Origin of the sequence: Bacillus sp. lyk4-R2A-2 (assembly GCF_030209735.1) — a bacterium.
GTDB lineage: Bacteria > Bacillota > Bacilli > Bacillales > Bacillaceae > Bacillus > Bacillus pumilus.
The window spans coordinates 1-113,669 of record NZ_JARVRK010000006.1 but is presented as its reverse complement, the minus strand read 5'-3'; the positions used below and the strand labels follow the sequence as shown (position 1 = coordinate 113,669).

Below are 113,669 nucleotides of genomic sequence, written 5' to 3'. Positions count from 1 at the left end.
AAACTAACCATTTGGGAGCTAGAAAGTCGCTTAGAAGAACAAAAACAGCCGTATGACATTCCAGTCGGACTAGATGAGGAATCTGTTGCTCCTGTTTACTTTGACTTGAAGAAGAATAAACACTGCCTCATCATCGGTCAAACGCAGCGAGGGAAAACAAATGTGACAAAACTGATGCTTGATCAGCTATTAGCAGCAAAACCTGAGAAGCTAGCCGTCTTTGATTCGATTGATCGGGGTCTCTCTCATTATGCAAAAGAAGAGAACATTGATTACCTTGAAACAAAAGGTGATATCACCGAATGGGCTGAGGAAATAGACCGTTTATTCAAGGTGCGTGAAGAGATGTACGTCGAAGCTGTGCGCCGGGGAGAGACTGATCAGTTGTCGTTCTCTCAAATTGTGCTTGTGATTGATGGCATTACGCGTTTTCAGCAGACGATCGACCCGCGCCTTCAAGATCAATTGGCTGATTTCATGAAGTCATATGCACACCTAGGCTTTAGCCTGATCGCATCAGGAAATCATACCGAATTCAGTAAAGGCTATGATGCACTCACAAACGAAATCAAACAAGTTCGTCATGCTATGTTACTCATGAAAAAATCAGAGCAAAACATCATACCGCTTCCGTATGCAAGACAAGAACCAGATATTCAGCCAGGCTTCGGGTATTTGGTTGAAAACGGGAAAGAGAAGAAAATCCAGGTTCCTTTATGTGCGGTAGAAAGGAAGAGTGTTCAATGACAGAGCAGCAAAAAAGCTCCATCAAAATCGTATCAACCATGATATTGATTCTGGTTCTGCCGATTTTATTTTTCCACCTTATTGGAGATGATCCGGCAAAACAGAAAAAGAATGCCACACGTAATATTGCTGTGGTCAATGAGGATATGGGAGCGAGCGAAAGTGAAAACACCGCTCGTTTCGGACAGGATGTCGTGGCCGCATTATCAGAGCGTCCAGATTATACATGGACCGTAGTGAACCGCAGTGCGGCGGAAAATGGACTGAAAAGCAGAAAGTATGACGCTGTCCTCTATATTCCGTCTGATTTCTCTAAAAATGTGCTGAGCTATGATAAAGATCATCCTGAAAAGGCATCCATTCAATTTTCCATTCAAGATCAGCTCAATTCAGTCAATAAAGAGAAAGTGCAAAGAGAGCTGGAAAATGCGCAAAAGAAAATGAATGAACAGATGTCAACGTTATACTGGAGCTTTGTATCACAGGAAATCGGCAATGTCAGAGAAGAGTTTGAGCATATTGTCGGTAAAGAAGTCGAATTCCAAAACACGATGTATAACTTCTATAAGCCGAACTCAAACAAACTATCAGACGCTGTTCAGCAGCAGAAGAAACAAATAGAAGAATTAAAAAATGCGATGGCCGATTCGCAGAAACAATATAAAGATGGTCTGAGTACAACAGAAGAAGCAAAGAACCAGTTAAAGGGCTTTGTGAAAGTAGTCGATCAATACCAGCAGTATCAAGACAAACAAAAGGACCTCCTGATCAAAGCGCAATCAACAAACCAAAAACAAATCCAGCAGGGGCTCAAACAGCTCGCTGATATCCAAAACCAAAATGCCCGCAGCTTTAGTGATCAAATGGGTGGACTCAAAACAGACATCAACGGCGTACAAAGTCAGCTAAACACAACGGACAGCGCCATCCAATCTGTTCACAAGTCAAGAGAGGACGCTATTCCTAAGCAATCGACGGGATTAACTAAGCTTGTTCAGGAGTCTCAGGAAGAACTGATTAAAAAGTATGAAGAGCGTTACTTAGAAGACTATCGAAATAAGATATCAGCCTTGCAGACAAAGCTATTGGCTAAACGGCAAGAGTTGATGGATGAGCCTGAGCCGCCAGTTGATTCTGAAGATGACGGGCCATCAGATCAAGATGATGAAAACCCAGAAGAGATTGGGATTAACCTAGATGAAGAAACAAATGAGCTCTCGCAAATTTCAATAGAAATGAACGACCTTGCGGATCAATTAGGAGAACAAGAGACACCGCCTTCGACCGGAGATGGGGAAGAAGGTGAAGCGGGCGAAAATCCTGCTCAGCCAGATACCGGCAACAAGAATTCATCGCAGGATGACCTAAAAGCACTCTCAACCCGCTTAGATGAAGTGAAAAAGAAAATTCAAGAAAAAGCTTCCGCTCATAATGACGAATTGAAAGACAAAGTGAGTCAAATGAGTAAAGAGCTTGAGAAACTTACGAAAAAAGTAGAAAAGCTTGAAAAGATGTTCCTATGGTTACAAGATCGATATAATGTGATTCCAAATGAAATCAAAAATCAGGAGTCCACTATTTTAAGCAAAGTAAAAGAGCTGAAGCGCAGAAACTCACCGATTGGTGAAGCTTTTAATGACAATCTTTTTGAGAAAAAGTTCGAAACAAAATCAACAAGAACTAAAAAATTAATGGAGTATTCCAATCAACTCTCTCAGCTAGAGCTGATGATCGCAAATGTCTATCAACCATCTAATAACTCTTCTTTATATGACGCAAAAGAAGAGAATATCCAGTCCATCCTCTCCATCAAAAAAGAGGAAACAGAAAACTGGGATACGCTCAAAAAACAAATGCTGACGTCAAACGATGATGTGTCTACTTTTATTGATGAGATGCAGAAGTTTTCAGATGGCTATGCAGAATACATTTCGACTCAGCAGGCAAGCATGGAACAGGAATTAAACACAATTTCTGAAAGTGCGGACAATGTTGCGAAGCAAATGGCTGATCAAGGAGATGCAGTGTATACGGCAGACCTTGCAGGCAGTTCTATTGTTGTCAGTGCACAGGATTCAATTGGTCAGGAAGTGCTTCGACTTTCTGAAAATATGAGTTCGTTAACCGACCGCCAAAAAGGGGTGGCGGATTATACGAATAACATTGAAGAGAGTGTGACAACGGTCCAAGAAAAAGCGGATACGCTGAATGAAAACTGGAGCAAGAATGTTCATTCCACGAAGCTTGTTCAGCAAGATTTGAAAGGTATTTTAGGAAACACATTAAGCGATCAAGGCAACAGCAACTATGTGTATAATCACTTAGCCAATCCGCTGAAAATTAGCGGTGATGTACCAGAAGAAAAAACGCAGACTGTACCGCCAGTGGTTATTTTGGTCATTGTGATGATCAGTAGTTTGTTAATTGGCTTTTTCAGCTCGTATTATGCGGCAGCTCCGATGCTGGTTAAAGGTGCACTGTTTGGCATCTTAAATCTATTAGTCGGACTCATGATCAGCTTGTTCGGACTGAACATTTACAAGCTTGCAGATGATCAAGCGATTCAGTGGTCCATTTTCACGATTTTACTATTAGTGGCTTGTTCCGCCTTTATTCGCACGGCGTTCCTTTTCGGCTCTATTGCCGGATGGATGGCAGCAACGGCGCTTATTTTCTTCTTTGTCGCACCATTAATTGATTTGGTGATGCCGAATTTCCATTTCACAAATCCAGTGACAGACGTGTACCTGTCCATCCAATATGGAAATGGAGATCACTTTGGAATGGGTGTGATAGGATTAGTGATTTTAACTGTCCTCTTCATGGCCATCCCGCTTGTGACAAAGCTATGGAAAGATAAAACGGAGGAACGTGATGTGACTCATGAGGCTTAATCTGTTCGTGAAAGGGATGGCACTTGGTGTCATGTCCCTTTTTCTCCTCATTCCTGCTGCTTTCGCTGCTGGTGAAGATACGGATACAAATGTCAAGCCGAATGAATATCAAGAAAAAGAACTCAATATTAACTCAAGTATATTGAGGGATCAAACGAAATACGAACAAAGCAAAAAGACATCAACAGTTAAAACAGACATTCATTTTGCTGAACCGCCTAAAACTCCGGGAGGGTCTCTTTCTCCGCAGCTTTTCAGTGATCTAAAAGAGAATCCGCCCAAAACATCAGCTCACATGATGGAAGAGATGAATATCTCTTTTCGTGATGCCGCTGTATCGGCACCTTCTGGAGATGATTATGAGAAGCAGTCATCCGCACTGCTTCCGATCATCTTTGGTTTCTTAATCGTCTTTGGCATCGTTGTGATGGTCATTCTAATTCCAAAGGTGAATGTGAAGGCTGAGAAGAAATAGCCTGTCTCTTTAAAAAGAGGCAGGTTTTTCTTTGTGCAGATTGCTTGAATTCGTACCGTTTCCCTACGTAAAATAGAGTTATCGAGGGAGGAGATTGTCATTCGAGTTTCAATCGTTACAGGCGGATCAAAAGGATTTGGCCTAGCACTTGTGAACCGGCTGCTTTCACGCGGAGATCATGTGTACACGGCAGCAAGAAGTGCATCACCAATTTCTCATCCGAAGCTTACACATACACAGGTCGACCTGACAGATGAGCAAGCAGCAGCCAAATGGCTTCGAGATTGTCTCACGCCGCAAACACTGACAGCAGCTGATGACATCTTATTCGTCAATAATGCAGGCATGGTGACACCAATCAAGCGTGTGGGGCAAGGCGGACAGGATACGCTTCATCAGCATTATACGCTGAATCTTGTGATTCCTGTTTTGCTGAGCCATGTGTTTGTTAAGCAGACTCAATCATTTAATGGAAAGAAAACGATTGTTCACCTTTCTTCTGGAGCGGCGAAAAATCCATATAAAGGCTGGAGTGCGTATTGCAGCTCAAAGGCAGGACTTGATATGTTTATGAGGACTTTGCATGAGGAACAGCAGGACGAGGAATATCCAATCAACACGTTTTCATTTTCCCCAGGCACGATTGATACAGATATGCAAGGAGAGATTCGGAAATCATCAAAACAGGACTTCGAACAAATTGATCGTTTTCAGCAATTATATGAAACAGGCACACTGAAGAGTCCAGATGAAGTCGCAGGTATTTTGCTCGATCTTTTAGCGGGTGATCCAGCTGGCGGCTGTGTATACGATGCACGTGAGTATGTGAAAAAGCAGTCATAACGACTGCTTTTTTCCGTCTTGTACAAGCAAAACCGGCCAATTTGACATAAGCTAATCTTGAGACTCATAGAAAATATAACAGAACATTTGAGTTTCTTTTCAGAATATGTTAGGATGCTAAAAATATAGATAAGGAGGGGTCTCCATGATAAAGGTTACATTAATGGATGTTTACACCCATCCAGTTGCTCAAAAGTATTTAAATCGTTCAGGAAAAGCCCATGCGATTGCTTGTGCTTATCACGCATTCAAGCTGGCGATGAAGGCTGGGATTAACCCAGATCTGGCTGTGAAAGCAGCGCTCTTACATGACATTGGCCATTATGAATGGTATACAGCCGTCGGAGAATGGGATTACGAGACATATAGACGAAATGATATTCATGCCATTAAAGGTGCGGAGCGGGCACATAAACTGCTCATACGGCTCGGGGAGGAACCAAAAGCAGCCAAAGATATTGCACTTGCGATTCTGCTTCATACAGATTCCTATTTGCCAGAGGGCGACCTTCATAAGGACACACTCCAACAAATTGTGAAGAAAGCAGATGAAATGGATGAAGAGCCTGGCGGACACCACCATTACAGACAAATAGACGAATCACTCGCAATGAAAAAAATTGCTGATTTGGATCAGAAAGTGCAGCAGGCACTTCAGCCCATGAAACGCTCTGTTTAATATGGAATGTCACCATGAACCGTTCCGTGCTGATCGACATACAATGTGCGAATAACGGTACGGTTAAACGCAGATGTCCCTGACGCAGTGAGTCCAGTGTAATTTACCGTGACAGAATAAGCACCTTCTTTTTTCAATTGAACGGCTGATGAGGTACTTGTTTTCAATGGATGATCTTTTTTTGCATCTTGAAAGTAAGTGGTTTCCACCGTTCTGCTTAACCGTTTAATCAGACCGCTTGAATGGGTCGATGCATCTCCTGACTTCGAAGCAGCTTCTTTAATTTCTTCATTTAATGGAGAATCAAAGGTTACAAGCAGCAGATAAGGAGCTCTTTTTCCTGAATTCGATTGAATCGTCCATTTTCCAGGAACGGGTTTATTGATTTTTACATGGTGTGAATATGCGCCTTCATATGGGAAAGATGCTTCCGATGTCTTAAGGTTTGTTAAGACATCTCCATTTGGGGCAATGATTTCGGGCTGCGTCTCCTGCCTTTCATTTAACCACTGGATCGATAAGCCATTCGTTCCTTCCTCTACATAGAACGCTTCTGTTTGATCCTTTTCACTTTCTCCACCTTTCACATAAACATCTGTATTGAGCTCAGCAGAAACGGGCTCTTGTTCCTCTTTATGTTTATTTTCAGCGCTCGCGGCATTTGCCAGCAGCTGATGCTGGAACACAGGAAACATACTTGTGCCGTTTTTGATTGAATAGTGATCCCATTTTCCGGTTAAAATATTGTTTGCATATGATAGTTTTGTGCTGTTTACCGTGACGGCACCATCATTTGTACCAAAGCTCTTTAAATACATGCCGCCTAAATACAGCGCACCGCCAAATGTTCCCCATTCCGAACCAGAGTAGGTGACATATTTATTGGGAAACGCCTCAAGCTGGTCGGTTTCACTTCGAAAAGCCGCCATCAGACCGGTTTGCAAAGAATAAAGCGCGTCGCTTTTTTGTCCAAGAATTTCCGCCAGCCAGCTTCCGCCCTTGCTATACGCTAGATCCGCAAGCGGTGTCCCGTTATGAGGAGAGCCGAGAGTAATGACCTTTTCCACATAGGGATGGGCTTTGAAATACACCAGGGCGGACTGTGTATCGACCCCGCCTTTACTATGACCAATCACAATGAGTTTTCTACCAAACGAATCATAGATTTCTTTGAGCTTTTCCGCTAATAGTTTGCCGTTCTTTTTCATGTCCTGATCTGGGTGCAAATCTATGAATGCGCTTTCGTATCCGTTCAAAACAGCCTGCTTTGCCATATCGTTTCGATTGGACCAAGTGGAGGAGGAGCTGTTAATGCCATGAACAAAAACAAGTGGTGGTTTTGATCCGTCTTTTTGAACGGGCTCTTCGCCTTTAAACCACTTTCCTGGCGTCCCTGGTGGGTCTCCAATTGTCCCTGCATGCGCATAACATGCAGAGGATAGAAAGAGCATGACAGCAACAATACAGATGAGTTTTTTCAAGACAATTCACCTCTTCAAATGTTTTAAATGGTTGGCAGCACCAATCTATTATACTTCTAAAAAATGTAAAAACGCATCAATTGTTAAAATGTGGTATTGATGTTGTGGGATTGCCCTGAGTGACATTCACATGGGTTCATGCATACGCTGTGGGTAAATACACAAGTAAAGGGGCGGGTAGTATGGCACAACAAGGAAGTCCACAGCTTGTTTCATTAGTTGATCCATATGTTTATCAAACATTGCAGAAAGTGGTCGGTATGAGATTAATTGTGCAAACAGTGAAAGATACGGTCCGTGGGAAATTGAAGGAAGTCATGCCGGATCATATTGTCATAGAAGCGGGGGCGAAATCAGTTTTTTATGTGCGGATCCAGCAAATCGTGTCGGTGATGCCTGATCACAGTGAAAGAGTGTAACAAGCAGACGCATAGGTGTCTGCTTTTTTTCATGCTTATAGAATGTATATCTAGAAAAAGTGCATGATATACCAATTGTTCTTTTTTTTTCAAAAAATGAGGTTCTAAAAACAAGAAGCAGTTGACAGATGGTGGGTTGAATAGTAGTTTTTTAATAAGATCAATACGTAACAGGAGGAGCATCTTTGTTAAAATCTAAAGTTCATTTTTGGACATTCCAAATATTACTTGTTTTACTCATTGTGTATGTATCAACAAAGGTTTCGTTTTTATTTCAGCCGATTATTTTATTTGCATCAACACTGTTTGTCCCCATTTTGCTGGCGGGTATTCTCTTTTTCATCTTTAATCCAATTGTTCAATTTTTGTCCAAGAAAATGCCTAGGACACTCGCTATCCTGATCATTTATCTCCTGTTCATCGGACTCATCACAATCATCGTCAATGCTGCTGGACCTGTCATTGTCACGCAGTTAGGCGGACTTGTCAAAAGCTTCCCTGGATATGTGACGGACATGCAGAAATTTATCAATGACTTTTCGCATTCTAAAACATTTACTTGGATGATGAGCCAAGATTATGTGTCTGTCTCAAAGTTTGAACAGACGGTCGTTTCGACATTAAAGGCATTACCGGAAAACATTGCTTCAAGCATGTCTGCGGTGTTTGGCGTGATTGCGAATATTGCTTTAGCCGTCATCACAGTTCCATTTATTTTATTTTATATGCTGAAAGACGGGCATAAGTTTCCGGACAAGCTCGTTCAGTTCTTACCAATGCCTTACCGCAAGGAAGGGCTCAAGATCTTCAAAGAATTAAACGACACACTCGCAGCTTACATCCAGGGCCAAATTATTGTCTGTTTGTTTGTCGGAGTCGCTTGTTTTATTGGATACTTATTAATAGGTGTGAAATATGCGCTTATTCTCGGTATTATCATTGCGGTCACAAATGTGATTCCATACCTTGGACCATATCTTGGCGCGGCACCAGCTGTGCTGATTGCCTTTCTTGATTCGCCTGGAAAAGCAGTGGTGACAGTGATTGTGATTCTTGTCGTGCAGCAAATTGACGGAAATGTCATTTCTCCATTGATCATTGGGAAACGCCTGAACACACATCCTTTGACCATTATCCTGTTATTAATTGGGGCAGGAAGCTTTGGCGGTATCCTTGGCATGATCTTTGCGGTTCCTGTCTATGCACTGTTCAAAGCCATCACCCTGAATATTGTCAGATTGGTTCAGCTGCGTCAGCGGTCTCGTAAAGAACAGCATTTAAACGTCTAAGGCAGGGCAAATGCACAACTTTTCCCTTTCTGCATAAGATGATTGACATAAGCAGATAGGGGGAGATTTTGATGCCTGCCATCGTTGGACCTATTCATATCGAGTCATTAGGAGGAAATGGTGCAGCTACTTTCGGTGATGTACTGGCCATTGCTCCTTTAGCTGTAGACCACTCGACTGGCGGGGCTGGAGCCTTTAATTCAGGTGATTATATGTCTCTTACAAGTGATCCAAATGCGACGATGCTTTGGGACTTCACATTGTTTGGCCAGCCTCAATCATTTAATGCATAGAAAGACAGCTGGTGATCAAATATCAGCTGTCTTTTTTTATTTGTGATACACGTATTGTTGAGCTGGGCATATGATGTGGATAGAAAAGGTGGTGGAGCAATGCCAGCGATTGTTGGACCTATTCATATAGATCGTGTGTACGGAAATGGGGCGGCACATTTCGGTGATGTTTTTGCTATTTCACCAAAAAGTGTTGATCACTCCGCCGGTGGTTCAGGTACCTATAATGCAGGGGACCTCGTCCAATTTTTTAACAGTCCAAACGTCACATTTGTTTGGGATTCTAATCTTATTAGTCAGCAAAAGAGCTTCAATGCGTAGCCAGCTTTGAAAGGGTATTCCTTTTCAGAAGCTGTCTTTTTTTATGGTACAATGGATATGGATGTAAGAAGAAAAAAGAGGTGTGAACAGAGTCAAATGAAAATTAGAAAAGCACACATCACAAGCCGGCAGCCAAAGACCTACAATGTATATTTACATGAAAATAAAAAAGAATATAAAACGCTTGTTGCCGTACCTGACATTGAATGGAGTATATCCATTGCGTACGAGGACGAAAAAGAGCAGCTGATCCATACGCTTGAGCAATCCTTAATGGAAAGAGCAGAAACAGACGAAGCCCGTGAACTTGCACTAAAGATTGTGCACTGGGTCACAGAAATGTAAATTTTAAAACCAGGAGTGAAAACAGCGATGAAAGAAGAATCCATAGACTTTTATTTGCAGCAAGGGATATTTGGACATGCTGAAACAAAACCCGATGAACGAAGAATGTTTCTCGGTTCATTAAGGGAACGAGCGCTTCTTGCCCTGACAAAGGGACAGGTATCACGAAATAAACCGTATCAAGAGGTCGAACAAATATTAAAGGCCAACCGTCAGGCCACTGTTCTTTTAAATGGTGAGTTGTCCTATGCTTCTTATTCTCAATATGTGAAAATGGCTAATGCCGCTGGATGTTCCTTTAAAGTGGTGAATCATCATGAGGCACATTCTCCTTTTGGTCTTGTGATAGAGCTGCCGAATGCGGTCAATCAAGAGCACATCTATATCGAAGATGAGCTGTTTCAAAAGGCTTTTTCTCACGAATCTGTTGAATAGGTTTCCCTAGTGAAATGAATAAGCTATAATGAGTCAAAAGAGCATATGGGAGAGATGCGGATGGGCAAAGCATTGATTTGTATTGATTATACCGTTGATTTTGTTGCAGACGATGGAAAATTGACATGCGGAAAGCCTGGACAGGCGATAGAGCCTAAGATCACAGAGATCACTTCTTCGTTTATTGAGGAAGGGCACTTTGTCGTCTTTGCAGTCGATCATCATGAGGAGCAAGACCTTTATCATCCAGAGACAAAGTTATTTCCGCCCCATAATATTCGCGGGACAAAGGGAATTGAACTTTATGGAAAACTAAGTTCACTATTTCACACGTCAAAGCATTTAAAACATGTCTACTATATGGAAAAAACAAGATACTCTGCTTTTGCAGGCACTCAATTAGAAATGAAACTGCGCGAGCGTGGCATCACTGAACTTCATTTAGCCGGCGTATGTACCGATATTTGTGTACTTCATACAGCTGTTGATGCGTACAATAAAGGCTTCGAACTTGTGATTCACGAGAATGCTGTGGCGAGTTTTAATGAAGCGGGGCACGAGTGGGCACTTTCTCACTTTGAGCAGTCGCTTGGTGCGAAAGTGGTTAAGTAAGGGAAGGAGAATGGAAGTTGGAGCATCGGTTTATTGACGACAGTTTATCACTACATACAGACCTTTATCAAATTAACATGGCAGAAACGTATTGGAGAGACGGCATTCATGAGAAGAAGGCAGTGTTTGAACTCTTCTTCAGAAAGCTTCCATTTGACAATGGCTTCGCTGTATTTGCTGGTTTAGAGAAAGCGATTGAGTATTTATCGGACTTCTCCTTTACCGAAAGTGATCTAGCGTATTTAAAAGACGAACTCGGTTATAAAAGCGATTTCATTGATTATTTAAGCGGGTTATCCTTTACAGGCTCCCTTCATTCAATGCGGGAAGGCGAAATTGTCTTTGCAAATGAACCAATTATGCGTATCGAGGCAACGCTTGTCGAAGCGCAGCTAATCGAAACCGCCTTGCTGAATATTGTGAACTTCCAGACGCTGATTGCAACAAAGGCAGCTCGGATTAAAGGAATCATTGAAGACGAGACAGCACTAGAATTTGGAACAAGACGTGCACATGAAATGGATGCAGCAATGTGGGGAGCAAGGGCGGCACTTATCGGCGGTTTTCAGGCGACAAGTAATGTTCGTGCTGGGAAGCGCTTCAACATCCCAGTGTCAGGAACACATGCTCACGCACTTGTACAAGCATACCGTGATGAATATACGGCATTTAAAAAATACGCTGAAACCCATACAGACTGTGTCTTTTTAGTCGATACGTATGATACCGTGAGATCCGGTATTCCGAATGCCATTAAGGTAGCGAAAGAATTCGGAGACAAGATCAACTTTATTGGTGTCAGACTTGATAGTGGTGACCTTGCCTACTTGTCTAAAAAAGCTAGAACGATGCTGGATGAAGCTGGATTCCATGACGCAAAAATCATTGCATCAAGTGATCTCGATGAACATACCATCATGAATTTAAAAGCACAGGGTGCCAAAATTGATGTGTGGGGTGTTGGAACAAAACTGATCACAGCATTTGATCAGCCAGCTCTCGGTGCAGTGTATAAGCTTGTGTCCATTGAAGAAAACGGCAAAATGAATGATACCATCAAAATTTCGTCCAACCCAGAGAAAGTGACAACACCAGGACGTAAACGTGTGTACCGCATTATCAACCAATTGAATCATCACTCAGAGGGTGACTACATTGCGCTCGAAGAGGAAGATGTTCATAGTGAGGATAAGCTAAAAATGTTCCACCCTGTGCATACATTTATCAGCAAATTTGTCACAAACTTTGTGGCGAAGGATCTACATGTCCCGATTTTCGAACAAGGAAAACTTGTATATGACAATCCGGATATTCAAACGATTCAAGCCTATGTGCAGGATAGCCTCGGACTTTTCTGGGAGGAATATAAACGAATCAGCAAACCAGAAGAATATCCAGTCGATTTGAGTCAAAAATGCTGGGATAACAAGATGCAGTTTATCCATGACGTGAAAAATAAAATTAAACTAGAGCTTTATGAAAGCTAACGTTGGAAGAAAAGGAGATCATCCAGTCAGGTGATCTCTTTTTTTATTTTTTCACCGATTCAAATTGAACCATAAGCGCAATCATTTGGTATACTGAAAGCACATCTTGTTTGTCATTGCATAAAGGAGGATTGGAGCAGTTGAGGGTGTTTGTTGCGAGACAGCCTATTTTTAACAGAAAAGAACAAGTCGTATCATACGAGCTACTTTATAGAGATAGTGAAACCAATACATATAGCGCTGAAGATGGTGACAAAGCGACAACGGACCTCATTATTAACAGTTTTTTAAATATCGGCATCGAAACATTGACAGAAGGCAAAAGATGCTACATTAATTTCACCGAAAGCTTACTTTCGTCTGATCTGCTCACCTATTTTGATCCGCATCAGCTTGTGATCGAGATATTAGAAAATGTCCCGATTACCCCGGCTCTTATTATGAGATGTAAGGAGTTAAAAAAATGGGGATATACGATTGCACTTGATGATTTTTTTCTAAGCGGATCACATTTCAGTGACAAGTTGCTTGACGAACTCCTCTATTGCATTGATATTTTAAAAATTGACTTTCTAAAGACTACATCGAAAGAACGTAGAAATATTCTACATACCTATAAAAAATATCGACTTCGCTTCCTTGCAGAAAAGGTGGAAACGCGAAGAGAATATGAAGAAGCGCTAGAAGCCGGCTTCCATTTGTTTCAAGGGTATTTCTTTAGTGAGCCGCATGTTATATCAGGACGAGCATTATCAACCAGCTTCCATGCGTACCACCAGCTATTAAATGAGCTGAGCAAGGAACAGCCGAATATCCAGGTCGTGACCCATTTTATTGAAAGTGACCTTTCGCTATCATACCAATTATTAAAAATGCTCAATTCAGGCGGCATGAGACGTCTTTATCAAATCAAAAGTATCCGGCAGGCGATTATTCTGCTCGGGTTTAATGAAATTCGGCGCTGGATCTTTATTCTTTCATTTAAAGAATTGAATGTTCAAGCCAATTCAAGCCAAAAAGAAATTATCAAAATGTCCTTCATTCGGGCGAAAACGTGTGAACTGATTGCGAGTCGTACCGATCGAGAGCATCCAGCCTCTTATATGCTGACAGGTATGTTTTCTCTCATCGATACACTTGTCAGGGCAGATATCACAGAACTTGTGAAAGAGCTGCCGCTTTCTGATGAAGTTGGCGAGGCACTGCTTGGCTATGAAAATGATTATTCATTTGTACTCGGTGTAGCCAAACGGATTGAACGAAATGAATGGGATCATGAGATGTTAGATGGGAATCTCCCGAAGCAAGAAGCCTACGGATGTTATATAGAAGCCATTGAATGGTGTCATAAAATGTTTGAATCGTAAAAGCCGCTCACGTCAGAGCGGCTTTTTTTGTTATGCCCACTGTAAAAGGAGAAAAAGTCTGCTAGAGGCGAGAGACAAGTAGATACGAATGCCTTCTGGACTAAAGCGGATGTCAATACCACTTTTCACACCGATTTGCTTCAGCATTCTGATGACACTTGCCGAATCAGAGCGCTCAGCAGCCTCCATGATCCGCTGTGCAAACGAAAGCGAGCTGGAAATCTGCTGTGTAATAAGTGAAGCATCAGCAACAAGTCGGGCTGATTCCTTTGCGGCTCGTTGAAACGAGTGGGCATCTACTGGAGGAAAAGTCATAGGTGTGCGCGAATATGCAAGGCTCATTGCGGGACCTTGCAAAGCAGGGTAAGGAACATAGTAAAACACATGGTCACCTCTTCTCTCATTGACGTGAAATTGGACGGATATCTGTTCTAAATGTATGTAGAAAATCAGAATAAAGAATCAAAATGATCTTTCTATCTTTATAAATCCAACATAAAAATAGGTACTTTTGCGGTCAATTTCGGTGAATGTCGCCAAAATATTGCGGTGTCCACAATGGGGTCTGTCGTCTGACCTATAACACGCAAAACCGAGGTTATAGAAGAGATCGTATGTTCTATTATGAGAGAAGTGTGACGAATGATGCCTATTCTTGTTGCATTAGTGACACAATTCCTTTGAAATTAAGATAAAAGTATGATTTGAAAAGTCAGAAAATGATGAAAAAAGACCTATTGAATTTTGCGGTATCACGCACACATTTTGTGCATACTTTTCGGTGAAAAAATACTCAATTACATTTACACTGTTAGTAATAGATCAAATACTTATGACCCAATCACCATACACAAATACATTGATCTTCCAAAAAAGGAGAGTGGAATCGATGGAAAAGTATGAAATCGAAGAACTTAAACAATTATTATGGAAACTTGAAAACGAAATTAGAGAAACAACGGCTTCTCTTCATAACATTAACAAAAGCATTGATCAATACGACAAATATGAATATGTGAAAATTTCTTAAAGACTTGATAATCATCAAGTCTTTTTTTTATCCAAATACATACAAAAAAAGGATATATTATTATATAATTGTTAAATAGTGATGTCAGTGGACATTTGCTCATGTCTTTTTAGTAAAATAAAAGGCGGAAGGGTGAGGGACAAGACCGAGTATGCTAAACTATCTAGAGAATACAAAAATCAAGCAGAATATGTCTGATTTTATTCAACATGCAGTCAGGCAGAAAGATTTACAACAACTGCTTCTAGAATTTACAGATATAAAGAATGAATTTCCCTTTGGGCAATTGGCTTACAAGCATTATGAGGCATTTGGCGGACAAGACAAGCAAGCGATTACACAATTGGCAGCAGGGATTGAACTTCTCATCTTATCAGCCGATATATTAGATGATATCGAAGATCAGGATAAAGATTCGTATCCTTGGATGAAATGTCAGAGCGGAATTGCGATTAATGCGGCGAATGTTCTTTTTACATTGAGTTTTGAAGTCTTTTCAAAGCTTGACCATGCAACAGAGCTGTTAAACAATGTATATTCCTATTCCATTCAGTCAATGCAAGGGCAGCATATGGATATTACACTGGAGCCGAAGAATGAGCAGGATTGTTTAGATATCATGAAGTCAAAAGCAGGATCACTGTTTGTGTTACCCTGTGTGTTAGGGGTTATTTTGGCAACAGGTTCTTTTGAAAAGAATGTAGAAGAATATGCGTATTATCTAGGTATGGCAGAGCAGCTTGAAAATGACTATTTAGGTCTTTTTAATAAAGAGAATATTGATTTTAAAAGAATGCAAACACTACCGCTTGTCTATTTAAAAAATGAATTTAACCCATCCAGTTCAGGCTTGCTCAGTTATTTTCAATCAGAGAATAAGAGCATAGGTTCTAAAGAATTCAAGGATAAATTAAAAGAATCTGGTGTTCAACAATATGTATTTATTATGAGAAACCTCCTCAGAAATAAGTTTAAAGAATCATTCAAGAAACTACATTTAGAGGCTTCTAAAAAGGAAAAGCTGTTACTCTTTTTAATTGGAGATGGAGAAGATGAACATTCAGAAACTGGTTAGTTATCTAGTGGGAAACCCCTCGGCGTTAAAGCAAGTTGCTAATGGAAATGCATCGTTACTTCACGTTGATCAAGTGACTGCGAGTATTATTGTTGAAGGTTTTCAGAAAGAAGATACCATTAGATCAAAAAAATGGAGAGATGCTGGTGAGTATTGAGGCTCTATGCAAAAATTTTACTCGAAATTAACTGTTATTTTAATCATCCTTAGCTTCATTTATGTGATTTATATTTCTTACATCAATGTGTTTAATATCTTTGTAGGAGCAGTCGTTTCGGTGAATAGTGACGGACAACTTGAAATAGAGGATGTTGTTGATTTTACAGACAGTTATTATGCTGGTGTTAGAAAAGGCGATATCATCCTTGAAGTGAACGGTAATAAAGAACCAACCGAAGAAGTAAGAAGAGGTTATTTAGCAAACGTCAAAAGTTTAGTTGTTGATAGACATGGTGATGAAATTGTCATAGAGAATGTGAGGTTATTAAGTCAAGAAAATCTATTTATCTACTTAATACCGATCATTTTTTATTCAATCTGTCTATTTTGTATATTTATGATTTTAAAAATCAACAAATCTAGGAAAAAAGAGTCTGCATATATTCTTGCCCTTTTTTTATTGGCTGTTGCTGTAGCATATGTCAGTTCTGGTGGTTCTGGTAAAGGTGAGTATATTAGTGGTTTTATCGTCATTTCTACAATGACTTGTGTACCTCCTTTATATATGCACTTTATGTATCAGTATTTGAAGGAATTGGGTACGAAAATTATTAGTGTACGTGTGCTTCTTTCTTTGTATGCAGTTCCATTTATAAATCTTGTTTTAGAAATTTATTTTAAAAATATGGTTTTAGCTGCTTTCAACTTACTTTCGTTTTTTGCACTTGCATTTATTACGATTATTATCACATTCAGATCAGCTAAAAGGTGGAAAGGCACGGAAATTGGTAATGTCCTTAGTGCATTTGGACTTGTCTTAATCACGTCATTCAGTCCTTTTATGCTGTTCTTTATCATTCCATATTTTTTTCATAAGTATTTTATTTCGCCTTATATTCTTGCTTCGTTTGCATTATTAATTCCGTTTTTCTTAGTCTATCAATTTATGTCAAATAAATTGTATAATGTGGATTTCTTTATGGGGAGGATCAAATATTACTGCCTTTTAGCCATTACACCAACTATAGTAGTGGTTATCATATTTGATTTCATTCAAAAACCTAGTGCTAACTTTTATACAGTGAAGTTTACGATTATCACGTATATTCTTATGTTGACAGTCTTTTACTTTAAAGAAATCATCGATTTTCGCTTTCGCCTGAAGCGTTTTTCAGAGAAGCATAATTATCAGGACAGTGTGTTTAAATTTACGCAGCTCATTCGCGAGGCATCATCACTTCACCAAGTGTTATATCATTTGAAATACACCATTTTAGAAGTGCTAGTTGTTAATAAAGCCTTTGTGCTTGAAGTGAAGCCAGATGGACAAATAGAAGAGATTGATGAATCTTCAGGTGATAGTGAGCTATGGAAAAAGTATGTAGACCAATTTCAAGAATTATTAGGTGAAGTTGGAAAAATCGTCGGGCTTGATAAAGGGTTCATGATGAAAATTGGCGAGCGGGGCGGTCACTCTTTTGTGATTTGCTGTTTATCTAATTTACGGATACCAAAATTGACGCGTGATGAGATTTCTTGGCTGAAAACATTGGCATTTTATACAAGTGTCAGTTTAGAAAATGTCGTCAAGATTGAAGAATTGATGGAGCATCTTGAAGATTTGAAGCAGCGTGAAGCGAATCCAGCTTGGCTGAAAAAAGTCATGTTTGCGATGGAAGAAAAGCAGCGATCAGATTTAGCAAGAGATCTTCATGATTCTGTGCTGCAGGATTTGATATCACTGAAAAGGCAGTCAGAGATGTTTTTAACGAATTTCCAAAATGACCAATGCCCGACTTCTATTGAACAATCGCTTATCTCATGGAATGAGCAAATGTCTAAGGTGATTCAAACCACGAGAGAAACATGTCATGAACTTCGGCCGCAGCTACTGTATGATTTAGGTCTAGTGAAGGCGATATCGAAGCTGACTTCTCAAATCCAGGAGGAAGCACCGTTTCATATCCGGCTGAATACGACACGCTTTGATAAAGAGCTGGACATTGATTCCCAGCTGAATATTTACCGGATTGTTCAAGAACTGTTATCCAATGCCTTGAAACATTCTCAAGCCAGCCAAGTGCTCGTAATGCTGATTTGTATTAAAGATCAGGTTGTTCTTCACTACGAGGATGATGGAGTAGGCTTTGACGCAAGCCATCTTGATCAGCACACCATGAGCATGGGCCTCTCTGGGATCAGAGAACGAGTCAAGGCGTTAAATGGGAAGCTTCACATTCATACCGCACCTGAAAAAGGGCTGAAGGTGAAAATTGAAATGGAATTGTAACGATTTATTAAGGAATAAGACTTGGCATCTGCCAAGTTTTTTATATAAAATGGAAGTGAGTGATTTAAAGGGAGGAAGACATGAAGAAGATATTGGTCATTGATGATCATCCGGCTGTCATGGAAGGGACAAAAAGCATATTAGAATCAGATCAGCAGCTATCAGTCGATTGTTTAAGTCCTGATGCAGAAGCCGCCTTTTTAAAGACGCATGACTTTTCCATCTATGATGTGATTTTGATGGATTTAAATCTCGGGGATATCAATGGAATGGACATTGCGAAACAAATTCTAGAAACCAACCAACAAGTGAAAATCATCATTTATACAGGGTATGAAGTAGATGATTATTTTGAAGAGGCCATTCGGGCTGGATTGCACGGTGCAATTAGTAAAACAGAGACAAAAGACAAAATTATTGAATACATACACCGCACATTGCAAGGAGAAGTTGTCATTCAGCTATCCTATTTAAAGAAATTAATTTCACAGCAGCAAGAAAAGCCAGAACAGGCGCAGGAGACCGATCACGAGCTGTTAACAGAGCGAGAGTGTTTGATCCTCAGAGAAGTGGAAAAAGGATACACGAACCAAGAGATTGCCGATGTGCTGCATTTGAGCAAACGCTCGATTGAATACAGCTTGACGTCCATCTTTAATAAGCTGAATGTTGGCTCTCGAACCGAAGCGGTGTTAATTGCAAAATCTGAAAGTGTGCTGTAAACGTGTGAAGGGAGAGAACCCTGATGGAAGTGAGTGGATCAAATACACTGCTTGAGGCACTGGGGATTGAGATTGTAGAGTGTAATGAGTCTCGATGCGTAGCGACAATGCCAGTTGATCACAGAACAAAACAGCCATTTGGACTGCTGCACGGAGGAGCTTCTGCTGCTCTAGCAGAAACAGTGGCAAGCATGGGAGCTGCGGCTCATTTAGACTTAACTCAGCAAGTTTGCTCAGGGATTGAAATCAATGCCAATCACTTAAAATCTGTACGTGATGGAGTAGTGACAGCGACGGCTGTTCCTGTACATGTCGGGCGCCGTACAATGGTATTTCAAATTGATATTAAAGATGATCGAGACCGGCACATCTGTACGTCAAGATGCACACTTGCTGTCATTGATCGCATATAAAAAAAGCTCCCGGTGCAGCGGAAGCTTTTTTAGGTTGGATTGATTCATAAAAAGGTTTTTCCATAGAAATAAAAGAAAGGACCCCACATGTGAGGTCCTTCTTTCGGTTTATAAGTACGAGTCTTCTTTGCGTTTAATCACGAAGTTACGAAAACCGCCATAATCATCCTGTACACTTCGTTTGTCCATCTTGACCCCCGTATTGTAGGCGGCTCTTCCGATCAAGTGTGCGCCGACTGGAGCTGTTAAAAAGATAAAGACAATTCCAAGTAGGATCTTCGCAGAAATAATCCCTGCAAGAAACCATTCGTGAAAGAACACCCCAACTAATATGAGGACAACACCAAGTGTCGATGCTTTTGATGCAGCATGCATACGTGTATAAACATCCGGCAGGCGAAGAACGCCAATGGCTGAAATGAGACAAAGGATGGCGCCAAGCAGGATGAAGAAAATGACAATAGCTTTAGCGATGACGATCATTTTCAATCACTTCCCCTTTCTCAAGGAATTTGGAAAAAGCGACAGTGCCGATAAAGGCAAGGATACCGAGCAGTAAAATAATTTCAAAGAACGTTGTCGTTTTCAGCAAAATAGAAACGATAGCTGTCATCCCAATTAAATTGATACCTATCGCATCAAGCGCACTTACACGATCAGGAATAGAGGGCCCTTTGATAACCCGTATCACAAAAAGAAAGGTGGACAGCGCAAGAATGCCAAGTGAAATTTGTAATATGAGCTCCATTACTTACCGCTCACCTCCTGAATCGCTTTTTCAAATGAAACCCGGATATCGTGAATGGCTTTTTCTGCATCTTCAATATCCATCGCGTGAATGTATAAAATGGAACGATCATCAGAAATATCAATGACGAGTGTACCTGGTGTCAATGTAATCATATTAGCCAGTATGGTGATTTCCCAATCCGTTTTCAAATCTGTACGAAAGGCGAAAATACCGGGCTTAATGGTGAGCTTTGGAGATAATACGGTCTTTAATACACTTAAATTGGCAAGAAGCAGCTCCCGAATAAAAATCAATACGAGCTTGAAAATCGCAAACAGGGCATAGCCGTAAAAACGCTGCGGGAAAAACCGCCGAAGCATAAAAATGGCGACCATCCCTAGTACAAAGCCTGATACAAAGTCTGCGGCTCTGTATGTATCATTCATAAACATCCATGTAAAGGCAAGGAGAGCGTTTAGTAATATTTGAAAGGCCATGTTCATCTACTCCTTCAGCACAGCTTGAATATATTTTTCTGGTGTTGAGAGCATTTCCGCTGCTTGATTGATATAAGGGGCAATGAACTCTGTCCCTAACCCAATGGCAAGCGACAAGATCACAAGCAGTACGCCAGGGTACACCATTCCTTTAATCGACGGTTTCCTTCTTCGCATATCTTGATCCTCGCCCCAAAATGCGAGTATGAAGATCCTCATAATCGAATACAGGACAAGAAGGCTGGACATTAAGACAAGGATAGAAAAGGTCATGTGTCCAGCAGAAAATCCACCTTCTACAATCTTTAGCTTTCCAACAAACCCACTCAGAGGAGGAATTCCTGCTAGGGATAAAGCCGAAATGAAAAACATCCACCCTAGTAAAGGCTGAGATTGAATCAGTCCGCCCATCTTTTTCAAGTGGTTTGTGCCAGCGTATACAAAAAGTGCACCTGCCAGCATAAATAAAGCGCCTTTAATCACCATGTCATGAATGAGATAATAAATGGCCCCTTGGAGTGAGGCAGGTGTATTGGCTGCAATCCCAAACAAAATGACCCCAACTGCTGTGACAATGTTATAGATGACGATCTTTTGCACATCAGAATAGGCAATAGAGCCAATCACACCGAATATCACCGTTAGTGCGGCAAACCAAGCCATGAGTGTATGTGTAAACCCTGTATCATGTATAAAAATTAACGTAAAGACTCTGGCAATCGCATATAAGCCAACCTTTGTCAGCAGTGCACCAAATAGAGCAGAAATAGCCGCTGGCGGTGCATGATATGATCCTGGCAGCCAGAAATAAAGCGGGAAGATCCCAGCTTTTAAGCCAAATACAATGAGAAACAGAATAGAAATGACAGTGATTAATCCTGTTTGCCCTGATTCAGCTATTTTCACGCTTAAATCAGCCATATTCAAAGTGCCCGTGACTGCATATAAGCAAGCGACACCGACAATAAATAATGCCGACGAGATGATATTAAATACAATATATTTGAGTGATTCTCGAAGCTGAGGCTTTGATCCGCCTAACACAATGAGCATATAAGACGCCATTAGCAGCAACTCAAAAAAGACAAACAGGTTGAAAATATCGCCTGTTAAAAAGGCCCCACTTACGCCAGCTAACAAAAATTGTACGCCAGAGTAATAGAAAAGCCGCTCCTTTTCCTTCCCAATTGTTTGAAAGGAGAATAGAACTGTCACTAGCCCAACAACGGAAGCGGTGAGCACAAGGAGCGCAGCAAACTGATCGGCCACAAGGGCAATCCCAAATGGTGCTTTCCAGCCTCCTAAATAGAGAGTTTGAATCCCATTAGTAAAGATGGTTTGGACTAAATACACATTACAGACAATGGCTAAGAGCGAAGCAAACACACTAAAGCCTCTCGACAGCATGATGTTCTTATTCATAAAGATCAATAGTGTAGCAGCTAATAATGGAATTAAAATTGGCAGGATCACGAGATTATTCATGCTGATCATTTCCTCTCATTTGATCCATGTCATCTGTTCGCAGCTCTTGGAAGGCACGGAAGGCCATGACAAGTAAAAAGGATGTCACACCAAAAGCAATGACAATGGCTGTTAAAATTAATGCTTGTGGTAATGGATCTACATAGGATGTGAGCCCCTCTTTTAAAATAGGTGGAGCTCCTTTTTTTAAGCCGCCCATTGTCAAAAGAAGCAAATGGACGCCGTGACTTAAAACAGCAGTACCGACGATGACCCGTAGAAGGCTTTTTGAAAGCATTAAATAGGTCGCCGCCATAAAAATAATACCGACGATTATAGACATTAGAAATTCCATTATTCCTTCTCTCCAATCGTTTGAATAATGGTCATGGTGACACCGACAACAACTAAATATACACCGATATCAAACAGTACGGCTGTCGCCAGTTCTGTTTTCCCTAAAAACGGCAGTTGAAAATAATCAAATGCATGGGATAGAAAAGGTGCACCGAATAGAAAGGATCCCATACCCGTCAGGATCGCGACGAGCAGCCCGGTCGCTGCAACATAAATAAAGTTAAAGGGCAGAATACGTCTCACTGTTTTCAGATCGTAGGCTAAGAGCAGAAGGACGACAGCACTGGCACTCATCAGGCCGCCAATGAATCCCCCGCCAGGATTGTTATGTCCCGCAAGAAATAAGTGAAGGGAAAAAAGCAAGATGATGAATGCTGTGATTTTTGTTGTGACTTGTAAGAGCATATCATTCGTATCAATTTTCCTCATCGCCGCACACCTCTCTTCCGTTTTCCTTGTGCCTGTGCCTTTAATAATCCATAAATACCAAGTGCCGCAATCGCCAGCACGGTAATTTCAAACAGTGTATCAAAGCCCCTGAAATCTACAAGAATGACATTGACAATGTTGTCGCCGCCAGCAAGTTTATAGCTGTTTTCAATAAAGTAAGTTGAAATGGACTCAAGTGACTGCTGACTTGTGGAAGCAAAAGCAAGACAAGTGACAGTGAGACCAACACCTATTGAAATGATCAAATTGGTTAATTTGAATTTTCTCGTTTTTTGCTTCAAGCTCAGCTTCGGCAAATGATAGAAGCAAAGTAAAAACAGTGCGACAGAAATCGTTTCAATAATCAGCTGTGTCAGGGCAAGGTCAGGTGCTCTGAAAATCACGAAGAATAATGACAGCGTGTATCCCATGACACCTAGAGCAATAATGGCAGTTAAGCGTGAGCGGGCGAATACAGTCGTGACCGTCGCCGCCACCATCACAAGTGAAAGAATTGCTTCATACGTGCCAATTGGCGCAGCTTTTTCTGTTTCAAATGAGAAAGCTTGCTGATAGAACATCACGCTGCCAAGTACGATAATCATGAATCCAAACACATAGACAAGGTAATCACGAAGGAAACCGGTCATATAGCTGTTTGTCAGGCGGTATGAACCTTTTTCTAAACCGATTAGAGAACGATCGTATAACGTGTTAAATGACCATTTTTCCTTAAATATATTGTACATTGGACGCCATTTTGACAACGTTAAATAGCCGATTGTACCAAGTACAACAACACCTATCGTCATATAGAGCTCTGGCTGGAAACCGTGCCACGCTTCAATTTTTACTGCAAAACGGCTTCCTGTTTCAATGGCTTCCGGGATGATCGCAGCAATCGCGGGTTCAATGACCGAGTAGGCAAGAATATTAGGGAAAAAGAAGAAAGTGACCACAAGTGCAGCGAGAATGATTGGCGGAATGAGCATGCCAATCGGTGCTTCATGCGGTTTTTTCTCTAATTGGTCTACATTCAGACGACCTCTAAATGTTTTAAAGAGAAGCATCATACTGTAAATGAACGTAAAGACACTAGCGAGCCAAGCAATTGCTGGAAAAATAGCGCCCCATGTCGAAATATCTGTAAAGCTGATCTCAGAAATACGTAACATACTTGTGAAAAACAGCTCTTTACTTAAGAAGCCGTTAAATGGCGGTAGTCCAGCCATTGAAAATGTACCGATTAGCGTAATCGTAAAGGTAATCGGCATGATGGTCATTAAACCACCTAATTTCCGAATGTCACGAGTACCTGTTTCGTGATCGATAATACCTGCTGCCATAAAGAGACTGCCTTTAAACGTAGCATGGTTAATGAGGTGAAAAATAGCAGCAAGAACGGCTGCGCCAAAAAAGGCAGGGTTGTTTTCATGAATCGCAGCTGCGCCGACGCCAAGCATGAGCATAATCATGCCGAGCTGACTAACTGTCGAGTAGGCCAGAATGGCTTTCAAATCATTTTGCCGGACGGCATGGAATGATCCCCAGAATAATGTGATAAGTCCGACAATGGATATGGTCCAGAACCACACCTCTGATATAGCAAAGATCGGACTGAAGCGGGCAACAAGATAAATACCGGCTTTCACCATCGTAGCAGAATGCAGATAACTGCTCACAGGGGTAGGTGCTTCCATTGCATCAGGCAGCCAGATATAGAATGGGAATTGCGCTGATTTCGTAAAGGCACCTAGTAAGATCAGGATCATGGCAGGGATAAAGTAAGGTGATGCCATAATGAGCTGAAGCTGATTGACTGCTTCACGAATACTGAATGAATCAGTGATCAGGTAGATGAGGATGAAGCCACCAAGCATAGCTAATCCGCCAAAAACAGTAATAAGCAGTGATTTGGTTGCACCATATCTAGAGCGCTCCCGCTTATACCAATACCCAATTAAGAGGAAGGAAGAAATACTCGTTAGCTCCCAAAACAAGTACAGAACCACCATATTGTCAGAGAGAACCACACCAAGCATAGCGGTCATGAACATTAACAAATACGTATAGAAAGAGCCAAGCTGTTCTTTTTCTTTTGATAAGTAGAAAATACTGTACAAGACCACTAGTGCGCCAATACCTGTAATTAATAATGCAAATAACAAGCTAAGGCCATCAACATATACAGTAAAATTCATCCCTAAAGATGGAATCCATTCAGCTTGTGAGAAAAGCGTTCGTCCATTCGAGGTAATGTGTAACATTTGGATGAAATAGGTGAATAAAAGAATCGGCAAGATGAGAACAAACCACCCTGTATGTATACGCCTTACATATTTAAAAAGGAAAGGTACAACAAAGGCGAGTAAAAAAGGTGATAGGATGGCGAAGTGAATAAGCTGCAAGAAAATGAACCTCCTTTGATCAATATAAATTCACGTTCTAAAGAACTGGTAATTAAAATTATATCTTAAATACAGCCATAGTGCATTGGTTTGAAACGATTTCGAGCAAACTGTATTTGTTTTGGGTTCTTTTGACCACAAAAATAATTTTATCAAAAATGAAACTCATTGTATATTGTTTTGTTTTTCGTACATGCTTTTCTTAAAGGAGCTGATTAAATGAAACGAAAGATCGCCATCAGCTTAAGCATATTCTGCACGATTTTAGGAGGAGCATTCTTGATTGACCGAAATGATCAAAAAAGGTGGCAGGACGGCAGTGAATGGCCGCTATTTTCTGAGCACCTTTTCCGCATGAGCTATCAGGAAACTAAGCTGTATCCTTTTCAGCCTAGGGAATATTTACGAATTGTATTAGCTGATGAATAAAATCATATAGGATAAAAGAAATATAAAAAAGCATGTGCCTATGAGAGGGCACATGCTTTTGATGTTTCAATGTTTTAAGTAAACATTCTAAGTAAGATTGTTGCGCAGATCACAGTTGCTGCTCCGCCAAGACGTGTAGATACTTGTGCGAAAGGCATGAGACCCATTCTTCCAGAAGCTGAAAGGATCGCAACGTCACCAGTACCGCCAAGTCCGCTGTGACAGCCTGTCACAATCGCAGATTCTACTGGGTACATGTTCATCAATTTCCCAACGAAGTAACCAGAACCCACCATTCCAAGAACGACAGCGATACATACACAAACGAATGGAATAGAAATCACTGTTGCTACATCATCAAGTGGAATGTATAGAATCCCTAAACCGACCATAAGTGGCCATGTAAAGCTTCTTGATACAAACTTGTAGAACTGCTGTGAGCCATCTTGCAGATGCTGAGGCATCACGTTTAAGTATTTGATTAAAGCGGCAAGAACAATCATTAAGATTGGACCTGGAATATGAACAAAGCTTTCTAATAAACCACCAAAAATGAACGTTGTACAAGCCACGAGTACACCAGCACCCATTAACCCAAAATCAACTTTTGGATCCATATCAGGCTGTTCAAAAATTTCATTTGCTTCTTTAGATTTTACAAGACGACCATTCCCGTTTAGTTCAGGACGTTTTTCACCAAGCTTCTTCATTGCGCCAGCACAGATAATGGCAATGACGTTCCCAATGACGGCAGCAGGAATTAATTGAGAGATTAATGACTCTGCTGATACACCAAGAATTTGTGAATAAGCAATAGATAATGGCAAAATCCCTTCTCCAACACCACCAGCAATAATCGGAACAATAATAAAGAAGAACGAATGATGCGGTGTGTAACCAACTAAAAGACCAACAAGAATTCCGGCAGTCACAGCTGCAATTGTACCTGCAACAAGAGGAACAAACATACGAATAAGGCCTTGTACTAAAACAGTTCGCTGCATCCCAAGAATACTACCTACTACAAGAGCAGAAATATAGAAGTAAAGGAAGTTCGACGTCTTCATAAGAGACGTAACCGCTTCCAACGAGTTCGGATTCAGAACATGAAAAAAGACCAGGAACGATGGTACGAATAAAGAAAGAATCGCCGGTCCACCAATATCTTTTAATATCGGAATACGTTGTCCTATATCTCCAAGGAAAATCCCCAAAATCATAATAACAGCGAAGCCACCAAGCATATTTGCTGGAATTTTATTAAAATAAGCGGCAGTTAAAATAATCGCTGCAAGTACTAAATACACAGGTAAGTCAATAACACCAATTTTCCAAGACATGATCTTACGGAAAACGCTTTTATTATTGTCAGAATCGTCTGTAATCGATTTCAATTGTTGTGTATTAGCCACATAAACACCCCCAAATGCTATTTGTCTCAATTGTAGAAGATTCTGTGACACTCATCTATTTATTAAACTAAATTAAGTGTAATAAAAGTAAAATAAACAGGAGTTTTTATGTTTTTATCATACAAAAATCCCCTGAAGGTAGTTTATCCTTCAGGGGATTGATCATACATCGTTATTATCGTTTTCCTTTTAAATAAGGTGTCCCAAGTGCTTTCGGTGCATCTGCTCGGCCGATGAAGCCAGTGAGTGCTAGGATGGTCAGCACATATGGTGCAATGAGCATATACACGTTCGGTATATCTTGGAAGAGCGGCAGGAGAGAGCCTATAATGCTTAAACTTTGAGCAAATCCAAAGAATAAAGCAGCGCCCATTGCGCCGAATGGGTGCCATTTACCGAAGACAAGTGCAGCTAGTGCGATGAAGCCTTGTCCAGTTATGGTCGCATGTGAGAAATCAAGTGCGATGGTTGACGCATAAACAGCTCCGCCAAGACCACCAAACAGTCCACTAATAAAGACACCGATATAGCGCATCCGGTACACTTTGATTCCCATTGTATCAGCAGCCATTGGATGTTCTCCGACTGCACGAAGACGAAGACCAAACGGCATTTTAAATAAAACAAACCAAGCTACAACCGCAAGCGCTAATGCGAGTATGGACGTATAATAAACATCTTTAAAGAAGATATCGCCAATTATCGGAATGTCACTTAAAAGGGGAATATCCCCTTTATAGAAAGGCTCTGTAATTTTATCTGTTTGAGCTTTCCCGTAAATGAGTTTCACGACAAACAGCGTAGCGCCAAGTGCCAGCATGTTAATGGCAACACCACTGACCGTTTGATCTGCACGGAATGTAATGGTCGCAACTGCATGAATGAGAGAGAACAATCCGCCAATCGCCATTCCGACGAGGAGCCCAAGCCACGGGGTCAAGGCACCAAATGTATCAGCAAAAAACAAGTTAAAGATAATACTGGAAAATGCTCCGACGACCATCAAACCTTCAAGACCGATATTCACAACACCTGATCTTTCTGAAAAGACGCCTCCAAGAGCGGTTAAAATAAGTGGTGCAGCATAGACAAGTGTTGCTGGGACGATGATTTCAAGAATTTGCAGAAATCCCACTTATTTTCCCCCCTTTTTCTTCATTTGGTTCATCACAAGACGGATAATATAGCTTGAGGCGACGAAAAGAATAATGATCGCAATGACAATATCAACGACCTCAGTTGGTACGCCAGATTCAAGTGGCATATTTAAAGCGCCGACCTTCAATCCACCAAGCAGCAGTGCAGCAAGAACAACACCAACAGCAGTATTTCCACCTAATAAAGCGACGGCGATTCCGTCAAAACCTACACCGGTAAACGAGCCTTTAATTGATGCATATTCAAATGTACCAAGACCTTCCATTGCGCCTGCAAGACCTGCAAAAGCACCTGAAATGAGCATCGCATAAATGATATTGCGGCGAACATTCATACCGGCATAATGGGATGCCTGCTGGTTCATTCCAACAGCCCGCAATTCAAAGCCTTTAGAGGTTTTTTGAATAATGACCCACATCACGACCGCAGCTATAATGGCAACAAAAATACCATTATGCATCCGGGAGAAATCGGTGATTTGTTCAAAGAAACCAGAGCGAAGCGAGGCAGTGGCATCGATTTTTTCTGTTTTATCTTTATTATTTGTTAAGACATTTGAAATCAAATAGTTCGTCACATGAAGGGCAATGTAGTTCATCATGATCGTGACAATCACTTCATGAACATAAAAACGAGCCTTTAAAAACCCAGGAATAAAGCCCCATAATGCACCAGCAGCAGCTGCGGTGATGAGTGCAAGTGGCAGATGGATGTACATAGGTGCATGGACAGTTGTACCGATCCATACAGCAGCTACCCAGCCAATCAGCATTTGACCTTCTACACCGATATTAAAGAGACCTGTCCGAAATGCAAAAGCAACAGCAAGCCCTGATAAAATGTAAGGTGTCACTTGTCTGATGGTTTCTCCCATATAATAGGTTTCACCGAAGACGCCATTCCAAAGGGCGCCATAGCCTTCGATGACACTATAACCGCTTGCCAGCATAATAATGGCCCCAACAAAAAGACCAAGTACAATGGCTATAAGCGGAATAAGCAGATTTGTTAAGCGATTAGACATTTGCTTCTTTCCCCACTTCCTGTTGCGTACTTCCAGCCATTAATAGACCAAGCTCTTGCTCTGTTGTTTCTTTTGGATCAACGATGGCAATAATGCTGCCTTCGAATATAACAGCAATCTTATCACTGACATTCATAATTTCATCAAGCTCAAATGAGATGAGGAGGACGGCTTTGCCTGTGTCCCTTTGCTCAATGAGGCGCTTATGAACAAATTCAATCGCACCAACATCAAGTCCACGTGTCGGCTGAGCGGCAATTAATAAATCGGGATTGCGGTCAACTTCACGGCCAATAATGGCTTTTTGCTGATTCCCGCCTGACAGGGCGCGTGCCTCTGTATATTCACTCGGTGTTCTTACGTCATACTCGGCAATGATTTGCTTTGCCTTTTGGTATATATTTTTCATATTCATCAAGCCACATTTTGAGTATGGACGCTGGTAATACGTTTGTAACGAAATATTCTCTCCTATTGAAAAATCAAGCACTAGTCCGTGTTTATGACGGTCTTGAGGAATGTGTCCAATTCCAGATTCGGTCACCTTACGAGGCGGAAGATTTTGAATGGCTTTCCCGTTTAGCATGATCGTGCCAGATTCTGATTTTTTTAGACCGGTAATGGCTTCAATCAATTCAGATTGACCATTGCCATCGACTCCAGCAATACCGACAATTTCTCCAGCCTTCACTGAGAGGTTGAGATGTTTGACCGCTTCAATTCCTCGTGCGTCTTTTACCGTAAGATCCTGAATTTGAAGTACTTCCTCAGCAGGAGAGGCGTCTTTTTTGTCTGTCTTAAATGAAACTTCACGACCGACCATGAGGCTTGCAAGCTCATCTTTGTTTGTGCTTTCCACATCAAGTGTACGAATGCCTTGGCCTTTTCGGATAATGGTGACGCGGTGACATGCATCCATAATTTCTTTCAGCTTATGGGTAATTAAAATAATGGATTTGCCTTCATTGATTAAGTTTTTCATAATTTGTATGAGTTCTTTAATTTCTTGAGGTGTTAAGACGGCTGTTGGTTCGTCGAAGATCAAAATATCAGCGCCGCGGTAAAGAGTTTTTAAAATTTCTGCACGCTGCTGCATGCCGACAGAGATGTCAGATACTTTTGCGGCAGGGTCTATTTTTAAACCATAGCGGTCAGAAAGCTCTTGTACTTGCTGTATGGCTTGTTCTTTGTCGATCTTTCCAAATTTCTTGGGCTCTTTTCCTAAAATGATGTTTTCAGCGACGGTGAAGGTATCGACAAGCATAAAGTGCTGATGCACCATACCGATGCCTAAATCACTTGCATCATTCGGGCTAGAGATGGTCACAGGTTTTCCGTGAACCTTGATTTCACCTTTTTCAGGCTGGTACAGTCCGAAAAGCACGTTCATGAGCGTTGATTTTCCAGCGCCGTTTTCACCAAGCAGCGCATGAATTTCGCCCTTTTTCAGCTGCAGCGTAATGTTATCGTTTGCTACAATGCCAGGGAATTCTTTGCGTATATTCAACATTTCAATGACATAATCCACAGGTTTAACCGCTCCTTTTTTAGGGTGCTGATGAAGATAAAAACTAGCAAAAGAAAAGCTGCAAAACGAGGCTGCAGCTTTTCTTTTACCACCTTTTACGAATAAAGAGGAGGTAAAGGAGAAACAAGGGGATAAGGCGCGCTTATCCCGATGCTCAAATTAAGCTTTAAAATCTTTTAGTTCATCACGTGTTGCAGGGATTTTAATTTCGCCCTTGATGATTTTTTGTTTCCATTCTTCTACTTTCTTCAATACATCTTTATTAAGGTTGTCCTGAGATGGAGAAATGTCAAGAGCGCCTTCTTTCAGACCATATGTGATCACTTCGCCGCCAGGGAACTTACCTTCTTTTGCTTTCGTTGTTAAGTCTTGTACCGCTTTGTCTACTTTCTTAACCATAGAAGTAAGGGTGACACTTTGTTTTGTTCCAGGTACTTTTCCTTCGTCATACTGGTCTTTATCTACACCGATGACCCAAACTTTGCGGTTAGGATCCGCTTTTTTCAGGTTTTTCGCTTCTGTGAAGACACCAGTTCCAGTGCCGCCAGCAGCATGATAAATGATGTCGACGCCGGATTTGTACATGCTTTCAGCTGTTGCTTTCCCGATGTCTGCCTTATCGAATGCACCAGCATATTTCACTTCAACTTTTGCTTTCGGGTTAGCTGCTTCAACGCCTGCACGGAAACCAACTTCGAATTTTCTGACTAATTCAGAATCAACGCCGCCGACAAAACCAATTTTGTTTGATTTTGTAGAAAGAGCAGCCGCAACACCCACAAGGAATGATCCTTCATTTTCGTTGAACACAATGCTGGCTACGTTGTCTTTTTTCACGACAGCATCAACGATGGCAAAGTGGTTTTTCTTACGCTGATCTGCAATTTCACTAATAGAATCTTGCATTAAGAAACCAATTCCGTAAATCAGGTCGAATTTCTCACGAGCAAGTGTGTTTAAGTTTGTTGTATAGTCAGCGTCTGATTTAGATTGTAAGTAATCAAAGCCGTTTTTACCTTTTTTTAGATTGTTGTCTTTTCCAAATGCTTGTAAACCTTCCCAAGCTGATTGGTTAAACGATTTGTCATCGACACCACCGACATCAGTTACCATTGCAACAGTGAATTGATCTTTATCTTTTTTGCTTTCACCGCTGTTTGAGCCAGAGTTGCCGCATGCTCCAAGGATGGTTCCTGCTGCTACGACTAAGGACAATGCTAGTCCAATTTTGCGCTTCTTCAAAACATAACCCCCTATAAAATTTAAAAGTTTCAGAAAAGTCTCGCGAAAAAAGACCGACCTATCTCTTCTCACCCTTCTGAATAGGGTATTTTATCCTGCTTTCTCCTGAAACTTATGGAGGACAGGAGAGAAGATGTAAGACATCAGACTTATATCTCGTTGAACTAATCAATCATAATTTATCATTTCCAATCCAATAAATAAATAGAAATTTGTTTTATTTTAAAAAAAATGTTAAAAGGCTAAATTCGATGTCTTTTTATGTGCTGAAATATGATATAATGCCGCTTTTGTGATGTGATCTACTACAGTGGAACCACTGATATCAAGGGGTTTGTCACATCGTGTTCCATAAAAAAACATCTGGCCTCTGTATAAGGTCAGATGTGTCAAATTATAGATATTGCTGAATTAAATTCATATTTGTTGTACTGAGTTTATATTGGAAAACAGGGCGTCCAATTGTCCCGTATGCCATTTCAACATCAACTACTTCGATGTCCTCAAGGAATTTCAAGTATTTTCTAATAGAGACTTGAGAGATTTCTGTATGATTCGCTAGGTCTTCGGTCGTGAAAGCCTGATGACCGAATGATTGAATACTTGTCCAGATGAGTTTGAGTGTGCTTTTGGTCAGGCCTTTTGGCAGAAGAACTTTTTCCGTCTCTGCTTTTTTATGAAAGAGCTTCGCATCTAAATCATTTTGCGAGATGCTGTTCATCGTTTGGTACAAGGCGTGTTTTCGTTTATATTCTGAGAGCGCTGATTGGAAACGTTCAAATTCAAACGGCTTGATCAAATAATCAACAGCCCCGTTTCGCATCGTTTGCTGGATCACGTCGACTTCATTGGCAGCTGAAATGACAATGACATCAACCGAATGATTTTGTTTGCGAATTTCTGATAATAATGCCAGGCCATTTTGTCCAGGCATATAAATATCGAGCAGTACAAGGTGAATGGCTTCTGTTTTTAAGATGTCCAGTGCCTGCTGAAAAGAGGTGGCAATCCCTTTTAATTCAAAGCCGTCGATTTGGGTCAGGTAGCGTTTGTTCAGCTCCCCAACCATTGGGTCGTCTTCTACTATTAACACATTAATCATGTGAATCCTCCTTTTGTTTATACGGAATACGGAGACTAAAGGTCGTTCCTTCTCCTTTTTCACTCGTGACAATCAGATGACCGTTCAATTTTTTGATGCTTTGATCAACGAAGTAGAGACCGAATCCTCTGTCTTCTCCTTTAGTTGAAAAGCCTTGATCAAACATGATGTCTTGTTCTTTTTTTGTGAGACCAACACCTGTGTCTGTAATTTCAATATGAAGCTGCTCCTGAACGTATCGGAATGAGATCGAGATGTTTTTCGTCTCAGTATGAGAAACAGCATCGAGTGCGTTATTTAACAGGTTGCCAATGACGGTAATGAGATCATGCGTCACTGCCGGGTCCTCTGAATTTGGGACTTGTGTGCTGCATATGACTTCTAAGGTCGCGCCTTGTTCCCTGATATAGCTTTGTTTTCCTAGTAAAAATCCTGCTAAAACAGAGTTTTTCACATGGTTGATGATTTCATTTGTTTCCGTCTGCTGATAGATCGCAATATCTTTGATATAAGTGCCAAGGTCATCGTAGTTTTTGAGCTGAACCAATCCTAAAATGACATGAAGCTTGTTCATAAATTCATGTGACTGGGCACGGAGGGCATTTGCATACATTTTGACTCCGCTTAGCTGCTCAGCCAAGTGTTTGACTTCTGTTTTGTCACGGAAGGTGGCGATTGCTCCAACGATCTCGCCCTTTACCGTAATCGGGACTTCGTTAAATACGAGCTCCAGTCCGTTCATTCTCACGTCGCGGTCAAGCAGCGGCTTGCGTGTTTCAATGACTTGCTTTAGACCGCTTGAAGGGAGGAGCACCTGAACATCTTGTTCTCTAGGATCAACCATAATGCCCATAATATGAAAGAGCCGTTTCGCTTCAGCATTGGCGAGCTTGATTTTACCGTGCTGATCGACGGCAAGAATCCCTTCTTTTGTTGATTCTAGCATGGCGCTTCGTTCTTTTAATAATGTAGCAATCTCATCTGGCTCTAGTCCAAACATAATTTTCTTCACTTTTCTTGCCACAATGAGTGCTCCAATGATACCAGAAAGAAGACTGAGCGATATGACGAAGTAGAGTGGAAGTAAGCTTTGATGAATAATCAAGTCAATTTCCTTTAACGTAATCCCTACTGCCACAGCCCCGAGCTGCTTCCCATTTTGATCATAAACCGGAACAAAAGCACGCATGGATCTGCCAAGTGTTCCAGAAGCCGTACTAATATGCTCTTTACCCTGTAATGCTAGTTTTTCATCACCGCCAGCAAACCGCTTCCCGATCTTCTGCGGATTTGGATGGGTTTTGCGAATGCCGTTCATATCCATCACGACAACGAATTCGGTTTTGGTGATTCGCTGAACACTTGTTGTATATTGACGGAGTGCTGAATACGATCGATTTTCTTCTAATGATTTCGCTGTGATCGGAGCCTCTGCGACCATTTTTGCAGTGGAGAGGGCGATGTCACGTTCCTGCTGATGAATGTTTTTAGCTGTTTCTGACCAGATCGTAAAGAAAGTGATACAAAGGGAGATCAGGACAACGATACAAACAAAAATCGTCAGTCGTGTTTGCAATCTTAATGTTTTTTTCACGAGTATACCCCTAACGCACGATTTTTTCGTAATAGTAATACTTTAACGGGAAAATGTAAGTTTGTGAAGGAATGTACGTGCAAAATCACAAATTTGATTTTGCTACCAGTTTACTTTGAAAGCATCTTGTCAATCCGTTTTAAGTGAGCCATAATAAATGTGAGCTTATGAGAAAGGATCTATTTATGAAAAATACATATTTGACTGGATATTTTCCGCTGATTTCGATTTTACTATTCAGCTCTGCTTTTTCGATTTTCACAGTAGGGATAATGACTGATTTCTTGACTCAAGCAGGTATTTTAAAAGGAATGCTGGAATTCTTCTCGGAACAGGGCATCCGGCTTGCTCTTTTTGCTGCTTTTGCACTTGTTTATTTTATGATTTTATCTGCCTTGAAACTGATTGCAGATACGGTGTTAGAGCTGGCGCTACTCTTTTTCGCGAAAGATCCTGAAGGAGAGAACTTAAAGAAAATTCGGATTGCATCCGTTGTTTATTTATTTGCCAGCTTGCTTGCATTTCTGCTGACGCAGCAGCTGATTTTGCTTGTCGGACTATTTGTTTTAGCAGGTCTTGTCTATTTTATCTGGGTTGTGGTCCGCATTTATCAATCGCTTTCCATGCTGAATTTAATTGGATTTATGATGTTTATTTTGCTGTTTTGGGCCACGTTTTTAATCGGCATTTTGTACTTATTTATTAAGCTTTATAACAGTGTTATGGCAAGTCTGCCTTCATAAACAGACAAAGAAAGCATCCTCCGATAGTGGAGGATGCTTTTTTTATGATAGAAACCGTTTTTGAATATCAGGTGTAGGCATCATACAAGATGTTTTTTGACCGAACCATTTGTAGCGATTTTTCGCTATCCGCTCATAAAACCAATCACGGATAGGGCGCGGAATGGCAAGGAATAAATAACTCCATCTGTAGATTCCTTTTAAATGCCGCGTGGCTTTTAAGATGCCTGTCGACTTCGTATAAAGGGTTCCTTTTTCAATATAAATGAATGAATTAAACTCATCTAAAGGCAAACCGTTTTCTTTTAAAATGCGCTGCCCCGTCTCTGATTGTAATGAAGCAAACATCATTCGCTCATTTGGATCACGCTTAATCACAAACTGAACAGCGCCGCTGCACACGTTGCAGACACCATCAAATAAAATTAAATGGGATGGATGTGTTGAATGCATTGCAATCAAACCTCCTGTTTATCTGGCGTATTGCATCGTATTTTTCCAAATACGTAAGTGCGGACTTGAGCTGTAAATAGATTCAACCGTTCCTCTATCTCTTCCAACCCATACACCCATTGTATATTGATCTGTCAGTCCAACAAACCAAATGTCTTTGTAGTCATTGGATGTTCCTGTTTTACCACCAATGTAAGGGGAACTGAAATTCGCTTTTTTCCCTGTTCCGCTTTTTACAACGGAGGCAAGCAGTTTACGCATGGTGTCATTTGTCCGCTGAGAATACACTTGCTTCGGTGACTCTTTCCACTTGTAAAGTGTCTTGCCGTTTAAGTCTGTCACCTTTGTGATCGAATGATTTTGCGTGTAAGCACCTTGGTTGCCAAAGACGGTATACGCATCTGTTATTTCTAGCGGCGAGAAGCCCTTCGTAAATCCGCCAAGTGCAGAAGGAAGGCGGTAATCATCCGCTACGATATGCTCGAATGAGAATTTCTCTAAATAGCTAAAGCCCTTTTTGACACCGACTGTATCTAGCATTCGGATCGCAGGTGTATTGTAAGAGTTCTTAAAGGCTGTTTCAAGTGTGACGGTTCCATACGTTTTATGATTATAGTTCTGCGGACAGTATCCGCTGCTACAAAACTTGCCGGCACTAATTTTGCTTGAAGCTGTTGCACCGGTTTGGTCGATGTAAGGACCATAGTCTAAAAGCGGCTTAATCGCAGAACCAGGCTGTCTTTGCGCTTGATAGGCGTAGTTGAAATCAAACTTTTTATAGTTCTTGCCTCCAGCAAGTGCGACAATTTGATGCGTTTCATGATTAATGACCGCTGATCCGCCTTCTACACCTTGGTAAGGTAGCTGCGCATTGAGCTGATAGACGGCTCGTTGCTGTAAGGAAGGATCAAGTGCCGTATAAATTTTGACCCCATCCTGAAGAAGGGCACTGACCTTTTCAGATAATTCTTTTTGAATGGCTTTTTTTGCTCCATCTGTTTTGGCCTTCTTCAAGCGTTTTGTAAAGCCTTCCTGATCTGACACAAGATCGGTAAATTCCTCATTGGCATATGTCACATAGTCAGGGTAAAGGTTTTTCTTTTCACTTAAGGACAGGTTGATTTTTTGTTTGATGGCTTTTTTGTATTGCTTTTTGGTGATGACGCCGTCTTTCTTTAAAATGCCAAGCAGTCGTTCTTGGCGTTTCTTTGTGTGTTTGAATTGCTTCAATGGGTCATACAGTGTTGGGTTGTTTGGAATCGCAGAGATAAATGCCATCTGTGCAAGCGTTAAAGAACTAAGTGGCTTATCAAAATAGTAATTAGCCGCAGAACCGACACCGTAAACACCATTACTGAAATAAATCGTATTTAAATAGCTTTCGAGTATTTCATCTTTCGAGAATTTCCGCTCTAATTCATAGGAATAGAGAAGCTCTGTAAACTTTCGGGTGAACGAACGTTCATGGCTTAAATATAAATTACGAGATAATTGCTGTGTGATCGTACTTGCGCCTTGGCTGATGCCATGGTTTTTCACATTTGAGGCAAGGGCACGAACAACTCCCATAAAGTCAATGCCTTTATGGTCATAAAAGTTACGGTCCTCTGAGCGGAGGAACAGCTCCTTCACATGATCAGGAATTTTATCATACGTGACGAACACTCGGTTTTCATCGTTTGAAACGATCTCTGAGATGAGAGAGCCATCCCGGTCATACATATAACTGTTTTGGGAAAAATCTATCTTTTCCAGCTTGATTTTTTGATCAAGCACTTCGTTCACAGGCTTCACACTTGCAGCTTCTTCCTTTGATAGATAAAAAGTCAGAACAAATAATGGAATGAGGGCAGCAAGTAATAACCAACCAATCATTGCACGAAACATGAGGTCACTCACTTTCTTCAATTTTCTAGCCATATCGTACCATTCTTTTGCGAATACGAGAAGGTTATTTTTAGAAAAGAATGGGCTTGAAGTCTAGTGAATAAGGCTTCTACACAAGAAAAAAGAGTATCTGATGCTGGATCAGACACTCCTTTCTTTTGCCTTCGACTGTGAGCGGACTGCCCATAAAAATAATGCGCCAAATAGAAAAATGCCGGCGGTGACATAAAAGACAGCTGGAATCCCGTAATGACTCGCCACAATGCCGCCAATTACCGGACCGACAACATTCCCAAGAAAACGGAAGCTGACATTGTATCCAAGCACTTCCCCTTGCATAGAGGCAGGTGCTTTGATCCGAATATACGCCGTCGTACATGGAATAATCCCGCCAAGTGCCATCCCGTATAGAAAACGGAAAAGTACTAACATCGCATAGGAATCCGCCATTGCTTGCGGGATGAATAAAATAGAGGAGAGGATGAGAAGGGCAAGCAGCACCTTGTCGTGACCAATTCGATCTCCGAGATCTCCCCATTTTCGTGTAAAGAGCAGGTTGCCAAGTCCAGTTGCAGAGAACGCAAGACCTGCATAAAATGCGAGATTAACAGGACCGTGTAAATCATGAATGTATAAAGCCAAAAGTGGCTGAATGCTAAAGTTCCCTACTTGTGTAATAAACGTTAAAAGCATCGTGACGACAAGCAAGGGCTGTTTGAAAATATGAACGAGCACATCCTTCCGTGAGTAAGAAACGCGCCTCGCTTCTTTTGAACGGATGGGATGTTCTTTCACTCCGAAAATAATCACAATTGCTGACACATAAATGACAGCCGCTGTGAGGAAAAACGTATAAATAAATCCGACGCTGTCTGCCATGAATCCACCCATTAATGGACCAAACAATCCTCCGGCGACATTACTCATCTGCATCGTTCCAAGGGTTTTACCTGCAGTTGCCTTTTCCGTCTGTGCAGAGATGAGTGCCATTGAAGTCGAGATAAAACCTGTGACAAGCCCCATGAAGAGCCGCAGGGCGAATAGCTGATAAACGGTTTGCACAAGCCCCATTAATAGAATACTTGTTGCGATCCCAATCCCGTTAATGAGCAAAATCTTTTTATAGCCATGCCGATCTCCAATCCGTCCCCAAATCGGAGAAATCAGAAAGGCCGTTAAAAACGTGACGCCAAAGACATAGCCGCTCCATCTTTGGACAAATTCATTTGAATAACTGCTATCAAGAGATTCTATGTAAAGTGATAAAAAAGGGACGATCATTGTAATGCTGGCAGATACAAAAAAGTTCACAAACCACATGATGTACAAGTTTTTCTTCCTGTTTGTGATAGAGACCACCTTCTTTATTTATTTCGTGTTCCTTAATAATTATAAAGGAAACTAAACGATCTTTCATCTGATGAATAGGTTGGGCATAGTGAATCTGCATTATTTTCAAGAAAATGAAGTGATTTCAAGGTCCGTCTTAATATAATGGTATCAGAATGAAAAACTGATGAAAAAGTGAGGTGAGACTGGTGGAACAGAAGACGGTGCTTGTGGTCGATTTTGAATTTACGATGCCTGATGGAAAGTATCATCCGCAAAATTTTTTTCCTGAAATTATTGAAGCTGGGGTAGTGAAAGCGGCAAGTGAAACGATCATAGACACGTTCTCTAGCTACGTCAAACCGAAAAAGTTCCCGAAGCTGACGAAGCGCTGTAAATCGTTCCTCGGTATTACGCAGCAGGATGTAGAGAGCGGAATTTCCTTTGAGGCATTTATCGAGAAGCTTGTGTCGCTAGATGGGGGAGAGGATTGTGAGATTATTACATGGGGCAATATGGACATGAAAGTGCTGAAGCAAAACTGTATGCTCAATCACATTGCCTTTCCTTTTAAGGGGAAGCTGAGGGACCTTGCCTTTGAATATAAAACCTTTTTTGGTGATCGCACACTGACAGGGCTTCGCAAGGCGGCAAAGGAATACGGCAGTGAGGGAGCTGGTAAGCATCATAAAGCACTAGATGATGCCATGACGACTTATCAGCTGTTAACCCTTTTTGAAAAAGACAGAGCCTATGTGGAAAATCCGCAAACAACCAAAATTGGTGAGCTGATCGATTTCTCACATTTTTTTGATTCGGCTGATTAGCGGGCGTCTTCTGGAAAATAATCTTTTTCGAGAGAAGATAGGCATGCTCTTGATTTTTCCGCCCATTTGGATTCATCCGCATGGAGCGCTTGTTTTAATTTTTCTACAGCTTCTTTTAGTGATACTTGATAATCTGGTATAACGCCATCATAAGGCTTCACCATATGATGAGGGATATTCGTCTGTTCACGATAGGCCAAAGCCCGTCTTTCTTGGAAAAAAGGCACGTCTGCTTCTTTTGGGTGATGCAGGTCGCCTTGAGTGGGATGTGTCAGAACGGCTTTTACTTGAACGAGATAGGCCGATGGTTTCACTGCTGTCACTTCCCCAATGTAAACACCTGTTTTATAAAATCCTTTCACAACGTGTCCAATTTGAATGTCTGTCATGTGAAATTCCTCCATTTCCTTCTCGTAGGAAGGTATTTCATTTCTTTTAGCCAATATAGTGAAGTAAACGAGCAAAAGGGGGAATGGCGAATGTTGTCGTTCATCGCACTCTTTCTACTGTATTTTCCTGAAGATAAAAGGGAGTACATCCCAGCGGCAATCACCACTGCGATTTTCTTTATGGCTGCATTTATTTGCTTTCGTCTGATCGTTCGTGCGTCTAAGAAGCAGGAGCGGATAGATGAAAAAAAGACAAAAAAAATGGATTGATCATTTTCTTCTTGTATCTTCAGGAAACTTCACGGTAACGGTTGTACCAGACTGCAGCGAGCTTTTGAAACGAATGGTTCCATGGTGATTTTCAATGATAGAAAATGTCACGGTCAGCCCAAGTCCAGTCCCTTTATTTTTCAATGTGTAATAGGGTTCGCCAAGCTTTTTCATTTGGCTTTCTGTCATTCCTACACCGTTATCCACGAAAAAAAGGCATATTTTATGATTTTCTTTTGAAGCATAAAGCTCAATTTTCCCTTCGTGTTCTGGGGCTGCTTCAATCGCATTTTTGATTAAATTAATCATGACTTGCTTGATCTTCGTTTCATCACCTTGAATGTATAAGTCAGGTTCAATGGATTGATGAATCGTGACCGATTTGAAATTCGCATAGGATGTCATCAGTGATGCACATTCCTCGAGTAATTTAGATAGGTTGAGAGATTCAATTTGATAATAATTTTGTTTCGCAATGTCAAGATAACTCGTAATAATATCCTGCGCCCTGTCTAACTCGGACAGAACGAGATTTTTATAATCTTTATTGGTTGATGTCTCTTTTGTATTGTCACTAGAAAAGAGCAATTGGATAAAGCCTCTCACCACTGTCAGCGGATTGCGTACTTCATGGGCAACGCTTGCAGCGAGTTCACTTACAATGGTCAGCTTTTCTGATTGGACGAGCTGTGTTCTCATTTGCGCATTTTCTTTCACGAATTCAATGGAATAGATACTTAGCACGAGAAAGAATATGTAGTAAAGAGTTGAGAAAAATAACTCAAGTAACTTCTGCTGCATAATAAAGGCCGGGCTGTATTCCATTAAGCTGACCGCAAATAGTCCAATGTAAATAAAGAATCCTTTGGATAAACCGATAAGCACTCCATACATCAGCTTTTTCAGCTTCGAATATTGACGCCATTTCCGGTAGAACAGAAATGGGATGAAAAAGTAAATCGGTACGACAATGAGTCCAACCCATAAAAAAGAGCCATACATCACGAATTTGACCATGGAACTTATCAAGATGGCGACGATCCCAACTGTGTAGCCTCCGTATAAAATGGCAAGTACAAGAGGGATGGATTGAAGGCCAGTCTGCAAGTCTAAAATCGAACCAACTGGATACATAATACATAGTGCTGAAGAGATGGATGCGAATACTGTGATGAGCAGTTTATTCGTTTTTGGGAAATGAGCAGGGGTCCGGCTTAGCCATAGCGCGTGATATAAAAAGATTGGAAATAGAATAAAAGATACATGGAGCAGAAAATCCTTGAACATTTCCATTTAAATGCTCTCCTCGTAAATAATAGTAATTCCTCTCATTATATCATTTCATGTACAAAGTAGATATGATAAAAGGAGGGTTTTTTTCTTTAAAAAGAACACCCGTGAGGATGTTCTTTTGATCATATAGGTCTTAATCAGATGATTGCGTAAACGCTTGATGAAGGCGTTTCAATCCTTCTTTGACTGTTGAAGTAGGACAGCCGAGATTCATCCGAATAAAGCCGTCTCCTTCGAGTCCGTACACGTGACCAAGCTCTAGGATCACTTTGCCCTTTTTTAGCAAATTGCGTTTCAATTCCGCTTGACTGAATTGATAATCCCGAATGTCTAGCCACAATAAATAAGAAGCATCTGGTTTCATATAACGCATGTTTGGAAGATGTTCGTCAATATAGTCCATTGCCATTTTCATATTGCTTTCGAGATAAAGAACAAGTGCATCAAGCCACTCGTCGCCATGGCGGTAGGCTGCTTCCATCGCAGGGATCGCAAATGCATTCAGTTTAGCCAGTCCGTTTCTTTGCATTTCATTGTTGAAAAGGGTTCTTTTTTCTTCATCGGAAATGATAATGGCAGATGCTTGGAGGCCAGCTAAATTAAATGTTTTACTTGGTGCAATGCACGTCACTGTGATATGTGCTATGTCGTCAGAAAGACTAGCAAATGGTACATGCTGCTTTCCGTATAGCATCAAATCAGAATGAATCTCATCTGAAACGACTGTGACACCGTGCTTGATACAGAGGTCTCCAACTTGCTTTAATTCCTCTTTTGACCACGCTCTTCCGGACGGATTATGCGGATGACAGAGGAACATGAGCTTCGCTTCAGGTCTGCTTAATTTTTTCTCTAAATCATCAAAATCCATGACATAGCGGTTGTTTTCTATTTTTAAAGGATTGGTTGAGACTGTTCGTCCATTTCGTTCAATCATTTGATAAAAAGGTGTATACACAGGGGACTGTATGACGACTTCGTCACTTGGTTTTGTATAGGCTTGGACTGCAAAACTAAGTGCCGTGACAATTCCAGGTGTGAAGGTGACAGCTTCTGTCTGGATCGACCATCCATGCCTTCTTTTGAGCCATTCAGCTACTGCCTGCTGCGTATCCTGATCTTGAAAGGCATAGCCAAATACACCGTGATCCAATCGCTTTTTTAATGCATCAAGGACGACCTGCGGCGCTTTAAAATCCATATCGGCTACCCACATTGGCAGCGCATCTGTAGTAAGGAATAAAGACTCTGCTTGATCCCATTTCACTGATTTTGAACCTTTACGTATGATCTGTTCGTCGAAATTCATGAAACCCACCTCTAGCCGTTTTTCAACCATTGTTGGTTGTGCTAAAATAAACATCACAAAATTTATTATAAGCGGTGATACCGATGAAAGATAGTCAAGCTGTAGAAGAGATGATTCAACTCATTAAGGCATGGGACCCTTTTCAATATGGGGAGGACTTTTATGAAACGGAGCCTGCTGACGTCATCAGTGCATTATACGACGCAGAAGACTCTTTATCTTTAGCAAAAGACATTCAAGCCATTTATCATCACTCATTTGAGCAGCTCCTGCCTTTTGAGAGCTGTCAACATATAGCGAATCAGCTTTTCGTCATACGAGACAGCAGCTCCTGCACACGCTAAGACAGGCTGAAATGTCCGATTTGATCAGACACAAAGACCGGATTTTCCTCAGGAACGAGGTGCCCGGTTTTTTTTAATGCGTGCAAGGTCGAGTTTGGCAGATCCTTGTGTAGCCTCTCTCCTATTTGGATGGGAACGATTCGATCTTCCTCACCCCAAATGAGCAGCACGGGTGTCTCCATTTTCTTTAGGACATCCGAGGTCAAATCCCCTTCCCGGTGCCGAATCAAGCGGAAAATCCCTCGGAAAATTTGATCATCAGAAAAAGGCTTTAAATATCCATCCACCATCTCTTGATCAATGATGGAATGATCATGCACAACAGCCGTTAAATTTTTCATGATGCCTTGCTTCAAGAGCTTTCTTTTAAGATAGAGATAAAAATAAGGAATATATGTGCTGTAAACAACTGATCTCTTTGATTTATTTAAATATCCTGAGCTGCACAAAAGGACCGCCTTTTCAAATAGGTCTGGCCGTTCAGATGCGGCATATAAAGCAATTTGGCCGCCCATCGAATGACCCACAAGGATCGCATGCTGAATCTGTAAGTAACCAGCTAGCTCGATAATGATCTTTGCCATGTTGCGATAGCTGTAAATAAACGTATGCGACTTCTCGGACTGTCCAAATGGCGGCAGATCGATCGCGATTAAATTGAAGTCTTGTTTCAGAAGCGGGATGAGCTTTCGATAGCTGAAGGTAGAAGAGAAAAGACCATGAATTAAGATCAATGTTTTCTTCCCCTGATTTGGATAGTGCTCGTAATAGATGTCTAAACCGAATTTACTTTTCATATAAGCTGGCTGAACAATGTCCATACTCATCACTCCGATACTTGATACTCTCTGTTAGGTGACTGTATTGTACCCTAAAAAGTGGATTTTAAGCTATGGTTAGCATCTTTTCCCTGCTTAGCATAATGGGAAAAACGTGCTATAATGTTCAGAAGATTTTTTAAAACTAGCTTTTTACAATCTGAGGTGTGAAATTAAATGAAACTAACAGAAAAAGAAACTGAAATATTAGAGATTTTAGATGAAAACAGCCGTGCCGATTTAAATACAATTGCAAAAATGGCAGGCGTGACAACAGAAGAAGCAGAAGCAATTATTCAAAAACTTGAAGATCAAAAAGTCATTATTGATTACTCAACCATGATTGACTGGCGTAAAGTAGATGGTCATGAAGGCGTCACAGCCATGATTGATGTCAAAGTGACACCAAAAAGAGGCGTCGGATTTGATGAAATTGCTGAACGTATTTATCGCTTTCAGGAAGTGGAGTCTGTCTATCTCATGTCAGGTGTTTACGATCTATCTGTTGTGATCCGCGGAAGATCTATGTCTGATATTGCCCGCTTCGTGTCTGAAAAATTATCGACACTTGATTCCGTTGTTTCAACAACTACCCACTTTATTTTGAAGAGATATAAACATGATGGGAAAGTGTTTGAAACAGGAGACGATGACAAAAGAATCGTGGTGTCACCTTAAATGAAAAAGTCTTATTTATCTGAAACGGTACAAAGCATTCAGCCGTCAGGTATTCGGAAATTCTTTGATTTGGCAGCCACAATGGAAGGGGTCATTTCCCTTGGTGTCGGCGAGCCAGATTTCGTGACAGCTTGGAATGTCAGAGAAGCAAGTATTATGTCATTAGAACAAGGGCTTACCTCTTATACGGCGAATGCAGGGTTATTATCTTTGCGAAAAGAATTGAGCAACTATTTATATAAGCGGTTTCACATTGACTACAGTCCTGAAGAAGAACTGATTATCACAGTTGGCGGAAGCCAGGCACTTGATTTGGCGTTTCGTGCGATTTTAAACAGCGGGGATGAAGTGATCATTCCAGAGCCTTGTTTCGTAGCATATGGGGCCCTTACGACACTTGCGGGCGGAGTACCTGTTTATTTAAGTACATCGGCTGAAAAAGATTTCAAAGCAGACTCTACGGATCTTCGCACGAAGCTGACGCCTAAGACAAAAGCGATCCTGCTTTGCTCACCGTCAAATCCAACTGGTTCTGTCTATTCAAAGGAAGAGCTTGAAGATATTGCTCAATTTGCAAAAGAGCATGACCTTCTCATTATCACAGATGAGATTTACGCAGAGCTGACGTACGATGAAGCTTTTACAAGCGTTGCGGCAATTCAAGATATGAAGGAAAGAACGATCCTCATTTCAGGCTTTTCAAAAGGGTTTGCTATGACTGGCTGGCGCTTAGGATATGTGGCAGCACCACCTGTACTGCGCGATGCCATGCTGAAAATACACCAATATTCTATGATGTGCGCGCCCTCAATGGCACAATATGCAGCAGAAGAAGCCTTGAAAAATGGGCTTGAAGATGTAGAGAAAATGAAGAAAAGCTACAGAAGGCGGCGAAATTTGTTTGTCGGCTCTTTGAATGAACTGGGGCTCACATGTCACCAGCCAAACGGCGCATTTTACGCTTTCCCGTCCATTAAAACGACGGGCATGACGTCAGAACAATTTGCTGAGGAGCTGCTCCTAAGTGAAAAAGTAGCCGTAGTCCCTGGTAATGTCTTCGGACCGAGTGGTGAAGGTCATATTCGTTGTTCATATGCTTCGTCTCTTGACCATCTTCAGGAATCACTTTCAAGAATCCAGCGCTTTTTGCAGGAACGACAAGTGAAAGAAGAAGCACCTGCCATCATCAAATAAAAAAAGGCATCAATCCATTAGGACTCATGCCTCTCAAATTAGGGGGGAATACTAGAAAGCATTCTTGTTTTCAGGTATTCCCCCTTTTGAACTGATCTAAACCCAATTAAAAAATATTTTGCGTAAAAGACCGTTCTGTGATATAGTTTTTAATTGCGTATAAACGAATATTAAAACATTTATTTAGGAGTTGTTATCATGGCGACAAAGTTTGAAGTAGGCAGTGTTTACACTGGTAAAGTAACAGGATTACAAGCGTATGGTGCGTTTGTTGCATTAGATGAAGAAACTCAAGGACTTGTGCATATTTCTGAAGTAACACATGGTTTCGTAAAAGACATCAACGAGCATCTTTCAATTGGTGACGAAGTTCAAGTGAAAGTTCTTTCTGTTGATGAAAAAGCTGGTAAAATCAGCCTTTCTATCCGTGCTACACAAGAAGCACCTGAAAGAAAAGAAAGCAAACCAAAGAAACAAAGACCACAGCAAGTGAAAGAAGAAGCTGCTACTCCACAAGGTTTCAATACACTTAAAGATAAACTTGAAGAGTGGATTGAGCAATCTAACCGTAAAGATTTGATCAAGAAATAAAAAAAGCACCGCTTCAAACGGTGCCTTTGGCTGCCTCGTATAGGCGGCCTTTTTTATGTCTTTTTGTTTAGCGAACCTCTGGATTCGGCTCGTCACGGCGAACAGCTTCTTCGCTTGGCTTGAACAATAGACCAAGGTTAACAAGACCTGCAATTCCAACAAGACCATAAATAATACGTGATAATGCAGAGCCTTGTCCGCCAAAGATCGCTGCTACTAAGTCAAATTGAAAAAAGCCGATTAGTCCCCAGTTAATAGCACCGATAATCGTGAGCACGAGGGCAATACGCTGAATAGCACTCATCGTGATTCCTCCTTTCGCTACAGCATCAATACATTTATATTTTGCAGATTTTTAGCCAAACTATGCGTAAGAAAATGGATTAAAGCAAATTACTTTACTTTTGGAATGATTGAGGCGCATAATGTAGCGCGAGGAGGAGATCAAATGGATCGATTTACTTATTGGAACCCAACGAAATTAATATTTGGAAAGGGAGAAGTTTCAGCCCTTTCAGATGAACTCAAACACTACGGAAAAAACGTATTACTTGTATATGGTGGAGGCAGTAATAAACGAAACGGCCTTTATGACCAAGTTGTCAGCATCCTAAAAGAATCAGGAGCTGCAATCACTGAACTTGCTGGTGTTGAGCCAAACCCGCGCTTAACAACGGTAAGAAAAGGGGTTGAGCTTTGCAAAGAGAACAACGTTGACTTTATTTTGGCAGTTGGCGGCGGCAGTGTTATTGATGCAACGAAAGCGATCGCAGCCGGAGCCAAGTACGATGGAGATGCTTGGGATATCGTGACGCGTAAGCATGTCCCAATGGAAGCAATTCCGTTCGGTACGGTGTTAACCCTTGCTGCAACAGGCTCTGAAATGAACTCTGGATCAGTGATCACAAACTGGGAAACAAATGAGAAATATGGCTGGGGAAGTCCAGCAGTTTTCCCTAAATTCTCTATTCTTGATCCAGTGAACACGTTCACTGTGCCAAAAAACCATACGATTTATGGCATGGTTGATATGATGTCTCACGTGTTCGAACAATATTTCCATCACACGGAAAATACACCTTACCAAGACCGTATGTGTGAAGGGCTTCTTCGTACGGTCATTGAAACAGCTCCGAAGCTGATCAACGATCTTGAGAACTATGAGCTGCGTGAAACGATCTTATTCACTGGTACCATTGCGCTCAATGGTATGCTGTCAATGGGAGCACGCGGTGACTGGGCATCTCACAACATCGAGCATGCGGTATCTGCTATCTATGATATCCCTCATGCAGGCGGACTTGCGATCTTGTTCCCGAACTGGATGAAGCATGTCATTCAGGAAAACCCAGGCCGCTTTAAACAATTAGCGGTACGCGTATTCGATGTGGACCCTGCGGGCAAAACAGACGAAGAAGTAGGCTTAGAAGGAATCGACAAATTGTCAGCTTTCTGGACAAGTCTTGGCGCACCGAACCGTTTAGCGGACTATGATATCAACGATGAGAAAATTGATTTAATCGCAGATCGTGCAATGGCACGCGGTGAATTTGGTCAATTTAAAAAGCTAAACAAAGAAGATGTTCTAGCTATTTTGAATGCTTCTTTATAATCAAACAATGAAAAGATAATTGCTTTCGAGCAGTTATCTTTTTTTGAGTTCGACGTGTACATATGTTAAAGTAGTCTTTCATGTTTTTGGATATATACGCTGTAAGGAGATGTATCAACAGATGGAAAATTTTATTTATTATAATCCAACGAAATTAATGTTTGGAAAAGGACAACTAGACGGACTAAAAAGCGAACTCGCTCGTTATGGAAAACGAGTGTTACTTGTATATGGTGGAGGCAGCATTAAGAAAAATGGTCTTTATGATAATGTGATCAGCGCGTTAAATGAAGCAGAAGCTGACGTATTTGAGCTGTCAGGTGTTGAACCAAACCCGCGCCTCACCACAGTGAAAAAAGGAATCGACATCTGCCAAAATGAAAAAATTGATTTCCTATTAGCTGTTGGCGGCGGCAGTGTGATCGACTGTACAAAAGCGATTGCAGCCGGAGCGGAATATGACGGAGATGTGTGGGACATTATCTCAAAGAAAACAACCGCTCAAAAAGCATTGCCGTTTGGCACAGTGCTCACACTTGCGGCAACTGGTTCAGAAATGAATCCAGACTCTGTCATTACAAACTGGGAAACAAATGAAAAATATGTGTGGGGCAGTTCAGTCACTCATCCTGCTTTTTCAATTTTAGACCCTGAGCATACTTATTCAGTGCCAGAAAACCAGACGGTGTACGGCATGGTCGATATGATGAGCCACGTCTTCGAGCAATACTTCCATAATGTGAAAAACACGCCTTTACAGGATCGAATGTGTTTTGCTGTTCTTCAAACAGTCATTGAGACAGCACCAAAACTGCTTGAAGACTTACAAAACTATGAGCACCGTGAAACGATCCTTTACGCAGGAACGATCGCTTTAAATGGAACGCTGCAAATGGGTTACTTTGGCGACTGGGCGTCCCATACGATTGAGCATGCAGTATCGGCTGTCTATGACATTCCGCATGCAGGCGGACTTGCGATCCTCTTCCCAAATTGGATGCGTCATACACTCGATCACAATGTGGATCGCTTTAAAAATCTCATGCTAAACATGTTTGACATCGAGACAGAGGGAAAATCTGATCGTGATATCGCATTAGAAGGAATCGACAAGCTGTCAGCCTTCTGGACAAGCCTCGGTGCACCAAGCCGTCTAGCAGATTATGACATTGGTGAAGATCAGCTGGACAAAATTGCCGACATTGCGGCGAAAGAAATGGAATACGGTGGTTTTGGTAACTTTATGAAACTTGATCGTGATGACATTCTTTCTATTTTGAAAGCTTCTTTATAATCCTTCGTGCCGTTTCTCTCTATGAGAAACGGCTTTTTGCTATGGGAGTGACGATCACTTGATTTCAATAGCTAGTTCCGCTAAAGTGAAAGGGATAGAACTAACGTAATGGAGGGCTTACAAGCGATGACACATATTCAATTTGACTACTCAAAAGCGTTACCTTTCTTTCAAGAGCATGAGCTTACATATTTAAAAGATTTTGTGAAGGTGGCCCATCATAATATTCATGAACAAACGGGTACAGGCAGTGATTATTTAGGCTGGGTTGACTTGCCGAAGCAATATGATCGCGAAGAATTTGCCCGCATTAAAAAAAGTGCAGATAAAATTAAGTCAGACTCTGATGTCTTACTTGTTGTCGGAATCGGCGGTTCATATCTCGGCGCACGTGCGGCGATTGAATTTTTGAACCACTCTTTCTATAACACGCTGCCAAAAGGCAAACGCAAGACGCCGCAAATCATCTTTATTGGAAACAACATCAGTTCTTCTTATCTAACTGATGTAATGGATCTATTGGAAGATGCAGATTTCTCTATTAACGTCATTTCAAAATCTGGTACAACAACAGAGCCAGCGATTGCGTTCCGCATCTTTAAAAAGCTCCTCATTGAAAAATACGGTGCTGAAGAAGCGAAAAAACGTATTTATGCAACAACGGACAAGGCACGCGGTGCATTGAAAACATTAGCAACAGAAGAAGGCTACGAATCATTTATCATCCCTGATGATGTAGGTGGACGTTATTCAGTCTTAACAGCAGTGGGTCTATTGCCAATCGCTGTGAGCGGTGCAGACATTGATCAGATGATGCAAGGTGCGGCAAAAGCAAGCGAAGACTTCGCTTCATCTGAGCTTTCTGAGAATGCGGCATACCAATATGCTGTCGTCCGTAATGTCCTTTACAATAAAGGCAAAACGATTGAAATGCTGATTAACTATGAGCCAGGATTGCAATACTTTGCAGAATGGTGGAAACAATTATTCGGTGAAAGTGAAGGGAAAGATGAAAAAGGAATCTACCCTTCATCTGCGAACTTCTCAACAGATCTTCATTCACTTGGTCAATATGTTCAAGAAGGAAGAAGAGACTTGTTTGAAACAATCGTTAATGTAGACAAGCCTCGTCATGAGCTTGTCATCGAAGCAGAAGAACAAGACCTTGATGGCTTGAACTATCTAGCAGGAAAAACGGTTGATTTCGTTAATAAAAAAGCATTTGAAGGAACGATGCTTGCTCATACAGATGGAAAAGTACCGAATTTGATCGTCACAATTCCTGAGATGGATGCTTATACATTCGGATACCTCGTTTACTTCTTTGAGAAAGCATGCGCGATGTCTGGATATCTACTAGGCGTCAATCCATTTGACCAGCCTGGCGTAGAAGCTTATAAAGTGAATATGTTTGCTTTATTAGGAAAACCAGGCTTCGAAGAGAAAAAAGCCGAGCTTGAAAGCCGCCTGAATCAATCGTAAGAATGAAAAGCACACCTTTCAGCGTGATAGAAAACCTTTGAAGTCTAGGAAGGGCGAGCACTGGCGCGGAGCGAATTTAACATTCGTGAGCACCAAGCGCGCAGACCTGACAACGAATGCAAGGGTTTGTCTACACGCTGAGCACACCTTTGAAGGGTGTGCCTTTTTTATTTTCGCACGGTTCCTGTGCAAGCCTCCTTACGCTCTGTACATAGAATAATGAGTAGAGGAGGGTGAAACATGAGAACGAATCATATTTACATTCACGATATTTCAGGCCAGGCAATCGTCAACTTTGGCAATGTCGGACGCATTTGTCCTATGAGTGCTACGAAGGAAACATCAGGGTCCGGCAGTGCGAACGAGACGAATCAATCATCCAATCAAAGCTTATTTGATGCCACTTTTTCAAACAATGTACAAATCACGAGAGATAGATGTATGAATTCCTCTCTTTAACGAAACCTATTAGACAAAAAGGAGGGTTTCGTATGATTCATGTACCATCCAGGCTGACTGGTGAAAGCTTTTCACTTTACCATTTAGAAGAGACGATGAAGCCGCTCGGCTATGTCATTAATGGTAACTGGGATTACGATCACGGATACTTTGATTATAAAATTGATAATCGTGATGGCTATACCTTTCTCAGAGTTCCTTTTACAGCCGAAAAGGGCCAGCTGGATCAGCCAGGCGTTGTGGTGAAACTGGGAGATCCATTTCTCTTAAAGCATGTCTATCAAGATAAGTTAGATGATCATGCGATGGTTGGAAATGTGGGAGCATCCTTTAATCAATTCCAAGAACCAAAAGAGAAAGATGGAGATGTATCAAAAGCTTATACTGAGATTGGCTTTTCGCTCGTCAAGGAATTAGAAGACGCACTGCTTTAAAGGCTGATTAGTTCATCCTCTGGATGAAGCTCATAATCAAAGGGAGGATTCATCATGGGTCCTTCTTTTTTTTGTACACCGACAATGATCACATGATGCTCTAAAAAATGATGGAGCGCTGTTAAGAATGTTTCTCCGGCTAACGAAGCTGGAACCGGTATGATGGTGATCTGTTTATGCAAGGTCATATGTCGTTTTTTCTGTAACGCTTTGAATTGTTCCTTTAAAAGAAAATGCTCGACCATTAAATGATTGACTGCATCAGAGGTATGAATGACTTGATTGGCGCCAGCCCGCTCGGCATTTTTCACGTAACGATCTGTTAAAATTTCAATTAAACAGTAGAGTGAAGGGTTTAATCCTTTTGCTGCAAGTAATGTTAAAACACTCTGCATATCAGCTGTCACTTCATTCTCGTGCTGATCTGCGGTAATCATCAGTGCATCTGCACCTGAAATATTGGCTTTGCGAAGTGTGCCATCTTCGGTGCCATGCCCTTTAATAAAATGAACATTCTCTAGAAGCGGCCCTTCCTTCAAGGAATCATCAATTAGAACAATCGGCATAGCTGGATCAATCGTTTGAAACGATTGAAGCAATTTGTTCGTTTTCTCATTCCAGCCAACGATAATGAGATGTCCTTTTCCTTTAAAGGCGACCTTCCCTTCTACATAATGGTGCTGCTTGCTGAACACAGCGGCAGCGAGTGTGGCAAAATAAGCCGTGACAAAGCTTGCCCCGATCAGAATCAGCGCCATACCTGCGATTTGTCCGGGAATGGTTTGCGGCACAAAATCACCGTAGCCGACCGTCGCGACTGTAATGAGAGCCCACCAGATCCCATCAAAGATCGTATGATACTGCTTCGGTTCAAGCAAGACGATTAATTGTCCAAAAAAAAGAAGCAAGAAACAGATGATGATGGCAATTCGAAGATAGAGAGGCCACCTTAGCCAAGCAATAAAGATACGGTTTGATTTCATTGGACTCTTCCTTTCAGGAGACTGCTAATGTCAGTATGCCCGATTAAGGAAACATTTTTTCATCTTCGTCATGTAGATCCCATATCTTAAAATAAGAGAGAAGAAGGAGGGAATGCGAATGTCGTTCGTTCAAAAGACCGTACTTCTTTTTATCGGCGCTCACTTTTTATCATCAGCTATGATCTTACTTGTGTTTGACTTAAATGCGGTGAATCATTTTATGAATGATTTTTCATGGCTGCACTTTTTTCAAAACCTATACGGAACGGTGACCTTTTATACAGCATGCTTAGGTGTGTTCTTCTTTTTCATTGGCGTGGTGATCCCCCTTAAAAAGACCTAGTGCTTTTTTCTGTACACGTTACATAAAAGTCATTAAAATTGTAAATAAATATATAAAATAAAAAGGAAGCTGATGAGCATGCTGTTTTTTTATTTTTTAACTTTTGCCGCATTGGGATTATCATTTTGGGCACAATTTAAAGTAAAGAATAATTTTGAAAAGTATTCAAAGGTTGAAGCATCCAGTATGAAAACAGGTGCGGAAACCGCTCGACATATTTTAGATCGCAACGGGTTATACGACGTGCCTGTTGAACCGGTAAGAGGAACTTTGACTGATCATTACGACCCGACGCAGCGTGTGGTTCGCTTATCTGAACCTGTGTACTACGGCCATTCCATTTCGGCCATTTCAGTCGCATCACACGAGGTTGGACATGCCTTGCAGCATCAGGAATCCTATGGTGCGCTTGTCTTGAGACATAAGATTTTTCCTGTCGTGAACTTTGCATCTGGCGTTGCCCCGCTTCTTTTCCTTGGTGGAATCTTACTTGGCAGCCTTAACTTAATCGGGCTTGGGATCATTTTGTTCTCAGCGGCTGTGTTCTTTCAGCTTGTGACATTGCCTGTCGAGTTTAATGCAAGTTCTCGTGCGAAAGATATCATTGTTTCAGAAGGAATCATTAGAAGCAGTGAAGAAAGAGGCGTGAACAAGGTGTTAAATGCTGCCGCTCTTACGTACGTCGCAGCAGCCCTTGTCTCCTTGTTTGAATTGCTCCGTTTTGTAATGATCTTCCTAAATGGCCGTAATGATTAATTGATGCCAGAGGAGGTGAGCCCTTACCGTTGTTAGGTAAGGGTTTTTTTGTATATTTTAAACGTATTTTTAGTCATATTACTCATTGCTGCGACAGCGTTTTTTGTTGTCACTGAATTTGCGATTGTGAAAATTAGAGGCTCTAAAATCAATCAGCTGATTGAAAGCGGTGATAAGAGAGCCATTCACGTACAAAAGCTCATATCAAATCTCGATGAATATTTATCCGCCTGTCAACTCGGTATTACCATTACCGCTTTAGGCTTAGGGTGGCTGGGCGAGCCGACGGTGGAGCATTTTCTGCATCCACTGTTTGAGGAGTTGGGGCTTCATTCCGCATTAACCGACATCCTATCGTTTATCATCGCATTTGTGATCATTACGTTTTTACATGTCGTTGTGGGAGAACTGGCGCCTAAAACGATTGCCATTCAAAAGGCAGAGGCGGTCAGCCTTGTGACAGCAAAGCCACTCATCTTTTTCTATAGAGTCATGTACCCGTTTATTAAAGCATTAAATGGATCTGCGCGAGGCATTGTGAAATTATTCGGTTTTCATTCTGTCAAAGAACATGAAGTGGCGATCAGTGAGGAAGAATTGCGTCTCATTTTATCTGAAAGCTATGAAAAGGGTGAGATTAACCAGTCTGAGTACAAATATGTGAATAAAATTTTTGAATTTGATAACCGAGTGGCGAGAGAGATCATGATTCCTCGTACAGAAATTTCAGCTATAGAGATTGAACAGACGCTTGAAGACGTGACGCATTATATGCTGAACGAAAGATACACACGCTACCCCGTCATTAAAGAAGACAAAGATCATGTGATTGGTGTCATCAATAGCAAAGATGTGTTTAAGGCGAGTTTCCTGAATCAAGATGTGACGATTGAAGACTTAATGCGTCCTGTGATACGAGTGATTGAAAGTACGCCTGTTCAAGAATTGCTCATTTTGATGCAAAAGGAACGAATTCATATGTCAGTGCTCGTAGACGAATATGGAGGAACAGCCGGGCTTGTTACAGTAGAGGACATATTAGAGGAAATCGTGGGCGAAATTCGAGATGAATATGATCAGGATGAAACACCTCATATCGTCAAAAAAGGTGACTTCCACTATGTAATGGATGGGAAAGCCTTGATTGATGAAGTAAATGATTTATTGGATTTAGCCATTGAGAATGATGATGTTGATACAATTGCTGGCTGGATGATGACACATAAATTTGATATTGAGATTGGAGATACGATTGAAGCAGAAGGCTGTGAATTTACCATCATAGATGCAGAAGACCATCATATTCGGACCATTGACATCAAAAAGGTCCACTTTTCCTAAAAACCTCGTAACACTTGACGAGGTTTTTTTACTTGGTAAACTTTAGGTGAGATAATGCCTTCTACCGATAAACAGTGATTGACTTCATATAAAAAGGGTATGGTTTGATAGAAATGACAAAAAGGAGCCGCTCATATGAAAAAAATCAATGTACAAACAAATAGACGCGATGAGATGATCGACGTGACGAACGAGGTCCATCAATATATCAAGGAAACAGGTATTCAAAACGGAACCGTCATCGTCTACTGTCCTCATACGACAGCAGGGATGACCATTAATGAAAATGCGGACCCAGATGTGAAACGAGATATGCTCCGCCGGCTTGACGAAGTCTTTCCGTGGGAACATCCGAAGGACCGCCATATGGAAGGAAATACAGCCGCACATATGAAAGCGAGCTTTATGGGTGCTACGCAGCATATTCTCATTAATCATGGTGATCCTGTCCTTGGCACATGGCAGGGAATTTATTTCTGTGAGTTTGACGGGCCGAGACATCGCCATTTTTATATACAGGTATCATCAAACGAGTAAGAGATGGGTGGATATAAATGGGAGATATGACGAAATTACTGCAAATCAAATATGGGATTATTCAAGCGCCAATGGCAGGAGGTGCCGTGACACCTCAGCTGGCAGCCGCTGTTTCACAATGCGGAGGGCTTGGCAGTTTGGCAAGTGGATATGTGCAGCCTGACCATTTGAGGCAGCAGATCAGACAGGTCAAACAACTGACAACTCGCCTGTTTCAGGTCAATGTATTTGTACCAGAGCCAATTCCTGAAGTCAAAAAAGAGGATGTGGCATTTTGGGAGAAGAGACTGCCAGCACGACCAGTAGCCGATAGACTGCCGAGCGAAGAGGAATTGTGGAATGATTTTGAACAGAAAATCAACATTCTTTTGGATGAGGACGTACCGGTCGTTTCCTTTACCTTCGCTTGTCCAAACGAACAAACGATACATCGCTTAAAACAAAAGGGGATCTTTTTAATTGGAACCGCCACAACAAAAGAGGAAGCACTGCTTTTAGAGGAAAAAGGGATGGATGCCATTGTTCTGCAAGGAAGTGAAGCAGGGGGTCACCGAGGTACCTTTTTACCTGCAAAAGGAGATGCCCTGATGGGACTCTTTAGCCTGATCTCTGACGTCAAGCCGCTCTGTCATGTGCCATTGATCGCCGCAGGCGGGATTACAGATCGAGCAGGTGTGGAAGCCGCTCTAGCACTTGGAGCGGATGCGGTGCAAATCGGCACACGATTTTTAGCCAGTCAGGAAAGTGCTGCGGCAGACATATACAAAAAGGCGATTTTACAGGCAGCAAGCAGTGAAACAAAGATCACGAAGCTTTTTTCTGGAAAAAGAGCAAGAGGTATTGTGAATCAGTGGATGGAGGAAGAAAGACAGAATGAAGATAGGGTTCTTCCTTATCCGGTTCAGCATGTATGGACGACACCGATGCGAAAAGCAGCTGCGGCGGCGGGAAACCCTGATCAAATGGCTCTTTGGGCAGGACAGGGCGTTGGCCGTATTCACTCGATTTTAACCGTTGAGGAGATCATGCATGAACTGACGCACATATAAAATCATGTTGGGGGGTGTGAAAGGGTGGACATCTTAAAACATTCATACCGAAAAAAAGGACAAATTGAATTTTGGTTTGATGAATTTCCGCACTCTCCTGCCGTCCTTACGCCCATTCGTCATTACTATTTTGTTCGTTATGTAAAATGGAGCCGGCACGATCCGCCGGTCACAAGAAAAGACTTAGAAAAAATGGAGCTCCTTGCGAACACGATGCTTGGCACGCTGCAAGATTATCGAAAGCGCAAGGCATACAAAAGCCCCTTGTCATAACCACTAGACAAGAGGCTTTTTTTAGCTGCCGAACATTTGCCTGAGATAAATCACATCCATCCGGGTGGTCTGCGGCAATAGATAAGCAGATTGAACAGCACCTGGCCGCCTTCTCTTATTCAATTTGTCGATAATTTCTGCCGCTGTTAAAATCCCAAGTCCATGTCCGTAATATTGATCTTCTCCTAAGTAAATCACATTTTCCCCACGCCACTGTGACTGCTGATAGCTAAATTCTGGATTCTCGAAATATAAGCAATCCCCATAGATAAAGTCATTCCCGCGCTCTGTATAAATCGACAATGTATCATAATGCCAGTCATACAGAGTTAGACTGCGAAGCCTTCGGTTAAACTTCTCGTCCCCTACCGTTTGCAAGACTCCCATATAAAACACGATGACAATGGCGGTGGCACATTCAAATGCATATTGTGAGCCATTTTCAAAAATGTCTTTAATGCCTCTAGATGGTTCGACTTGATAGCGCAGCTCTAGTGCTCCTGCTTCAGATACGCGCCAAAAGGCGTCATTTGCACGAGACTTTTGAAAGATGGCAAATGAGGCACCACTTTTATGCAAATCTCTTGCAGCATTCATAATGTTCGATCTCAATGTAACCTCAAATAACAAATCAGATGCTTGCCTATAGCGGAACGTATCATTTGAGGCTTGTAACTGCATCAAAATGATCCGCTTTTGTCCCTCTAGCTGAAATGAAGCCAGCTGCTCATTTGTCACTGGCTGTCCTGAAAGGATAATCATATGAAAAGCGCCCCCTTTTGTATTAGCGTATGCAGGGTGCTTGGGCAAGGAATCAATTTGTGTAAATAAACAAAAAAGCATCCTTTTTATTTGAAAAACATGAAAATAATATGAAGCTGTCCGATATATAACATATCGTTTAAAAGGAGGAAAAACATGAAAAATGCAATAAAATGGTTGAAAAAACCATCGATTTCTAAGAGACTGATTATTTCATTCACTCTCGTCCTTGTCTTGCCAATTATTACACTCAGTACGATTTCATATCAGATTGCCAAAGAAGAATTAGATCATGAAATCATGTACGGAGCAAAAGCAAGAGTCAATGAACTGAATGACATGATCCAGCAAAAGCTGATGAATAAGGAAAACGCAGTAAAACTCTTTACTGAAACAGCTACTGCTGCAGACTTTAAAAAGAACAACCAGGACAAGCTGTATGAGCATTTTGAGATATACAGCAAAATCAATGAAGATGATGTGGTTGGGTTTTATGCAGCAAGTAAAAAGCGTGACTTCATTCAGTTTCCTAAAGTAGATATGCCAAAAGGCTATGATCCAACAACGCGCGATTGGTATCAACTAGCTATGCAGGATGATAGTGGTAATCCAGTTGTCACCAATCCATACATTTCTGCCACAACAAACGGCATGGTTGTCACGATTGCCCAGCGCCTGAAGGACGGGGCGGGAGTGATCGGAATCGACATTGATGTACAAGACATTGTCGATAAAATAAAAGAGATTAAAATTGGACGAGAAGGATACCCAATTATTGCGAATAAAAACAAGCAAATTGTGGCCCATCTAGAAGAAAAATCAGGATCTAAGGTTACTGAAAATATTTCATCTATCCTTTACAGCGGAAAAGAAGGAACATCAACTTATGAGAATAAAGGAGAACAAAAGCGTCTCGTTTTTGTGACAAATGATTTAACAGGTTGGAAAATTGCTGGAACGATGTTTGTATCAGAAACAGAAGAAGCAGCACAGCCAGTTTGGAATTCTGCCATTATTCTTTTAATTTCTTCCTTTATCCTTGGCGGTATTGCGATCTTCTTTATCGTTCGCTCCATCACAATTGGACTTCGAAAGCTTGTTGATTTCTCAGAAAAGGTGAGTGATGGTGATTTAACCGAAACCCTTGAAACCAAATCGAAGGATGAAATTGGAGATCTCACAAGAAGCTTTAGCAAAATGAGTGAATCCCTTCGTGACGTCATTCGAGCGGTACAGCAATCTGTCGACAATGTGGCTTCCGCTTCCGAGGAGCTGACGGCAAGTGCCAGCCAAACAAGTCAAGCAACTGAGCATATCACAATGTCGATTGAACAATTTTCAAATGGAAATGAAGCACAAAACGAGAAAGTCGAATCTAGTACGAATCAGCTTGTGGCAATGAATGAAGGATTACAAGGCATGTCACAAACGTCATCAGAAGTGGCTACTGTCTCACTTCAATCGACAGAGGCAGCTGGTCAAGGCGGCCGACTAGTTGAAAGTACAGCGAGCCAAATGAAACATATTGATACATCTGTACAAGAAGCAGAACAAGTCATGAAGCAATTAGAATATAAGTCTAAAGATATTACGAGCATTTTAAATGTCATTAACGGCATTGCAGATCAAACGAATCTTCTTGCGTTAAATGCAGCCATCGAAGCAGCAAGAGCAGGCGAATCAGGACGCGGCTTCTCTGTCGTGGCAGAAGAAGTGAGAAAATTGGCTGTCCAATCGGCAGACTCAGCGAAAGAAATAGAAAAGCTCATTCAAGAAATTGTGTTAGAAATTGCTAAATCTCAAGATATGTTCAAAACGGTCAATCGAGAAGTACATGCAGGACTTGGTATGACAGAAGAAGCAAAAGAAAGCTTCCAGAACATTTATGAGGCGGCAGAAGGAATGTCGAAAAAACTGACGCAATTAAACGATACAGCCATTGATCTATCGAGCGGTTCGAAGCTAGTTTCACAAGCTATGCAGGAGATGCGTCAAGTCTCTAGAGAAAGTGCTGCAAACATTCAGGACATTGCGGCTTCTGCTGAAGAGCAACTGGCCTCTATGGAAGAAATATCATCTTCTTCAGTGACACTTTCTAACATGGCAGAGGAACTAAAAGAGCTCACAAGTCAATTTAAAATTGATTAAATAATGATGAAAAAATACCCAGAATTGTCTGGGTATTTTTTTTATATTTTAAACATCGTTTTCAGCCTGTAAAAATAAACCTTTCATCCGATAATAACTTTAGAGAAGTAAAGGGGGAAAGAGAAAATGGGGAAAATGATTCAATGGTTAAAAAAACCATCCATTTCAAAAAAATTAATTATTGCCTTTTTGGTAGTCCTTATCCTGCCAACCACTGCACTGACAATTAGTGCGTTTTTTACATCAAAGACAGAGCTAGACAAACAGATTATGGGCAGTGCGATGAGTCAAGTCAATGCATTTGATACTTTAATCAATGAGAATATAGGAAACAAAGCAGACGCTGTGGCTCTGTTTACAGACTCACTCAAAGCGTCTAATCTTCAAGAAAAAAATAGAAATGCGACCATCAAAGAATTGCAGCAATTTGGAAAAATTAATGAAAAAGATGTTTCTGCTATCTATGCAGGCTCCGAAAAGGGATTGTTTATGCAATATCCAGTTCAAAAGATGCCTGATGGCTACGATCCAAGAGAGCGTCCATGGTATCAAGAAGCGCTCAATGCAGAGAACGGTAAACAAGTCATCACAAAACCATACGTAGCAGCCTCCACAGGCAAAATGGTCATCACGATTACTCAAAAAATGAAAGATGGGTCAGGTGTTATTGGACTTGATATGGAAATTGACACCCTGATTCAAAAGTTAAAAGAAATCAAAATTGGGCAAAAAGGCTATGCCTTCATCATGGAGAAAGATAAAACAGTTTTAGCAGATCCGACCCAAAAGCCAGGAAGTCAGGTCAATGAGAATCTAGCAAATATTATTTATCAAAACAAAGAAGGAAACGGCAGCTACACACTCAAAGGAATAGATAAAAAGGTTGCGTATGTGACCAACGAATTAACTGGCTGGAAAATCGGTGGAACGATGCTCGTATCAGAAGTAGAAGATGCAGCAAAGCCCGTTTTCAATACAGCCCTTATTGTGTTCAGTGTGACACTTATCGTAGCAGGTACCCTCATCTTCTTTATCGTCCGCTCTATATCTAAAAGATTATCCAACCTTGCCCGCTTCTCGAAAAAAGTCAGCGAAGGTGATTTGCGCGATAAGCTTCAGATCCAATCAGATGACGAAATTGGCCAAGTTGGGAAAGGCTTTAATACAATGATTGACTCATTAAGAACCCTCATTGGTGCCGTCCAAACCTCAGTCGAAAATGTCGCTTCTTCATCAGAAGAACTGACCGCCAGCGCAGGGCAAACAAGTAAAGCAACAGAGCATATTACACTAGCCATTGAACAATTTTCCAATGGAAATGAAAGTCAAAATGACAAAGTCGAATCCAGCTCAGAAGAGTTAGATGAAATGAACCGTGGCCTTCAGCACATGAATGAGTCGGCTGAATCCATTACTGCTTCATCGATCAAATCAACAGATATCGCAGGGGAAGGCGGACAGCTTGTCGAAAAAACCGCTTCTCAAATGAATGTCATTGATCAGTCCGTGAAAAAAGCAGAGAATGTCATCAGCGCTCTTGAAAGTAAATCAAAAGACATTACACAAATTCTAGGTGTCATCAATGGTATCGCCGACCAAACGAATCTACTTGCGCTAAATGCAGCAATTGAGGCAGCAAGAGCTGGGGAATCTGGCAGAGGCTTCTCCGTTGTAGCAGAAGAAGTAAGAAAACTGGCTGTTCAATCAGCCAATTCGGCGAAAGAAATCGAGAATTTGATTAAAGAAATCGTTCAAGACATCGATGTATCACAGGAAGTATTCACTGCAGTGAATCGAGAAGTTCAATCAGGCCTAAGCTTCACTGAACAAACAAGAGTCAGCTTCCACAATATTTTCGAAATGACAAAAGAAATTTCTGACCAGCTTCAAACCATGAATCAAACAGTTGTCCAGCTTTCAAATGGCTCTGCACATGTGTCAGAGGCTGTCCGTGAGATTGCAGACGTCTCACGTGAAAGCTCCGCAAACATTCAAGACATTGCGGCTTCAGCGGAAGAACAGCTCGCATCTATGGAAGAAATCAGCTCCTCCTCTGCTACGCTTTCATCAATGGCAGAAGAATTGCGTGATTTGATCAGCAAATTTAAAGTCGAATAGACAAAATGAAAAGAGCCCTTCAGCTAAAGGGCTCTTTTTTAATTGAATAAATCAAAAGAAATAGGTAAATTTACTCATTTTAATTAGATTTCGAACATTACCCCTTGAAAAATAATTCATATTACCTAAGAATAGAAGGGAAATACCACAAATAATAATTCAAAAGGAGTAGAGTCATGAAAAAAATCAACTTTTTTAAGCATTTTACAATGTCCAAGAAATTAATTACTGCATTCTTAGCGATTCTCCTAGTGCCAATTCTCGTATTGGCAGCATTTTCTTATGAAGTGGCATCAAAGTCTCTCAATAATGAGATTATGTCTAGTGCTGCAAATGGTGTTCAGCAATTAAACGAACTCATTAATAAAGATGTACAGCCTAAAATTGATATCGTTTCTTATTTATCGAAATCGGTGAAAAAGAGTGAATTGACTTCTAAAAATAAGGATTTACTCAAGGTGAAATTAAAGCAATTATCGGAAACAGACGAAGATGTTGTGGAAGTATTCATTGCAGATCAAAATGGTAAACTAACCGAATATTCCGAGATTCATAAAGGTAGTGAAGCGAGTGCAAAAAACGAACCGTGGTTTCAACAATCGATGAGAGATGAGAAACTCATCATTTCAGATCCTTTTGCCGACAAGTCATCAGATGACCTGCTCATCAGAATATCAGAACAGCTAGCAGATGGTTCTGGTGTGATTGGAATCAATGTGCGCTTGAACACGATCGTGAAAGATACAAACAGCATCAAAATAGGCAAAGAAGGCTATGCGTTTGTCGCGACTTCAGATCAGCATTATATTGCCCATAAAACAGACAAGCCTGGGGCGAAATTGACAGGTGATTTCATCACGAAATTGTATGCTAAAAAACAAGGCAGTTTCAAATATGAATACAAAGGACAGCCGAAGCAAATGTTCTTTGACACAAATGAAGCAACAGGCTGGAAGCTTGCTGGAACCATGTATGTGGACGAAGTCAAAGAAGCTGCACAGCCAGTGCTCGACTTAACAATGATCATACTGGCAGTTGCGATTGCCATAGGCGGAATCGCGATTTATTTTATTATTAAATCGATCCGAAAGCCACTGATAGCGCTCTCTGAATCGGCTGAGAAAATCAGTCAGGGTGATCTGACCCAGCACATTGAAGTTCGTACGCACGATGAAATCGGTAAGCTTGCCCAGAGCTTTAACGAGATGTCAGCAAAGCTGAAACAAGTCATTCAAGCTGTCCAGAATTCCATTGAAAATGTGGCCGCCTCTTCTGAAGAATTAACAGCAAGTGCGGGACAGACCGCTCAAGCGACTGAGCATATCACATCATCTATTGAACAGTTCTCAAACAGCAATGAACATCAAAATGATATGATCGAAAAAAGCTCAGTCCAGTTGAACGAAATGGATCGCAGCTTATCCCATATGGTCGATACGACCTCTCATATGATGGAATCGTCGATTGATTCGAGCAAAACGGCTCAGGCCGGTGGAGAACTTGTTCAAAAAACAGCAGGGCAAATGCAAACCATCGAGCAGGCAGTGAAAGAAGCAGAGCTTGTGATTCAAGGCTTAGAGCAGAAATCAAAAGATATTACGAACATTCTGGGTGTCATTAACGGCATTGCCGACCAGACCAATCTCCTAGCTTTAAATGCTGCGATAGAAGCCGCTCGGGCAGGAGAAGCAGGCAGAGGTTTCTCTGTTGTTGCAGAAGAAGTTCGTAAGCTGGCAGAGCAATCCGGAAGCTCTTCAAAGGAAATTGAAAGCTTGACGAACGAGATTGTAGAGGAAATTAAAAAATCACAGAACATGTTTAAACAAGTAGCAGGTGAAGTACAATCTGGATTAGACATTACAGATGAAACGAAAATCAGCTTTGAGAAAATTACCGATAAAACATCAGAAATGACAGAACAAATGAAACAAATGAACGGAACGGCTAAAGAACTCTCGCATGGCTCAAATGATATTTCACATGCGGTGAATCAAATTAAAGAGCTTTCACGAGAAAGCTCCGCAGGCTTCCAAGATATCGCAGCATCCGCAGAAGAACAGCTGGCATCTATGGAAGAGATCAGTTCCTCCTCTGCTACGTTATCTCAGATGGCAGAAGAGCTAAGAGAGCTCATTAAACAATTTAAAATATAAGAATATAGGGAAGCACCTGACGTTTTGGCGTCAGGTGTTTTTTCCATTCAATACATATAATTTGGGTATTTTGGTCTTATTTAGACTTTAATAAGTTAAAAAAGTAAAGAACATAGTAGTACTTCCGATATATATACTATCTTACGAAAAGGAGTTTTCTTTTTTATGAAATTCATACAGTATTTCAGGAAGCCATCTATTTCAAAAAAGCTCGTATTCTCTTTCTTATTTATTCTCTTATGCCCAATCATTGTGTTGGCATTCTCTTCATATCATACGGCGAGTACTTCTTTGAATGATCAAATCATGCAAAGTGCAAAGGAGAACGTCGAGCAGCTAGATAAAAATATTACGAAGGTTGTGAAAGTGAAAACAGACGCAGCCGATTTCTTTAGCAAATGGATCACGGAGAAAAAGCTTAAGCAAAAAGGCACGACAGATATTCAAGGACGGTTTGAGCAGTTCATGAGTATGAATGATGACACAGAAGGCATTTTTGTCGCTTCAAGTGATGGCAAAGTGTTTTCAAGATATCCTAATAAAAAAATGCCTGCTGACTATGTCGCAACGGAGCGGGATTGGTATAAAGACGGCTGGGAGAAAAACGGAGAGCTGTCTGTTTCAGCACCGTATCCAACAGCTTCCACAGGTACGCTTGTGGTCACCATCTCTAAAAAGTTAGAAGACGGATCAGGAGTCATTGCAATGAACCTAGACATTGCGAATCTAGTAAAAGAATCAAATAGCATAAACATTGGGAAACAAGGCTATGCCTTTATCGGAAGTCCGGATCGTACCTTTGTTGCCCATCCTACGAAAAAAGCGGGAACAAAATTATCTGGTGAATGGCTAGAAAAGCTTTATTCACAAGATGAAGGTTCTATGAGTTATATGTTTGAAGGAAAAGAAAAGCAAATGGAATTCACCACAAACAAAGCGACTGGCTGGAAAATTGTCGGTACGATGTTTGTGACAGAAGTAGAAGAAGCTGCAAAGCCAGTCTTTAACATGGCCGCTATCATTTTAGCTGGCGCGCTCATCATTGGCGGGATTCTGATCTTCTTGATCATCCGTTCCATTACAAAACCACTATCTATACTTGTCTCTTCTTCAAAGAAAATCAGTGAGGGAGATTTAACAGAAAAAATTGATGTCCGGTCAAAAGATGAAATTGGACAGCTAGGCACAAGCTTTAATGAAATGAGTGAATCATTAAGAGATGTCATCCAAGCTGTACAAACATCTGTAGAAAACGTGGCTTCTTCATCTGAAGAACTGACAGCAAGCGCAGGTCAAACAACAAAAGCAACCGAACATATTACATCATCTATTGAAACATTCTCAAACGGCAACGAAAATCAAAGCGAAATGGTGGAGCAAAGTGCGGCTCATTTAAAACAAATGAATGAAGGTCTGAACGAGGTCGCAGAAACATCTGATGTCATCGCAGCATCATCTATTCAATCAAGAACAGTCGCGGAATCAGGCGGGCAGCTTGTGGAGCAAACCGTTGGCCAAATGAAGACGATCGACCATTCAGTGAAAGAAGCTGAAGGGGTGATCAACGGGCTAGAGCATAAATCAAAAGACATCACAAACATCCTAGGCGTGATTAACGGCATTGCGGATCAAACGAATTTACTTGCACTCAATGCAGCTATTGAAGCAGCACGTGCAGGTGAGTCAGGCAGAGGCTTCTCTGTTGTCGCAGAGGAAGTACGTAAACTTGCGGTTCAATCATCGGATTCAGCAAAAGAGATTGAAAAGCTTGTGAAAGAAATTGTATCTGAAATCGAAACATCTCAAAATATGTTTAAATCAGTGAATGAAGAAGTGAAGAATGGTCTTTCCATTACAGATCAAACGAAAGAAAGCTTCTCACAAATTAATCAGCAAACAGCGGAAATCGCTACAAGAATGAATGAAATGAATACAACAGTACGCGAGCTTTCAAAAGGATCTGAGCAAATTTCTAAAGCAGTGTATGAAATTGCAGATGTATCACGAGAGAGTTCAGCAAGCATCCAAGATATCGCTGCATCTGCTGAAGAGCAGCTTGCTTCTATGGAAGAGATTAGTTCTTCCTCTACGACTCTTTCCCAAATGGCGGAAGAATTACGTGATTTAATTAAAAAATTCAAGATCAGCGAATAAGATCAAGTGGTTCTCCTCAAGGGGAACCGCTTTTCTTTTTAAGCGGTCATCTCGTACAATAGAGGAAATCGAAAGAATAGGAGAGATGTTATGCGTTTATCAAATAAGAAGGTCATTGCGTTTGTCAGTGATGATTTTGAAGATTTAGAGCTATGGTATCCGGTTCTGCGTTTACGAGAAGAAGGGGCAACTGTGCATCTTGTAGGAGAAAAAGCAAATCATGAGTACACTGGGAAGTATGGTGTGCCGGCTGTATCTGATGCGGATTTTTATTCCATTCAAGCGGAAGAATATGATGCTGTGCTTGTCCCTGGAGGATGGGCACCAGATAAACTGCGCCGTTATCCAGAAGTGTTAAACATTGTTCGTTCATTTGATGAAAAGGCGAAACCAATCGGGCAAATTTGCCATGCTGGCTGGGTGCTCATTTCAGCGGGCATCCTGCAAGGCAAAAAAGTAACAAGTACACCTGGTATTAAAGATGATATGACAAATGCTGGAGCAGACTGGTTTGATGAAGCAGTCGTCACAGATGGTCATCTCGTCTCGAGCAGACGTCCACCGGATCTTCCTCCCTATGTGAAAGCATTTGCGGATGTATTAGCGGCAACATAAACTATTGATCCAAAATAAAAAAAGGGCGAATTTGCACATCATGTTCGCCCTTTGTTCATCATTTCATGCCCCATTCATTTTATCTATCGGCAGGAAACCTCACGCCCATTTGTTTTCTCGCCTCGTCCATGACGGACATGGTTTGAACAGATAAGGCAAATGTATTGACCGGAGACTGCCTCATTCCTTGCTGAATACACTCAATAAAATGACAGATTTCATAATACATGGCTGGCTGATCATCTTTGAGAGAGATGTCGGTATGGTGTCCTTGCCGATCATGGATCGTGATATGCGAAGGACGGTGGAATTGATCAATCACCATCGTCGCATCCTCTCCTTGAATTTCCGCAGATAAATGAGACGTTGAAATTTTAGAATGAAAAAGGAGTGCTTGATGCCCGGCATACTGTAAAAGGACAGAGCCGCTCCCATCTACACCAGAAGAAAGCTTATAGCCTCTTGCGGTGATTTGATTCGGCAGACCAAATAAATAGAGCGCCGGATAGACGAGATACACACCGATATCCATTAAAGAACCATTGGATAATTCAGGCTTAAACGCATTTGGAATCTCGCCATTTCGGTAGGCATCGTATCTTGAGGAATATTTACAGTAATGAGCGACCACTTGCCGAATGGGTCCAAGCTGATCAAGGTGCTGTTTGATTTGAAGGAAGTTGGGCAGAAATGTCGTTTTCATCGCTTCCATCAAACACACTTGATGTTTCTTCGCTGCAGCAATCATTTCTTCTACTTCTTTTCGGTGAGAGGCGAATGGCTTTTCACATAAAACGTGCTTTTGGTGCTCCATCATCAACATGGCCTGCTCTTTATGAAGGGCATTTGGACTCGCAATATACACGGCATCAAACGCATCACTTTCCGCCATTTGATGTAAGTTCGTAAAAACTGTATCAATACCGTATTTTTCGGCAAATGCCTGGCCTTTTTCAGCGGACCGTGAATAGACGGCTGTACATGTAAAATCAGCTACTCCTTCACCGGCCTGTAAGAATCGATCTGTAATCCAGTTCGTTCCGATGACAGCAAATCGAATCATGTCGTTCCCTCCTTCTACTTTCTCTGATTATACATCCTTTGAAAGCGTTTGTATGAAAGAACATTCTTTTTATTGAAAAGCGGATGAAACCTTTATATAGGCTGATGCGTCTTACATAAAGGATATAAATGTACGAGAAGTGGGTAGTTTCTTCCTTCATTCGGGTAATACTCTGATAGAAGGGAGAGGAGGAAACGACCATGAAGCGCGTCCTGCATATAGGAAGTACATACGTCTTTGCGCTTTTATTCATAGCAGCCGGTATTTTTCATGTGATAGAGCCGAGTGGCTTTGCCCGTATGATGCCAGGCTGGCCATTTCCATATGGTATGGTCTATGCGACGGCATGCCTAGAATGGCTGCTGGCTGTCTTGCTGCTTTTGCCAAATGTCAGGATCTCAGCAGCAAAAATCATTGCTGTCTATCTTGTCCTCATTTTCCCTGCAAACTTATTTGCTGCACGAGAGGGAATTCCATTTCCAGGTCAAGAAAGCACAGAGCAGTCTTTGCTATGGATAAGACTGATAGGACAGCCAATTCTGATTGTATGGGTGATGTCCATTGCGAAATGGGAAAAAAAGCTGAAACAATGACCACCATATCATGATCAGGTAGTGTACAATTTATTCATAAAATAGCCCGAGTTTGGAGGAACGATATGAATTCTATGCAAATGTGGAGCAGTCGATTTAGAAAATTTTTTCTTGATAACAAGTTTGTTCTCTTTTTACTCGTCCTGCTATTAATTGGATTGAATATCCTTGTTTTCATGAAAACATCCTTTATTTTCACACCGCTCATTGTACTCGTCAAAACCATCGCCTTACCGATTATTTTAACGGGGGTCGTGTATTATTTATTAAATCCAATTGTCAATTTGTTAGAGAAGTTTAGAGTCAAACGGATCTTTTCGATTTTGCTTTTATATATTGTCATTATTGGCATTATTACAGTGACGATTGTGTCTATTATTCCGTTTTTACAAGCGCAAATGATGAGTCTGTTTCATAACCTTCCGAAATATGTTGATACGGTAGAAGATCAGATTAGACAACTAACGGGAAGCAACTTCATTAATCAAGCGCAAAAAGCGATGAATTTTAACGTTTCTGAATTGGTGAGCAAAGCGTCAAGTCAAGCGACGAAAATTTTGGAAAGTACCTTTACCGGAGTGGGGACATTCCTAGGGGCGCTTACTGAAGTCATCATTTCAATCGTGACCGTTCCGTTCATTCTGTTTTATTTATTAAAAGACGGCAAAAAATTGCCTGACTATTTCCTGAAATTTATTCCGAATAAGTTTAGAGAGCATACACATATCGTGCTTCACGAAATGAACCATCGCCTGAGCTCTTATATTCTCGGCCAGATCATTGTCAGCTTCTGTATCGGTTTTCTTCTCTTAATTGGATACATGATTATCGGGTTAGACTATGCCTTACTGCTGGCCATCATTGCTGCTTGTACAAGTATCGTGCCTTACCTTGGTCCAACGATTGCCATTACACCAGCGATTGTGATTGCCCTTGTCACGTCACCAATTATGCTGTTAAAATTGATCATTGTTTGGACGGTTGTCCAGCTGATTGAAGGGAAATTCATTTCTCCACAGGTTATGGGGAAAAATCTTCACATCCATCCAATCACCATCATTTTTGTTCTTTTAACAGCCGGTAAACTGTTCAGCGTGGTCGGCATCATTGTCGCTATTCCGACGTACGCCGTGCTGAAAGTCATCACGACTCACTTATTTGATTGGTTTAAAATGCGATCCAATTTGTATAAAGAAGAAAAGGTTTGATGTCATAATCTTTTTTTGAAAAAAATATAGTATCATAAAGACGAGCTTTCGAAATAGGAAGCTTGTCTTTATGTGGACATAGATGGTTGCCTGTTCAAAAGATCAGAATTGAAAGGAAAGAAAATCATGAATCTATGGGATTTATTCGTGGCACTGGTTTTAGGAATTGTCGAAGGATTAACAGAGTATGCACCTGTCTCGTCTACAGGTCACATGATCATTGTCGATGATCTATGGTTAAAATCAAAGGAAATCATTACGCCAGAGGCGGCAAACACATTTAAAGTCGTGATTCAGTTAGGCTCTATCTTAGCTGTCATGATTGTGTTCAAGGATCGGATTTTGAACTTGTTAGGCTTAAAGAAAAATATCACTGAAGAACAAAAGCGCAGCGGGCATAAACTGACCATTGCTCAAATTGCAGTAGGACTCGTCCCAGCCGTCATTTTAGGATTCTTATTTGAAGATTATATTGATAAATACTTGTTTGACGTGAGAACAGTTGCTGTCGGTTTGATTTTAGGCGCAGTGCTGATGCTTGTCGCTGACTGGATCAATAAACGTAAAACAGAAACAAGCTCTGTCGATAACATGACGTACAAACAGGCGCTTTATATCGGACTGTTTCAATGTTTGGCGTTATGGCCAGGCTTCTCTCGCTCAGGTTCGACGATCGCAGGCGGGGTTATTCTTGGTTTGAATCACCGTGCGGCATCTGACTTTACATTTATCATGGCGATGCCGATTATGGCGGGGGCAAGCTTGTTAACACTTGTGAAAAATGCCGAATATTTAACAACAGACATGCTGCCATTCTTTATCGTCGGCTTTGTGAGTGCGTTTGTTGTGGCTCTCTTTGTTGTTCGATTCTTCCTAAAACTAATCAATAAAATCAAACTGGTGCCTTTTGCAATATACCGAATTATCCTAGGTGTGATTTTATTTATCCTGTTCATGTAATGCTGAAAACTACTCTTATTAAAGAGTAGTTTTTTGTTGTTTTAACTATTTTAAACAGTAAAATCACCCTCTTATTTGGTAGAAAAAGAAGTTTTTTCATAAATTAGTGTTTAAGAGATTGGAGAAGGGGTAGTACATAAACATACCAATTAAAGGAGGAGTTAGAAATAATGAGAAAAACAAGCAAATTCTTTGTTAGTTCTGTGATCGCTACGTCAATGGTTGCTGCCCCTCTATCTCTTACGACTTTTGGTCAAACGGCTGAAGCTGCAACGACAACAGGTGTTGATGGAAGTGTCTCTATTGATCCAGTAGCCATTGCCGATAAAATTGAACAAGCAGTAAAATCATCTCAAAATCGTGATGGATTCGTTAAAAATGCGGCGTACAGCGCCTTCTATGAAGCAGGTCAAAACTATAACGTCGTTGTCCAAAACTTAAGCCAAGACCATGACTTTAGCGGACTGAACAATGTGGTTTACTATGATAGTGTTGAATATGATGGTATTACGTTTGGTATTTGGGTATTTGAAGATGGGACGTTCGTCAATAATGGTGACGGCGGCTATATTAACTGGACATTTGTCGGCAGCTTTGACCGTGAGGAAGGAAGCGGCACTGTCGACTTCCATAAAAGATTCTAATCTTATTGTTAAAAGTCTGCCGATTCACCGGCAGACTTTTTTTATAACGCACATTCTTCTATGTCAAAGCCTAAATCTTCAATGATATGATGATCCATTTGGACTTGCTGACCTTTTGTTGTTAAATAATCGCCTACGAAAATGGAATTCGCCGCATAAAGGGCAAGCGGCTGAAGCGTCCGTAAATTGAACTCTCTGCCTCCAGATACTCGAATTTCCTTGGTTGGATTGACAAACCTCATGAGTGCCAACACTTTCAATGCTTTGATCGGATGTGTTCGTTCTTGATGCTCAAGCGGTGTTCCCTCGATTGCATGAAGAAAGTTGACTGGAATGGAATCCGCATCAATGGCTCTGAGCGCAAAAGCCATTTCAACAATTTGCTGGTTGGTTTCACCCATTCCAATGATAACCCCTGAGCAAGGTGACATGCCCGACTGTTTGACCTCCTCAAGGGTCGACAAGCGGTCATGATATGTATGAGTTGTCGTAATGTGAGTATGATGATCTTGATGTGTATTGATATTGTGATTGTACCGATGAACCCCTGCTTCCTTCAGCCGCTTCGCTTTGTCTTCATTTAATAACCCAAGACATGCACACACCTTCAAAGGCATGGTCTCAGTGATCTCTTTTACTGCTGCAGTCACTTCATCTAATTCTCTGTGAGAAGGTGCTCTGCCGCTCGCGACAATACAATAAGTCCCCGCTTTTCTATTGAGCGCTTCACGCGCGCCAGCCACAATCGTTTTTTGATCAAGCATTGCATATCGTTCAACCGATGCTTTAGAAATGATTGACTGTGAACAATAACCACAGTTTTCAGGACAATAACCGCTTTTTGCGTTAAAAATCATATTTAATTTCACCTTGTTTTGAAAAAAATGAAATCGTACTTGATAGGCTGCATGCATCATAGATAATAATTCTCTATCGTCAGCTTCAAGAATATCTAGACCTTCTTGCAGCGTGATTCGTTCATTTTTCAGCGCTTTCTCTGCTATCGCTTCCCAAGACAAAGATATGTGTTTTCCCATCATAAGCTCCTCTCATTATGTTAACTTATTTTTATTAAAAGTTAACATAATGGATAGTCGTTGGCAAGCATTGGATAAATGAAGTCTACAAAAATACTTGAAGACACACAAAAAGGCGATGATCATGAAGTCATCGCCTTTTTATATGTAAAGCCTTATAGCTTATCGAACAGTAATATAGTTAATCACAAGCTCGCCTAGTGAATTATAGTAAGAAACTGTGACAGAACCACGTTGTACGGCACGAATCCAAGTGAAGTTCGGAGCTGTTTGATCTAATTGAATGGCATATGTTGCGCCTGACACAGAAATTTGACTTGCTGGAAGAGAGACGGCGATTGAAGAACCTACAGTAAGCGTACGGTTCACTGTAATCACTTTATTCATAATAGGAGCTTTTGCTATAACTGGTTCTTTTGGCTGTGCAGCTGCATGTGCACCTTCAGTTTGGAAGAACGTAAGAGCACCTAAAGCAGCTAAAGACAATGTACAAGCTTTCATTAATTTTTTCATCGGTAACACTCCTTTTTTTGGTATATACATATATTAATAATAATAGCATTATATGTCAATTAAAATATGTGAAAAAAAGAGTATTTATGGTGAAAATTGTCACATATTATTCATGATCCTTCTCTTTTTTAGGGGAAAAAGAGGCATAAAAAAAGCTGGGCGTATCCCAGCAATGTAAAGCTTTATGAAAAGAGATGCTCAATCGTCGTCTCGCTGTTTTGGCTGACGGCCTTTTTGCTTCTCTTTTTCTTTAATGTAGTGAATAAAATCGATGGTTTGTCTTCGTGCTTCTTCGGAAAAATCGGAGGCAGCCTTAAACGCAATTTGCAAATCAGGATCGTCTGCAAGGTCGCCATCAGTTCCGCCTTTGTCCTTACCTGTGAGAAGATAGTCCGTTGAAACTCCGTATAACTCGGCGATTTTCACAATCATTTCACCGTCGGGCTTTCTCAAGCCATATTCCCAATTTGCATAAGTGGACATCGCCTTTAATCCGAGTTTTTTAGCAACCGTTGACTTGCTCCATCCATGCTTCTCTCTTAATTCAGTTAAAATCTTCCCAGTCAAATTATCCATTGGAAACACCTTTTTTCATGTTATGAGTAAATTTTATCATGAATTACACGGAAAAGATAAATAATTACACAAAAAGAATAAAAAATGATTGACTTACTCGTTTTGTGTATATTATCATAATGAATATAACTTACACATATTGAGTAAGAGGTGAAAAGATGAAACTTGAAAATTTACGAGAAGAACGCATTTTACAAGGAAAAACACAAACCTATATGGCGAAAAAGTTAGGGTATAAGTATACGAGCGGCTATGCAAATATAGAAATGGGCAGAACGAAGCCCAGCTTAGAAATAGCAAAGCATATTGCAGATTTGCTGAATAGGGGTGTTCAAGAGCTTTTTTTTGACCAAAAGTTACACGAAATGAGTAATTCTTTAAAGGAAGAGCACTTCTTTGAAAAGGGGAGACGAACAAAATGAATATTGAACATCCAATGGTAGCGCAGATGAATGACTTTGGATATCCAAAAAGCTATTGGTCATATGACATGACACGTTATGGGTATCAAGTCGAGATTGAAGAGAGTCTGGAGGGATTTGAAGAAGATGAAACATCAGATGACGTTTGATGCCAGAAAGGAAGCGCAGCTCTGTTTAGTCCAAGCTGGTGGCTGGATGACCTTTCATCACCAGAAACCGGTGTTTGTTTTTTCCACATCAGAAGACAAGCAAACATACATGACCCTCTTGGCGGAAAAGCTCGCTGAAGCAAAAAAGGAGGAAGCAAGACGACATGAAACGATGGAAGAAAATCATGGAAATCCTCAAATGCTTGCTCAAAGCGAGTAAAAACGAACAAGACATTCGTCAGTGGGAAAAGGATGACGGGAGATCATAACATGGTCATCCATTTCATCATTGAGACAGAGTTATTGTTCACAAAAGATACATTGATAAAAAGAATACGAGCAGCTGCAAAAGCGCAATGCCCGCAGAAAATAAAAGACGCACTATCACTCGAGATTCGTTTATTTGACGACATGCCGCTTGACATAGCTGATTGTCAAATCAAGCGTACATACGCAGAGAAAGGTTTGATACGCCCAGTGAACGTCAGCATCTTTCAGCCGCGGCTGCACCATATTCAAGAAGCACTTCATTCTATTGCGGATAGGGCCTCTCTACAGATCGTTGATTTAAGAGTTTCCCAGTTTTATAGTATGCGTCCAAGAATTGAAATCATTTTAAATACGATAGGTGATGGCACGAAGTCCTCACCAATTAAGGAGACAAGCATATGAACGAGCCAAAACAATTATTCATTCAAGAAAACCAGACATTTGTCGGTGAGATGGAAACAGGAAAAATTCAAGTCATCGTGTTAGATGGGAATGTAGGAACAGCTTATCAGATAGATGTACCTGAACATGGAAAAACCATTATCCAAACGGCAAAAGGTCATTTTGCAAGAGTAGATCACGAGATTGGTTTTAAAATCAGCTAGATCACTGAACAGATCACACAACATCATACGTCCAAGACGGAAAGCCTGCGGACACTGATCAAGACCCTATGAAAAGGGGACTGATTGGTGTCCGTTTTTTATTTTCTTAAAAAAGGGAGAGAGCCAATATGCAAGATTTACTCATTGAATACAAACGAGCATTAAAGGATGCTAGAAAACAATATGAACCATTTAAAGAAAAAGACGAACATCAGCTGTCCGTTCAAGACAAGCATGATAAAAAAATGATCGCCAGTATGGTGAGCGATCTCGAATACGTAGTAGAGTGGCTTCAAATTGGAAGAGAGCCAGGCGCACGCAGAGGATTAGACAGACGTTCAGTCTATCAGCGCACCATTCTAGCAAATCCAGAAGTGTTAGAGGCTTTATCACATGAATATACAATCATCCAAGAAAATGAAAAAGAATTCAGTGAGCGGGACAAGAAACGAATTGATGAAGCCTTGTCCGTTTTAACGGACCGAGAAAAGGACGTATTTTTCATGCACACAACGCAAGGATTATCGTTTAGCGAGATTGCGATCATGCTGGATGTGAAGAAAGGAACTGTCCAAAAACATATGGAGAGAGCTCGGACAAAGATGTCCAAGAAAGTACAAGAACGCCTATTCGAAGCAGCTGAATAGGCGTTCTTTTCTTTTACAAAATAAATGGAGCAACACTTGTCTTACAGTTGCCACCTATAGTTAGAAAGACCAAACGGATGTTTGCTAGCCCTACACAAATGATTCCTTCACAGGAAATCGTTCGAATTAAAAGGAGGCGGCAGGTGAATGTAAATGAAAGATAAACGGATAGAAGCCAAGCAAGATTATATGAAAGGGATGACGTACCAGCAAATTGCTGATCATTACAATGTCTCGATCCATACCGTGAAATCTTGGAAAGGACGATACGGATGGCAAAGGCAAAAAGGTTCGTCAAAGCAGGCACACTCGATCTTCAATCAGTTTCTTTCAGATGAAACAATTGAAATCATGGAGAAAATGGGCGGGCGTACATCGCTTGATTTAATCTGGGATCAAATTCAAATTCAATATGCTGCTATTATTCGGGCGCAGCGAATCATGTATGTGTCAGATCAAGATGACATGATCAAAGAGCTGAAAAAGGCAGCATACATGCCTTCTTCATTAGAAGAAACAGTAGAAGGCATTCAGCCAGAACAAGAAATCAGCACAGAAGAATATTCGTTTCAATTTTCATGGGATCGGCATGCCACCTTTTTAAATGCCCAATCCCGTGCAATGGGAGAGCTCAGGCGTCTCATTAAACAGTTTGAAGAGCTTGCACATGCGAAGGATGAACGAAGATTAAGGCTAAAGCAAATTGAACTGACCATCGAAAAAACAAAAAAAGCAGTGCGCGAAGAAAAAGAGGAAGATCTTCACATCATGATCAAGCGAAAAGAGGATAACTCATGACGCCATTGATTGAAAAAGAAGTCAATCCTCACTTTGAACACTTTCTATTCGATTGGAATCAAAAGTTTCAATTTTTAGTAGGCGGCTACGGCTCCTCGAAAAGCTATCACATTGCGTTAAAACTCATTTTAAAGCTGCTGGAAGAAAAACGGACAGCACTTGTCATTCGAGAAGTATATGATACGCACCGCGAATCAACCTTTTCTCTCTTACAAGAGATCGTCAGCGATCTTGGCATCGATCATGTGGTGAAGTGCCGCAGTTCGCCGCTTGCCTTGACGTTTCGAAATGGCAGCAGCATCTTATTCAAAGGGCTGGACAAGCCTGAGAAATTGAAATCGATTAACAACATCTCGATGATTTGGATTGAGGAGTGTTCAGAGGTTTCTTATGAAGGCTTTAAAGAGCTGCTTGGAAGGCTGAGGCACCCGTCCTTACCGCTTTATATGATGTTATCGACCAATCCTGTTGGTCAAGATAATTGGACGTACAGACATTTCTTTCGAGATGAACAGCTGAAGCGATTTGTCCTAGATGACGAAACCTTATACAAAAAACGCACCGTTGTGATCAAGGATACGTACTATCATCACTCCACAGCGGAAGATAACCTATTTCTCCCTAAAAGCTATGTGGAGCAGCTGGATGAGCTGAAAGAATACGATCCAGACCTCTATCGAATTGCGAGGAAGGGCTATTTCGGCATCAACGGCACAAAGGTTTTTCCTCAATTTGAGGTGAGAAGCCATTCTGATGTATTAGAAGCCATTCAGCAGATTGACCGGCCGCTAAAACGAGCAGGCATGGATTTTGGATTTGTTGAATCATACAATGCGCTCATTCGATTAGCCGTCGACCATGAAAAAAAGTACTTATATATTTACTGGGAATATTACGACCGCGGGAAAACAGATGATGAAACAGCTGTTGACCTAAAAGAGTTCATTGAATCAAAGGAACTCATCAAAGCCGATGCAGCCGAGCCTAAAACCATTCACTATTTTCGGCAGCGTGGATTTCAAATGGTGGCAGCACATAAGTTCCAAGGCTCTCGTTTGCAGTATACGAAAAAGATCAAACGGTTTAAAAAAATCATTTGCTCTGATGCTTGTCCGTACACAATCTATGAACTTCAATCACTGACCTATAAGGCAGATAAGGATGGACGTTTAGAGGAAGATGCATTTCAAATCGATCCGCACACATTATCAGCGATCTGGTATGCGCTGGATGATTATGAAGTGACGGATTTGAAACAGACCGCCTCAGAGCGTGTCCGTCCAAACAGAGAGAGGAGGTCCATACAATGAAACAATTGAAAGCAACGATTATGAAGGCAAACATGTCTGATCATACAAAACAAATGTATGCAGATGAATTTTCCTATGAAAAAGACGACATTGTTCCCCCGCCTTACAACATCAATGAATTAAAAAGCATGGCAGAATATTCAACCATTCTTCAGCAATGTATTGATGCGTACAAAACGAATATTTTGGGTTTTGGGTTTGGGGTGGAATATGCCTTTGACTTTAATGCAGAAGGTGTAAAACCGGCAAAAAAGAAAGCCGCAGAAAAGGAATGGACAAGACTTGAAGAGTTTACGAAGTACATGAACTATGATGAGTCCGCTGATGTGATTCTTGGCTATGTCCTCGAAGACCGAGAGAAAACGGGTAATGGCTTTTTAGAGGTGCTGAGAGATGGACAAGGAAAGCCGGCCGGAATCGAGTATTTAGATGCGCTCCATATCCGCATTTGCAAGCTTAGTGAGCCAGTCGACGTTGAATTCAGTTACACAGAAAATGGCGAATTAAGAACAATGAATCGAAAGAAACGATTCCGCAAATATGTGCAGGTGATCAACGAAAAGAAAGTCTTCTTCAAGGAGTATGGTGATCCGCGCATTTTGCACTGTGAAACAGGCAAGTACGATGACACCACACCAGAGCCGCTTCGCGCAACAGAAGTAATTCATTTTAAAATTGGCAGCGGAACGTATGGGATTCCCCGCTGGATTGGCAACATCGTCAATATGTACGGAGCACGCAAGGCAGAGGAGCTGAACTATCTTTATTTTAAACAAGGGCGGCATGTACCAGGTGCCATCATTGTCGAAAATGGGATGCTGTCAGAATCCTCTTATCAGCAGCTTCAAGATTATATGGACGATATTGAAGGATCTGATCATGCACATAAATTTCTATTGCTTGAAGTTGAAGGTCTGCCGACAGAAAAAGGGTTAACGGGAGAAGAAGATGTCTCAAATGTCAAAGTAAACTTCAAATCTCTAGCCGAGATCCTGCAAGAAGATGCGCTCTTTTTAGAATACGATGAAAAAACAAGAAACAAAATCCGCTCTGCGTTTCGCCTTCCGCCAATTTACACAGGTGAGTCTCAAGACTATAACAAAGCGACAGCAGATACAGCGCGTAAAACAACAGAAGAGCAAGTATTTCAGCCGGAACGGCATCTCATCACAGGAAAACTCAATACTCTTTTCCTGCCGGATCTTGAAATTTGGCATGTCCGTTTTCTATTAAATGGTCCTGATTTTAGAGATCCATTAGAGATTGCCAAGGTACTGACACCATTTATTCAGGCGGGGGCAGTGTCACCTAACGATTTGCGCGATTTAGCAGGAAGAATCCTCGGAAAAACGCTAGAGGAATGGCCTGAGGAACTGTATCACCGTCCTTTAGAAAGCCGCATGAAATCAGCTGAAGAAAAGCCTCAACCAGAGCCGGACCAGCTGACGAAATAAACAGAAGCGAGTGCGCTTTTTTGAAAGGGGGTGAACATATGCCAAGAGAACTAAAAAACGCTAAAATTACGCATGTTTCCTACGTGGACAAAGCAGCGAACAAGAAGAAATTCTTTTTGATGAAAGCAAAGAAAAAGCGGCCTGACTTTCAAAAAGAGGTCAGTGTCCTGACAAAGGCAGAAGATGCTCATCGCCTCGTGTACGGTGTCGTGTATGAGCCGAATACACCTGATGCACATCAAGACTTTATGACAGCCAAGGAAATTGAAAGAGCGGCACACGGCTTTATGAAGGATGCCCGTCATATTGACAAGCAGCATGATTTTCAGGATGGTGTTGGCGAAGTGGTTGAATCATATATTGCTCCGGCTGATGTTGAAGTGGGCGGGGAGCTGATTCGCAAAGGATCTTGGGTGCTTGTGACAAAGGCTTCCCAAGAGATTTGGGATCAAATTCAAAAAGGCCACATTACAGGCTACTCAATGGCCGGAACGGCGGACATCGTCGCCATAGAAGAACAAGATCAGCTTCTATCTCAAGACACAAATGAGAGAGGGCTTTTTTCTTTGCTGAAAAATTTCTTTTTAAAAGAGGAAGGTGCAAACATGTCACAACCATTTTGGAACGTTTTAGACCATCTGCTGGAAACCTTACAGTCAAGTGATGGTGATGAGGCGGATGTAAGAGCTACCTTAGAACAGCTCATTCCAATCATGCAGGACATTCTGAAGACAGAGGATGTACTTCAAACGATTGGTGAAAGGCCAGCAGACGTACAAAAAGAAGAGGCCGCTTTGACGACGGATCAAGTGCGAGAGCTCGAAAAGGCAAAAAAGGCCATCGAAAACGTCTTGCAGCAGGCTGAAAAGCAGGAAACAGAACAAACAGGGGAAGAACCTGTCCAAAAAGTGCTCGAGCAAGTCGTTGCACCGATTCGTCATCAGCTCTCTTCCTTAGAGAAATCAGCCAGCAGAGAAAAAGCAGCGATGCAGGAAGTGCTTGAGCAGCAGCTTTTGCCTATTTCAGAGCGGATTCACATGCTCGAAAAGGCAAGGGGCATATCAAAACAAACAATCCACGATACACAAAACAACACGACAAAACCCATATGGGATGGCTTACTATAAGCCGAAATAAGGAGGAAACAGTGTGAGAAATCAAGAGTTGATTCGTAAGGCTGAAATGACACTTGCCAGCTTAAAAACCGGCGGTCTCATGAACGCAACCCAATCCAACACATTCATTAGAATGATGCAAAACACACCAACCGTTTTAAATGATGCACGCATCATTCCGATGGAAAGTGATTCACAAAAAATCGAAAAAATCGGCTTTGGCCAGCGTATTTTGCGCCCGGCAGAGGAAGGCAAAGCGCTTGATGCGAAAGACCGTGTTGTCCCAGCGACAAGCACTGTCCAGCTAAATGCAAAAGAGGTCATTGCAGAAATTCATATGACCTACGACAGCATTGAAAACAATATTGAAAAAGACGGAATTCAGCAGACGATTATGCAAATGCTTGCTGAACGAGCGGCAGTTGATATTGAAGAGCTCATCGTCAATGGGGATACGACTTCAGCAGATCCGTTTTTAGCCCAAATGGATGGCGTCAGAAAACAAGCGGTATCTCATATTGTAGATGCAAATGGAGCGGAAATTAGCCGTCAAATGTTTAAACAAGCCTATAAAGCGATGCCGTCAAAATATTTACGTGTACCTCAGGATTTCCGTTTCTACACATCCCCAAGTTTAGAGGTGGAATGGAAGGATCAAGTAGCAAACCGTCAGACAACTCTCGGAGATGCGGTTATTCAAGGCGGACTTTCTTCTGCATTCGGTGTGCCAGTCAAAGGCCTTGCCAATATGCAGCCATATGACGAAGCGGGAACAGACGTATCAGATATTTTGCTGACACACCCTAAAAATATTATCGTAGGTTTTTCTCGTCATATTCGAATTGAAGTAGAAAAAGATATTCGCAGACGTAAATTTATTATTGTCCTAACAGCGAAGCTAGACAGCAAATTTGAGGAAGAGGATGCTGTAGCAAAAGTGATGAAAGTGAAAGAGTAGGTGACATCAGGCCATGATTATTTCTCCTGAAGAACTGCAAGCCTATTCTGTATTTGAGCGTGTGAAAAATCGATCTGTAGAAAGACTGACAGCAGATATTATCGAAGCAGAAGCTGCGGTATTTCAGATCGTAGGTCATGATTTCTCAAGCGAAAAATATCAGCCCCTCCCTGAAAAAGCAAGAATCGCATTATTAAAGATGGCCCAATATTTTGCCATGTTGAATGATGATGAATCTATGATGAAGGGCTTTACGTCAGAAAAAATGGGTGATTATTCATATGCGAAGGCAGCTGATCAAGTAAAAGGCAAACCTTATGTATATGCCCTGCTTGTCGATTACATTGAACCATCATTAACTCGCGGCAGTACCAAATTAAAGGTGAGATCATTATGAGTTATCAATCTCTCTTAACAGACTGCTGTGATCTATTTCACCTTGAACATCAGGAGGCTTCCCGAGGAAAATTCGGGATTCCAGCTGATGACTTACAAATGACTCTTTCCTATCCTGATGCGCCTAGCCTGACAGATCTGTCTTGTTATGTCATAGAAAAGAATCAGTCACTTGTGCAAGAAGAGCCGAATACAGTGATTTATCAGTCCTATCTTGTCCATTTTCCTTTAGCGAGTGATATTCGCCTGCATGACAAAATGGTGTGGAACGGCGTCTCACTTAAGTTGCAGCAGCCCAAAATAGTGAAGAATCATCACATTGAAGTGATGGCAGTCAGGAAGGAAAATCTATGAAAATTGATGGACTTGACCGGCTGCTTTCACAGCTGGAAACAGCGTGTGCCGGCGGCTTAAAAGCAGAATATCAAGATTGGCTAGAGGACATGGGTCTAGAGCTTTTGGACATCATTCAGGATGAGTTAATCAAGGAGAATGCTGTCGATACAGGTCGGCTTCTAAGCTCCTTTACGCAAGGAGACAAGGAGAATCATTTTCTCATGTCAAAAGGTGGTCTCACACTTGAAGTGGGAACGAAGCTTGAATATGCCTCCTATGTCAATGACGGACATGCTACTTCTTCAAGTGGAGAGCGAAGGTGGGTGCCTGGCAGATGGGCTGGCAGTCGCTTTGAATATGATCCGAATGCAAAGACAGGAATGATGCTTGCCTCTCAATGGGTAGATGGAAATGGCTACTGGGATCATGCTGTCATGCTCTATGAGCAAATGTTTGAACAGTCGCTGGATCGAAAGCTTCAAAGCTGGTTCGATCGACATTTTGGGAGGTGATGAAATGAATCAAGAAGTCGGGGCAATCATGCATTATATTTACACACACTTTCCTGTGACAATGTATGATCGACTTTTGCCAGAGCGTTTTCAAGTGCCATCCGTTTATGTGCCGCCCGTAACAGTCATCAGCGGTCCAGATACGGTATCTACATTTATGAAATCTTATTCGCTGCAAGTGAAAGTGTTTCATATGGATTCAGAAAAAGCACATGGCGCGGCAGAAATAATTGTTGATGCATTGCTTGCTGATCGTCAAATGATTCAGATGATGAGTGAAGATGGAGAGGTGCTTGATGATTATGTCCGCATAAAAAGAGTGGAAACCAGAATGTTAGATCAAGGCGTAGCAGCGATTGTCCTGACGTGGGATAGCAGTTATTGGTATAACCGAGACAAACAAGCGAGCCTTGAAGACATCAACTTTTCAGATGGGGTGATCAAACGTGAGCAAGACTAAAAAAGCAGAGCCTGCTCAAACAGCTGGCGAAGAAAAAGAATTTGGCTTTTCATTTGAAGCCTTAAAGGAGCACAGTAAGGATCTTTTTGGGGTTAAACCAGAAATCCTTGAAGGTGCTCTTTTTTATATCAAGCATCAACCAATTACAAAAACAGAAGCGAAAAAGCACATTGATGCTTTTTTGTCCAAGGAGGTTTAAAGGATGAACGGAGGCACATTTACACCAGGTACAGAGAAAAAGCGTCCTGGCATTTACTTTAATTTTAAAACAACAGCAGAGCAGCGAATTACTTTAGGCGATCGAGGTACGGTGGCACTTCCTCTTGTGATGAGCTGGGGAGAACCAAAAACCTTTATTTCCGTTTCCAATATGGAAGACTTAAATAAAAAGGTTGGACTCAACATTGATGACAAGTCTCTTCTTCTTTTCCGTGAAGCAAAGAAAAAAGCGCAAACGGTCTTGCTTTACCGCCTAAACGAAGGGGTACAAGCCAAAGCGGAAATCGCAGAAAAATTTGTGGTCACAGCCAATTATGGCGGTCAAAAAGGAAATGAGATCACTATCCAAGTGGCAGAAAATGTACTCGACAGCACAAAACGTGACGTCATCACTTATCTTGGAACAGATATTGTCGATAAGCAGGTTGTCACGGATGTCAAAGATCTTGTAGAAAACAAATATGTTCAATTTTCTGGTGAAGGTGAAGCAGTTATCACGGCTGGTGTGGCACTAAGCGGCGGGAAAAACGGTGTGGCAAGTGTCGCAGATTATACAGCTTTCCTAGAAGCAGCAGAAACAGAATATTTTGATGTCATTGCGCTCCCAGTCGATAAAAGTGAGCAATTAAAAGCGACATTCGCTTCCTTTATCGAGCGTTTACGTGATAAGCAAGGACGTAAGGTGCAAGGCGTTGTGGCGAACTATGCAGCTGACCAAGAAGGCATCATTAATGTGACAAGCGGTGTTGTGCTGGAAGATGGAACAGAACTAACGCCTGCTCAAACAACTGCTTGGGTTGCGGGGGCAAGTGCAGGAGCAAACTTCAATCAGTCACTCACCTTTGTTGAATACGAAGGAGCAGTAGATACATTAGAACGCCTTGATAATGATCAAGTAGAATACCGATTATCACAAGGGGAGTTCCTCTTTACTTTTGATGCGAGAGACCGCACGGTGAGTGTTGAAAAAGATATTAACTCTTTAACAAGCTTCACAGCTGAAAAGAATCAGCAAATGGCGAAAAACAAAATCATTCGTGTGCTTGATGCCATCAACAATGATTTAACGTTCGAATTAAAAAATCTGATTAAATTACGCAAAGCCAATGGCAATGACATCCCAGCATCTGATGATGGAGTGCAGCTTGTGAAAACACTGATTACACAGTATCTCACACAGCTTCAAGATGGCAGCGGCATTACAGGCTTTAACTCAGAAACAGATATCGTGATCGGTCTCAATGAAGATCGTGATGGATTTATTATCGATCTAGCTGTTCAACCAGTAGATGCAGCAGAAAAATTCTATTTCAACGTGGAGGTGAAGTAAGATGGCTTTTAAAGCGCAAAATACAATTTCAGGTAAAGAGGGTCGTCTTTTCTTAGAAGGTGAGGAGCTTGCCTTTATCAAAACGTTTGAAGCAAACGTGGAGAAAAACAAATCAGAAGTTAACGTGATGGGCCGAAGAATGACGGGTCATAAAACAACTGGGGCAAATGGAACAGGAACGGCAACATTCTATAAAGTCACTTCACGTTTCGTACAACTCATGCTCAACTATGTGAAAAAAGGGGAAGACCCTTATTTCACTCTTCAAGCGGTGATTGATGATAAATCATCAGGCCGAGGCACAGAGCGTGTGACGTTATTCGATGTCAACTTTGATTCGGCTAAAATTGCTGGATTGGACGTCGATTCAGAGGCACTTGAAGAAGAAGTTCCGTTTACGTTCGAGGACTTTGATCTTCCTGAAAAGCTGAAGAATTCCTTTTAATGAACAAAAGGCATACAAATGACGAAAATATATGTTATTTTTATTTTATTCAACGATATGGTATAATTTTTCATAGTTACAGAGTAGCTACAAAAGTGTTACTGTGTAACCCCAAAAAGTTTTTTAGAAATATGTTTACATGCAAAGTACTTTGCATAAAATAAAAAGAAGCCAGGATGCGTCAACATCCCGGCAATGTACAATTTGGCCCTCAAGGGGCTGGCTTATCAATTAGATAGTTTTTAAGGATAGACTTTCCCTTCAACCGTCCAAAGCTCAAGGGGAGTCTATTTTTTGTCTATATACGTCAACAAAGTAAAGATAAACATCCCGAATAAAAGCATTAGGGAAATCGCTTCAAATGTTGACATTGGCATCACCCCCTTCCTATCGGGGATGAGCCAGACACCCTTGAGCAAGCCGTTCAATTGTACAATTTAGATTATACATGAAAAGATTGGAAAGCACATTCAAAAAATGGATGTGCTTTTTTGCATTCAAAAAAACATAACAAAGGGAGTTTTTAAACATGAGCGAAAAACAAACATTTGATCTTTCATTTTTTATGCCAGGACAAACAGTAGAAGCGGAAGAGGTCAAAGTACCAATTTCTAAGCGTTTTGTTGATAAAAAAGGGAATGTCATCCCTTTTGTCTTTAAAGCCATTACAACTGAACGCATTGATGAACTGGAAAAAGAAAATACGACCTTCAAGAATGTCAAAGGCAGAGGCCGCGTGAAGGACTTAGACAGCCAGCGTTTCTACGCACGAATTGCCATTGAATCGACTATTTATCCAGATTTCCGCTCGAAGGAATTAAGAGAAGCCTACAGCACACAAGATCCAGTTGAAGTCGCAAAACGTGTATTATCTGTCGGCGGTGAATACGCAAACTGGTTAAACAAAGCGATTGAAATCAACGGATTCGAAGACGAAATTGAAGATTTAGAAGACGCAGCAAAAAACTAATAAAAGATGGGGATAAGGAAGCCGTGTTTTTATATTACGCCATGCACGAGCTTCACTATTCCCCATCTGAACTCCTAGATTTATACGAATCACCAAGACCATTCAAAGCACTCCTATTTGGACTCATCAGCTACAAACTCGACATGCTAGAAAAAGAAGCAAAGAAAGGAGGGAAATAATTGGCGAAACTCACTGCACGATTTGAATTAGAAGACAAAGTATCGAAGAAGCTGCTGCGCATACAAAAACGATTTCAAACCTTTGAGAAGCAGCTCAAACCATTTAGAAAACCGGTGAAAATAAACCTGGATATAGATGACAAGAAATTAAGAAACTTTAGTTTATCGCTTCGGAAAATGTCAGTGATTTCCATGAGACTGGATCAAGGAATCTATCGTGATCTTAAAGCATTAAACAATCAGTTAAATATGTTCCCGAATCAATTGGTCATATCCATTCAAGCGAAGGGATTAGATGTCATTAAATCGAGCATAAATCGTTTAAAGCAAGCGGGAACAAGCCCCATTATGCTGACGTTTAAACTAAACGATCAATTGTCAGGTAAAATGTCATCAATCAAAAAATCTATCTTTCAGCTCATGAACAGAACGTACTATATGAGATTAAACATGGTTGACCAAGCCACCGCTGCAATTCAACGAATCAAAAAGACGCTCAAAAGCTTGACGATGTCTAAACACGAAATTAGAGTGTCTGTTCAAGACAATGCAAAGAGTAAGTTGAAAAAACGAGATCAAGCAGAGTCGGTTGTGAAAGAACAAAACATAAAAAAAGAACCTGAGGCTGTTAGTCCGTCAGTGAAAACAGAAGATCCTAAACAGAGCTGGCTCCAGAACCTTGCCAATAAGGGATTAAGTGAAATTCAAAAATATGCAGGTGACGTTGCAGATAAAGTGAAGGAAAAATTGAGTCCTAGAAAGTTTTGGGATGAAAAAGCACTTCCTTGGGTTGAAAATAAAATAGAAGAGTACAAGCAAGATGTGATCGGAAGAATTAAAGAGAAAATTAAATTTAATCCTGAAAAAAAACTAGATCAATTGGTGACTAATGTATTAGATCGGTTCTTAGGTGCAAGTGATCAATCAAGTGAAAGTACCACTCAGGCACCAACAACAGCACCAACAACAGCACCAACAACAGCACCAACAACAGCACCAACATCAACACCATCAAATCCAGCTCCCAAAACGAAACCTCAGTCGCGAGGTGGAAAAGGCTTGTTTCGCAATAGTTGTTGCCCCTGCTGTGCAAGAGGTTTAAGCAGGGGAGGATCTACTAAAACTAAAAATCGAAATGGTCGCTCACCAAGACAGACAAGAAATCCAAATGCTACATCAAGGGCCGAAATGAATAGAAGACCTCCAAGTAGATTAGGGAAACTGAAAACAAATGCAGGTAAATTATTTGGAAAAATCCCTACTGGACTAAGGAAAGGTGCGGGTATCGCAGCTTCAGCTGGCGGACTTACGGGTTTAGTGAAAGGTAGCAAGGGGTTAAGTGGATTAGGGAATGCAATGAAAAGTATAGGTAAAGGGAGCGGAAAATTATTAAAGAAAGTACCTATTCTAGGAAGTGTACTTAGTGCAACAAATCTAATTGGTATGAACAAAGAGAATGCTGGTGAAAAGATTGGTACGACTGGAGGCGGCATCGCCGGCGGAATGGCAGGTGCTGCAGCAGGTGCAGCTATTGGAAGCGTAGTCCCAGGGATAGGTACAGCCATCGGCGGTCTAGTAGGCGGCATCGCTGGAAGTATGGGCGGAGAATCTATCGGTGAAACAATTGGAAAATGGTTTGATGGCGGCGGATTTGAAAAGATTGGCCAAAAAGCCATTGAAATCAAAAATCAAATTGTCGAAGTTTGGTCAACAGTCGCGGCTTGGTTCACAGAAAATGTATGGACGCCACTAAGTGATACAGTCGTTACAGTAGCAACGACCATCTGGACAAATCTAGTCAATGCCTGGACATGGATTCAAGAAACATTTAGTGCAGTTGCAAGCTGGTTTATCGAAAACGTATGGACGCCACTAAGTGATACAGTCGTTACAGTAGCAACGACCATCTGGACAAATCTAGTCAATGCCTGGACATGGATTCAAGAAACATTTAGTGCAGTTGCAAGCTGGTTTATCGAAAACGTATGGACACCGCTCAGCGACACAGTCGTTACGGTAGCAACAACCATCTGGACAAGTCTAGTCAATGCCTGGACATGGATACAAGAAACGTTCAGTGCAGTTGCAGGTTGGTTTATTGAAAACGTTTGGACACCACTGAGCAGTACAGTTGTTACAGTCGCTACAGGGATTTGGACAGCATTATCAAATGCATGGAAAAAGATACAATCAATCTTTGGAGCTGTATCGTCATGGTTTATGGAAAATGTGTGGAATCCACTTGTAGATACCGTAGGAACCATTAAAGACAGTTTCGGGAAAAAGTTCGAAGAAGCGTATAAAGTGGTGACAGATATATGGGATGGATTATCCAAATGGTTTGAGGACAACATTCAAAAGCCGATTGTAAAAGTAGCAGAAGCTATTGGTGATGGGTTTTCTAAAGCGTTTGGGTGGGTCAAAGATTTGTTTAATAAGGCTGGCGGTGGGGTTGATTTTGTATTGAAACATGTCTTTGGAGACCCTGATAAAAAAGCCACAGGCGGCTATATCACCCAGCCAACCTTATCATGGGTCGGTGAAGCAGGTAACGAATTTGTCATTCCAACTCAAAATAACCGAGGGCGCGGGAAGATGCTGCTTGCTCAGGCTGCTTCTCATCTTGGGATGTCTGTTATGCCAAGCGGAGCAGCTGGAAATCAAGTATCAAGCTCTCCAGCTCCTACAGCAGTAGCTTCATCATCTTCTGTCGGTTCAATAGACGGATCGGTCTCGATGACTGGGAACATTCAAGCCTCCAGCATAGGCGAGCAATTTAATAAGGATTTTGAACAAGGATTAAATCAAAAAATGATTACACTTGATCAATGGAAGCAAAAGAATATTCAGCAGCCTTTTGGTCAATTGACCTCAGACTCAAATAAGTATGGTCAGCAAACAGTTGCTGCTTTTGCGAATGGTCAGCAGATGACACCAACAGGAACAGATAGCTTTTTGCAAAGTCGTGTAAAAGCACCATATCAACAAGTGATGACAGCATCGCCAACTTGGGGTTCTGGAACGGTTAGTGGTTTTGCCACAGGTCAAAATGCCACTTCAGTTGGTACTAGCCAATACGTAGATCAGCACATCAAACAACCATTTCTACAAGCAAAACAAGAATCACCAGGCTGGGGCTCAGGAATGATGGATGCCTTTAACAGTGGCATGCGTTCAAAAGCAAGTGAAGTCACACAAGCCGCCAAAGAAATGGCGAAGAAAGTAGAGCAGGCGTTTAGAGAGGAATTAGATATTCATTCCCCTTCACGCGTCATGATGAGTCTTGGGAAATTCGCATCGATCGGTGTCGTCAAAGGACTCGACTCAGTTGATGTGAAAAAGTTTGCTGAAAATCAGGCTGGTTCATTAATTGGAGCTTTCAGCGGTATGGGGGCTTCAGGTCTTAGTGTTCAGCAATGGCTCATGGCAGCTCTCATGGCAACTGGCACATCGATGAACTGGCTGCCAGGTCTGATGACCATTGCGCAGCATGAATCGAATGGAAATCCGAGAGCAATCAACTTATGGGATTCTAACGCCAAGAAGGGAACGCCTTCTAAAGGCTTAATGCAAACAATTGGAACGACGTTTAACTCCAATAAAGGCAAAGGCATGAATGACATTTGGAACCCAATTCATAATGCCGTAGCAGCCATTAACTACATTAAGGGCAGATATGGAACAGTCTTCAATACACCGGGATTACGAAGTATGAGAAGAGGCGGGCCTTATAAAGGCTACGCAAATGGTGGACTGATTACTCAGGAGCAGGTTGCTAGAGTTGGTGAAGGAAACAAACGCGAATGGATCATTCCAGAAGAAAGAGGCATACGCGGAAGGTATTTATTAACGCAGGCAGCCAAGGCACTTGGAATGCAAGTATATGATCCAGCAAATGCGTCTGCTCCTTTACCAGAATCACAAATGCAGCAAGTCACCTCAGCTCAGTCTTCTAGTCGTACAGCATCGTCAAGTAATAAGCAAATCACCATTCAATTCAATGGGGACCAGCATTTCCATAATGGACAAGATCAGCAATCGCTTGTCGAAAAAATTAGACAAATGCTCGTAGATGAACTGGAAGTAGAGCTTCATACAGGAACGAAGGGGGTCGTGATTGATGGGTAAATCAGTGTATCAATTGTGGATTTCCCAAGGAAAGGACAAGTTGCGATTCCCTGTCCTTCCATCCGAACTTGAAATCACAAATAACGTACAAAATGAAACGGTAAAGGTTGCCTCTTTTGGAGAACTGACCTTTATTGATGTCCCATCGGCTAAGCAAGTATCATTCACTTCATTATTTCCTAAGAAATATTCGCCAATTGCTGAATATAAAAGCATTCCATCACCGGAGAATGCGATAGCGAAAATAGAACGAATGATGCGTTCAAAGAAGTCTGTGCGGTTGATTGTAACGGGGACAAAAATCAATATGACGTGCAGCATTGAAAGCTTCACCCATAAAGAAGGATCATATGATATTGGCGATCGTGAATTTACGATCGAGTTAAAGGAATACAAAACCGCATCACCTAGGAAAATTAAACGAAAGAAAAAAGCAAAACAAACAAAAAAGAAAAGGCCTTCAAAAACACCGCCAAAAATGTACACCGTCAAAAAAGGGGATACGCTATGGGCTATTTCAGGCAGGTTTTATGGCGACAGTACAAAATGGCGACGTATTTGGAATGCCAATAAATTAGCGATGATTAAACGTAGCAAACGCAATATTAAGCAGCCGGGGCATTGGATTTTCCCTGGACAAAGGTTAAAAATACCACAATAGGGGGGCTGGCATTGATCGAGCTTTTTGCCATCAGAAGCGGCACCATGTATGAGCTTGTCACAGAGAGTGTGACACTTCAGGGGCAAAGGTATCAAGCCCCTCGCTCTATTCAAGCAAATATTATCACAAAGCAAGGGAGTCAAACATATTACCGTGTCTCAGAAGGGGACACGGTTCTTTTTAAATGGAAAGGAAAAGAGCTGTTCAGAGGCATTGTGTTTTCTAGGACGCCTGTTGAAGGGAAACTGACCTTTACCGCATACGACATGCTTCAATATTTGGTGAAAAACCAAGATGTCTATGTTTTTTCAAAACAAAGAGCAGATCAAATCTTGAGACGGATTGGAGCTGACTTTCAAATTCCCATGACCTCCATCGCCAATACAGGTCATGTCATAAAATCACTAGTGTTTAAAAACGATACGAGCCTATATGACATGATTCTGAAAGCATTAAAAGAGACAAAGCGGCAAACCGGCAGAAACTATCAAATCTATTCTGCTAAAGGAAAGATGGGGCTGAGAGCTTGGCCAGATCCAGAGGACGTATGGGTCATTGAATCAGGTGTCAATCTCATTGGCTATCAGTACAGCACCTCGATTGAAGAAACAGCCACTCGTGTCAAGCTGCGCACGTCTGCGGATGAACAGGGGAAAAATAAGAAAAAAGGTAGCAAATCAGAGGTTGTAGTGGTCGAACAGGATAAAGCAGGTCAGAGTAAATACGGTATTTTACAGCATGTTGAGACGGTTACAGGGCAAATCAACCAGCCGCAGCTGCAAAAAAGAGCCAAAGTACGGCTGGCAGAGAAAAAAGGTGTGAAACAAGAAGTCAAAAGCATCCAAGCGCTAGGCATTCCTGAACTGCAAAGCGGTCTTCCAATCTATTTGAAAATCCCTGAAATCAACGTAAAAAAAACGTACTGGATCGATCAGGACAAACATGAATTCAGTGGGGTGAAACACACCATGACAATTGATGTCGTTGAGAAAAATTCCATTCCAAAGGGTGATCAAGCGTGAGGTTAAGTGAAGCGATTAAACGATTAGCAGTGAATGCTGTAGACGCCGCCTCTCCAATTGATCTGGTGATTGGAGAAGTCACGGCAGTTTCTCCTGTAAGCATCCGGTTAAATGAAAACCATAAGCTAATCATCCCGGAAGAATTACTGATTTGGCCAAAGCGCCTAAATAAGGGTGAGGATGATGAACTGAAAAGGGGAGACAGCATTATGGTGCTGGCAATGGCAGGAGGGCAATCCTTCTACATCATCGACAAATTGTAAGGGAGGTGATGAACGTGGCACTTTCACCAGAGGAAGAAATTGAGGAAACAGAAGAAGACGAAGAGGTGGAAACCTCGACTACGTATCGAATAGATGTTGAAACTGGCAGATTGACAGGTGAAACCATTTCAGGCATTGAAGCAATTCGTCAATTCGTTTATATGACACTTAGGACAGAGCGGTATGCACATCCTATTTACAGCCACGACATTGGCACTGAAATTCAGGAGCTCTTGACGGATACAGAAGCCACGGATGAATACAAAGAAATGGAGATTCCGAGGCTGCTAGAGGAAGCATTGATTGTGGACGAACGGATTGATCATATTGAAGAGATAGAGGTCACAAAGGAAAATGACTCGTTTCATGTCAAGCTAGCTATAGTCACAGATGAAGGCACATTAGAAATAGAGGAGGTGATGGAGAGCGATGTTTGAGGAACAAACGTATGAAGCATTAATGGAAAGAATGCTAGACAGACTGCCAGATGACATAGATAAAAGAGAAAACAGCGTCATTTGGAATGCCTTGGCACCTGCTGCTGCTGAACTGGCCCAGTCCTTTATTTGGCTTGATCAAGTATTCGAGCTGGTCTTTGCAGATACAGCACAAGGAGAGTTTCTAGATCGGCGGGCCGCTGAAGTAGGAATTGAAAGAAAACCAGCGACTAAAGCGGTTTGGTCCGCAGCTATTCAGCCGGAGGATATCAACATCCCAGCTGGCTCACGGTTTTTTATTGAAGACGTCTATTTCCAATATTCGAACGATGGCACGCTAGAATGCGAGACACCTGGCAGGATCGGCAATGGTCAATTAACAGATCAGCCGCTACTATCTCTTGATACAATCCCGGGGCTTGAATCAATTATCATGAAAGATTTGGTAATACCCGGACAAGAGGAAGAAGATGACGCTTCGTTATATGATCGCTACTTAATACGTGCTAGGCGGGAGGCTGTCAGTGCCAACAAGGCGCATTATAAAAAATGGGCTGAGGAAGTGACAGGGGTTGGCAGAGCGAAGGTATTCCCGCTTTGGAATGGAGAAGGAACAGTCAAGATTGTCATCACAGACGGCAATCTAGATGTTGCATCAGATCTGCTTGTTAAAAGAGTACAGGAATATATCGACCCAGTACCAGGCGAAGGAGAAGGGCAAGCGCCTATCGGTTCAAAAGCGACCGTCGAAAGCGCCAAATGGCTGGACATTGACATAGAAGTAGCCGTCGAACTTCAAATGGACTGGACCCTTGAAGGAGCGCAGAAAGAAATAGAAGAAAAGGTCAAAGCGCTGTTGAAATCAATTGCATTTGAAAAGAGTACCATTCGAATGTCCGCATTAAATGACATTCTGTACCATTCAGAAAGTGTATCAGATTATGCAAACGTGTTATTGAATGGGGAGTCAAAAAACTTAGTATTACAGGACATTGAGATACCGCGTCTGAGGCAGGTGAAGGTTATTGAGCAAACAGGATGAAATGAAAAACTACTTGCCGCCATATTTTACAGAGATTTATGAAGTTGATCACCTGCTCAAAACAGAAGCGCCAGAGTTTGAGCAATTGGATGAATCCATTTTCGATTTAACGGATCAGTTCTTCCCTTTGACAGCGACATGGGGATTGAATAGATGGGAAAGAATGCTGAAGGTGCAGCGAGAATCAGATGATTCCATTGAACTTCGCAGAGCACGCTTACTCAATATGATGTCAAACATTCCACCGATCACGTATCTTTCTTTAGAGAAATCGGTGAATCGCTTTCTCAAAAATCCAAGTGCCATCATCCGTCTGACCACCAATCGCTACCATTTCGCCTTACGTGTGAATCTAGATGATCTGCAAAACACTAGATATATTGTAGAAATACTTGAAACGTTAAAGCCAGCTCATTTGGCCTATACGTTCACTGCATTTCATCATACCGATGTACATGAAATAAATGATCATCACGGGAGGCTCACACTGCGAAGCAGAGTGGGTTTTTTCGATCATATCCCGATTTTACTCAATGGTGAATTTGTATTAAATGGGTCGTTTTATCTGAGCGGAACACGAGGGACAACCGATGTACCTGCTCGTTTTCGGCATTCGTTGAAGATGAGAATGCCGCTTCAGCATAAGTCAGAGAACACATACCGAATGAATTATGTTATGACTGGAGCGGTACATGAAACGAAGCAAGGAGCGGCATTGACTTTACGCATAAAAAATCAGCTCCAGCATCAAACCAAGAAGAAAATGACGTTCCGATTGCCAGTACATGTCCAAACTGAACAGGGCGGCAGCTTACTGATTAAGGATCATTACTGGATTCTCGACGGATCTGTTCCGCTCGACGGATCAAAAATGCTAGCAGCTACTTCTCAAAAAATAGAACTATAAGGAGGATCACAATGGCTGATCAATTAACCGTAACAACATTATATGCACGTCAACAAATGGCAAAGGCAAGAGCCGAAGGAACAAAACTCACAAAAGTCGTCAAAATGGCATTTGGAAATGGTGGGACGAAGGATGGGAAACCGATATCACTAGACGGCACTGAACAAAAACTCAAAAAAGAACTCGTCCAAAAAGAGATTGATTCGTTTACCTTCATGGAACCAGCAAAAATCCGCTACACCTGCACGATCGCCGAAGGAGAACTTGCAGGAGAAGTCATCAACGAACTAGCACTTGTCGACGAAGCCGGCAAATTCACCGCCATCCGCACCATGACAGATAAACAAAAAGACGGCGACATCGAATTTGTTTTTGAGATTGATGATATTTATTAATGGAGGGGAATGAAATGGACATCAAATCACCTTTACCGTTTGAAACCTCTGACAAAGCACATGCCAACTTATTTAACCGGATGGTCGACACTCTAGTAGAGAATGACAATGCGCTCAGGCTACAAATAGAAGGAATCACAAATGAAAGCTTATTTAAACTAACAGGCGATCAAGCCATTCAAGATGCATCAGTCAGCGGTGAGGAATATCCTAATGGCATTACGTTCATGGATATTGGACAAGCGAATGATACCGGATATCCTACGAGATTTGGCTTTGTGAAAAATGAAAAATATAGTAACTTTCGATTTGTTCAATATTACTATGGGACTGGAAACGAAGCGGGCAGTTATTTTGATAGCACAGGTACGTGGTGCCGTCATTGGTGGACTGGATCTGGTTGGACCGACTGGCATAAGCTCTCTGGATTCTGTCATGCCAATATAGGTACAACTGGAAAACAGTTATTAACCAAAGGTGAGTATCAAAAAATCCTTTTTAATCGAAAGATAAAAGACAGTCATAACAATTTTGACATCAAAAATAATCGCTTCATCTGCCCTGAAAACGGAATGTATTCAGTGAATGCAGGTGTTTATATTGAAACCTTTCAACGATACGCAAACTTTGAATTATCGATCTATTTAAATGGAAAAAGGTATAAAAATATTGCACATCAAAGACAGAGCCCGACCAGCCCATCTGATACGTTGAGCTTTAGTATGGGACTTTATGGTGCTGCGAATGTACCGGCTAATAAAGGGGATTATTTAGAAATTTACATGTATGCAGGATATGACGGAGATGTTAGTCGTTATGTATCTGAAAATTCAGGCTGGTACAACTATTTTGATATTACAGAAGTAGGCGGCAGAAATTTCCTGAGAGGATAGGAGGATTCTATGATTTTATATGAAGCCATTAAGTATAAATACCCCGATGCGGATCCGCAAAAGGACTTTGAACTTAGAAATGATGGAGACGGTTCTTACATTAACGAGTGGCATCTAGATGTGCCAAAGCCAACGGCAAAAGAATTGAAAGAATGGTGGGACGAATCTCAAATCAATCCAAGTTATCAACCGCCTCTTCCGCTAGATTATCTAGCACAAGAAGTAGCCAAAGAAAAGCTCATAAGAAAACAGCTTGAACATCAATGTGATCATCTAACAAACGAAATAAAAGCGCTAAAAAATGAGATCCTTTTATATAAAGGAGAGCGTGAATCATGAATTATTGGGTGATGGCGTTGTATTTTAAATGGGTGACTCCTGAATTGGTCAAACAAGCGGTGGAACTAGGCGATTGTTCAATGGAAGATTTAAAAACAGGATATGAGCAAAGGATGCTCACTCTAGAGCAGCTACCAAGAAGTGGAACCAAGCATCAAAGCAAGGGAGTGAAAACTGAATGGAAATAAAACAACCAAAACCTTTTGAAGTAAATGATAAAGCACATGCTGATTTGTTTAATGACATGGTCAAAGTACTTCTTGAAAATGATCATGGATTAATAGAGCAGTTCTTAAAACATACAAATGATGCGAGAGTACACGCATCTGAAACAGAAAAGAAGAAATGGAATCAATCTCAGTTATATAAAATGACGAATGATAACGGATCCCAATTGGTCAATATTCCAGCTGGCGGCAGTATTTATAACGGAATTAAATCGTTAGGTGCCTGCTCTTTCTATGCCCCAGGTGGTTCTGGAGTAGTCGATTCTCCTGCTATAGGTAATGCTGCATTAAGAGGCTTTCAGCTTGTGGGTCAAAATAATATTGGCGTAGGAATCGCGATTGACACATCAGGCAATGCATTTTGTTTTTCCTATCATGTGAATGACATTGCGATCAATTGGCTGCAAATACCTAGTCAAAACGAAAAAAACAAATGGGACGCAGGACAACTATCTAAAATTACCGCTGACGATGGAAGAGCATACGAAAGAATTAATGCAAACGATCCTAGTATTTTGGATAAACTCATCAAATTACCAGGCGTGCATTCTTGGTATATCCACGAAGCACATCCTGATTTGCCGACAAGAAGTTCTATGAGAGCCTTATCAGTCTTTAGTGAAAATACCTATGGCTGGATTATTGGGGCAAATAATACTGGTGATGTGTACATCAATCGATCCACGACAGATGTTACCGGTACTCAGCAAGAATGGAGCGGATGGAAGAGGTTGAACGAGCATCCGTTATTGAAGGCGAATGGAAATAGAATGCTTATCCCTACTGGTACAGATATATTAACACTGCCATCTGGCTTTTATTATGTCTCTGGAACGAACGCAGTGAATATGCCATCAACGACCGATGCTTCTTGGTTTAATGTAGATATTATAGAAACGGGAAATAACCGCAAAACATTTCATGTGAGTCGAAGCTATGATAATAGTCATTGGTACGGAACGACTCATACAGATGGGATTTTCAGAGGCTGGAAACGGATATTAACAGTGGAGGATATGTCAAATACTTCTTTTGTTGATTCGTATGATCAGAATAATTCTACAACTGTAGCATCTGAAAATATTCCAACAAAACTCCTTTTTGGAGATACAAGATCAGATGATTTGGGCGAATATGATCGTTCACGGTCTGAAATTACTTTGAAAAATAACGGCTTATATTTAATAAGACTTTATTTGACAAGTACGAATATTCCGGTTGGATCAGATAGTATTATCTCATGCTACGTGAATGGATCAGAATATCAACGCTTTGGAAATTGGAATCCAGTTATTTCATCCAGTGTCTATGTGATGTTCCTTCAACAAAAATTTAAAGCAGGAGATAAGTTAACATTTTATATTACTCCCAAAAATACTGGCAGAACCATCACTATTGGAACAGCTTACGTTACCTTATCTCAATTAAGATGGTAAAAAGTAAGTTACAATCCAGATCCAAAATGGACAAATTGGTGCAATGTGGGTAATTTATTTCGGGAAGAAGGTGATTCCAATGGAAGTAGATGTCGTCCAAAACTTAATGACACAAGGTCCTTTTGCCGTTCTCTTTTGCTGGGTTCTGTTCTATGTTCTCAACACAACAAAGGAACGAGAAAACAAGCTTAATGCACAAATCGAGGCGCAAAATGATGTGTTAGCAAAGTTTAGTGAGAAATATGATGTTGTGATCGACAAGCTCGACAAAATTGAACGGAATTTAAAATAGGAGGAAAAATCATGAAGACATTCGACAAAGGCACTGTGATTCGCACAGTGCTTCTTTTTATTGCGCTCATCAATCAAACGCTTGTCATGTTTGGACAGACGGTGCTGCCGATTAGTGAGGAGCAAGTACAAACCGCTGGTGAGGCACTATATGTAGCAGGTTCCACCATTTTTACGATGGTGACAGCCATTATCGCTTGGTTTAAAAACAATTATGTGACCTACAAAGGTCAATTACAAAAAGATACCCTGAAACAAAGAGGGCTAACAAAATAAATGTATAGTTGCGCTGGCTTCCTTCTTCATATATCCTAAAATTGGAGTTGGAGGGAAGCCAGTTGTTAGAAAAAGATTTAAAATTAAGTAATATAAAGGGCTTGTTGATTTTTCTAGTTGTTTTCGGACACTTAATAGAACTCAATAAGCAGAATTATTATCAGCTTTTTGTGTTTATTTACGCTTTTCATATGCCACTTTTTATTTTTATCAGTGGGTATTTAGCTAAAAGAATGAAAGTAAGTAAAATGATTAATCTATTTCTTTTATACTTTATATTTCAGTCGTTTTTTGACTGGTTTCTTTATTTTATAGGAGAATATAAAACCCTATCGTTTCATTATGGTAAGCCACAATTTCATTTGTGGTATATCGTAAGTATGCTCTTTTGGTATGCACTAGCTTGGGGGTTATCAAAGTTAAGACTAAGTTTAATAGGGAAATTAAGTATCTTTATTATTATATTCATTGTCTGTTTTATTTCACGCCAGTACACAGGTGTGATCGTAAATACAGTGAAAGAGCTTTATCCGAATTTTACATCTTACACTCTTAGTTATCAAAGGACAATTTCATTTGCACCCTTCTTTTTTGCTGGCTTTTTTATGACAAAGGAAAGCTTGAATGCTGTTTATAAGATTATAAAACCCTCAATGGCAAAGGTGTTACTCATAGTAACGGGATCATTAACAATTTTATTGATTGAGTACACACCAAACTTAGAATGGCTGTTTCGTGGCAGCTTTGGAATAAAACGATTTTTGGCTCATGATGAAAGTTATTTAATGAAAATGCTCCTTCATTATCTCTTGTCAGCTTGGATATGTTTGCTTGTTCTTATCGCAGTAAATAGTAAGAAGAGCATTCTGACAAAGTGGGGGGATTATTCACTAGGAATTTTCTTGTTCCATCCTGTTTTTGTGTTTATATTAAGAAAGACTGAATTCATGAATGAATGGAGCGGAGATACTCAACTTGTTTTTTATTTCGCATTAGCATTTATCATTGTGAGCTGTCTAGGCTCCAATCTTTTTGCGGCAGTCAGTTGGTTCATCACTTCCCCATATAATACAATCAAAAAATTAACATCTTTATTAAAACCAAAAGCAGAAGAAAAAAATACAAATTTCTAAGTCCCTTAGCAGGGGCTTTTTTAATGCTCAATACACTAATCAAAGGAGAAGAAAGAACATGGCTGAAAAAATTGGATTGCAAACTCTTATCGACCGTTCCATTAGAAATATGGGTTCCGGCATTCACAGGGTTGTAAAAAAAAGTGCGATTGAAATGATCAAGCAAGCATATAAAGAAGGTATCTTTGTTCAGATTACTTCTGGCTACCGTTCGTTTGCAGAACAAAACAAGCTTTACGCTCAAGGTCGTACCGCTCCTGGGAAGATTGTCACCAACGCTAAAGGTGGTCAATCAAATCACAACTATGGTTTAGCGATCGATTACGTTCTATTAAGTGCGGATGGAAAAAAAGCACTTTGGACAGTCAACGAAAAATGGCGTCGAGTAGCTCAAATCGGAAAATCACTAGGGTTTTCGTGGGGTGGAGACTGGAAGAGTTTTAAGGACTACCCACACCTTGAAATGATGGGCAGTTTGACTTTAACGCAGCTTCAAGCGGGTAAACGACCTTTCTTGGTGTCATTTATATCAAATGAAGTTTCTGAAAAGCCAATTAAGACAAAGTCTGTTGAAAAATTATTAGCAAATGGCTCGATAAAATCTAAAACAAGTACATCTAAAAAGTTAGATATCTTGCCATCTGGCATCTTAAAAATAACCAAGCCCTTAACAAAAGGATCACAAGTCATAGCCGTGCAAAAAGCCTTATCCTCACTCTATTTCTACCCGGACAAAGGGGCAAAAAACAACGGAGTTGATGGCTATTATGGACCGAAAACAGCGAATGCGGTCAAGCGGTTCCAGCTCATGAATGGTCTAGCGGCAGACGGGATTTACGGTCCGAAGACGAAGAACAAAATGGAACAATTGCTAAAAAAGTAATCATTCATAAAGGGCTATCAGCAGGTGAATGGAATTTCCCTTGCTGATAGCTAGCAAAAAATGACATCATTTGTGATATAATCGACCGAATCACTATCATGAGGGGAGAGTAAAATGAAAAAGGAACTGTTCCAAGTCATCATGCTGTCAGTGCTGCTCATCTATTTCATTTATCACGGAATGACGAGTGATTATCCTGTGTCTTACACAATCATTCTCATCACGGCTTATGTTTCTGTGATCGCGTACCGCATCATAAAGATATTAGGCTTAAGAAAAAACAAAGAACAAACAGAGCTGTAAGAAATATATACATAAAAAAAACCATCCTTGATTTCTCAAGAATGGTTTTTCGTATGGAGCATAGCGGGATCGAACCGCTGACCTCTACGCTGCCAGCGTAGCGCTCTCCCAGCTGAGCTAATGCCCCGATGTGTTACGACTTAATTTATTATAATCAATCCTCCTGTAAAATTCAAGCTTTAAAACGCACACACATCGTCTATTTTTCTTTCTGATCAATCGGGATATAGTCAAAGATTTCCCCTGAATGAACAGAGTCTGCTAAGCGTCTCAGCCAGTCATAGTAGGCTTTTGAGCTTTCAAGCTGCTCTATGAGCTGCTGCGCTTCCTCTCTTATATGTTCCTCCAACTGATCATCACGAGCCACCTCTTGAAGCCGGACTTGCGCTTCTTCTATCGCCGCTAAATTGACCTCGACCTCTCGTTCCCACTTTTGTGGAAAGAAGTTCATGAAAAACTTAAAAAAGTCTTTTTCAGCAACAAAGCTATGTTTTCTTCGTCCTCGGTGAAAGGTCTTTTTGACAATATTCATGTCTTGCAGCTTTTTCACACCCGTACTCATACTTGGCTTGCTCATTTGCAGCTCTTCACGCATTTCATCCAGCGTCATTTCCTCATTTAAATACATGGTCCCATAAAGAATACCAGCACTTCGTGTAATTCCATAGAGATCCATCGTTTCAGCTATGGAATCAATGACTAGATCTTTAGCAGCTAAAATACGCTCTTCTGCTTGCGGCTGTTCCTGCTTTTTCATCCTGTCCCTGCTTTCTATTAAGAGAATTCAATACGTTCAAAAAAATCTTTATGGACTATATGTTAACGAAAGAATGCAAAATGTCAAAAGAAAATGAAGCATATCTCCCTTTGACAGAAAAATTTGAACATGATACGTTAATTATGTTCAAAACGTTAAATTTTTATTTAACAAACTTACCAAAGAGAATCAGAGGAGGTTCCTTCTATGAGTCAAACACTATTTATAGATGGACAATGGGTTGGCGCCAAAAGTGGCGACACGCGGGATATCATTAATCCATTTAATCAAGAAGTGATCGCGACAGTCAGTGAAGGATCAAGAAATGACGCGCAGCTAGCCATTAAGGCAGCGAGAAAAGCCTTCGATCAAGGTGACTGGGCAAACTTGCCTGGACTTGAAAGAGGAAATATGGTGTTTAAGATTGCTGAATTGATTAGACGTGATCTTGATGAACTAGCCAAATTAGAATCGCTTGATACTGGTAAAACAGTAGAGGAAAGCAAAGCAGACATGGACGATATTGCGAACGTGTTCCAATATTACGCCGGTCTTGCCGACAAAGATGGCGGGGAAATCATTGCATCCCCAATTCCGAACTCTAAAAGCGAATTGGTCAGAGAGCCTGTCGGTGTATGCGGGCAAATTACTCCATGGAACTATCCATTGCTTCAAGCAAGCTGGAAAATCGCTCCTGCTCTAGCGGCGGGGAATACAATCGTATTAAAGCCAAGTGAAATTACACCACTCACCACGATCAAAGTATTCAAACTCATGGAAGAAGCAGGCATTCCAGCAGGGGTTGCGAACCTAGTCCTTGGGCCAGGTGCAACGGTTGGTGATGAGCTTGCTGTGAATGATCAAGTCGATTTGATTTCATTTACAGGCGGTATTGAAACAGGTAAGAAAATCATGCAGGGAGCCAGTGGGAATGTGAAGAAAATCGCCCTTGAGCTCGGCGGGAAAAATCCGAATATTGTGTTTCAAGATGCTGATTTAGACGTAGCGGTTGACCAGGCAATGAATGCTGTGTTTTTCCATGCGGGGCAAGTGTGTTCAGCAGGTTCACGTTTGCTAGTGGAAGAATCCATTCATGCTGAATTTTTAGAAGAACTGGTGAAGCGCACGAAAAAAATCAAGCTAGGCAACGGCTTTGATGAAGAAACCCAAAGCGGCCCGCTCATCTCAGCTGAGCATCGAGAAAAAGTAGAAAAATACGTCAGCATTGGGTTAGATGAAGGCGCCAAATTAGAAACAGGCGGAAAAAGACCGGACGCAGAGGAGCTTTCAAATGGGTTCTTCTACTTGCCAACGATATTCTCAGGCTGCACGTCAGAGATGCGGATTGTCCAGGAAGAAGTCTTTGGCCCAGTATTGACAGTTGAATCCTTTCGTACAGAGGAAGAAGTGATTGAGCTGGCAAACGATACGATTTATGGATTAGCAGGAGCCGTGTGGTCTACTGATATCAGCAAGGCCGAAAGAGTCGCTCGTCAATTAAGATTAGGCACAGTTTGGATCAATGACTTCCATCCTTATTTCGCTCAAGCACCTTGGGGTGGATATAAGCAATCAGGTCTAGGACGTGAATTAGGACGCACCGGGCTTGAGGAATATACGGAACTGAAGCATGTATATCGTAATACAAAACCTGAAGCGATTCGTTGGTTTCAATAAAAATCACACATTTGGAGGAGATTCTATATGACATTAAATATGAAAATTGAAAGCATGCAGAAATTCCATACATTTGAAATTCCGACTGTCATCAAACATGGCATCGGTGCAGTGAAACATGTTGGGGAAGAAGTAAAAGCATACGGTGTCTCAAAGGTATTACTTGTAACAGACCCAGGTATTTACCTGGCGGGCGTGGTAGATCCAGTGATTGCTTCATTAAAAGAAGCACAAATCGATGTGGTGCTATTTGATAAAGTAGAGCCAAACCCGCCAGTCCGTTTAGTGAATGAAGGCTCTGCGTTATATGAAAAAGAAGGCTGTAATGGATTAGTCGCAGTAGGCGGCGGAAGCTCAATGGATACAGCGAAGGCGATCGGTGTAGAAGCGACGCATGAAGGCTCAGTCCTTGATTACGAAGCGGCAGAGGGGAAAAAACCGCTTGAAAACAGAATCCCGCCTTTAACCACTATTCCGACAACAGCTGGTACAGGTTCAGAAGTCACGCAGTGGGCAGTGATTACAGATGAAGAAAGAGAATTCAAATTCAACACAGGTGGCCCGCTCATTGCAGCTCACCTCACAGTCATTGATCCAGAGCTACATGTATCCATGCCGTCTCATGTGACGGCAATGACTGGAATTGATGCACTTGCACACGCCATTGAATGCTATACAATGAAATTTGCTCAGCCTATTACAGATGCGGTCGCGCTCATGGCCATTGAATATGCAGCTCATTATATTCGCCGTGCCTTTGCCGATGGTGAGGACTTAGAAGCCAGGTATGGAATGGCACAAGCTGCAATGCTTGCCGGGCTTTCTTATGGAAGCGAATCAGCTGGAGCTGCACATGCGATGAGTCAAACACTCGGAGGCATTATTCCTGTAGCGCATGGTCAGTGTGTCGCAGCAATGATGGGACCGGTGATGGAGTATAACTGGAAAGGGTATCCCGAAAAATTTGCTCGTATTGCGCAAGCATTTGGAATTGATATTAGCCGAATGTCAACAGAGGAAGCCGCAAAAGCAGCAGTGAACTGGATGTATGATTTAGTGGAAGACCTAGAAGTTCCTTCATTAGAAGAACAAGGTGTATCAAAAGATATGATTGACCGTTTATCTAAAGAAGCAATGAAAGATCCGCAAACAATTGGAAACCCAAGAGATCTAAACGAAAAAGCGTACAACTGGATTTATGCTCGCTGTTTTGATCTAACACCTAAAACAGTGTAACAATGAAAAAAGGCTCCCAAAAGGGAGTCTTTTTTATGTCTTATAGCTGTTCTTTAATTTCTTTGATTTGATGGATATGGCGTTTTTCGTGTGCGCCGATAAAATCAAGATATTGCTTAAGCGATAACTCTTCAAACACAGGGTGTGCAATGACGCGTTTGAAATCATCCTCAGTAAACGTTGATAGAATTTGATTGAGCTGCTCACGGGCTGTATCGAGCTCATCTTTTAAATGTGTAGGTGTCACATGCTTGCGCTCAGGCTCAACAATACTAGGCGCAGTCGCTTTTCTAGAACGATCCTCTGCCATTTCCACCGGCTTTGGCTCATATTCTTTGATCGGTGCTTTTTTTCCCTCAGCAGCTAGATGTTTTGCTGCCACGAGGTCCATCTTCTTTAAATGATCTGCCACCTCTTGAATACTCCAAGTATCATCAGATAATTTTTGATTCAATTGCTCTTCGTTCAAACCTTGTAGCTCTTGCCACAATTCTTGTCTTGCATCATGTAATAAACTCATTTTCATCACCTCAAGATCAAATTTTAACATACTGGTACATGACAATCATTCTTGAGCTATCGGCGAATTCCTGTGAAGAATTGTGAGGAAATTTGAAACCTTTACAAAAGTGGTTCGTATTACCTGTTAGAAGGAATACATTGGAGGTGAGCATGGTCTAAATGAAACAAAGGCTGTTCATTTCATGAAGAAAGGGTGAGGAAGATGGATGTGTTCGGGCTGCCACTTCAGACGCTGTATTTATACATATTGATGATATCAGGAATCCTGACACTTGTTTTCGTCTTTTTCGGCGATGTATTTGATGGATTGTTTGAAGCGATTCCTGTTCCATTCCTTCAACCAACATTAATCCTCGCATTTCTTACCTTTTTCTCGGCTGGAGGGTTTATCTCTGAAAAAACAGCAATTGTAGGAAGTGGACTTGGCGCAGTCTTATCTGCCATCCTCGCAGTGGTTCTTGTGACCTGTTTGAATGTATTTGTCTTAGTCCCGCTTTCCTCTGCTGAAGAATCTCTCTCATATACGGAGGCCGACTTAAAAGGAAGAACTGGAGAGATCATTGTATCTGTTCCAAAAGACGGGTTTGGAGAAGTGCTGTTAATTAGTAATAGCGGGAAAATCTCAAAGCCTGCCGTCAGCTTCGACGAAGAGGAGATTCCATATGGAACTCGGGTACTGGTCGTCGAAGTGAACAAAGGCGTCTTATCAGTTATACCAAATGAAGAAATCTAGGAGGGAATGCTATGCCAGGAACAACCATTTTGATAATCATTGGAATTGTGCTTGTGATTCTGATTGCACTTATTGGTGTATTTGTTTCGAAATACCGGACTGCAGGTCCAGATGAAGCGTTAATCGTCACAGGAAGTTACCTCGGAAGTAAAAATGTCCACGTGGATGAAGGTGGAAACAAGATTAAGATTGTAAGAGGCGGAGGTACCTTTGTACTCCCTGTTTTTCAACAAGCAGAGCCGCTCAGCTTACTATCTAGCAAGCTAGATGTTTCAACACCTGAAGTCTATACTGAACAAGGTGTACCAGTCATGGCGGACGGAACAGCCATCATTAAAATCGGCGGATCGATTGAAGAAATTGCTACTGCTGCAGAGCAATTTTTAGGTAAAACAAAAGAAGACCGCGAAAACGAAGCGAGAGAAGTTTTAGAAGGACACCTTCGCTCCATTTTAGGGTCAATGACAGTTGAAGAGATTTATAAAAACAGAGAGAAATTTTCTCAAGAAGTACAGCGTGTCGCTTCTCAAGATCTAGCGAAAATGGGTCTTGTCATTGTATCGTTTACAATCAAAGATGTCCGTGATAAAAATGGCTATTTAGAATCACTAGGTAAACCTAGAATTGCCCAAGTGAAACGCGATGCAGATATTGCAACAGCAGAAGCAGATAAAGAAACACGTATCAAACGTGCAGAAGCAGATAAAGATGCGAAGAAATCTGAGCTTGAGCGTGCCACTGAAATCGCTGAAGCAGAAAAGATCAATGAGCTGAAAAGAGCAGAATTCAGACGTGAACAAGATACAGCAAAAGCAAGTGCCGACCAAGCGTACGATCTTGAAACAGCTCGTAATCGTCAGCACGTAACTGAACAAGAAATGCAAGTAAAAATCATTGAACGTCAGAAGCAAATTGAATTAGAAGAAAAAGAGATTCAGCGTCGTGAGCGTCAATACGATTCTGAAGTGAAAAAGAAAGCAGATGCGGATCGTTATGCGGTTGAGCAGTCAGCTGCGGCGGAAAAAGCGAAACGCCTCGCTGAAGCAGATGCCAAGAAATACAGCATTGAAGCAATGGCAAAAGCAGAAGCTGAGAAAGTCCGAATTGACGGGCTTGCCAAAGCGGAAGCTGATCGTGCAAAAGGGGAAACAGAGGCAGAAGTCATTAGACTGAAAGGACTTGCGGAAGCCGAAGCGAAAGAGAAAATCGCTGAAGCATTCGAACAGTATGGTCAGGCAGCGATTCTTGATATGATTGTGAAAATGCTTCCTGAATATGCGAAGCAAGTATCTGCACCACTTTCTAACATTGATAAAATTACGGTTGTGGATACGGGAGGTAACGGAGAAGGCAGCGGTGCCAATAAAGTCACTGGCTATGCTACAAACCTTATGTCCAGTCTGCAAGAAAGCCTGAAAGCATCCTCTGGAATTGATGTCAAAGAAATTATTGAGAACTTTTCCGGCAAAGGCAATGTGAAGCAAAGCATTCAGGAACTAACGAATGAAATCAAACAGCCAAGAAAAAAAGAGATCGCTGATACTCAAATAGAAGAATAAAATAAATAGACACCTTCCATCAGAAGGTGTCTATTTGGCATGTGCCCTATATGGGTTCCTTTTTACATATGAAGAAAGATTTACGAGAATACCAGCAGATATCATCATGAACACTAGGGAGGAGCCACCATAACTAATGAAAGGAAGCGGAATGCCTGTGATCGGAAGAAGACCAAAGACAGCGCCTAAATTAAAGACTGCTTGGAGCATGATTTGAAACGTAAGCCCAATCGTTAACAGTTTTCCAAAAGGGTCATGTAAAGCCTGCACAATTCGCATTGCGCGATACATGATGAATAGATATGCACCTATCACAATCAAAATCCCCATAATGCCCAGCTCTTCACTGATAATGGCCATAATAAAATCCGTATGCGCTTCGGGAAGAAAGCCTAGCTTTTGAATACTCCCGCCTAAGCCATTCCCTATCAGCCCGCCGGAATTCATTGCGAGATACGAATGAATCAGCTGATAGCCATCCCCATCTTCATACTGAAAAGGATCACGAAAAGAAGTCAGCCGCTTCAAACGGTAAGGAGCTGTCACTGCAAAAAAAGTGATACATGCTACGGCAGTCGATCCTAGCAAAATGAAATGGCGCGTTTTCAACCCAGCGCATAATAAAATGATGCCACAGCTTAATAAAATAGACACAGCTGTGCCTAAATCAGGCTGTTTTAAGATTAATAAAAAAACAAGACTTAAAAGGATGAGTGGCGGCAGTACGCCTTTTTTAAAAGATGTAATGTACGGCTGTTTATTCGCGTACACATAGGCAAAATAGATCACCATCACTAGTTTCACAGCTTCAGAAGGTTGGAGCATAAGAGAGCCCAGCTGAATCCACCGCTGTGAATTGTTTTTGACAACACCAATTCCAGGAATCAGGACTAGGATGAGACATAGCAATGACAGCATGACAAGCCATTTCATCCATTTACGATAAATCTGATAGGGGAAAAGAGCGGCAATGAAAAAAAAGAATCCCCCAATCAGGAGCCATTGCCATTGTTTAATAAAGAAATAGCTGCCCTTCTCATACTTCACTTCTCCTAAAGGATAACTTGCACTGTACACCATCAGTAAACCAAATAAGCAGAGGAACACAATTGTTCCAACAAGAACGAGGTCGACTTTTTTGAGATGAGATAGAAGAAATGCCATCATTTTCAATTCCAGTTGTCTCCAAACATATAGGATGATGACCTGATATTGACACTAAACACGAGGCCAATGGCGATCATGTTCGTCAATAGCGCACTGCCTCCATAGCTGATAAAAGGAAGCGCGAGTCCTGTCACAGGCATTAAACCGATTGTCATCCCTACATTTTGGAAAACTTGAAACACGATCAGCCCAACGACTCCTGCACATATGTACAAACCATAAAGCGTATTAGCATGCATAGCCACATGAATGATTCGGTAAATCATCATTAAGTACAAACACATCAAAAGGGAGGCGCCGATAAAACCAAACTCCTCACCAATGACGGCAAAGATAAAATCCGTATGCGCTTCGGGGATATTACCGCCTTGTACTTGATGCCCCTTTGTAAAACCGCTTCCTGATAATTGACCTGATCCAATACCGAGCATCGATTGTTTCAGCTGATACCCGTATGTTGAATCAAATTCATCGGGGGAGAGCCAGCCATAAATGCGATCAAGCTGATGTGGCTTAATGATTTTTGTGAAATGCTCAAAGTGTTCGTTGTGTAAGTAGACCAAAAATGAAAGAAGTGCAAGGAAAGAAGCCATTAATGCGGTCATCATCTTACTGGAAATTCCTGACACGAGCATCAGTGTAAAGGCGATAGATAATATCACGAGCGCTGTCCCTAAATCAGGCTGAATTAAGATGAGGAAAAAAGGGACAACGGTCCAGCAAACGACTTTACTTGTAGGAATGATGCTTTCTTTAAACGAAAATCGCTGATGCTTGTATTGGTTCAAGACAGCCGCTAGCAGCAGGATCACAAAAATTTTCATGAACTCTGATGGCTGAATTTTGATTGAACCGAAGCTGATCCATCTTTGGGATCCGTTTTGACTCGTTCCGAAAAAGTGCACAAGAATAATGAGAAAAATACCACCTGTAAATAACCGAAAAGATAAACGCTCAAGAAGTTCATAATCAAAGTATGCAGCAGCGGCCATAAGACCGAAACCGACGATATACCAGAAAATTTGTCTTTTGACGAAATAAAACATATCCTGCGATTCATACTGTCCTGATCCGCTATATACAGCTATTAGGCTGATGACAAATAAACAAATCACCGTGAGTAAAAGTACGAAGTCAATGCTGTACTGTTTTTTCATAGCTTCTTTTCCTGTTACCTATTTGTCAGCTGCTCTATGACGATTTTCACAGCCGCAGCATCATCAATGTAGCCGATCGGAAAAATATAATCTGGTATTAAGTCAACAGGCATAATGAAATAAAGGAGTGCCCCTCCCATCAGCATTAATTCTCGAGAAGAACCTCGTCCGGTTATAAATAAACTGTACATGTCTTTCAAATGCTGAAGGAATGGCCCGGCGCCGTTTACCGCCTCCATCTTTTTCTCAAACTTTGCAGAGATCGTTTCTTTTCCCTTGTTTGTTTGGCTATAGGTCTCATATTCGTTTAGCTTTTGTTTCAATTTGGCCTGACTAAATGTACCGTCGTAGACCTCCTGATCTTTCAGTGTTGTTTCGATCTCTACGACCGTTTGTATGAACGTATCACTATGTACCTTTTCGTTTTTGATTGGAAACCCAGCAGCAGCTAATAGTTGATCTAATGATAGGTTCAGAGAATCTGAAAGTCGCTGCAGATGATTCAAAGTTGGTTTTCTTTTTCCATTTATGATTCGAGACAGTGTCGCTTTATCAATTTCTGTGTATGTGCTGAGCTCTCTTAAAGATAAAGAACGTTGTTGCAATCTTTCCTTTAAAAGAGTCCCAAGCTCAGTTGTTTTAGAATCCATTTTTACGCCATCCTTTGTATGATGTATCAACTCTTCTATAGAAGAAGTCGTACCCAATATAAAGGTGTGTTGACAAAATGTCAACGAATATCCTTTATTGATTGAATTTTAGGAAATAGGAATTTATCATAATAAAGATAGGATGAAAACAGTGAGAAGGAGTGGCGCGGATGAAGGTGAGACATGCTGTACAAAAAGATATTCCTAAAATTGCCGAAATACATGTGAAGAGCTGGCAGACGACTTATCAAGGCATTATTAATCAGGATTATTTGGATGGTTTAAATATAGAAGATCGAGAAGAGAGCTGGAGAAGAAGGTCACTTGAAGGGACGTTTGTCGCAGAAGATGACGAGGGGGTATTTGGTTTTGCTTCTTTTGGAAAACAACGTGATGAGCGCTATCCAACATATGATGGAGAACTTTATGCGATCTATTTATTGCAAGAGAAACAGAAATCAGGAGCAGGTATCGCTTTAATTACAGAAGGAGTGAGCTATTTAATAGAGAAAGGGTATCAGAATATCATGCTGTGGGTATTTGAACAAAATTCGGCAAAGCATTTTTATCAAAAGCTTCAACCTCATTTTGTCGTTACCAGCCAGTTCGAGCTGGCTGGCGAGAAGCATGATGAAATAGGGTATGGGTGGGAGCTGCCTGTATTAAATGACCATCTACACCGAATTAAATCGTCAGCTTCCAATAATAATGAGAGAAAAAAGTGAAAAGCATAGCTAAAAGCATATAAGAGATAAGAGGAGAAGCTTCTACTTTTCCTTTTATTCCTGCTATCTTTAAAGCTTCATAGAAACCTGCCAAAAAATAAGCAAGACTGAGAATATAACAGCACAGCATAATGGAGTAAGGGTTCATTGGCGTACCTCCAACATGAAATCTTCTACTATTAATAGATTCCATAGAGCGGCAATTTATGCATAAAAAAATAACCAGCTGAAATCAGCCAGTTATTTTTTGTGAGGAAAAACCAAACGAGATGCACTTGGTATGAGTATGCAAAGAACGATACTGCAAATAATAAATGAAGGAACCATATATGTGCTGTTATAAATTAAAGAATAAACCCAACCCGGTGTTCCTTTTGGTGCATAATGAGAAAAGAAAACAACACCAGAGATAAAGAACGTCAACAGTCTGAAGAAACTTGCAACAAATACAGATAAGATAATATAAAAGAATTGCTGCTTTCGCTGTTGATCCTGAATGGCTTTTTTAATCAATCCAGAAAAGAGGCCGCTTAGGGAAATGACAACAGATGCGACGAAATAATCGAGAAATCCTTGAACTGGTGTAGCGATAATAGGGCCATTCATCAGCTGAAGGCCTGCAATAAGCACACCAATGATAAACCCGGTTGATATTCCCCATCTAATAGACATAAGAATGACGGGTATCATAATCAGCGCAAGAGATCCGCCGTTCGGCATTCTTAAAAAGAGACCTGATAAGTAATCTAATACTAGTGCAAGTGAAGTCATAATTGCGATTTCCATCAGTCGTACCAATTGATTTGATTGCTGCATAAAAAAATCTCCCTTTTCATGAATTGAGCAAGGAGAGACCGTGTAAGGATGAGTATGTTATTCATAGAAAAACATATCGAGTTGAATACACCACATGTATTCAATTGAATCCACATTCCTACTTCAGTATTAACTGACAGGTTCAAAGGGTCAGAACAACGAGTGTTCACTCTCAGCACAAAGCTCCCCCTGCGGTTATTTAGTTTTCTTCTATTATAAATATACTAAAGACCTTCAGGATCAACAATAGAGAATTCCTGTGACAATCAATTTTTGTATGGTTATATAGGAAGAGATAAGAAAAAATAAATTATTTAGAAAAAATACTTGTTTCCTCTCTCAAAAGGTGTTATATTTGTATTCGCCGCTAAAACAGCGCGGTTATTAAATAACATAAAGAAAAAAGTTATTGACTTTATCTTGATAGAATGTTATATTAATAAAGTCGCCTCTGAGAGACGACGAAGATGATCTTTGAAAACTAAACAAGACAAAACGTACCTGTTAATTCGAGTTTTTATAAAAAATCCTATGAAACATCATAGGTAGTCAGTCAAACGCTGACGAGGCAGGAAATGATCACATGCTAAGTTCGCTACATCGTGTAGCAACGCATGTGTGATATGCATCCTGCATACCTCGGAGAGTTTGATCCTGGCTCAGGACGAACGCTGGCGGCGTGCCTAATACATGCAAGTCGAGCGGACAGAAGGGAGCTTGCTCCCGGATGTTAGCGGCGGACGGGTGAGTAACACGTGGGTAACCTGCCTGTAAGACTGGGATAACTCCGGGAAACCGGAGCTAATACCGGATAGTTCCTTGAACCGCATGGTTCAAGGATGAAAGACGGTTTCGGCTGTCACTTACAGATGGACCCGCGGCGCATTAGCTAGTTGGTGGGGTAATGGCTCACCAAGGCGACGATGCGTAGCCGACCTGAGAGGGTGATCGGCCACACTGGGACTGAGACACGGCCCAGACTCCTACGGGAGGCAGCAGTAGGGAATCTTCCGCAATGGACGAAAGTCTGACGGAGCAACGCCGCGTGAGTGATGAAGGTTTTCGGATCGTAAAGCTCTGTTGTTAGGGAAGAACAAGTGCGAGAGTAACTGCTCGCACCTTGACGGTACCTAACCAGAAAGCCACGGCTAACTACGTGCCAGCAGCCGCGGTAATACGTAGGTGGCAAGCGTTGTCCGGAATTATTGGGCGTAAAGGGCTCGCAGGCGGTTTCTTAAGTCTGATGTGAAAGCCCCCGGCTCAACCGGGGAGGGTCATTGGAAACTGGGAAACTTGAGTGCAGAAGAGGAGAGTGGAATTCCACGTGTAGCGGTGAAATGCGTAGAGATGTGGAGGAACACCAGTGGCGAAGGCGACTCTCTGGTCTGTAACTGACGCTGAGGAGCGAAAGCGTGGGGAGCGAACAGGATTAGATACCCTGGTAGTCCACGCCGTAAACGATGAGTGCTAAGTGTTA

Annotated in this window: 126 protein-coding genes, 1 tRNA gene, 1 rRNA gene, 5 pseudogenes and 1 riboswitch (1 of these 134 running past the window's edge); of the genes and pseudogenes, 95 read left to right on the top strand and 38 right to left on the bottom strand. The window is 41.3% G+C overall.

Annotated elements, in window-relative coordinates; all coding sequences use genetic code 11:
- The 5 genes from essC to QRN39_RS11485 all read left to right on the top strand — a co-directional run.
- Positions 1-747: the 3' end of a type VII secretion protein EssC gene (essC, locus tag QRN39_RS11505; RefSeq protein ID WP_284907304.1), read on the top strand. It extends 3,729 nt beyond the left edge of the window; only the last 747 of its 4,476 coding nucleotides appear in the window; its start codon lies beyond the left edge, outside the window; the stop codon is at positions 745-747.
- The gene (gene esaA / locus QRN39_RS11500; protein WP_284907303.1) at positions 744-3,641 is read left to right on the top strand and encodes a type VII secretion protein EsaA; all 2,898 of its coding nucleotides are present in this window, start codon (positions 744-746) and stop codon (positions 3,639-3,641) included. Before essC ends, esaA begins: the two co-directional genes overlap by 4 nt.
- Positions 3,631-4,116 (top strand): type VII secretion protein EssA, encoded by a 486-nt coding sequence (essA, locus tag QRN39_RS11495; RefSeq protein ID WP_050944050.1) that lies wholly within the window; start codon positions 3,631-3,633, stop codon positions 4,114-4,116. Before esaA ends, essA begins: the two co-directional genes overlap by 11 nt.
- Positions 4,117-4,215: 99 nt before the next feature.
- On the top strand, positions 4,216-4,959 hold the full coding sequence (locus tag QRN39_RS11490; RefSeq protein WP_253622939.1) for a (S)-benzoin forming benzil reductase: 744 nt from the start codon (positions 4,216-4,218) through the stop codon (positions 4,957-4,959).
- 145 nt (positions 4,960-5,104) lie between these two features.
- The gene (locus QRN39_RS11485) at positions 5,105-5,638 is read left to right on the top strand and encodes an HD domain-containing protein (RefSeq protein WP_284907302.1); all 534 of its coding nucleotides are present in this window, start codon (positions 5,105-5,107) and stop codon (positions 5,636-5,638) included.
- On the opposite strand, the gene QRN39_RS11480 is transcribed toward QRN39_RS11485, so the two are convergent.
- Positions 5,635-7,119, bottom strand: a complete 1,485-nt coding sequence (locus tag QRN39_RS11480) for an esterase/lipase family protein (protein ID WP_284907301.1) — start codon at positions 7,117-7,119, stop codon at positions 5,635-5,637. The genes QRN39_RS11485 and QRN39_RS11480 overlap by 4 nt on opposite strands.
- Positions 7,120-7,301: 182 nt before the next feature.
- On the opposite strand from QRN39_RS11480, the gene QRN39_RS11475 reads away from it, so the two are divergent.
- The 9 genes from QRN39_RS11475 (at position 7,302) to QRN39_RS11435 (ending at position 13,687) form a co-directional block, all read left to right on the top strand.
- Entirely contained in the window at positions 7,302-7,538 is a 237-nt protein-coding gene (locus tag QRN39_RS11475; RefSeq protein WP_003213721.1) for a YuzF family protein, read from the top strand.
- 185 nt (positions 7,539-7,723) lie between these two features.
- The gene (locus QRN39_RS11470; protein WP_284907300.1) at positions 7,724-8,827 is read left to right on the top strand and encodes an AI-2E family transporter; all 1,104 of its coding nucleotides are present in this window, start codon (positions 7,724-7,726) and stop codon (positions 8,825-8,827) included.
- 71 nt (positions 8,828-8,898) lie between these two features.
- Entirely contained in the window at positions 8,899-9,120 is a 222-nt protein-coding gene (locus QRN39_RS11465; protein ID WP_003213446.1) for a spore germination protein, read from the top strand.
- Between the two features lie 99 nt (positions 9,121-9,219).
- Positions 9,220-9,441 (top strand): spore germination protein, encoded by a 222-nt coding sequence (locus QRN39_RS11460; protein WP_050944046.1) that lies wholly within the window; start codon positions 9,220-9,222, stop codon positions 9,439-9,441.
- Positions 9,442-9,537: 96 nt separating this feature from the next.
- Positions 9,538-9,786, top strand: coding sequence for a YueH family protein (locus QRN39_RS11455; protein WP_034660684.1), 249 nt, complete (start codon positions 9,538-9,540; stop codon positions 9,784-9,786).
- 27 nt (positions 9,787-9,813) lie between these two features.
- Positions 9,814-10,221, top strand: coding sequence for a YueI family protein (locus tag QRN39_RS11450; RefSeq protein ID WP_212045493.1), 408 nt, complete (start codon positions 9,814-9,816; stop codon positions 10,219-10,221).
- Positions 10,222-10,281: 60 nt separating this feature from the next.
- On the top strand, positions 10,282-10,833 hold the full coding sequence (locus QRN39_RS11445; protein WP_212045492.1) for a cysteine hydrolase family protein: 552 nt from the start codon (positions 10,282-10,284) through the stop codon (positions 10,831-10,833).
- Positions 10,834-10,850: 17 nt separating this feature from the next.
- Entirely contained in the window at positions 10,851-12,320 is a 1,470-nt protein-coding gene (locus QRN39_RS11440; protein ID WP_003212630.1) for a nicotinate phosphoribosyltransferase, read from the top strand.
- Between the two features lie 140 nt (positions 12,321-12,460).
- Positions 12,461-13,687: an EAL and HDOD domain-containing protein gene (locus tag QRN39_RS11435; protein ID WP_212045764.1), complete on the top strand. Its 1,227-nt coding sequence runs from the start codon at positions 12,461-12,463 to the stop codon at positions 13,685-13,687.
- A 30-nt stretch (positions 13,688-13,717) separates the two neighbouring features.
- Here QRN39_RS11435 and QRN39_RS11430 read toward each other — a convergent pair whose 3' ends face one another.
- On the bottom strand, positions 13,718-14,071 hold the full coding sequence (locus tag QRN39_RS11430) for a YuzC family spore coat inner layer protein (protein ID WP_284907299.1): 354 nt from the start codon (positions 14,069-14,071) through the stop codon (positions 13,718-13,720).
- A gap of 505 nt (positions 14,072-14,576) precedes the next feature.
- Between QRN39_RS11430 and degQ the strand changes: the two genes are divergently transcribed.
- The 6 genes from degQ (at position 14,577) to QRN39_RS11400 (ending at position 19,376) form a co-directional block, all read left to right on the top strand.
- Complete coding sequence (degQ, locus tag QRN39_RS11425; protein ID WP_003213123.1) at positions 14,577-14,717, top strand: degradation enzyme regulation protein DegQ; 141 nt, start codon at positions 14,577-14,579, stop codon at positions 14,715-14,717.
- Between the two features lie 151 nt (positions 14,718-14,868).
- Positions 14,869-15,792, top strand: a complete 924-nt coding sequence (locus QRN39_RS11420) for a polyprenyl synthetase family protein (protein ID WP_284907298.1) — start codon at positions 14,869-14,871, stop codon at positions 15,790-15,792.
- Positions 15,761-15,949: a competence pheromone ComX gene (comX, locus tag QRN39_RS11415; RefSeq protein ID WP_342496544.1), complete on the top strand. Its 189-nt coding sequence runs from the start codon at positions 15,761-15,763 to the stop codon at positions 15,947-15,949. Before QRN39_RS11420 ends, comX begins: the two co-directional genes overlap by 32 nt.
- A gap of 6 nt (positions 15,950-15,955) precedes the next feature.
- Complete coding sequence (locus QRN39_RS11410) at positions 15,956-18,241, top strand: ATP-binding protein (protein WP_253622277.1); 2,286 nt, start codon at positions 15,956-15,958, stop codon at positions 18,239-18,241.
- 80 nt (positions 18,242-18,321) lie between these two features.
- A complete protein-coding gene (gene comA / locus QRN39_RS11405) occupies positions 18,322-18,963 on the top strand; it encodes a two-component system response regulator ComA (RefSeq protein ID WP_003213500.1) in 642 nt (213 codons plus the stop codon).
- Positions 18,964-18,986: 23 nt separating this feature from the next.
- Positions 18,987-19,376: a hotdog fold thioesterase gene (locus QRN39_RS11400; protein ID WP_003213775.1), complete on the top strand. Its 390-nt coding sequence runs from the start codon at positions 18,987-18,989 to the stop codon at positions 19,374-19,376.
- 108 nt (positions 19,377-19,484) lie between these two features.
- Here the strand turns inward: QRN39_RS11400 and mnhG are convergent, their stop codons facing one another.
- The 7 genes from mnhG to QRN39_RS11365 are packed head-to-tail and all read right to left on the bottom strand — an operon-like array spanning position 19,485 to position 25,261.
- Positions 19,485-19,859 (bottom strand): monovalent cation/H(+) antiporter subunit G, encoded by a 375-nt coding sequence (gene mnhG / locus QRN39_RS11395; RefSeq protein WP_003213369.1) that lies wholly within the window; start codon positions 19,857-19,859, stop codon positions 19,485-19,487.
- Positions 19,843-20,124, bottom strand: a complete 282-nt coding sequence (locus QRN39_RS11390; protein WP_003213177.1) for a Na(+)/H(+) antiporter subunit F1 — start codon at positions 20,122-20,124, stop codon at positions 19,843-19,845. The genes mnhG and QRN39_RS11390 overlap by 17 nt, the downstream gene beginning before the upstream one ends.
- Positions 20,124-20,603 carry a Na+/H+ antiporter subunit E gene (locus tag QRN39_RS11385; protein ID WP_044140819.1) on the bottom strand — a complete coding sequence of 160 codons (480 nt, stop codon included), beginning with the start codon at positions 20,601-20,603 and terminating at the stop codon, positions 20,124-20,126. The genes QRN39_RS11390 and QRN39_RS11385 overlap by 1 nt, the downstream gene beginning before the upstream one ends.
- A 6-nt stretch (positions 20,604-20,609) precedes the next feature.
- The gene (locus QRN39_RS11380; protein ID WP_034620106.1) at positions 20,610-22,088 is read right to left on the bottom strand and encodes a Na+/H+ antiporter subunit D; all 1,479 of its coding nucleotides are present in this window, start codon (positions 22,086-22,088) and stop codon (positions 20,610-20,612) included.
- Complete coding sequence (locus QRN39_RS11375) at positions 22,081-22,422, bottom strand: Na(+)/H(+) antiporter subunit C (protein ID WP_003213576.1); 342 nt, start codon at positions 22,420-22,422, stop codon at positions 22,081-22,083. The genes QRN39_RS11380 and QRN39_RS11375 overlap by 8 nt, the downstream gene beginning before the upstream one ends.
- A complete protein-coding gene (locus tag QRN39_RS11370) occupies positions 22,422-22,853 on the bottom strand; it encodes a Na(+)/H(+) antiporter subunit B (protein WP_034620105.1) in 432 nt (143 codons plus the stop codon). The genes QRN39_RS11375 and QRN39_RS11370 overlap by 1 nt, the downstream gene beginning before the upstream one ends.
- Complete coding sequence (locus tag QRN39_RS11365) at positions 22,850-25,261, bottom strand: Na+/H+ antiporter subunit A (protein ID WP_284907296.1); 2,412 nt, start codon at positions 25,259-25,261, stop codon at positions 22,850-22,852. Before QRN39_RS11365 ends, QRN39_RS11370 begins: the two co-directional genes overlap by 4 nt.
- 219 nt (positions 25,262-25,480) lie before the next feature.
- Between QRN39_RS11365 and QRN39_RS11360 the strand changes: the two genes are divergently transcribed.
- Positions 25,481-25,690, top strand: a complete 210-nt coding sequence (locus tag QRN39_RS11360; protein ID WP_003213300.1) for a hypothetical protein — start codon at positions 25,481-25,483, stop codon at positions 25,688-25,690.
- 74 nt (positions 25,691-25,764) lie between these two features.
- Here QRN39_RS11360 and QRN39_RS11355 read toward each other — a convergent pair whose 3' ends face one another.
- The 7 genes from QRN39_RS11355 to malK form a co-directional block, all read right to left on the bottom strand.
- Positions 25,765-27,102, bottom strand: coding sequence for a 2-hydroxycarboxylate transporter family protein (locus QRN39_RS11355; RefSeq protein ID WP_003213451.1), 1,338 nt, complete (start codon positions 27,100-27,102; stop codon positions 25,765-25,767).
- 175 nt (positions 27,103-27,277) lie between these two features.
- Positions 27,278-28,237, bottom strand: coding sequence for an ABC transporter permease (locus tag QRN39_RS11350; protein WP_003213713.1), 960 nt, complete (start codon positions 28,235-28,237; stop codon positions 27,278-27,280).
- Positions 28,238-29,284: an ABC transporter permease gene (locus tag QRN39_RS11345; RefSeq protein ID WP_003212654.1), complete on the bottom strand. Its 1,047-nt coding sequence runs from the start codon at positions 29,282-29,284 to the stop codon at positions 28,238-28,240.
- The gene (locus tag QRN39_RS11340; RefSeq protein ID WP_284907294.1) at positions 29,277-30,812 is read right to left on the bottom strand and encodes an ABC transporter ATP-binding protein; all 1,536 of its coding nucleotides are present in this window, start codon (positions 30,810-30,812) and stop codon (positions 29,277-29,279) included. The genes QRN39_RS11345 and QRN39_RS11340 overlap by 8 nt, the downstream gene beginning before the upstream one ends.
- 159 nt (positions 30,813-30,971) lie before the next feature.
- Positions 30,972-32,054 carry a BMP family lipoprotein gene (locus QRN39_RS11335; protein ID WP_044140813.1) on the bottom strand — a complete coding sequence of 361 codons (1,083 nt, stop codon included), beginning with the start codon at positions 32,052-32,054 and terminating at the stop codon, positions 30,972-30,974.
- Positions 32,055-32,448: 394 nt separating this feature from the next.
- Positions 32,449-33,156 (bottom strand): response regulator, encoded by a 708-nt coding sequence (locus tag QRN39_RS11330; RefSeq protein WP_003213073.1) that lies wholly within the window; start codon positions 33,154-33,156, stop codon positions 32,449-32,451.
- Positions 33,149-34,750: a malate sensor histidine kinase MalK gene (gene malK / locus QRN39_RS11325; protein WP_050944037.1), complete on the bottom strand. Its 1,602-nt coding sequence runs from the start codon at positions 34,748-34,750 to the stop codon at positions 33,149-33,151. The genes QRN39_RS11330 and malK overlap by 8 nt, the downstream gene beginning before the upstream one ends.
- 185 nt (positions 34,751-34,935) lie before the next feature.
- Between malK and QRN39_RS11320 the strand changes: the two genes are divergently transcribed.
- Entirely contained in the window at positions 34,936-35,493 is a 558-nt protein-coding gene (locus QRN39_RS11320; RefSeq protein WP_003212871.1) for a YufK family protein, read from the top strand.
- Between the two features lie 42 nt (positions 35,494-35,535).
- Here QRN39_RS11320 and QRN39_RS11315 read toward each other — a convergent pair whose 3' ends face one another.
- The 3 genes from QRN39_RS11315 to QRN39_RS11305 form a co-directional block, all read right to left on the bottom strand.
- Complete coding sequence (locus tag QRN39_RS11315; RefSeq protein WP_003213597.1) at positions 35,536-35,946, bottom strand: thiol-disulfide oxidoreductase DCC family protein; 411 nt, start codon at positions 35,944-35,946, stop codon at positions 35,536-35,538.
- Positions 35,947-35,964: 18 nt separating this feature from the next.
- A complete protein-coding gene (locus QRN39_RS11310) occupies positions 35,965-37,866 on the bottom strand; it encodes a transglycosylase domain-containing protein (RefSeq protein WP_003212628.1) in 1,902 nt (633 codons plus the stop codon).
- A gap of 108 nt (positions 37,867-37,974) precedes the next feature.
- On the bottom strand, positions 37,975-39,153 hold the full coding sequence (locus QRN39_RS11305) for an MFS transporter (protein ID WP_249118190.1): 1,179 nt from the start codon (positions 39,151-39,153) through the stop codon (positions 37,975-37,977).
- A 218-nt stretch (positions 39,154-39,371) separates the two neighbouring features.
- On the opposite strand from QRN39_RS11305, the gene kapD reads away from it, so the two are divergent.
- Positions 39,372-39,989, top strand: a complete 618-nt coding sequence (gene kapD, locus QRN39_RS11300; protein WP_003213730.1) for a 3'-5' exonuclease KapD — start codon at positions 39,372-39,374, stop codon at positions 39,987-39,989.
- Here the strand turns inward: kapD and kapB are convergent.
- Entirely contained in the window at positions 39,986-40,378 is a 393-nt protein-coding gene (gene kapB / locus QRN39_RS11295; RefSeq protein ID WP_284907292.1) for a kinase-associated lipoprotein KapB, read from the bottom strand. The two genes, kapD and kapB, sit on opposite strands and share 4 nt — an antisense overlap.
- Positions 40,379-40,468: 90 nt before the next feature.
- Between kapB and QRN39_RS11290 the strand changes: the two genes are divergently transcribed.
- Positions 40,469-40,648, top strand: a complete 180-nt coding sequence (locus tag QRN39_RS11290) for a hypothetical protein (protein WP_284907291.1) — start codon at positions 40,469-40,471, stop codon at positions 40,646-40,648.
- Here QRN39_RS11290 and QRN39_RS11285 read toward each other — a convergent pair whose 3' ends face one another.
- Positions 40,649-41,941, bottom strand: coding sequence for an ATP-binding protein (locus tag QRN39_RS11285; RefSeq protein ID WP_284907290.1), 1,293 nt, complete (start codon positions 41,939-41,941; stop codon positions 40,649-40,651).
- A 133-nt stretch (positions 41,942-42,074) separates the two neighbouring features.
- Positions 42,075-43,250, bottom strand: coding sequence for a MalY/PatB family protein (locus QRN39_RS11280; RefSeq protein WP_268459325.1), 1,176 nt, complete (start codon positions 43,248-43,250; stop codon positions 42,075-42,077).
- An 83-nt stretch (positions 43,251-43,333) separates the two neighbouring features.
- On the opposite strand from QRN39_RS11280, the gene QRN39_RS11275 reads away from it, so the two are divergent.
- On the top strand, positions 43,334-43,594 hold the full coding sequence (locus QRN39_RS11275) for a YugE family protein (protein ID WP_003213422.1): 261 nt from the start codon (positions 43,334-43,336) through the stop codon (positions 43,592-43,594).
- Here the strand turns inward: QRN39_RS11275 and QRN39_RS11270 are convergent.
- Positions 43,591-44,415: an alpha/beta fold hydrolase gene (locus QRN39_RS11270; protein ID WP_284907289.1), complete on the bottom strand. Its 825-nt coding sequence runs from the start codon at positions 44,413-44,415 to the stop codon at positions 43,591-43,593. The two genes, QRN39_RS11275 and QRN39_RS11270, sit on opposite strands and share 4 nt — an antisense overlap.
- A 174-nt stretch (positions 44,416-44,589) precedes the next feature.
- Here QRN39_RS11270 and QRN39_RS11265 point away from each other — a divergent pair, with 174 nt between their 5' ends.
- The 3 genes from QRN39_RS11265 to yugI all read left to right on the top strand — a co-directional run bounded on the left by QRN39_RS11265 (position 44,590) and on the right by yugI (position 46,875).
- Positions 44,590-45,090: an Lrp/AsnC family transcriptional regulator gene (locus QRN39_RS11265; RefSeq protein WP_003213765.1), complete on the top strand. Its 501-nt coding sequence runs from the start codon at positions 44,590-44,592 to the stop codon at positions 45,088-45,090.
- Positions 45,091-46,284, top strand: coding sequence for an aminotransferase (locus QRN39_RS11260; protein ID WP_003213272.1), 1,194 nt, complete (start codon positions 45,091-45,093; stop codon positions 46,282-46,284).
- A 198-nt stretch (positions 46,285-46,482) separates the two neighbouring features.
- Positions 46,483-46,875, top strand: coding sequence for a S1 domain-containing post-transcriptional regulator GSP13 (yugI, locus tag QRN39_RS11255; RefSeq protein ID WP_003213420.1), 393 nt, complete (start codon positions 46,483-46,485; stop codon positions 46,873-46,875).
- Between the two features lie 67 nt (positions 46,876-46,942).
- On the opposite strand, the gene QRN39_RS11250 is transcribed toward yugI, so the two are convergent.
- Positions 46,943-47,179: a DUF378 domain-containing protein gene (locus tag QRN39_RS11250; RefSeq protein ID WP_003212952.1), complete on the bottom strand. Its 237-nt coding sequence runs from the start codon at positions 47,177-47,179 to the stop codon at positions 46,943-46,945.
- A gap of 144 nt (positions 47,180-47,323) precedes the next feature.
- Here QRN39_RS11250 and QRN39_RS11245 point away from each other — a divergent pair, with 144 nt between their 5' ends.
- The 5 genes from QRN39_RS11245 to QRN39_RS11225 all read left to right on the top strand — a co-directional run bounded on the left by QRN39_RS11245 (position 47,324) and on the right by QRN39_RS11225 (position 52,156).
- A complete protein-coding gene (locus tag QRN39_RS11245; protein WP_284907288.1) occupies positions 47,324-48,487 on the top strand; it encodes an iron-containing alcohol dehydrogenase in 1,164 nt (387 codons plus the stop codon).
- A 121-nt stretch (positions 48,488-48,608) separates the two neighbouring features.
- Complete coding sequence (locus QRN39_RS11240; RefSeq protein WP_050944031.1) at positions 48,609-49,781, top strand: iron-containing alcohol dehydrogenase; 1,173 nt, start codon at positions 48,609-48,611, stop codon at positions 49,779-49,781.
- Between the two features lie 126 nt (positions 49,782-49,907).
- Positions 49,908-51,263, top strand: coding sequence for a glucose-6-phosphate isomerase (locus tag QRN39_RS11235; RefSeq protein ID WP_284907287.1), 1,356 nt, complete (start codon positions 49,908-49,910; stop codon positions 51,261-51,263).
- 240 nt (positions 51,264-51,503) lie between these two features.
- Positions 51,504-51,722 carry a spore germination protein gene (locus QRN39_RS11230; RefSeq protein ID WP_003213169.1) on the top strand — a complete coding sequence of 73 codons (219 nt, stop codon included), beginning with the start codon at positions 51,504-51,506 and terminating at the stop codon, positions 51,720-51,722.
- Between the two features lie 32 nt (positions 51,723-51,754).
- Positions 51,755-52,156, top strand: coding sequence for a YugN-like family protein (locus tag QRN39_RS11225; RefSeq protein WP_003212880.1), 402 nt, complete (start codon positions 51,755-51,757; stop codon positions 52,154-52,156).
- Here the strand turns inward: QRN39_RS11225 and QRN39_RS11220 are convergent.
- On the bottom strand, positions 52,153-53,139 hold the full coding sequence (locus QRN39_RS11220; protein WP_212045481.1) for a potassium channel family protein: 987 nt from the start codon (positions 53,137-53,139) through the stop codon (positions 52,153-52,155). The genes QRN39_RS11225 and QRN39_RS11220 overlap by 4 nt on opposite strands.
- Before the next feature lie 118 nt (positions 53,140-53,257).
- On the opposite strand from QRN39_RS11220, the gene QRN39_RS11215 reads away from it, so the two are divergent.
- The 6 genes from QRN39_RS11215 to QRN39_RS11190 all read left to right on the top strand — a co-directional run bounded on the left by QRN39_RS11215 (position 53,258) and on the right by QRN39_RS11190 (position 57,438).
- Entirely contained in the window at positions 53,258-53,482 is a 225-nt protein-coding gene (locus QRN39_RS11215; RefSeq protein WP_003213467.1) for a YuzI family membrane protein, read from the top strand.
- An 81-nt stretch (positions 53,483-53,563) separates the two neighbouring features.
- Positions 53,564-54,238: a zinc metallopeptidase gene (locus QRN39_RS11210; protein WP_041816317.1), complete on the top strand. Its 675-nt coding sequence runs from the start codon at positions 53,564-53,566 to the stop codon at positions 54,236-54,238.
- Positions 54,239-54,286: 48 nt separating this feature from the next.
- Entirely contained in the window at positions 54,287-55,579 is a 1,293-nt protein-coding gene (locus QRN39_RS11205; protein ID WP_284907286.1) for a hemolysin family protein, read from the top strand.
- A 135-nt stretch (positions 55,580-55,714) separates the two neighbouring features.
- The gene (locus QRN39_RS11200) at positions 55,715-56,116 is read left to right on the top strand and encodes a secondary thiamine-phosphate synthase enzyme YjbQ (RefSeq protein WP_212045479.1); all 402 of its coding nucleotides are present in this window, start codon (positions 55,715-55,717) and stop codon (positions 56,114-56,116) included.
- A 17-nt stretch (positions 56,117-56,133) separates the two neighbouring features.
- The gene (locus QRN39_RS11195) at positions 56,134-57,165 is read left to right on the top strand and encodes a nitronate monooxygenase (protein ID WP_284907285.1); all 1,032 of its coding nucleotides are present in this window, start codon (positions 56,134-56,136) and stop codon (positions 57,163-57,165) included.
- 24 nt (positions 57,166-57,189) lie between these two features.
- Positions 57,190-57,438 carry a hypothetical protein gene (locus QRN39_RS11190; protein ID WP_050944026.1) on the top strand — a complete coding sequence of 83 codons (249 nt, stop codon included), beginning with the start codon at positions 57,190-57,192 and terminating at the stop codon, positions 57,436-57,438.
- Positions 57,439-57,459: 21 nt separating this feature from the next.
- Here QRN39_RS11190 and QRN39_RS11185 read toward each other — a convergent pair whose 3' ends face one another.
- Positions 57,460-58,200, bottom strand: a complete 741-nt coding sequence (locus tag QRN39_RS11185; RefSeq protein WP_060597195.1) for a protein-glutamine gamma-glutamyltransferase — start codon at positions 58,198-58,200, stop codon at positions 57,460-57,462.
- Between the two features lie 156 nt (positions 58,201-58,356).
- On the opposite strand from QRN39_RS11185, the pseudogene QRN39_RS18515 reads away from it, so the two are divergent.
- The 9 genes and pseudogenes from QRN39_RS18515 to QRN39_RS11160 all read left to right on the top strand — a co-directional run.
- Positions 58,357-59,406 (top strand): annotated as a pseudogene (locus tag QRN39_RS18515) (cache domain-containing protein); the annotation flags it as partial.
- Positions 59,398-60,348 carry a methyl-accepting chemotaxis protein gene (locus QRN39_RS18510; RefSeq protein ID WP_423384361.1) on the top strand — a complete coding sequence of 317 codons (951 nt, stop codon included), beginning with the start codon at positions 59,398-59,400 and terminating at the stop codon, positions 60,346-60,348. The pseudogene QRN39_RS18515 and the gene QRN39_RS18510, both read left to right, overlap by 9 nt.
- Before the next feature lie 126 nt (positions 60,349-60,474).
- Positions 60,475-61,521 (top strand): annotated as a pseudogene (locus QRN39_RS18505) (cache domain-containing protein); the annotation flags it as partial.
- Positions 61,516-62,466, top strand: a complete 951-nt coding sequence (locus QRN39_RS18500; RefSeq protein WP_371475563.1) for a methyl-accepting chemotaxis protein — start codon at positions 61,516-61,518, stop codon at positions 62,464-62,466. The pseudogene QRN39_RS18505 and the gene QRN39_RS18500, both read left to right, overlap by 6 nt.
- 176 nt (positions 62,467-62,642) lie before the next feature.
- Positions 62,643-63,680, top strand: a pseudogene (locus QRN39_RS18495) (HAMP domain-containing protein); the annotation flags it as partial.
- The gene (locus QRN39_RS18490; protein ID WP_371475566.1) at positions 63,672-64,619 is read left to right on the top strand and encodes a methyl-accepting chemotaxis protein; all 948 of its coding nucleotides are present in this window, start codon (positions 63,672-63,674) and stop codon (positions 64,617-64,619) included. The pseudogene QRN39_RS18495 and the gene QRN39_RS18490, both read left to right, overlap by 9 nt.
- Positions 64,620-64,784: 165 nt before the next feature.
- A pseudogene (locus QRN39_RS18485) lies at positions 64,785-65,828 on the top strand (HAMP domain-containing protein); the annotation flags it as partial.
- Positions 65,820-66,773: a methyl-accepting chemotaxis protein gene (locus tag QRN39_RS18480; RefSeq protein WP_417894902.1), complete on the top strand. Its 954-nt coding sequence runs from the start codon at positions 65,820-65,822 to the stop codon at positions 66,771-66,773. The pseudogene QRN39_RS18485 and the gene QRN39_RS18480, both read left to right, overlap by 9 nt.
- A gap of 90 nt (positions 66,774-66,863) precedes the next feature.
- Positions 66,864-67,388, top strand: a complete 525-nt coding sequence (locus tag QRN39_RS11160; RefSeq protein ID WP_284907281.1) for a type 1 glutamine amidotransferase domain-containing protein — start codon at positions 66,864-66,866, stop codon at positions 67,386-67,388.
- A 79-nt stretch (positions 67,389-67,467) separates the two neighbouring features.
- Here the strand turns inward: QRN39_RS11160 and QRN39_RS11155 are convergent, their stop codons facing one another.
- Positions 67,468-68,451 carry a Gfo/Idh/MocA family protein gene (locus QRN39_RS11155; protein WP_284907280.1) on the bottom strand — a complete coding sequence of 328 codons (984 nt, stop codon included), beginning with the start codon at positions 68,449-68,451 and terminating at the stop codon, positions 67,468-67,470.
- Positions 68,452-68,651: 200 nt separating this feature from the next.
- On the opposite strand from QRN39_RS11155, the gene QRN39_RS11150 reads away from it, so the two are divergent.
- The 4 genes from QRN39_RS11150 to QRN39_RS11135 all read left to right on the top strand — a co-directional run bounded on the left by QRN39_RS11150 (position 68,652) and on the right by QRN39_RS11135 (position 71,856).
- Positions 68,652-69,044: a DoxX family protein gene (locus tag QRN39_RS11150; RefSeq protein WP_284907279.1), complete on the top strand. Its 393-nt coding sequence runs from the start codon at positions 68,652-68,654 to the stop codon at positions 69,042-69,044.
- Between the two features lie 65 nt (positions 69,045-69,109).
- On the top strand, positions 69,110-70,252 hold the full coding sequence (locus tag QRN39_RS11145) for an AI-2E family transporter (RefSeq protein WP_050944018.1): 1,143 nt from the start codon (positions 69,110-69,112) through the stop codon (positions 70,250-70,252).
- A 126-nt stretch (positions 70,253-70,378) separates the two neighbouring features.
- Positions 70,379-71,212 (top strand): undecaprenyl-diphosphate phosphatase, encoded by an 834-nt coding sequence (locus QRN39_RS11140; protein WP_284907278.1) that lies wholly within the window; start codon positions 70,379-70,381, stop codon positions 71,210-71,212.
- 170 nt (positions 71,213-71,382) lie between these two features.
- The gene (locus QRN39_RS11135) at positions 71,383-71,856 is read left to right on the top strand and encodes a hypothetical protein (protein WP_003212767.1); all 474 of its coding nucleotides are present in this window, start codon (positions 71,383-71,385) and stop codon (positions 71,854-71,856) included.
- A 41-nt stretch (positions 71,857-71,897) separates the two neighbouring features.
- Here the strand turns inward: QRN39_RS11135 and bioB are convergent, their stop codons facing one another.
- The 3 genes from bioB to QRN39_RS11120 all read right to left on the bottom strand — a co-directional run bounded on the left by bioB (position 71,898) and on the right by QRN39_RS11120 (position 73,982).
- Complete coding sequence (gene bioB / locus QRN39_RS11130) at positions 71,898-72,893, bottom strand: biotin synthase BioB (protein ID WP_284907276.1); 996 nt, start codon at positions 72,891-72,893, stop codon at positions 71,898-71,900.
- 162 nt (positions 72,894-73,055) lie between these two features.
- Complete coding sequence (locus tag QRN39_RS11125; protein ID WP_003213146.1) at positions 73,056-73,406, bottom strand: hypothetical protein; 351 nt, start codon at positions 73,404-73,406, stop codon at positions 73,056-73,058.
- 198 nt (positions 73,407-73,604) lie between these two features.
- Positions 73,605-73,982: a helix-turn-helix domain-containing protein gene (locus QRN39_RS11120; protein ID WP_050944016.1), complete on the bottom strand. Its 378-nt coding sequence runs from the start codon at positions 73,980-73,982 to the stop codon at positions 73,605-73,607.
- Between the two features lie 158 nt (positions 73,983-74,140).
- On the opposite strand from QRN39_RS11120, the gene QRN39_RS11115 reads away from it, so the two are divergent.
- The 18 genes from QRN39_RS11115 (at position 74,141) to QRN39_RS11030 (ending at position 85,408) form a co-directional block, all read left to right on the top strand.
- Complete coding sequence (locus QRN39_RS11115) at positions 74,141-74,404, top strand: helix-turn-helix transcriptional regulator (RefSeq protein WP_106029241.1); 264 nt, start codon at positions 74,141-74,143, stop codon at positions 74,402-74,404.
- Entirely contained in the window at positions 74,401-74,553 is a 153-nt protein-coding gene (locus QRN39_RS11110; RefSeq protein WP_170965973.1) for a hypothetical protein, read from the top strand. The genes QRN39_RS11115 and QRN39_RS11110 overlap by 4 nt, the downstream gene beginning before the upstream one ends.
- Positions 74,531-74,773 (top strand): hypothetical protein, encoded by a 243-nt coding sequence (locus QRN39_RS11105; RefSeq protein WP_223251233.1) that lies wholly within the window; start codon positions 74,531-74,533, stop codon positions 74,771-74,773. The genes QRN39_RS11110 and QRN39_RS11105 overlap by 23 nt, the downstream gene beginning before the upstream one ends.
- Positions 74,774-74,823: 50 nt before the next feature.
- Entirely contained in the window at positions 74,824-75,225 is a 402-nt protein-coding gene (locus QRN39_RS11100; RefSeq protein WP_106029240.1) for a RusA family crossover junction endodeoxyribonuclease, read from the top strand.
- Positions 75,222-75,428 carry an XtrA/YqaO family protein gene (locus QRN39_RS11095; protein ID WP_012011053.1) on the top strand — a complete coding sequence of 69 codons (207 nt, stop codon included), beginning with the start codon at positions 75,222-75,224 and terminating at the stop codon, positions 75,426-75,428. Before QRN39_RS11100 ends, QRN39_RS11095 begins: the two co-directional genes overlap by 4 nt.
- A gap of 128 nt (positions 75,429-75,556) precedes the next feature.
- The gene (locus tag QRN39_RS11090; RefSeq protein WP_113387318.1) at positions 75,557-76,075 is read left to right on the top strand and encodes a sigma-70 family RNA polymerase sigma factor; all 519 of its coding nucleotides are present in this window, start codon (positions 75,557-75,559) and stop codon (positions 76,073-76,075) included.
- Positions 76,076-76,228: 153 nt separating this feature from the next.
- Positions 76,229-76,873 (top strand): phage terminase small subunit, encoded by a 645-nt coding sequence (gene terS / locus QRN39_RS11085; protein ID WP_284907275.1) that lies wholly within the window; start codon positions 76,229-76,231, stop codon positions 76,871-76,873.
- 8 nt (positions 76,874-76,881) lie between these two features.
- Entirely contained in the window at positions 76,882-78,183 is a 1,302-nt protein-coding gene (locus QRN39_RS11080; protein ID WP_161802746.1) for a PBSX family phage terminase large subunit, read from the top strand.
- The gene (locus tag QRN39_RS11075; protein WP_044140773.1) at positions 78,180-79,637 is read left to right on the top strand and encodes a phage portal protein; all 1,458 of its coding nucleotides are present in this window, start codon (positions 78,180-78,182) and stop codon (positions 79,635-79,637) included. The genes QRN39_RS11080 and QRN39_RS11075 overlap by 4 nt, the downstream gene beginning before the upstream one ends.
- 38 nt (positions 79,638-79,675) lie before the next feature.
- Entirely contained in the window at positions 79,676-80,764 is a 1,089-nt protein-coding gene (locus tag QRN39_RS11070; RefSeq protein WP_253622285.1) for an XkdF-like putative serine protease domain-containing protein, read from the top strand.
- A gap of 22 nt (positions 80,765-80,786) precedes the next feature.
- Positions 80,787-81,710 (top strand): phage major capsid protein, encoded by a 924-nt coding sequence (locus tag QRN39_RS11065; RefSeq protein ID WP_050944010.1) that lies wholly within the window; start codon positions 80,787-80,789, stop codon positions 81,708-81,710.
- Positions 81,711-81,723: 13 nt separating this feature from the next.
- Positions 81,724-82,107 carry a protein YqbG gene (gene yqbG / locus QRN39_RS11060; RefSeq protein ID WP_106029236.1) on the top strand — a complete coding sequence of 128 codons (384 nt, stop codon included), beginning with the start codon at positions 81,724-81,726 and terminating at the stop codon, positions 82,105-82,107.
- Positions 82,104-82,460 carry a YqbH/XkdH family protein gene (locus QRN39_RS11055; protein ID WP_226803947.1) on the top strand — a complete coding sequence of 119 codons (357 nt, stop codon included), beginning with the start codon at positions 82,104-82,106 and terminating at the stop codon, positions 82,458-82,460. The genes yqbG and QRN39_RS11055 overlap by 4 nt, the downstream gene beginning before the upstream one ends.
- Positions 82,457-82,954 carry an HK97 gp10 family phage protein gene (locus QRN39_RS11050; RefSeq protein ID WP_050944008.1) on the top strand — a complete coding sequence of 166 codons (498 nt, stop codon included), beginning with the start codon at positions 82,457-82,459 and terminating at the stop codon, positions 82,952-82,954. Before QRN39_RS11055 ends, QRN39_RS11050 begins: the two co-directional genes overlap by 4 nt.
- Before the next feature lie 4 nt (positions 82,955-82,958).
- Positions 82,959-83,414: a phage portal protein gene (locus QRN39_RS11045; protein WP_284907273.1), complete on the top strand. Its 456-nt coding sequence runs from the start codon at positions 82,959-82,961 to the stop codon at positions 83,412-83,414.
- Positions 83,401-83,613, top strand: a complete 213-nt coding sequence (locus QRN39_RS11040; protein WP_003212736.1) for a YqzN/YkzM domain-containing protein — start codon at positions 83,401-83,403, stop codon at positions 83,611-83,613. The genes QRN39_RS11045 and QRN39_RS11040 overlap by 14 nt, the downstream gene beginning before the upstream one ends.
- 3 nt (positions 83,614-83,616) lie before the next feature.
- Complete coding sequence (locus tag QRN39_RS11035; protein ID WP_284907271.1) at positions 83,617-84,963, top strand: phage tail sheath family protein; 1,347 nt, start codon at positions 83,617-83,619, stop codon at positions 84,961-84,963.
- A gap of 1 nt (position 84,964) precedes the next feature.
- Positions 84,965-85,408, top strand: coding sequence for a phage tail tube protein (locus tag QRN39_RS11030; RefSeq protein WP_003213309.1), 444 nt, complete (start codon positions 84,965-84,967; stop codon positions 85,406-85,408).
- Positions 85,409-85,695: 287 nt separating this feature from the next.
- Here QRN39_RS11030 and QRN39_RS18435 read toward each other — a convergent pair whose 3' ends face one another.
- A complete protein-coding gene (locus QRN39_RS18435; RefSeq protein WP_350223447.1) occupies positions 85,696-85,752 on the bottom strand; it encodes a putative holin-like toxin in 57 nt (18 codons plus the stop codon).
- Between the two features lie 185 nt (positions 85,753-85,937).
- On the opposite strand from QRN39_RS18435, the gene QRN39_RS11025 reads away from it, so the two are divergent.
- From QRN39_RS11025 to QRN39_RS10935, 19 genes and pseudogenes are all read left to right on the top strand, one after another.
- On the top strand, positions 85,938-86,378 hold the full coding sequence (locus QRN39_RS11025; RefSeq protein WP_008344099.1) for a phage tail assembly chaperone: 441 nt from the start codon (positions 85,938-85,940) through the stop codon (positions 86,376-86,378).
- A 41-nt stretch (positions 86,379-86,419) separates the two neighbouring features.
- Complete coding sequence (locus QRN39_RS11020; protein ID WP_088002055.1) at positions 86,420-86,557, top strand: hypothetical protein; 138 nt, start codon at positions 86,420-86,422, stop codon at positions 86,555-86,557.
- Positions 86,558-90,685: a transglycosylase SLT domain-containing protein gene (locus QRN39_RS11015; RefSeq protein WP_284907270.1), complete on the top strand. Its 4,128-nt coding sequence runs from the start codon at positions 86,558-86,560 to the stop codon at positions 90,683-90,685.
- Positions 90,678-91,346: a LysM peptidoglycan-binding domain-containing protein gene (locus QRN39_RS11010; RefSeq protein ID WP_003213616.1), complete on the top strand. Its 669-nt coding sequence runs from the start codon at positions 90,678-90,680 to the stop codon at positions 91,344-91,346. The genes QRN39_RS11015 and QRN39_RS11010 overlap by 8 nt, the downstream gene beginning before the upstream one ends.
- 11 nt (positions 91,347-91,357) lie before the next feature.
- The gene (locus tag QRN39_RS11005; protein ID WP_284907269.1) at positions 91,358-92,368 is read left to right on the top strand and encodes an XkdQ/YqbQ family protein; all 1,011 of its coding nucleotides are present in this window, start codon (positions 91,358-91,360) and stop codon (positions 92,366-92,368) included.
- Positions 92,365-92,631 (top strand): DUF2577 family protein, encoded by a 267-nt coding sequence (locus QRN39_RS11000; RefSeq protein ID WP_106029232.1) that lies wholly within the window; start codon positions 92,365-92,367, stop codon positions 92,629-92,631. The genes QRN39_RS11005 and QRN39_RS11000 overlap by 4 nt, the downstream gene beginning before the upstream one ends.
- A gap of 14 nt (positions 92,632-92,645) precedes the next feature.
- A complete protein-coding gene (locus tag QRN39_RS10995; RefSeq protein ID WP_012011034.1) occupies positions 92,646-93,068 on the top strand; it encodes a DUF2634 domain-containing protein in 423 nt (140 codons plus the stop codon).
- Positions 93,061-94,110: a baseplate J/gp47 family protein gene (locus QRN39_RS10990; RefSeq protein ID WP_284907268.1), complete on the top strand. Its 1,050-nt coding sequence runs from the start codon at positions 93,061-93,063 to the stop codon at positions 94,108-94,110. The genes QRN39_RS10995 and QRN39_RS10990 overlap by 8 nt, the downstream gene beginning before the upstream one ends.
- Positions 94,094-95,017: a YmfQ family protein gene (locus QRN39_RS10985; protein WP_044140761.1), complete on the top strand. Its 924-nt coding sequence runs from the start codon at positions 94,094-94,096 to the stop codon at positions 95,015-95,017. The genes QRN39_RS10990 and QRN39_RS10985 overlap by 17 nt, the downstream gene beginning before the upstream one ends.
- Before the next feature lie 11 nt (positions 95,018-95,028).
- A complete protein-coding gene (locus QRN39_RS10980; protein ID WP_003212666.1) occupies positions 95,029-95,412 on the top strand; it encodes a phage tail-collar fiber domain-containing protein in 384 nt (127 codons plus the stop codon).
- Positions 95,413-95,426: 14 nt separating this feature from the next.
- Positions 95,427-96,305 (top strand): hypothetical protein, encoded by an 879-nt coding sequence (locus tag QRN39_RS10975; RefSeq protein WP_003213185.1) that lies wholly within the window; start codon positions 95,427-95,429, stop codon positions 96,303-96,305.
- Between the two features lie 9 nt (positions 96,306-96,314).
- A complete protein-coding gene (locus QRN39_RS10970) occupies positions 96,315-96,644 on the top strand; it encodes an XkdW family protein (protein WP_284907267.1) in 330 nt (109 codons plus the stop codon).
- Positions 96,641-96,815, top strand: a pseudogene (locus QRN39_RS10965) (XkdX family protein). The gene QRN39_RS10970 and the pseudogene QRN39_RS10965 overlap by 4 nt, the downstream one beginning before the upstream one ends.
- Before the next feature lie 7 nt (positions 96,816-96,822).
- Positions 96,823-98,307 carry a hypothetical protein gene (locus QRN39_RS10960; protein ID WP_284907265.1) on the top strand — a complete coding sequence of 495 codons (1,485 nt, stop codon included), beginning with the start codon at positions 96,823-96,825 and terminating at the stop codon, positions 98,305-98,307.
- A gap of 79 nt (positions 98,308-98,386) precedes the next feature.
- The gene (locus QRN39_RS10955; protein WP_106029229.1) at positions 98,387-98,599 is read left to right on the top strand and encodes a BhlA/UviB family holin-like peptide; all 213 of its coding nucleotides are present in this window, start codon (positions 98,387-98,389) and stop codon (positions 98,597-98,599) included.
- An 11-nt stretch (positions 98,600-98,610) separates the two neighbouring features.
- Positions 98,611-98,874, top strand: coding sequence for a phage holin (locus QRN39_RS10950; protein WP_003212734.1), 264 nt, complete (start codon positions 98,611-98,613; stop codon positions 98,872-98,874).
- A 62-nt stretch (positions 98,875-98,936) separates the two neighbouring features.
- Entirely contained in the window at positions 98,937-100,007 is a 1,071-nt protein-coding gene (locus tag QRN39_RS10945) for an acyltransferase family protein (RefSeq protein WP_189286506.1), read from the top strand.
- Positions 100,008-100,065: 58 nt separating this feature from the next.
- Positions 100,066-100,890 (top strand): peptidoglycan-binding protein, encoded by an 825-nt coding sequence (locus tag QRN39_RS10940; protein WP_284907264.1) that lies wholly within the window; start codon positions 100,066-100,068, stop codon positions 100,888-100,890.
- A gap of 114 nt (positions 100,891-101,004) precedes the next feature.
- Positions 101,005-101,193 (top strand): hypothetical protein, encoded by a 189-nt coding sequence (locus QRN39_RS10935; protein WP_284907263.1) that lies wholly within the window; start codon positions 101,005-101,007, stop codon positions 101,191-101,193.
- Between the two features lie 54 nt (positions 101,194-101,247).
- Here QRN39_RS10935 and QRN39_RS10930 read toward each other — a convergent pair.
- Positions 101,248-101,320, bottom strand: a tRNA-Ala gene (locus QRN39_RS10930).
- Between the two features lie 72 nt (positions 101,321-101,392).
- Positions 101,393-101,950: a choline uptake/conversion transcriptional regulator CudC gene (gene cudC, locus QRN39_RS10925; protein ID WP_106029201.1), complete on the bottom strand. Its 558-nt coding sequence runs from the start codon at positions 101,948-101,950 to the stop codon at positions 101,393-101,395.
- A gap of 207 nt (positions 101,951-102,157) precedes the next feature.
- On the opposite strand from cudC, the gene betB reads away from it, so the two are divergent.
- Together betB and QRN39_RS10915 are read left to right on the top strand one after the other, a co-directional pair.
- Positions 102,158-103,627 (top strand): betaine-aldehyde dehydrogenase, encoded by a 1,470-nt coding sequence (betB, locus tag QRN39_RS10920; protein ID WP_003212701.1) that lies wholly within the window; start codon positions 102,158-102,160, stop codon positions 103,625-103,627.
- A gap of 27 nt (positions 103,628-103,654) precedes the next feature.
- The gene (locus QRN39_RS10915) at positions 103,655-104,863 is read left to right on the top strand and encodes an iron-containing alcohol dehydrogenase (RefSeq protein ID WP_284907262.1); all 1,209 of its coding nucleotides are present in this window, start codon (positions 103,655-103,657) and stop codon (positions 104,861-104,863) included.
- 40 nt (positions 104,864-104,903) lie between these two features.
- On the opposite strand, the gene QRN39_RS10910 is transcribed toward QRN39_RS10915, so the two are convergent.
- Positions 104,904-105,383: a DinB family protein gene (locus QRN39_RS10910; protein ID WP_003213650.1), complete on the bottom strand. Its 480-nt coding sequence runs from the start codon at positions 105,381-105,383 to the stop codon at positions 104,904-104,906.
- A gap of 204 nt (positions 105,384-105,587) precedes the next feature.
- Between QRN39_RS10910 and QRN39_RS10905 the strand changes: the two genes are divergently transcribed.
- Together QRN39_RS10905 and QRN39_RS10900 are read left to right on the top strand one after the other, a co-directional pair.
- Positions 105,588-106,118: an NfeD family membrane protein gene (locus tag QRN39_RS10905; protein ID WP_034620073.1), complete on the top strand. Its 531-nt coding sequence runs from the start codon at positions 105,588-105,590 to the stop codon at positions 106,116-106,118.
- Positions 106,119-106,129: 11 nt separating this feature from the next.
- Entirely contained in the window at positions 106,130-107,677 is a 1,548-nt protein-coding gene (locus tag QRN39_RS10900; protein WP_003213366.1) for a flotillin family protein, read from the top strand.
- A 30-nt stretch (positions 107,678-107,707) separates the two neighbouring features.
- Here QRN39_RS10900 and ftsW read toward each other — a convergent pair whose 3' ends face one another.
- From ftsW to QRN39_RS10885, 3 genes are read right to left on the bottom strand one after another with little or no spacing between them, the layout of a single operon-like run.
- A complete protein-coding gene (gene ftsW, locus QRN39_RS10895) occupies positions 107,708-108,841 on the bottom strand; it encodes a putative lipid II flippase FtsW (RefSeq protein WP_417894896.1) in 1,134 nt (377 codons plus the stop codon).
- Positions 108,842-108,846: 5 nt separating this feature from the next.
- Positions 108,847-110,001, bottom strand: a complete 1,155-nt coding sequence (gene rodA, locus QRN39_RS10890; protein ID WP_113387315.1) for a rod shape-determining protein RodA — start codon at positions 109,999-110,001, stop codon at positions 108,847-108,849.
- Positions 110,002-110,015: 14 nt separating this feature from the next.
- The gene (locus tag QRN39_RS10885; protein WP_284907260.1) at positions 110,016-110,651 is read right to left on the bottom strand and encodes a DUF1232 domain-containing protein; all 636 of its coding nucleotides are present in this window, start codon (positions 110,649-110,651) and stop codon (positions 110,016-110,018) included.
- Between the two features lie 170 nt (positions 110,652-110,821).
- Here QRN39_RS10885 and QRN39_RS10880 point away from each other — a divergent pair, with 170 nt between their 5' ends.
- Complete coding sequence (locus QRN39_RS10880) at positions 110,822-111,376, top strand: GNAT family N-acetyltransferase (RefSeq protein WP_003212763.1); 555 nt, start codon at positions 110,822-110,824, stop codon at positions 111,374-111,376.
- A gap of 240 nt (positions 111,377-111,616) precedes the next feature.
- On the opposite strand, the gene thiT is transcribed toward QRN39_RS10880, so the two are convergent.
- Positions 111,617-112,192, bottom strand: coding sequence for an energy-coupled thiamine transporter ThiT (gene thiT, locus QRN39_RS10875; RefSeq protein ID WP_268459357.1), 576 nt, complete (start codon positions 112,190-112,192; stop codon positions 111,617-111,619).
- Positions 112,193-112,290: 98 nt separating this feature from the next.
- A riboswitch (TPP riboswitch) is annotated at positions 112,291-112,392 on the bottom strand.
- 436 nt (positions 112,393-112,828) lie between these two features.
- Here thiT and QRN39_RS10870 point away from each other — a divergent pair.
- A 16S ribosomal RNA gene (locus tag QRN39_RS10870) occupies positions 112,829-113,669 on the top strand; the annotation flags it as partial.

What these genes read in the sequence shown, in the direction of transcription:
- esaA (WP_284907303.1), top strand. Translation starts at nt 744, where the DNA reads ATGACAGAGCAGCAAAAAAGCTCCATCAAAATCGTATCAACCATGATA.
- essA (WP_050944050.1), top strand. Translation starts at nt 3,631, where the DNA reads ATGAGGCTTAATCTGTTCGTGAAAGGGATGGCACTTGGTGTCATGTCC.
- QRN39_RS11485 (WP_284907302.1), top strand. Translation starts at nt 5,105, where the DNA reads ATGATAAAGGTTACATTAATGGATGTTTACACCCATCCAGTTGCTCAA.
- QRN39_RS11475 (WP_003213721.1), top strand. Translation starts at nt 7,302, where the DNA reads ATGGCACAACAAGGAAGTCCACAGCTTGTTTCATTAGTTGATCCATAT.
- QRN39_RS11465 (WP_003213446.1), top strand. Translation starts at nt 8,899, where the DNA reads ATGCCTGCCATCGTTGGACCTATTCATATCGAGTCATTAGGAGGAAAT.
- QRN39_RS11460 (WP_050944046.1), top strand. Translation starts at nt 9,220, where the DNA reads ATGCCAGCGATTGTTGGACCTATTCATATAGATCGTGTGTACGGAAAT.
- QRN39_RS11455 (WP_034660684.1), top strand. Translation starts at nt 9,538, where the DNA reads ATGAAAATTAGAAAAGCACACATCACAAGCCGGCAGCCAAAGACCTAC.
- QRN39_RS11450 (WP_212045493.1), top strand. Translation starts at nt 9,814, where the DNA reads ATGAAAGAAGAATCCATAGACTTTTATTTGCAGCAAGGGATATTTGGA.
- QRN39_RS11445 (WP_212045492.1), top strand. Translation starts at nt 10,282, where the DNA reads ATGGGCAAAGCATTGATTTGTATTGATTATACCGTTGATTTTGTTGCA.
- degQ (WP_003213123.1), top strand. Translation starts at nt 14,577, where the DNA reads ATGGAAAAGTATGAAATCGAAGAACTTAAACAATTATTATGGAAACTT.
- QRN39_RS11420 (WP_284907298.1), top strand. Translation starts at nt 14,869, where the DNA reads ATGCTAAACTATCTAGAGAATACAAAAATCAAGCAGAATATGTCTGAT.
- comX (WP_342496544.1), top strand. Translation starts at nt 15,761, where the DNA reads ATGGAGAAGATGAACATTCAGAAACTGGTTAGTTATCTAGTGGGAAAC.
- QRN39_RS11410 (WP_253622277.1), top strand. Translation starts at nt 15,956, where the DNA reads ATGCAAAAATTTTACTCGAAATTAACTGTTATTTTAATCATCCTTAGC.
- comA (WP_003213500.1), top strand. Translation starts at nt 18,322, where the DNA reads ATGAAGAAGATATTGGTCATTGATGATCATCCGGCTGTCATGGAAGGG.
- QRN39_RS11400 (WP_003213775.1), top strand. Translation starts at nt 18,987, where the DNA reads ATGGAAGTGAGTGGATCAAATACACTGCTTGAGGCACTGGGGATTGAG.
- mnhG (WP_003213369.1), bottom strand. Translation starts at nt 19,859, where the DNA reads ATGATCGTCATCGCTAAAGCTATTGTCATTTTCTTCATCCTGCTTGGC.
- QRN39_RS11390 (WP_003213177.1), bottom strand. Translation starts at nt 20,124, where the DNA reads ATGGAGCTCATATTACAAATTTCACTTGGCATTCTTGCGCTGTCCACC.
- QRN39_RS11385 (WP_044140819.1), bottom strand. Translation starts at nt 20,603, where the DNA reads ATGGCCTTTCAAATATTACTAAACGCTCTCCTTGCCTTTACATGGATG.
- QRN39_RS11380 (WP_034620106.1), bottom strand. Translation starts at nt 22,088, where the DNA reads ATGAATAATCTCGTGATCCTGCCAATTTTAATTCCATTATTAGCTGCT.
- QRN39_RS11375 (WP_003213576.1), bottom strand. Translation starts at nt 22,422, where the DNA reads ATGGAATTTCTAATGTCTATAATCGTCGGTATTATTTTTATGGCGGCG.
- QRN39_RS11370 (WP_034620105.1), bottom strand. Translation starts at nt 22,853, where the DNA reads ATGAGGAAAATTGATACGAATGATATGCTCTTACAAGTCACAACAAAA.
- QRN39_RS11360 (WP_003213300.1), top strand. Translation starts at nt 25,481, where the DNA reads ATGAAACGAAAGATCGCCATCAGCTTAAGCATATTCTGCACGATTTTA.
- QRN39_RS11345 (WP_003212654.1), bottom strand. Translation starts at nt 29,284, where the DNA reads ATGTCTAATCGCTTAACAAATCTGCTTATTCCGCTTATAGCCATTGTA.
- QRN39_RS11330 (WP_003213073.1), bottom strand. Translation starts at nt 33,156, where the DNA reads ATGATTAATGTGTTAATAGTAGAAGACGACCCAATGGTTGGGGAGCTG.
- QRN39_RS11320 (WP_003212871.1), top strand. Translation starts at nt 34,936, where the DNA reads ATGAAAAATACATATTTGACTGGATATTTTCCGCTGATTTCGATTTTA.
- QRN39_RS11315 (WP_003213597.1), bottom strand. Translation starts at nt 35,946, where the DNA reads ATGCATTCAACACATCCATCCCATTTAATTTTATTTGATGGTGTCTGC.
- QRN39_RS11310 (WP_003212628.1), bottom strand. Translation starts at nt 37,866, where the DNA reads ATGGCTAGAAAATTGAAGAAAGTGAGTGACCTCATGTTTCGTGCAATG.
- QRN39_RS11305 (WP_249118190.1), bottom strand. Translation starts at nt 39,153, where the DNA reads ATGTGGTTTGTGAACTTTTTTGTATCTGCCAGCATTACAATGATCGTC.
- kapB (WP_284907292.1), bottom strand. Translation starts at nt 40,378, where the DNA reads ATGACAGACATTCAAATTGGACACGTTGTGAAAGGATTTTATAAAACA.
- QRN39_RS11290 (WP_284907291.1), top strand. Translation starts at nt 40,469, where the DNA reads ATGTTGTCGTTCATCGCACTCTTTCTACTGTATTTTCCTGAAGATAAA.
- QRN39_RS11285 (WP_284907290.1), bottom strand. Translation starts at nt 41,941, where the DNA reads ATGGAAATGTTCAAGGATTTTCTGCTCCATGTATCTTTTATTCTATTT.
- QRN39_RS11280 (WP_268459325.1), bottom strand. Translation starts at nt 43,250, where the DNA reads ATGAATTTCGACGAACAGATCATACGTAAAGGTTCAAAATCAGTGAAA.
- QRN39_RS11275 (WP_003213422.1), top strand. Translation starts at nt 43,334, where the DNA reads ATGAAAGATAGTCAAGCTGTAGAAGAGATGATTCAACTCATTAAGGCA.
- QRN39_RS11270 (WP_284907289.1), bottom strand. Translation starts at nt 44,415, where the DNA reads ATGGACATTGTTCAGCCAGCTTATATGAAAAGTAAATTCGGTTTAGAC.
- QRN39_RS11265 (WP_003213765.1), top strand. Translation starts at nt 44,590, where the DNA reads ATGAAACTAACAGAAAAAGAAACTGAAATATTAGAGATTTTAGATGAA.
- QRN39_RS11260 (WP_003213272.1), top strand. Translation starts at nt 45,091, where the DNA reads ATGAAAAAGTCTTATTTATCTGAAACGGTACAAAGCATTCAGCCGTCA.
- yugI (WP_003213420.1), top strand. Translation starts at nt 46,483, where the DNA reads ATGGCGACAAAGTTTGAAGTAGGCAGTGTTTACACTGGTAAAGTAACA.
- QRN39_RS11250 (WP_003212952.1), bottom strand. Translation starts at nt 47,179, where the DNA reads ATGAGTGCTATTCAGCGTATTGCCCTCGTGCTCACGATTATCGGTGCT.
- QRN39_RS11245 (WP_284907288.1), top strand. Translation starts at nt 47,324, where the DNA reads ATGGATCGATTTACTTATTGGAACCCAACGAAATTAATATTTGGAAAG.
- QRN39_RS11240 (WP_050944031.1), top strand. Translation starts at nt 48,609, where the DNA reads ATGGAAAATTTTATTTATTATAATCCAACGAAATTAATGTTTGGAAAA.
- QRN39_RS11235 (WP_284907287.1), top strand. Translation starts at nt 49,908, where the DNA reads ATGACACATATTCAATTTGACTACTCAAAAGCGTTACCTTTCTTTCAA.
- QRN39_RS11230 (WP_003213169.1), top strand. Translation starts at nt 51,504, where the DNA reads ATGAGAACGAATCATATTTACATTCACGATATTTCAGGCCAGGCAATC.
- QRN39_RS11225 (WP_003212880.1), top strand. Translation starts at nt 51,755, where the DNA reads ATGATTCATGTACCATCCAGGCTGACTGGTGAAAGCTTTTCACTTTAC.
- QRN39_RS11220 (WP_212045481.1), bottom strand. Translation starts at nt 53,139, where the DNA reads ATGAAATCAAACCGTATCTTTATTGCTTGGCTAAGGTGGCCTCTCTAT.
- QRN39_RS11215 (WP_003213467.1), top strand. Translation starts at nt 53,258, where the DNA reads ATGTCGTTCGTTCAAAAGACCGTACTTCTTTTTATCGGCGCTCACTTT.
- QRN39_RS11200 (WP_212045479.1), top strand. Translation starts at nt 55,715, where the DNA reads ATGAAAAAAATCAATGTACAAACAAATAGACGCGATGAGATGATCGAC.
- QRN39_RS11195 (WP_284907285.1), top strand. Translation starts at nt 56,134, where the DNA reads ATGGGAGATATGACGAAATTACTGCAAATCAAATATGGGATTATTCAA.
- QRN39_RS11185 (WP_060597195.1), bottom strand. Translation starts at nt 58,200, where the DNA reads ATGATTATCCTTTCAGGACAGCCAGTGACAAATGAGCAGCTGGCTTCA.
- QRN39_RS18510 (WP_423384361.1), top strand. Translation starts at nt 59,398, where the DNA reads ATGAGTGAATCCCTTCGTGACGTCATTCGAGCGGTACAGCAATCTGTC.
- QRN39_RS18500 (WP_371475563.1), top strand. Translation starts at nt 61,516, where the DNA reads ATGATTGACTCATTAAGAACCCTCATTGGTGCCGTCCAAACCTCAGTC.
- QRN39_RS18490 (WP_371475566.1), top strand. Translation starts at nt 63,672, where the DNA reads ATGTCAGCAAAGCTGAAACAAGTCATTCAAGCTGTCCAGAATTCCATT.
- QRN39_RS18480 (WP_417894902.1), top strand. Translation starts at nt 65,820, where the DNA reads ATGAGTGAATCATTAAGAGATGTCATCCAAGCTGTACAAACATCTGTA.
- QRN39_RS11160 (WP_284907281.1), top strand. Translation starts at nt 66,864, where the DNA reads ATGCGTTTATCAAATAAGAAGGTCATTGCGTTTGTCAGTGATGATTTT.
- QRN39_RS11155 (WP_284907280.1), bottom strand. Translation starts at nt 68,451, where the DNA reads ATGATTCGATTTGCTGTCATCGGAACGAACTGGATTACAGATCGATTC.
- QRN39_RS11150 (WP_284907279.1), top strand. Translation starts at nt 68,652, where the DNA reads ATGAAGCGCGTCCTGCATATAGGAAGTACATACGTCTTTGCGCTTTTA.
- QRN39_RS11145 (WP_050944018.1), top strand. Translation starts at nt 69,110, where the DNA reads ATGAATTCTATGCAAATGTGGAGCAGTCGATTTAGAAAATTTTTTCTT.
- QRN39_RS11140 (WP_284907278.1), top strand. Translation starts at nt 70,379, where the DNA reads ATGAATCTATGGGATTTATTCGTGGCACTGGTTTTAGGAATTGTCGAA.
- QRN39_RS11135 (WP_003212767.1), top strand. Translation starts at nt 71,383, where the DNA reads ATGAGAAAAACAAGCAAATTCTTTGTTAGTTCTGTGATCGCTACGTCA.
- bioB (WP_284907276.1), bottom strand. Translation starts at nt 72,893, where the DNA reads ATGGGAAAACACATATCTTTGTCTTGGGAAGCGATAGCAGAGAAAGCG.
- QRN39_RS11125 (WP_003213146.1), bottom strand. Translation starts at nt 73,406, where the DNA reads ATGAAAAAATTAATGAAAGCTTGTACATTGTCTTTAGCTGCTTTAGGT.
- QRN39_RS11120 (WP_050944016.1), bottom strand. Translation starts at nt 73,982, where the DNA reads ATGGATAATTTGACTGGGAAGATTTTAACTGAATTAAGAGAGAAGCAT.
- QRN39_RS11115 (WP_106029241.1), top strand. Translation starts at nt 74,141, where the DNA reads ATGAAACTTGAAAATTTACGAGAAGAACGCATTTTACAAGGAAAAACA.
- QRN39_RS11110 (WP_170965973.1), top strand. Translation starts at nt 74,401, where the DNA reads ATGAATATTGAACATCCAATGGTAGCGCAGATGAATGACTTTGGATAT.
- QRN39_RS11105 (WP_223251233.1), top strand. Translation starts at nt 74,531, where the DNA reads ATGAAACATCAGATGACGTTTGATGCCAGAAAGGAAGCGCAGCTCTGT.
- QRN39_RS11100 (WP_106029240.1), top strand. Translation starts at nt 74,824, where the DNA reads ATGGTCATCCATTTCATCATTGAGACAGAGTTATTGTTCACAAAAGAT.
- QRN39_RS11095 (WP_012011053.1), top strand. Translation starts at nt 75,222, where the DNA reads ATGAACGAGCCAAAACAATTATTCATTCAAGAAAACCAGACATTTGTC.
- QRN39_RS11090 (WP_113387318.1), top strand. Translation starts at nt 75,557, where the DNA reads ATGCAAGATTTACTCATTGAATACAAACGAGCATTAAAGGATGCTAGA.
- terS (WP_284907275.1), top strand. Translation starts at nt 76,229, where the DNA reads ATGAAAGATAAACGGATAGAAGCCAAGCAAGATTATATGAAAGGGATG.
- QRN39_RS11075 (WP_044140773.1), top strand. Translation starts at nt 78,180, where the DNA reads ATGAAACAATTGAAAGCAACGATTATGAAGGCAAACATGTCTGATCAT.
- QRN39_RS11070 (WP_253622285.1), top strand. Translation starts at nt 79,676, where the DNA reads ATGCCAAGAGAACTAAAAAACGCTAAAATTACGCATGTTTCCTACGTG.
- yqbG (WP_106029236.1), top strand. Translation starts at nt 81,724, where the DNA reads ATGATTATTTCTCCTGAAGAACTGCAAGCCTATTCTGTATTTGAGCGT.
- QRN39_RS11055 (WP_226803947.1), top strand. Translation starts at nt 82,104, where the DNA reads ATGAGTTATCAATCTCTCTTAACAGACTGCTGTGATCTATTTCACCTT.
- QRN39_RS11050 (WP_050944008.1), top strand. Translation starts at nt 82,457, where the DNA reads ATGAAAATTGATGGACTTGACCGGCTGCTTTCACAGCTGGAAACAGCG.
- QRN39_RS11045 (WP_284907273.1), top strand. Translation starts at nt 82,959, where the DNA reads ATGAATCAAGAAGTCGGGGCAATCATGCATTATATTTACACACACTTT.
- QRN39_RS11035 (WP_284907271.1), top strand. Translation starts at nt 83,617, where the DNA reads ATGAACGGAGGCACATTTACACCAGGTACAGAGAAAAAGCGTCCTGGC.
- QRN39_RS11030 (WP_003213309.1), top strand. Translation starts at nt 84,965, where the DNA reads ATGGCTTTTAAAGCGCAAAATACAATTTCAGGTAAAGAGGGTCGTCTT.
- QRN39_RS11025 (WP_008344099.1), top strand. Translation starts at nt 85,938, where the DNA reads ATGAGCGAAAAACAAACATTTGATCTTTCATTTTTTATGCCAGGACAA.
- QRN39_RS11020 (WP_088002055.1), top strand. Translation starts at nt 86,420, where the DNA reads ATGCACGAGCTTCACTATTCCCCATCTGAACTCCTAGATTTATACGAA.
- QRN39_RS11010 (WP_003213616.1), top strand. Translation starts at nt 90,678, where the DNA reads ATGGGTAAATCAGTGTATCAATTGTGGATTTCCCAAGGAAAGGACAAG.
- QRN39_RS10990 (WP_284907268.1), top strand. Translation starts at nt 93,061, where the DNA reads ATGTTTGAGGAACAAACGTATGAAGCATTAATGGAAAGAATGCTAGAC.
- QRN39_RS10980 (WP_003212666.1), top strand. Translation starts at nt 95,029, where the DNA reads ATGGCTGATCAATTAACCGTAACAACATTATATGCACGTCAACAAATG.
- QRN39_RS10975 (WP_003213185.1), top strand. Translation starts at nt 95,427, where the DNA reads ATGGACATCAAATCACCTTTACCGTTTGAAACCTCTGACAAAGCACAT.
- QRN39_RS10970 (WP_284907267.1), top strand. Translation starts at nt 96,315, where the DNA reads ATGATTTTATATGAAGCCATTAAGTATAAATACCCCGATGCGGATCCG.
- QRN39_RS10960 (WP_284907265.1), top strand. Translation starts at nt 96,823, where the DNA reads ATGGAAATAAAACAACCAAAACCTTTTGAAGTAAATGATAAAGCACAT.
- QRN39_RS10955 (WP_106029229.1), top strand. Translation starts at nt 98,387, where the DNA reads ATGGAAGTAGATGTCGTCCAAAACTTAATGACACAAGGTCCTTTTGCC.
- QRN39_RS10950 (WP_003212734.1), top strand. Translation starts at nt 98,611, where the DNA reads ATGAAGACATTCGACAAAGGCACTGTGATTCGCACAGTGCTTCTTTTT.
- QRN39_RS10940 (WP_284907264.1), top strand. Translation starts at nt 100,066, where the DNA reads ATGGCTGAAAAAATTGGATTGCAAACTCTTATCGACCGTTCCATTAGA.
- QRN39_RS10935 (WP_284907263.1), top strand. Translation starts at nt 101,005, where the DNA reads ATGAAAAAGGAACTGTTCCAAGTCATCATGCTGTCAGTGCTGCTCATC.
- cudC (WP_106029201.1), bottom strand. Translation starts at nt 101,950, where the DNA reads ATGAAAAAGCAGGAACAGCCGCAAGCAGAAGAGCGTATTTTAGCTGCT.
- betB (WP_003212701.1), top strand. Translation starts at nt 102,158, where the DNA reads ATGAGTCAAACACTATTTATAGATGGACAATGGGTTGGCGCCAAAAGT.
- QRN39_RS10915 (WP_284907262.1), top strand. Translation starts at nt 103,655, where the DNA reads ATGACATTAAATATGAAAATTGAAAGCATGCAGAAATTCCATACATTT.
- QRN39_RS10910 (WP_003213650.1), bottom strand. Translation starts at nt 105,383, where the DNA reads ATGAGTTTATTACATGATGCAAGACAAGAATTGTGGCAAGAGCTACAA.
- QRN39_RS10905 (WP_034620073.1), top strand. Translation starts at nt 105,588, where the DNA reads ATGGATGTGTTCGGGCTGCCACTTCAGACGCTGTATTTATACATATTG.
- QRN39_RS10900 (WP_003213366.1), top strand. Translation starts at nt 106,130, where the DNA reads ATGCCAGGAACAACCATTTTGATAATCATTGGAATTGTGCTTGTGATT.
- ftsW (WP_417894896.1), bottom strand. Translation starts at nt 108,841, where the DNA reads ATGGCATTTCTTCTATCTCATCTCAAAAAAGTCGACCTCGTTCTTGTT.
- rodA (WP_113387315.1), bottom strand. Translation starts at nt 110,001, where the DNA reads ATGAAAAAACAGTACAGCATTGACTTCGTACTTTTACTCACGGTGATT.
- QRN39_RS10885 (WP_284907260.1), bottom strand. Translation starts at nt 110,651, where the DNA reads ATGGATTCTAAAACAACTGAGCTTGGGACTCTTTTAAAGGAAAGATTG.
- QRN39_RS10880 (WP_003212763.1), top strand. Translation starts at nt 110,822, where the DNA reads ATGAAGGTGAGACATGCTGTACAAAAAGATATTCCTAAAATTGCCGAA.
- thiT (WP_268459357.1), bottom strand. Translation starts at nt 112,192, where the DNA reads ATGCAGCAATCAAATCAATTGGTACGACTGATGGAAATCGCAATTATG.